The sequence below is a fragment of the Mycobacterium sp. NGS34 genome (assembly GCF_059812845.1).
Genome location: NZ_JCALDM010000007.1, coordinates 111,510 through 224,102, shown reverse-complemented (window position 1 = coordinate 224,102; position 112,593 = coordinate 111,510). Strand labels below are relative to the sequence as shown.

At 69.4% G+C, this 112,593-nt stretch carries 112 protein-coding genes and 1 pseudogene (2 of these 113 running past the window's edge); 48 read left to right on the top strand and 65 right to left on the bottom strand.

The window, feature by feature from the left end:
* The 4 genes in view from AC5Y7V_RS19245 to AC5Y7V_RS19230 are tightly spaced (at most 2 nt apart) and all read right to left on the bottom strand, a layout consistent with a single transcriptional unit that may run on beyond the window.
* Positions 1-461, bottom strand: the 5' end (the start) of a protein-coding gene (locus AC5Y7V_RS19245; RefSeq protein WP_499881623.1) for a bifunctional MaoC family dehydratase N-terminal/OB-fold nucleic acid binding domain-containing protein. Its footprint begins 487 nt before the window's first position; only the first 461 of its 948 coding nucleotides appear in the window; it begins with the start codon at positions 459-461; its stop codon lies beyond the left edge, outside the window.
* Positions 458-1,621, bottom strand: coding sequence for an acyl-CoA dehydrogenase FadE29 (fadE29, locus tag AC5Y7V_RS19240; protein ID WP_499881622.1), 1,164 nt, complete (start codon positions 1,619-1,621; stop codon positions 458-460). Before fadE29 ends, AC5Y7V_RS19245 begins: the two co-directional genes overlap by 4 nt.
* Positions 1,612-2,625 (bottom strand): acyl-CoA dehydrogenase family protein, encoded by a 1,014-nt coding sequence (locus AC5Y7V_RS19235; protein ID WP_499881621.1) that lies wholly within the window; start codon positions 2,623-2,625, stop codon positions 1,612-1,614. Before AC5Y7V_RS19235 ends, fadE29 begins: the two co-directional genes overlap by 10 nt.
* 2 nt (positions 2,626-2,627) lie before the next feature.
* Entirely contained in the window at positions 2,628-3,881 is a 1,254-nt protein-coding gene (locus AC5Y7V_RS19230) for a cytochrome P450 (RefSeq protein WP_499881620.1), read from the bottom strand.
* A 183-nt stretch (positions 3,882-4,064) separates the two neighbouring features.
* Between AC5Y7V_RS19230 and AC5Y7V_RS19225 the strand changes: the two genes are divergently transcribed.
* The 3 genes from AC5Y7V_RS19225 to AC5Y7V_RS19215 all read left to right on the top strand — a co-directional run bounded on the left by AC5Y7V_RS19225 (position 4,065) and on the right by AC5Y7V_RS19215 (position 6,159).
* Positions 4,065-5,228 carry a steroid 3-ketoacyl-CoA thiolase gene (locus AC5Y7V_RS19225; RefSeq protein ID WP_499881619.1) on the top strand — a complete coding sequence of 388 codons (1,164 nt, stop codon included), beginning with the start codon at positions 4,065-4,067 and terminating at the stop codon, positions 5,226-5,228.
* A 78-nt stretch (positions 5,229-5,306) separates the two neighbouring features.
* Positions 5,307-5,681, top strand: a complete 375-nt coding sequence (locus AC5Y7V_RS19220) for a DUF8021 domain-containing protein (protein ID WP_499881618.1) — start codon at positions 5,307-5,309, stop codon at positions 5,679-5,681.
* A 22-nt stretch (positions 5,682-5,703) separates the two neighbouring features.
* Entirely contained in the window at positions 5,704-6,159 is a 456-nt protein-coding gene (locus AC5Y7V_RS19215; RefSeq protein WP_499881617.1) for a nitroreductase family deazaflavin-dependent oxidoreductase, read from the top strand.
* Between the two features lie 94 nt (positions 6,160-6,253).
* On the opposite strand, the gene AC5Y7V_RS19210 is transcribed toward AC5Y7V_RS19215, so the two are convergent.
* Both AC5Y7V_RS19210 and AC5Y7V_RS19205 read right to left on the bottom strand, forming a co-directional pair.
* Positions 6,254-7,159 carry an SDR family oxidoreductase gene (locus tag AC5Y7V_RS19210; RefSeq protein WP_499881616.1) on the bottom strand — a complete coding sequence of 302 codons (906 nt, stop codon included), beginning with the start codon at positions 7,157-7,159 and terminating at the stop codon, positions 6,254-6,256.
* A gap of 15 nt (positions 7,160-7,174) precedes the next feature.
* Positions 7,175-7,933, bottom strand: coding sequence for an SDR family oxidoreductase (locus AC5Y7V_RS19205; RefSeq protein WP_499881789.1), 759 nt, complete (start codon positions 7,931-7,933; stop codon positions 7,175-7,177).
* An 84-nt stretch (positions 7,934-8,017) separates the two neighbouring features.
* Here AC5Y7V_RS19205 and echA20 point away from each other — a divergent pair, with 84 nt between their 5' ends.
* The 7 genes from echA20 (at position 8,018) to AC5Y7V_RS19170 (ending at position 13,400) form a co-directional block, all read left to right on the top strand.
* Complete coding sequence (echA20, locus tag AC5Y7V_RS19200; RefSeq protein ID WP_499881615.1) at positions 8,018-8,776, top strand: (7aS)-7a-methyl-1,5-dioxo-2,3,5,6,7,7a-hexahydro-1H-indene-carboxyl-CoA hydrolase; 759 nt, start codon at positions 8,018-8,020, stop codon at positions 8,774-8,776.
* On the top strand, positions 8,773-9,657 hold the full coding sequence (ipdA, locus tag AC5Y7V_RS19195; protein WP_499881614.1) for a cholesterol ring-cleaving hydrolase subunit IpdA: 885 nt from the start codon (positions 8,773-8,775) through the stop codon (positions 9,655-9,657). Before echA20 ends, ipdA begins: the two co-directional genes overlap by 4 nt.
* On the top strand, positions 9,654-10,394 hold the full coding sequence (gene ipdB, locus AC5Y7V_RS19190; protein ID WP_499881613.1) for a cholesterol ring-cleaving hydrolase subunit IpdB: 741 nt from the start codon (positions 9,654-9,656) through the stop codon (positions 10,392-10,394). Before ipdA ends, ipdB begins: the two co-directional genes overlap by 4 nt.
* Entirely contained in the window at positions 10,394-11,479 is a 1,086-nt protein-coding gene (gene ipdC / locus AC5Y7V_RS19185; protein WP_499881612.1) for a (3aS,4S,5R,7aS)-5-hydroxy-7a-methyl-1-oxo-octahydro-1H-indene-4-carboxyl-CoA dehydrogenase, read from the top strand. The genes ipdB and ipdC overlap by 1 nt, the downstream gene beginning before the upstream one ends.
* A 42-nt stretch (positions 11,480-11,521) precedes the next feature.
* Entirely contained in the window at positions 11,522-11,944 is a 423-nt protein-coding gene (locus tag AC5Y7V_RS19180; RefSeq protein ID WP_499881611.1) for a nitroreductase family deazaflavin-dependent oxidoreductase, read from the top strand.
* A 71-nt stretch (positions 11,945-12,015) separates the two neighbouring features.
* Complete coding sequence (locus AC5Y7V_RS19175) at positions 12,016-12,663, top strand: SatD family protein (RefSeq protein ID WP_499881610.1); 648 nt, start codon at positions 12,016-12,018, stop codon at positions 12,661-12,663.
* Positions 12,660-13,400, top strand: a complete 741-nt coding sequence (locus AC5Y7V_RS19170) for a hypothetical protein (RefSeq protein ID WP_499881609.1) — start codon at positions 12,660-12,662, stop codon at positions 13,398-13,400. Before AC5Y7V_RS19175 ends, AC5Y7V_RS19170 begins: the two co-directional genes overlap by 4 nt.
* Positions 13,401-13,473: 73 nt before the next feature.
* Here the strand turns inward: AC5Y7V_RS19170 and fadA6 are convergent, their stop codons facing one another.
* Both fadA6 and kstR2 read right to left on the bottom strand, forming a co-directional pair.
* The gene (fadA6, locus tag AC5Y7V_RS19165; protein ID WP_499881608.1) at positions 13,474-14,634 is read right to left on the bottom strand and encodes a steroid 3-ketoacyl-CoA thiolase FadA6; all 1,161 of its coding nucleotides are present in this window, start codon (positions 14,632-14,634) and stop codon (positions 13,474-13,476) included.
* A gap of 3 nt (positions 14,635-14,637) precedes the next feature.
* Positions 14,638-15,240: a TetR family transcriptional regulator KstR2 gene (kstR2, locus tag AC5Y7V_RS19160; RefSeq protein ID WP_499881607.1), complete on the bottom strand. Its 603-nt coding sequence runs from the start codon at positions 15,238-15,240 to the stop codon at positions 14,638-14,640.
* A 317-nt stretch (positions 15,241-15,557) separates the two neighbouring features.
* Between kstR2 and AC5Y7V_RS19155 the strand changes: the two genes are divergently transcribed.
* From AC5Y7V_RS19155 to AC5Y7V_RS19140, 4 genes and pseudogenes are all read left to right on the top strand, one after another.
* Positions 15,558-17,195 carry a PPE family protein gene (locus tag AC5Y7V_RS19155; protein WP_499881788.1) on the top strand — a complete coding sequence of 546 codons (1,638 nt, stop codon included), beginning with the start codon at positions 15,558-15,560 and terminating at the stop codon, positions 17,193-17,195.
* 146 nt (positions 17,196-17,341) lie between these two features.
* Positions 17,342-18,985, top strand: coding sequence for a PPE family protein (locus tag AC5Y7V_RS19150; RefSeq protein WP_499881606.1), 1,644 nt, complete (start codon positions 17,342-17,344; stop codon positions 18,983-18,985).
* A 150-nt stretch (positions 18,986-19,135) separates the two neighbouring features.
* Positions 19,136-20,788, top strand: a complete 1,653-nt coding sequence (locus tag AC5Y7V_RS19145) for a PPE family protein (RefSeq protein WP_499881605.1) — start codon at positions 19,136-19,138, stop codon at positions 20,786-20,788.
* A 42-nt stretch (positions 20,789-20,830) separates the two neighbouring features.
* Positions 20,831-21,430: pseudogene (locus tag AC5Y7V_RS19140) on the top strand (hypothetical protein); the annotation flags it as partial.
* A 10-nt stretch (positions 21,431-21,440) separates the two neighbouring features.
* Here AC5Y7V_RS19140 and ipdF read toward each other — a convergent pair.
* Positions 21,441-22,229, bottom strand: a complete 789-nt coding sequence (ipdF, locus tag AC5Y7V_RS19135) for a (5R,7aS)-5-hydroxy-7a-methyl-1-oxo-2,3,5,6,7,7a-hexahydro-1H-indene-carboxyl-CoA reductase (RefSeq protein ID WP_499881604.1) — start codon at positions 22,227-22,229, stop codon at positions 21,441-21,443.
* Entirely contained in the window at positions 22,226-23,374 is a 1,149-nt protein-coding gene (gene ipdE1 / locus AC5Y7V_RS19130) for an acyl-CoA dehydrogenase IpdE1 (protein WP_499881603.1), read from the bottom strand. The genes ipdF and ipdE1 overlap by 4 nt, the downstream gene beginning before the upstream one ends.
* 202 nt (positions 23,375-23,576) lie before the next feature.
* On the opposite strand from ipdE1, the gene AC5Y7V_RS19125 reads away from it, so the two are divergent.
* Genes AC5Y7V_RS19125 through AC5Y7V_RS19110 form a run of 4 tightly spaced genes read left to right on the top strand, consistent with a single transcriptional unit; the run spans position 23,577 to position 27,785 of the window.
* Positions 23,577-24,713, top strand: a complete 1,137-nt coding sequence (locus tag AC5Y7V_RS19125) for an acyl-CoA dehydrogenase family protein (RefSeq protein WP_499881602.1) — start codon at positions 23,577-23,579, stop codon at positions 24,711-24,713.
* 8 nt (positions 24,714-24,721) lie between these two features.
* Positions 24,722-25,669 carry an acyl-CoA dehydrogenase family protein gene (locus tag AC5Y7V_RS19120; protein ID WP_499881601.1) on the top strand — a complete coding sequence of 316 codons (948 nt, stop codon included), beginning with the start codon at positions 24,722-24,724 and terminating at the stop codon, positions 25,667-25,669.
* Positions 25,666-26,619 (top strand): acyl-CoA dehydrogenase IpdE2, encoded by a 954-nt coding sequence (gene ipdE2, locus AC5Y7V_RS19115; protein ID WP_499881600.1) that lies wholly within the window; start codon positions 25,666-25,668, stop codon positions 26,617-26,619. Before AC5Y7V_RS19120 ends, ipdE2 begins: the two co-directional genes overlap by 4 nt.
* Entirely contained in the window at positions 26,616-27,785 is a 1,170-nt protein-coding gene (locus AC5Y7V_RS19110) for a pyridoxal phosphate-dependent aminotransferase (protein WP_499881599.1), read from the top strand. The genes ipdE2 and AC5Y7V_RS19110 overlap by 4 nt, the downstream gene beginning before the upstream one ends.
* On the opposite strand, the gene AC5Y7V_RS19105 is transcribed toward AC5Y7V_RS19110, so the two are convergent.
* Both AC5Y7V_RS19105 and AC5Y7V_RS19100 read right to left on the bottom strand, forming a co-directional pair.
* A complete protein-coding gene (locus tag AC5Y7V_RS19105; protein WP_499881598.1) occupies positions 27,775-29,634 on the bottom strand; it encodes a fatty acyl-AMP ligase in 1,860 nt (619 codons plus the stop codon). The genes AC5Y7V_RS19110 and AC5Y7V_RS19105 overlap by 11 nt on opposite strands.
* Positions 29,635-29,739: 105 nt before the next feature.
* A complete protein-coding gene (locus AC5Y7V_RS19100) occupies positions 29,740-30,570 on the bottom strand; it encodes an arylamine N-acetyltransferase family protein (RefSeq protein ID WP_499881597.1) in 831 nt (276 codons plus the stop codon).
* Between the two features lie 156 nt (positions 30,571-30,726).
* Between AC5Y7V_RS19100 and AC5Y7V_RS19095 the strand changes: the two genes are divergently transcribed.
* Entirely contained in the window at positions 30,727-33,846 is a 3,120-nt protein-coding gene (locus AC5Y7V_RS19095; protein WP_499881596.1) for a Kelch repeat-containing protein, read from the top strand.
* A gap of 127 nt (positions 33,847-33,973) precedes the next feature.
* Positions 33,974-34,375 (top strand): hypothetical protein, encoded by a 402-nt coding sequence (locus AC5Y7V_RS19090; RefSeq protein ID WP_499881594.1) that lies wholly within the window; start codon positions 33,974-33,976, stop codon positions 34,373-34,375.
* A gap of 257 nt (positions 34,376-34,632) precedes the next feature.
* Here AC5Y7V_RS19090 and hsaB read toward each other — a convergent pair whose 3' ends face one another.
* From hsaB to hsaA, 4 genes are read right to left on the bottom strand one after another with little or no spacing between them, the layout of a single operon-like run.
* Positions 34,633-35,196 carry a 3-hydroxy-9,10-secoandrosta-1,3,5(10)-triene-9,17-dione monooxygenase reductase subunit gene (gene hsaB / locus AC5Y7V_RS19085; protein ID WP_499881593.1) on the bottom strand — a complete coding sequence of 188 codons (564 nt, stop codon included), beginning with the start codon at positions 35,194-35,196 and terminating at the stop codon, positions 34,633-34,635.
* A gap of 12 nt (positions 35,197-35,208) precedes the next feature.
* Positions 35,209-36,111, bottom strand: coding sequence for an iron-dependent extradiol dioxygenase HsaC (gene hsaC / locus AC5Y7V_RS19080; RefSeq protein WP_499881592.1), 903 nt, complete (start codon positions 36,109-36,111; stop codon positions 35,209-35,211).
* Positions 36,108-36,986, bottom strand: a complete 879-nt coding sequence (gene hsaD / locus AC5Y7V_RS19075; protein WP_499881591.1) for a 4,5:9,10-diseco-3-hydroxy-5,9,17-trioxoandrosta-1(10),2-diene-4-oate hydrolase — start codon at positions 36,984-36,986, stop codon at positions 36,108-36,110. The genes hsaC and hsaD overlap by 4 nt, the downstream gene beginning before the upstream one ends.
* Positions 36,986-38,170: a 3-hydroxy-9,10-secoandrosta-1,3,5(10)-triene-9,17-dione monooxygenase oxygenase subunit gene (hsaA, locus tag AC5Y7V_RS19070; protein WP_499881590.1), complete on the bottom strand. Its 1,185-nt coding sequence runs from the start codon at positions 38,168-38,170 to the stop codon at positions 36,986-36,988. The genes hsaD and hsaA overlap by 1 nt, the downstream gene beginning before the upstream one ends.
* 148 nt (positions 38,171-38,318) lie before the next feature.
* On the opposite strand from hsaA, the gene AC5Y7V_RS19065 reads away from it, so the two are divergent.
* Together AC5Y7V_RS19065 and AC5Y7V_RS19060 are read left to right on the top strand one after the other, a co-directional pair.
* Positions 38,319-39,401 (top strand): 2Fe-2S iron-sulfur cluster-binding protein, encoded by a 1,083-nt coding sequence (locus AC5Y7V_RS19065; protein WP_499881589.1) that lies wholly within the window; start codon positions 38,319-38,321, stop codon positions 39,399-39,401.
* A gap of 28 nt (positions 39,402-39,429) precedes the next feature.
* Positions 39,430-39,963, top strand: a complete 534-nt coding sequence (locus tag AC5Y7V_RS19060) for a hypothetical protein (protein ID WP_499881588.1) — start codon at positions 39,430-39,432, stop codon at positions 39,961-39,963.
* A gap of 79 nt (positions 39,964-40,042) precedes the next feature.
* On the opposite strand, the gene AC5Y7V_RS19055 is transcribed toward AC5Y7V_RS19060, so the two are convergent.
* Positions 40,043-42,175: an acyl-CoA dehydrogenase family protein gene (locus AC5Y7V_RS19055; protein ID WP_499881587.1), complete on the bottom strand. Its 2,133-nt coding sequence runs from the start codon at positions 42,173-42,175 to the stop codon at positions 40,043-40,045.
* A gap of 280 nt (positions 42,176-42,455) precedes the next feature.
* On the opposite strand from AC5Y7V_RS19055, the gene kstR reads away from it, so the two are divergent.
* Positions 42,456-43,055, top strand: coding sequence for a cholesterol catabolism transcriptional regulator KstR (gene kstR, locus AC5Y7V_RS19050; protein WP_499881787.1), 600 nt, complete (start codon positions 42,456-42,458; stop codon positions 43,053-43,055).
* Here the strand turns inward: kstR and AC5Y7V_RS19045 are convergent.
* Positions 43,052-44,134: an Rv3575c family transcriptional regulator gene (locus AC5Y7V_RS19045; protein ID WP_499881586.1), complete on the bottom strand. Its 1,083-nt coding sequence runs from the start codon at positions 44,132-44,134 to the stop codon at positions 43,052-43,054. The two genes, kstR and AC5Y7V_RS19045, sit on opposite strands and share 4 nt — an antisense overlap.
* 118 nt (positions 44,135-44,252) lie before the next feature.
* Between AC5Y7V_RS19045 and AC5Y7V_RS19040 the strand changes: the two genes are divergently transcribed.
* From AC5Y7V_RS19040 to AC5Y7V_RS19015, 6 genes are read left to right on the top strand one after another with little or no spacing between them, the layout of a single operon-like run.
* Entirely contained in the window at positions 44,253-45,152 is a 900-nt protein-coding gene (locus tag AC5Y7V_RS19040) for a metal ABC transporter solute-binding protein, Zn/Mn family (protein WP_499881585.1), read from the top strand.
* 8 nt (positions 45,153-45,160) lie between these two features.
* Positions 45,161-45,985, top strand: a complete 825-nt coding sequence (locus AC5Y7V_RS19035) for a metal ABC transporter ATP-binding protein (RefSeq protein WP_499881584.1) — start codon at positions 45,161-45,163, stop codon at positions 45,983-45,985.
* On the top strand, positions 45,982-46,842 hold the full coding sequence (locus AC5Y7V_RS19030; RefSeq protein ID WP_499881583.1) for a metal ABC transporter permease: 861 nt from the start codon (positions 45,982-45,984) through the stop codon (positions 46,840-46,842). The genes AC5Y7V_RS19035 and AC5Y7V_RS19030 overlap by 4 nt, the downstream gene beginning before the upstream one ends.
* 20 nt (positions 46,843-46,862) lie before the next feature.
* Complete coding sequence (locus tag AC5Y7V_RS19025) at positions 46,863-47,621, top strand: LamB/YcsF family protein (RefSeq protein ID WP_499881582.1); 759 nt, start codon at positions 46,863-46,865, stop codon at positions 47,619-47,621.
* Entirely contained in the window at positions 47,621-48,541 is a 921-nt protein-coding gene (locus AC5Y7V_RS19020) for an MBL fold metallo-hydrolase (RefSeq protein WP_499881581.1), read from the top strand. Before AC5Y7V_RS19025 ends, AC5Y7V_RS19020 begins: the two co-directional genes overlap by 1 nt.
* A gap of 13 nt (positions 48,542-48,554) precedes the next feature.
* Positions 48,555-49,796, top strand: coding sequence for an SLC13 family permease (locus AC5Y7V_RS19015; protein ID WP_499881580.1), 1,242 nt, complete (start codon positions 48,555-48,557; stop codon positions 49,794-49,796).
* Positions 49,797-49,865: 69 nt separating this feature from the next.
* Here AC5Y7V_RS19015 and AC5Y7V_RS19010 read toward each other — a convergent pair whose 3' ends face one another.
* Complete coding sequence (locus AC5Y7V_RS19010; RefSeq protein WP_499881579.1) at positions 49,866-52,478, bottom strand: LuxR C-terminal-related transcriptional regulator; 2,613 nt, start codon at positions 52,476-52,478, stop codon at positions 49,866-49,868.
* A gap of 171 nt (positions 52,479-52,649) precedes the next feature.
* Between AC5Y7V_RS19010 and AC5Y7V_RS19005 the strand changes: the two genes are divergently transcribed.
* Entirely contained in the window at positions 52,650-54,044 is a 1,395-nt protein-coding gene (locus tag AC5Y7V_RS19005; RefSeq protein ID WP_499881578.1) for an FAD-dependent oxidoreductase, read from the top strand.
* Here the strand turns inward: AC5Y7V_RS19005 and AC5Y7V_RS19000 are convergent.
* The 6 genes from AC5Y7V_RS19000 to carD all read right to left on the bottom strand — a co-directional run bounded on the left by AC5Y7V_RS19000 (position 54,041) and on the right by carD (position 59,146).
* Positions 54,041-54,976: a glycerophosphodiester phosphodiesterase gene (locus AC5Y7V_RS19000; protein WP_499881786.1), complete on the bottom strand. Its 936-nt coding sequence runs from the start codon at positions 54,974-54,976 to the stop codon at positions 54,041-54,043. The genes AC5Y7V_RS19005 and AC5Y7V_RS19000 overlap by 4 nt on opposite strands.
* 102 nt (positions 54,977-55,078) lie before the next feature.
* Positions 55,079-56,008 (bottom strand): 23S rRNA (guanosine(2251)-2'-O)-methyltransferase RlmB, encoded by a 930-nt coding sequence (gene rlmB / locus AC5Y7V_RS18995; RefSeq protein ID WP_499881577.1) that lies wholly within the window; start codon positions 56,006-56,008, stop codon positions 55,079-55,081.
* A gap of 11 nt (positions 56,009-56,019) precedes the next feature.
* On the bottom strand, positions 56,020-57,429 hold the full coding sequence (gene cysS / locus AC5Y7V_RS18990) for a cysteine--tRNA ligase (RefSeq protein WP_499881576.1): 1,410 nt from the start codon (positions 57,427-57,429) through the stop codon (positions 56,020-56,022).
* A 37-nt stretch (positions 57,430-57,466) separates the two neighbouring features.
* Entirely contained in the window at positions 57,467-57,958 is a 492-nt protein-coding gene (gene ispF, locus AC5Y7V_RS18985; RefSeq protein WP_499881575.1) for a 2-C-methyl-D-erythritol 2,4-cyclodiphosphate synthase, read from the bottom strand.
* A complete protein-coding gene (gene ispD / locus AC5Y7V_RS18980; protein WP_499881574.1) occupies positions 57,955-58,641 on the bottom strand; it encodes a 2-C-methyl-D-erythritol 4-phosphate cytidylyltransferase in 687 nt (228 codons plus the stop codon). The genes ispF and ispD overlap by 4 nt, the downstream gene beginning before the upstream one ends.
* 16 nt (positions 58,642-58,657) lie before the next feature.
* Positions 58,658-59,146: an RNA polymerase-binding transcription factor CarD gene (carD, locus tag AC5Y7V_RS18975; protein WP_007166539.1), complete on the bottom strand. Its 489-nt coding sequence runs from the start codon at positions 59,144-59,146 to the stop codon at positions 58,658-58,660.
* 289 nt (positions 59,147-59,435) lie between these two features.
* On the opposite strand from carD, the gene AC5Y7V_RS18970 reads away from it, so the two are divergent.
* The 3 genes from AC5Y7V_RS18970 to disA are packed head-to-tail and all read left to right on the top strand — an operon-like array spanning position 59,436 to position 62,518.
* Complete coding sequence (locus AC5Y7V_RS18970; RefSeq protein WP_499881573.1) at positions 59,436-59,954, top strand: copper chaperone PCu(A)C domain-containing protein; 519 nt, start codon at positions 59,436-59,438, stop codon at positions 59,952-59,954.
* Between the two features lie 54 nt (positions 59,955-60,008).
* The gene (gene radA / locus AC5Y7V_RS18965) at positions 60,009-61,448 is read left to right on the top strand and encodes a DNA repair protein RadA (protein ID WP_499881572.1); all 1,440 of its coding nucleotides are present in this window, start codon (positions 60,009-60,011) and stop codon (positions 61,446-61,448) included.
* Positions 61,445-62,518 carry a DNA integrity scanning diadenylate cyclase DisA gene (gene disA / locus AC5Y7V_RS18960; protein ID WP_499881571.1) on the top strand — a complete coding sequence of 358 codons (1,074 nt, stop codon included), beginning with the start codon at positions 61,445-61,447 and terminating at the stop codon, positions 62,516-62,518. Before radA ends, disA begins: the two co-directional genes overlap by 4 nt.
* Before the next feature lie 6 nt (positions 62,519-62,524).
* Here the strand turns inward: disA and AC5Y7V_RS18955 are convergent, their stop codons facing one another.
* Together AC5Y7V_RS18955 and AC5Y7V_RS18950 are read right to left on the bottom strand one after the other, a co-directional pair.
* Positions 62,525-63,340, bottom strand: a complete 816-nt coding sequence (locus AC5Y7V_RS18955; RefSeq protein ID WP_499881785.1) for a hypothetical protein — start codon at positions 63,338-63,340, stop codon at positions 62,525-62,527.
* Between the two features lie 105 nt (positions 63,341-63,445).
* Complete coding sequence (locus AC5Y7V_RS18950; protein WP_499881570.1) at positions 63,446-64,063, bottom strand: carbonic anhydrase; 618 nt, start codon at positions 64,061-64,063, stop codon at positions 63,446-63,448.
* On the opposite strand from AC5Y7V_RS18950, the gene AC5Y7V_RS18945 reads away from it, so the two are divergent.
* The gene (locus AC5Y7V_RS18945; RefSeq protein WP_499881569.1) at positions 64,062-64,961 is read left to right on the top strand and encodes an iron-sulfur binding domain-containing protein; all 900 of its coding nucleotides are present in this window, start codon (positions 64,062-64,064) and stop codon (positions 64,959-64,961) included. The genes AC5Y7V_RS18950 and AC5Y7V_RS18945 overlap by 2 nt on opposite strands.
* Positions 64,962-64,964: 3 nt before the next feature.
* Here the strand turns inward: AC5Y7V_RS18945 and AC5Y7V_RS18940 are convergent, their stop codons facing one another.
* From AC5Y7V_RS18940 to AC5Y7V_RS18910, 7 genes are read right to left on the bottom strand one after another with little or no spacing between them, the layout of a single operon-like run.
* Positions 64,965-66,443: a hydrogenase large subunit gene (locus tag AC5Y7V_RS18940; protein WP_499881568.1), complete on the bottom strand. Its 1,479-nt coding sequence runs from the start codon at positions 66,441-66,443 to the stop codon at positions 64,965-64,967.
* Positions 66,440-67,909, bottom strand: a complete 1,470-nt coding sequence (locus AC5Y7V_RS18935; protein ID WP_499881567.1) for a proton-conducting transporter transmembrane domain-containing protein — start codon at positions 67,907-67,909, stop codon at positions 66,440-66,442. The genes AC5Y7V_RS18940 and AC5Y7V_RS18935 overlap by 4 nt, the downstream gene beginning before the upstream one ends.
* Positions 67,909-68,571 carry a hypothetical protein gene (locus AC5Y7V_RS18930; RefSeq protein ID WP_499881566.1) on the bottom strand — a complete coding sequence of 221 codons (663 nt, stop codon included), beginning with the start codon at positions 68,569-68,571 and terminating at the stop codon, positions 67,909-67,911. Before AC5Y7V_RS18930 ends, AC5Y7V_RS18935 begins: the two co-directional genes overlap by 1 nt.
* Positions 68,568-69,527, bottom strand: a complete 960-nt coding sequence (locus AC5Y7V_RS18925; RefSeq protein WP_499881565.1) for a respiratory chain complex I subunit 1 family protein — start codon at positions 69,525-69,527, stop codon at positions 68,568-68,570. Before AC5Y7V_RS18925 ends, AC5Y7V_RS18930 begins: the two co-directional genes overlap by 4 nt.
* Positions 69,524-71,485: a proton-conducting transporter transmembrane domain-containing protein gene (locus AC5Y7V_RS18920; protein ID WP_499881784.1), complete on the bottom strand. Its 1,962-nt coding sequence runs from the start codon at positions 71,483-71,485 to the stop codon at positions 69,524-69,526. The genes AC5Y7V_RS18925 and AC5Y7V_RS18920 overlap by 4 nt, the downstream gene beginning before the upstream one ends.
* An 11-nt stretch (positions 71,486-71,496) precedes the next feature.
* Positions 71,497-71,976 carry an NADH-quinone oxidoreductase subunit B family protein gene (locus AC5Y7V_RS18915; protein ID WP_499881564.1) on the bottom strand — a complete coding sequence of 160 codons (480 nt, stop codon included), beginning with the start codon at positions 71,974-71,976 and terminating at the stop codon, positions 71,497-71,499.
* Between the two features lie 3 nt (positions 71,977-71,979).
* Positions 71,980-72,315 carry a lsr2/espR transcriptional regulator gene (locus AC5Y7V_RS18910; protein ID WP_499881563.1) on the bottom strand — a complete coding sequence of 112 codons (336 nt, stop codon included), beginning with the start codon at positions 72,313-72,315 and terminating at the stop codon, positions 71,980-71,982.
* 185 nt (positions 72,316-72,500) lie between these two features.
* Between AC5Y7V_RS18910 and AC5Y7V_RS18905 the strand changes: the two genes are divergently transcribed.
* Positions 72,501-73,289, top strand: a complete 789-nt coding sequence (locus AC5Y7V_RS18905) for a gluconate 2-dehydrogenase subunit 3 family protein (protein ID WP_499881562.1) — start codon at positions 72,501-72,503, stop codon at positions 73,287-73,289.
* The gene (locus AC5Y7V_RS18900) at positions 73,282-74,979 is read left to right on the top strand and encodes a GMC oxidoreductase (protein ID WP_499881561.1); all 1,698 of its coding nucleotides are present in this window, start codon (positions 73,282-73,284) and stop codon (positions 74,977-74,979) included. Before AC5Y7V_RS18905 ends, AC5Y7V_RS18900 begins: the two co-directional genes overlap by 8 nt.
* On the opposite strand, the gene AC5Y7V_RS18895 is transcribed toward AC5Y7V_RS18900, so the two are convergent.
* Complete coding sequence (locus AC5Y7V_RS18895; protein ID WP_499881560.1) at positions 74,963-75,730, bottom strand: alpha/beta fold hydrolase; 768 nt, start codon at positions 75,728-75,730, stop codon at positions 74,963-74,965. The genes AC5Y7V_RS18900 and AC5Y7V_RS18895 overlap by 17 nt on opposite strands.
* Positions 75,731-75,793: 63 nt before the next feature.
* On the opposite strand from AC5Y7V_RS18895, the gene mhuD reads away from it, so the two are divergent.
* Positions 75,794-76,114, top strand: a complete 321-nt coding sequence (mhuD, locus tag AC5Y7V_RS18890; RefSeq protein WP_499881559.1) for a mycobilin-forming heme oxygenase MhuD — start codon at positions 75,794-75,796, stop codon at positions 76,112-76,114.
* The gene (locus AC5Y7V_RS18885) at positions 76,089-77,453 is read left to right on the top strand and encodes a serine hydrolase (RefSeq protein WP_499881558.1); all 1,365 of its coding nucleotides are present in this window, start codon (positions 76,089-76,091) and stop codon (positions 77,451-77,453) included. Before mhuD ends, AC5Y7V_RS18885 begins: the two co-directional genes overlap by 26 nt.
* An 80-nt stretch (positions 77,454-77,533) precedes the next feature.
* Here the strand turns inward: AC5Y7V_RS18885 and AC5Y7V_RS18880 are convergent, their stop codons facing one another.
* The 19 genes from AC5Y7V_RS18880 to AC5Y7V_RS18790 all read right to left on the bottom strand — a co-directional run bounded on the left by AC5Y7V_RS18880 (position 77,534) and on the right by AC5Y7V_RS18790 (position 95,088).
* Complete coding sequence (locus tag AC5Y7V_RS18880; protein WP_499881557.1) at positions 77,534-78,085, bottom strand: histidine phosphatase family protein; 552 nt, start codon at positions 78,083-78,085, stop codon at positions 77,534-77,536.
* Positions 78,082-78,849: a CbtA family protein gene (locus AC5Y7V_RS18875; protein ID WP_499881556.1), complete on the bottom strand. Its 768-nt coding sequence runs from the start codon at positions 78,847-78,849 to the stop codon at positions 78,082-78,084. Before AC5Y7V_RS18875 ends, AC5Y7V_RS18880 begins: the two co-directional genes overlap by 4 nt.
* Positions 78,850-78,857: 8 nt before the next feature.
* Positions 78,858-79,073 (bottom strand): CbtB domain-containing protein, encoded by a 216-nt coding sequence (locus AC5Y7V_RS18870; protein WP_499881555.1) that lies wholly within the window; start codon positions 79,071-79,073, stop codon positions 78,858-78,860.
* Between the two features lie 137 nt (positions 79,074-79,210).
* Entirely contained in the window at positions 79,211-79,591 is a 381-nt protein-coding gene (locus tag AC5Y7V_RS18865; protein WP_068131246.1) for a YbjQ family protein, read from the bottom strand.
* 78 nt (positions 79,592-79,669) lie between these two features.
* Positions 79,670-82,204, bottom strand: a complete 2,535-nt coding sequence (gene clpC1, locus AC5Y7V_RS18860; protein ID WP_499881554.1) for an ATP-dependent protease ATP-binding subunit ClpC — start codon at positions 82,202-82,204, stop codon at positions 79,670-79,672.
* Positions 82,205-82,503: 299 nt separating this feature from the next.
* Positions 82,504-82,842, bottom strand: coding sequence for a histone-like nucleoid-structuring protein Lsr2 (gene lsr2 / locus AC5Y7V_RS18855; RefSeq protein ID WP_036363110.1), 339 nt, complete (start codon positions 82,840-82,842; stop codon positions 82,504-82,506).
* Positions 82,843-82,955: 113 nt separating this feature from the next.
* Positions 82,956-84,464, bottom strand: coding sequence for a lysine--tRNA ligase (gene lysS, locus AC5Y7V_RS18850; RefSeq protein ID WP_499881553.1), 1,509 nt, complete (start codon positions 84,462-84,464; stop codon positions 82,956-82,958).
* Between the two features lie 103 nt (positions 84,465-84,567).
* Positions 84,568-85,392 (bottom strand): type III pantothenate kinase, encoded by an 825-nt coding sequence (locus AC5Y7V_RS18845; RefSeq protein ID WP_499881552.1) that lies wholly within the window; start codon positions 85,390-85,392, stop codon positions 84,568-84,570.
* 2 nt (positions 85,393-85,394) lie between these two features.
* Positions 85,395-85,814, bottom strand: coding sequence for an aspartate 1-decarboxylase (gene panD, locus AC5Y7V_RS18840; RefSeq protein WP_499881551.1), 420 nt, complete (start codon positions 85,812-85,814; stop codon positions 85,395-85,397).
* Positions 85,814-86,743, bottom strand: a complete 930-nt coding sequence (gene panC, locus AC5Y7V_RS18835) for a pantoate--beta-alanine ligase (RefSeq protein WP_499881550.1) — start codon at positions 86,741-86,743, stop codon at positions 85,814-85,816. The genes panD and panC overlap by 1 nt, the downstream gene beginning before the upstream one ends.
* Complete coding sequence (locus tag AC5Y7V_RS18830; protein WP_499881549.1) at positions 86,740-87,651, bottom strand: Rossmann-like and DUF2520 domain-containing protein; 912 nt, start codon at positions 87,649-87,651, stop codon at positions 86,740-86,742. Before AC5Y7V_RS18830 ends, panC begins: the two co-directional genes overlap by 4 nt.
* Positions 87,652-87,765: 114 nt before the next feature.
* The gene (locus tag AC5Y7V_RS18825; protein WP_499881548.1) at positions 87,766-89,109 is read right to left on the bottom strand and encodes a DUF6779 domain-containing protein; all 1,344 of its coding nucleotides are present in this window, start codon (positions 89,107-89,109) and stop codon (positions 87,766-87,768) included.
* Positions 89,110-89,197: 88 nt separating this feature from the next.
* Entirely contained in the window at positions 89,198-89,674 is a 477-nt protein-coding gene (locus AC5Y7V_RS18820; RefSeq protein ID WP_499881547.1) for a DUF3180 domain-containing protein, read from the bottom strand.
* Positions 89,674-90,210 (bottom strand): 2-amino-4-hydroxy-6-hydroxymethyldihydropteridine diphosphokinase, encoded by a 537-nt coding sequence (folK, locus tag AC5Y7V_RS18815; protein ID WP_499881546.1) that lies wholly within the window; start codon positions 90,208-90,210, stop codon positions 89,674-89,676. Before folK ends, AC5Y7V_RS18820 begins: the two co-directional genes overlap by 1 nt.
* Before the next feature lie 52 nt (positions 90,211-90,262).
* The gene (folB, locus tag AC5Y7V_RS18810; RefSeq protein ID WP_499881545.1) at positions 90,263-90,664 is read right to left on the bottom strand and encodes a dihydroneopterin aldolase; all 402 of its coding nucleotides are present in this window, start codon (positions 90,662-90,664) and stop codon (positions 90,263-90,265) included.
* Entirely contained in the window at positions 90,657-91,481 is an 825-nt protein-coding gene (gene folP, locus AC5Y7V_RS18805; RefSeq protein WP_499881544.1) for a dihydropteroate synthase, read from the bottom strand. Before folP ends, folB begins: the two co-directional genes overlap by 8 nt.
* Complete coding sequence (gene folE, locus AC5Y7V_RS18800) at positions 91,478-92,098, bottom strand: GTP cyclohydrolase I FolE (RefSeq protein ID WP_499881543.1); 621 nt, start codon at positions 92,096-92,098, stop codon at positions 91,478-91,480. Before folE ends, folP begins: the two co-directional genes overlap by 4 nt.
* Positions 92,099-92,114: 16 nt before the next feature.
* Entirely contained in the window at positions 92,115-94,490 is a 2,376-nt protein-coding gene (gene ftsH / locus AC5Y7V_RS18795) for an ATP-dependent zinc metalloprotease FtsH (protein ID WP_499881542.1), read from the bottom strand.
* 184 nt (positions 94,491-94,674) lie between these two features.
* Positions 94,675-95,088 carry a VOC family protein gene (locus AC5Y7V_RS18790; RefSeq protein WP_499881541.1) on the bottom strand — a complete coding sequence of 138 codons (414 nt, stop codon included), beginning with the start codon at positions 95,086-95,088 and terminating at the stop codon, positions 94,675-94,677.
* 77 nt (positions 95,089-95,165) lie between these two features.
* Here AC5Y7V_RS18790 and AC5Y7V_RS18785 point away from each other — a divergent pair, with 77 nt between their 5' ends.
* The 3 genes from AC5Y7V_RS18785 to AC5Y7V_RS18775 are packed head-to-tail and all read left to right on the top strand — an operon-like array spanning position 95,166 to position 98,334.
* Positions 95,166-96,131 (top strand): alpha/beta fold hydrolase, encoded by a 966-nt coding sequence (locus AC5Y7V_RS18785; RefSeq protein ID WP_499881540.1) that lies wholly within the window; start codon positions 95,166-95,168, stop codon positions 96,129-96,131.
* Entirely contained in the window at positions 96,131-97,321 is a 1,191-nt protein-coding gene (locus tag AC5Y7V_RS18780; protein ID WP_499881539.1) for an LLM class flavin-dependent oxidoreductase, read from the top strand. Before AC5Y7V_RS18785 ends, AC5Y7V_RS18780 begins: the two co-directional genes overlap by 1 nt.
* Entirely contained in the window at positions 97,321-98,334 is a 1,014-nt protein-coding gene (locus AC5Y7V_RS18775; RefSeq protein WP_499881538.1) for a zinc-binding dehydrogenase, read from the top strand. Before AC5Y7V_RS18780 ends, AC5Y7V_RS18775 begins: the two co-directional genes overlap by 1 nt.
* A gap of 4 nt (positions 98,335-98,338) precedes the next feature.
* On the opposite strand, the gene AC5Y7V_RS18770 is transcribed toward AC5Y7V_RS18775, so the two are convergent.
* The 4 genes from AC5Y7V_RS18770 to AC5Y7V_RS18755 all read right to left on the bottom strand — a co-directional run bounded on the left by AC5Y7V_RS18770 (position 98,339) and on the right by AC5Y7V_RS18755 (position 100,956).
* Positions 98,339-98,623 carry a WXG100 family type VII secretion target gene (locus AC5Y7V_RS18770; RefSeq protein WP_499881537.1) on the bottom strand — a complete coding sequence of 95 codons (285 nt, stop codon included), beginning with the start codon at positions 98,621-98,623 and terminating at the stop codon, positions 98,339-98,341.
* A 29-nt stretch (positions 98,624-98,652) separates the two neighbouring features.
* The gene (locus AC5Y7V_RS18765) at positions 98,653-98,949 is read right to left on the bottom strand and encodes a WXG100 family type VII secretion target (RefSeq protein ID WP_499881536.1); all 297 of its coding nucleotides are present in this window, start codon (positions 98,947-98,949) and stop codon (positions 98,653-98,655) included.
* A 76-nt stretch (positions 98,950-99,025) separates the two neighbouring features.
* Complete coding sequence (locus AC5Y7V_RS18760) at positions 99,026-100,141, bottom strand: PPE family protein (protein ID WP_499881535.1); 1,116 nt, start codon at positions 100,139-100,141, stop codon at positions 99,026-99,028.
* 29 nt (positions 100,142-100,170) lie between these two features.
* Positions 100,171-100,956, bottom strand: coding sequence for a PE family protein (locus AC5Y7V_RS18755; RefSeq protein WP_499881534.1), 786 nt, complete (start codon positions 100,954-100,956; stop codon positions 100,171-100,173).
* Between the two features lie 181 nt (positions 100,957-101,137).
* Here AC5Y7V_RS18755 and AC5Y7V_RS18750 point away from each other — a divergent pair, with 181 nt between their 5' ends.
* Positions 101,138-101,491 carry a hypothetical protein gene (locus AC5Y7V_RS18750; RefSeq protein WP_499881533.1) on the top strand — a complete coding sequence of 118 codons (354 nt, stop codon included), beginning with the start codon at positions 101,138-101,140 and terminating at the stop codon, positions 101,489-101,491.
* A gap of 94 nt (positions 101,492-101,585) precedes the next feature.
* Positions 101,586-101,876 carry a CDGP domain-containing protein gene (locus AC5Y7V_RS18745; RefSeq protein WP_499881532.1) on the top strand — a complete coding sequence of 97 codons (291 nt, stop codon included), beginning with the start codon at positions 101,586-101,588 and terminating at the stop codon, positions 101,874-101,876.
* A 28-nt stretch (positions 101,877-101,904) separates the two neighbouring features.
* Here AC5Y7V_RS18745 and AC5Y7V_RS18740 read toward each other — a convergent pair whose 3' ends face one another.
* The gene (locus AC5Y7V_RS18740; RefSeq protein WP_499881531.1) at positions 101,905-103,131 is read right to left on the bottom strand and encodes a PPE family protein; all 1,227 of its coding nucleotides are present in this window, start codon (positions 103,129-103,131) and stop codon (positions 101,905-101,907) included.
* 13 nt (positions 103,132-103,144) lie between these two features.
* Positions 103,145-103,444 carry a PE family protein gene (locus AC5Y7V_RS18735; protein WP_066941449.1) on the bottom strand — a complete coding sequence of 100 codons (300 nt, stop codon included), beginning with the start codon at positions 103,442-103,444 and terminating at the stop codon, positions 103,145-103,147.
* 295 nt (positions 103,445-103,739) lie between these two features.
* On the opposite strand from AC5Y7V_RS18735, the gene AC5Y7V_RS18730 reads away from it, so the two are divergent.
* Positions 103,740-104,450 (top strand): SIMPL domain-containing protein, encoded by a 711-nt coding sequence (locus AC5Y7V_RS18730; protein ID WP_499881530.1) that lies wholly within the window; start codon positions 103,740-103,742, stop codon positions 104,448-104,450.
* A 4-nt stretch (positions 104,451-104,454) separates the two neighbouring features.
* Here the strand turns inward: AC5Y7V_RS18730 and hpt are convergent, their stop codons facing one another.
* Genes hpt through dacB form a run of 4 tightly spaced genes read right to left on the bottom strand, consistent with a single transcriptional unit; the run spans position 104,455 to position 108,494 of the window.
* Positions 104,455-105,066 (bottom strand): hypoxanthine phosphoribosyltransferase, encoded by a 612-nt coding sequence (gene hpt / locus AC5Y7V_RS18725; RefSeq protein WP_499881529.1) that lies wholly within the window; start codon positions 105,064-105,066, stop codon positions 104,455-104,457.
* Positions 105,067-105,109: 43 nt separating this feature from the next.
* Positions 105,110-106,069, bottom strand: coding sequence for a tRNA lysidine(34) synthetase TilS (tilS, locus tag AC5Y7V_RS18720; protein ID WP_499881528.1), 960 nt, complete (start codon positions 106,067-106,069; stop codon positions 105,110-105,112).
* Positions 106,048-107,112: a zinc-dependent metalloprotease gene (locus AC5Y7V_RS18715; RefSeq protein WP_499881527.1), complete on the bottom strand. Its 1,065-nt coding sequence runs from the start codon at positions 107,110-107,112 to the stop codon at positions 106,048-106,050. Before AC5Y7V_RS18715 ends, tilS begins: the two co-directional genes overlap by 22 nt.
* Entirely contained in the window at positions 107,109-108,494 is a 1,386-nt protein-coding gene (gene dacB, locus AC5Y7V_RS18710) for a D-alanyl-D-alanine carboxypeptidase/D-alanyl-D-alanine endopeptidase (RefSeq protein ID WP_499881526.1), read from the bottom strand. Before dacB ends, AC5Y7V_RS18715 begins: the two co-directional genes overlap by 4 nt.
* A gap of 115 nt (positions 108,495-108,609) precedes the next feature.
* On the opposite strand from dacB, the gene AC5Y7V_RS18705 reads away from it, so the two are divergent.
* Together AC5Y7V_RS18705 and AC5Y7V_RS18700 are read left to right on the top strand one after the other, a co-directional pair.
* Positions 108,610-109,098 (top strand): inorganic diphosphatase, encoded by a 489-nt coding sequence (locus tag AC5Y7V_RS18705; RefSeq protein WP_499881525.1) that lies wholly within the window; start codon positions 108,610-108,612, stop codon positions 109,096-109,098.
* 47 nt (positions 109,099-109,145) lie between these two features.
* Positions 109,146-109,847, top strand: a complete 702-nt coding sequence (locus AC5Y7V_RS18700; RefSeq protein ID WP_499881524.1) for a hypothetical protein — start codon at positions 109,146-109,148, stop codon at positions 109,845-109,847.
* On the opposite strand, the gene AC5Y7V_RS18695 is transcribed toward AC5Y7V_RS18700, so the two are convergent.
* Entirely contained in the window at positions 109,844-110,929 is a 1,086-nt protein-coding gene (locus AC5Y7V_RS18695; RefSeq protein WP_499881523.1) for a DUF475 domain-containing protein, read from the bottom strand. The two genes, AC5Y7V_RS18700 and AC5Y7V_RS18695, sit on opposite strands and share 4 nt — an antisense overlap.
* A gap of 91 nt (positions 110,930-111,020) precedes the next feature.
* On the opposite strand from AC5Y7V_RS18695, the gene AC5Y7V_RS18690 reads away from it, so the two are divergent.
* Complete coding sequence (locus AC5Y7V_RS18690) at positions 111,021-112,295, top strand: hypothetical protein (RefSeq protein ID WP_499881783.1); 1,275 nt, start codon at positions 111,021-111,023, stop codon at positions 112,293-112,295.
* Positions 112,296-112,319: 24 nt separating this feature from the next.
* A protein-coding gene (gene ppgS, locus AC5Y7V_RS18685) for a polyprenyl-phospho-N-acetylgalactosaminyl synthase PpgS (protein ID WP_499881522.1) crosses the window boundary here: on the top strand, positions 112,320-112,593 show its start. 428 nt of this gene lie beyond the right edge of the window; only the first 274 of its 702 coding nucleotides appear in the window; its start codon is at positions 112,320-112,322; its stop codon lies off the right edge, out of view.

Genomic DNA, 112,593 nt, shown 5'->3' with positions numbered 1-112,593 from the left:
ACATCTTCGTCACCGACACGCCAGGTGATGTGCTGGTTGATGAAGTAGCCCTCACCGAGGCCGGTCTGCTTGGGGCCGACCACGTCGCGCATTTCGGAATGGATGGTGACCTGCTCGCCGGGACGCAGGTAACGGTGATAGGTCTGCTCACAGTTGGTGGCGACCACCCCGATATAGCCCGCGTCGTCGAACAGCTTCATGATCGGGCCCATCGGATCGTCGGTGGGGCGTTCACCGCCCTGCCCGAACATCGTCCACACCTGAATCATGGCCGGCGGGGCCACAATCCCGGGGTGGCCCGCGGCCCTGGCGGCATCCTCGTCCACGTAGATCGGGTTGCGGTCGCCGAGGGCCTCGACCCAGTTGTTGATGATCGGCTGGTTCACCGGATCCCGGCCCGCGCGCGGCGCGGCGACCACGGTGGCGGTGATCTCCGCGACCGCTTCGGCGATATCCGTCATCGAGGCACCCTCGGCACCTTGAGGCCGGCCGCCGCGATCATCTCTCGCATCACTTCGTTCACGCCTCCACCGAAGGTGATGACCAGGTTGCGCTTGGTCTGCGAATCCAGCCAGCGCAGCAGCTCGGCGGTGTCCGGTTCCGCCGGGTTGCCGTACTTGCCGACGATCTCCTCGGCGAGCCGGCCGATGTACTGAATGCGCTCGGTGCCAAACACTTTCGTCGATGCGGCGTCGGCCACGTTGATGTCCTCGCCCGCGGCCGCGACCTGCCAGTTCAGCAGTTCGTTGATCCGCCACATGGCGTAGATCTCGCCGAGCGCCCGCTTGACGTCCTCGTGGTCGATCGGGGTGACGCCGTCGCCGCCCGGCTTGGACGCCCAGGCGTGCAGCCGGTCGTAGATGCCGGCCGTGCGGCCCGCCGGGCCCAGCATGACCCGTTCGTTGTTGAGCTGGGTGGTGATCAGCCGCCAGCCGCCGTTCTCCTCGCCGACCAGCATGTCGGCGGGCACCCGCACGTCGTTGTAGTAGGTGGCGTTGGTGTGGTGGGCGCCGTCGGACAGGATGATCGGCGTCCAGGAATAGCCGGGATCCTTGGTGTCGACGATCAGGATCGAGATGCCTTTGTGCTTCACGGCTTCCGGGTCGGTGCGGCAGGCCAGCCAGATGTAGTCGGCGTCGTGGGCCCCGGTGGTGAAGACCTTCTGGCCGTTGACGATGTACTCGTCACCCTGGCGCACCGCGGTGGTCCGCAACGACGCCAGGTCGGTACCCGCCTCCGGTTCGGTGTAGCCGATCGCGAAGTGCACCTCGCCGGCCAGGATCGCGGGCAGGAACTTCTTCTTTTGCGCCTCGCTGCCGAACTGCTGCAACACCGGACCGACCGTCTGCAACGTCACGGCGGGCAGCGGCACGTCGGCCCGATGCGCCTCGTTGACGAAGATCGACTGCTCGATCGGGCCGAAACCCAAGCCGCCGAACTCCTTTGGCCAACCGACGCCGAGCTTGCCGTCCTGGCCCATCCGCCGGATCACCGCACGGTAGGCCTCGTTGTGACGGTCCTGCTCCATCGCCTTCATCTCGTCGGACGAGATCAGGTTCGAGAAGTATTCCCGTAGTTCCGCTTGCAGCTGACGCTGCTCCGGAGTCAGGTCTATGAACATTGCGCTCCCACCAGGTCGAGACGATGAGAAGAACCGCCCAGCAGCCGGGCCAGGTCTTTGATCGTGGAGTAGTACCGGTGCATCGGATAGGTGATGTCCATGCCCATCCCGCCGTGCAGGTGATGGCAGGTCTGCATGACCGGCGGCGCCTGCGACGTGATCCAGTATCCGAGGACGTCGAGGTCGCTATCGGAATCGCGGCCCTCGGACAGTCGCCACACCACCGACTTGGCGGCCAGATCGATGGTGCGCGAAGCGATGTAGACCTCCGCGAGCTGCGCGGCGACGGTCTGGAAGGTGGACAACGGCTTGCCGAACTGCTTGCGGTTGGCGACGTAGTCGGCGGTCAGTCGCAGCGCCCCGGCGACCAGCCCGTCGGCGTATGCGCCCGTCGCCGCCAGCGTCAGCTGGTTGACCCGGTGCGCCGAAGCGCCGGCCAACACGTCCGAATCACCAACCGCCACACCGTCGAACGTGACCGTGTACTCGTCCGAACCGTTCGAGGTCGGCGTGCGCTCCAGCCGCACACCGTCGGCCTTGGGCGACACGACCACGACGGCACTGTCGGTGGTCACGATCATCCAATCCGCTTGCCCGGCGTAGGCCACGCCGATCTTGACGCCCGACACGCGGCCGCCCGCGAAGGTGACGCCCGGCCGGTCGGGCAGCGCCGTGCCCGGCTCGTTGAGCGCCGCGGTCAGCACCGCGCCCTTGGCGACCCCGGCCAGGTAACGGTCCTGTTGCTCCTCGGAAGCCAGGTCGAGCAGCACCACCACCCCGAAGCCGAGCGTGGCCAGCGCCGGCGTGATGGCGCCGTGGCGGCCGGCTTCGGTCAGCACCGTGGCGACCTCGGGCAGGCCCACGCCGTCGCCCCCGAGGCGTTCGGGCACCGGCAGCGCCGTCAGCCCGCCGCTGACCAGCGCCTCCCATGACAGATCCCGGTCCAGCACCGACGTCGCCACATCGGCGACGGCCTGCTGCTCGGCAGTGAGATCGAAGTCCATTTTCAGTGCGCCACCGGGCATTTACCGGTGTAGTCCACCTGCCAGCGCTTGATGCCGTTGAGCCAACCCGAGCGCAACCGCTCCGGCTCCGAGATCGGCTTGAGGTCGGGCATGTGGTCGGCAACGGCGTTGAAGATCAGGTTGATCGTCAGCTTGGCCAGGTTCGCGCCGATGCAGTAGTGCGCACCGGTGCCGCCGAAACCGACGTGCGGGTTCGGATCCCGAAGGACGTTGAAGGTATACGGATCGTCGAAGATTTCCTCGTCGAAGTTGGCCGATCGATAGAACAGCACGACCCGCTGCCCCTTCTTGATCTGCACACCGGAGAGTTCGTAGTCATCCAGAGCGGTCCGCTGGAAACAGGTGACCGGGGTGGCCCAGCGGACGATCTCGTCGGCGGCGGTCTCCGGGCGCTCCTTCTTGAACAGCTCCCACTGGTCGGGGAAGTCGGCGAACGCCATCATCCCCTGCGTGATGGAGTTGCGGGTGGTCTCGTTGCCGGCCACCGCGAGCATCATCACGAAGAAACCGAACTCGTCGTCGGAGAGCTTTTCCCCGTCGATGTCGGCGTTGATCAGCGTGGTGACGATGTCCTCGCCGGGGTTTTCGGCCTTGATCGCGGCCATCTGCATCGCGTAGTTGAGCACCTCGAACGACGACGTCTTGGGATCGATGTCGGCATATTCGGGGTCGTCGTTGCCGGTCATCTCGTTCGACCAGCGGAACAGCTTTTCGCGGTCCTCCTGCGGCACCCCGAGCAAGCCCGCGATCGCCTGCAGCGGGAGCTCGCACGACACCTGTTCGACGAAGTCGCCGGAGCCGGCGGCCGCCGCGTCCCGGGCGATCTTCTGCGCGCGCTCCCGCAGCTCGTCCTCCAGGCGCCCGACGGCCCGCGGGGTGAAGCCGCGGGAGATGATCTTGCGCAGCCGGGTGTGGTGCGGCGCGTCCATGTTGAGCATGACGAACCGCTGCAGCTCGATGTCCTCGCGCGCGATGTCGTCGTTGAACCGGGGGATCACACAGTTCTCGTAGCTGGAGAAGACGTCGCTACGCCGGGAGATCTCCTTGACGTCGTTGAGCTTGGTGATCGCCCAGAAGCCGCCGTCGTTGAACCCGCCGCCGTGGCCCGGGGCTTGCTCGTTCCACCAGATCGGCGCCGTCGCGCGGACCTCGGCGAACTCTTCGACCGGAATCCGCTCCGCGTAGATGTCGGGGTCGGTGAAATCGAACCCGGGCGGAAGGTTGGGGCTGGGCACGCTACTTCTCCTTTAACTGCTGGTCCCTATGCTGGTCTGGCGACTGGCCAGTGACTGGCGATCCCAGGACACTAGCTTCCCTAGTGGAGCTCTGTTGCCAGTAAAACATGCCTCCACCGTAGAAAAAAGGCGCCGACGCATCGTCGCTTGTCATAGTAATGAAACGTGTTCTAGCCTGGCCCCATGGGTAACCCGGTAATCGTTGAAGCCACTCGCAGCCCGATCGGCAAGCGCAATGGATGGCTTTCAGGACTGCACGCCACCGAGCTGCTGGGCGCGGTGCAAAAGGCGCTGGTGGAAAAGGCCGGCATCGACGCCGGTGATGTGGAACAGGTCGTCGGCGGCTGCGTGACGCAGTTCGGCGAGCAGTCCAACAACATCACCCGGGTGAGCTGGCTCGTCGCCGGCCTGCCGGACCACGTCGGCGCCACGACCGTGGACTGCCAGTGCGGCAGCAGCCAGCAGGCCAACGGCCTGGTCGCCGGCCTGATCGCGGCGGGCGCCATCGACATCGGCATCGCGTGCGGGATCGAGGCCATGAGCCGCGTCGGGCTCGGCGCCAACGCCGGCCCCGACCGCGGCATCCTGCGGCCCGCCTCGTGGGACATCGACCTGCCCGACCAGTTCACCGCCGCCGAGCGGATCGCCAAGCGCCGCGGCATCACCCGCGAGGACATCGACGCCTGGGGCCTCCAGTCACAGCTGCGCGCGCAGCAGGCGTGGGCCGAGGGCCGGTTCGACCGGGAAATCTCGCCGATCGAGGCGCCGGTGCTCGACGAGCAGAAGCAGCCCACCAGCGAGCGCCACATGGTGGGCCGCGACCAGGGCCTGCGTGACACCACCCTGGAGGGCCTGAGCCAGCTCAAGCCGGTCATCGAGGGCGGCATCCACACGGCGGGCACGTCGTCGCAGATCTCCGACGGCGCCGCGGCGGTGTTGTGGATGGACGAGGACAAGGCCAAGGCGCTCGGGCTGCGGCCGCGGGCCCGGATCGTCAGCCAGGCGCTCGTCGGCGCCGAGCCCTACTACCACCTCGACGGCCCGGTGCAGTCGACGGCGAAGGTGCTGGAGAAGGCCGGGATGAAGATGGGCGACATCGACATCACCGAGATCAACGAGGCCTTCGCGTCGGTGGTGCTGTCCTGGGCGCGCGTCCACGAGCCCGACATGGCCAAGGTCAACGTCAACGGCGGGGCGATCGCGCTCGGCCACCCGGTGGGCAGCACCGGCAGCCGGCTGATCACCACCGCGCTGCACGAGCTCGAGCGCACCGACCAGACGACCGCGCTGATCACCATGTGCGCGGGCGGCGCCCTGTCCACCGGAACCATCATCGAACGCATCTAGCGCCCGGCGACGATGCAGAGCGCGAAGCGCGATGAGGTGGGGGCACCACCCGCTTGCGGGGGAGAGGCGGGCAATCAAATGGGCGTCTCGGAGGCCGACCGCATCGCGGCGGCCCAGGCGTACATCGACGCCCTGGTCACCCACGACGCCGAGGTCGTCCCGTTCGCGGACGGCTGCACCCGCATCGAGGTGGGCCTCAAGTCAGGATTTTCCGGAAATCACCTGCGGCGCAGCCTAAATCGCGGACCGCAGTACCGCATCATCGCGGCGACGACCCCGCCGGAGTACACCGTGTCCGGCGACGAAGTGCGCGCGGTGTACGACGTGCTGACCAAGGTCTCGTTCGGCGGACGGCGGGTCGGGTCGCGGGTGGACGAGACCTTCGTGATACCGGAAGCCGACGGGCTGATCCATCACATCAGGGCCAAGTTGCGCCCATTCATTCAGCGCTAGCCCGCCCGTAGGATCTACAGTCATGCCGAAATCACCCCCGCGGTTTCACGACTCGCCCTACGCCGACTTCATCATCAAGTGGATGTCGCGCCTGAACACGTTCATGTACCGCCGCAACGGCGGCGAAGGCCTCGGCGGGACCTTCCAGAAAATCCCCGTCGCCCTGCTGACGACCACCGGCCGCAAGACCGGCGAGCCCCGGGTCAGCCCGCTGTACTTCCTGCGCGACGGCGACCGGGTGATCGTCGCGGCGTCCAAGGGTGGGGCCGCGAAGAACCCGATGTGGTACCTGAACCTCAAGGCCAATCCCAAGGTGCAGGTGCAAATCAAGAACGAGGTGCTCGACCTCACCGCGCGCGACGCCACCGATGAGGAGCGCGCCCACTACTGGCCGCAATTGGTGGACATGTACCCGTCCTACGACGACTACCAGTCCTGGACCGACCGGACCATCCCGATCGTCATCTGCGACCCGTAACCCGCGCGGCGAGCCGCTTCGCCGAGCGTGAAGCCAGCGCGAAAACTAAGCGAAAATCTCGCCATGGCTTCACGTTCGGCGCGGGCGGGCCGCGCTAAGCCCCGTAGACCGGGACCGGCGGGCGCGCCTTGGCAAGCAGGTCGGCGACGACGGGCCCCAGCTCGGCGGGATCCCACCGCGCGCCCTTGTCGATCTGCGGACCGTGCGCCCAGCCCTCGGCGACGCGGATCTTGCCGCCCTCGACCTCGAACACCTTGCCGGTGACGTCGCGGGATTCGGCGCTGCCGAGCCAGACGACCAGCGGGGAGACGTTCTCCGGCGCCATGGCGTCGAAATCCTGGCCCTGCGTGGACATCATCTCGGCGAAGACGGTCTCGGTCATGCGGGTCCGGGCCGACGGGGCGATGGCGTTGACGGTCACGCCGTACCGCCCCATTTCGGCGGCGGCGACGAGCGTCATCGCCGCGATGCCCGCCTTGGCCGCGCTGTAGTTGCCCTGCCCGACGCTGCCCTGCAGGCCAGCACCGGAACTGGTGTTGATGATCCGCGCGTCGACGCTCTTGCCCTCCTTGGACAACCCCCGCCAGTACGACGCGGCGTGCCGCATGGTGGCGAAGTGCCCCTTGAGGTGCACGGCGATGACGGCGTCGAACTCCTCCTCGCTGGTGTTGGCCATCATCCTGTCGCGGACGATACCGGCGTTGTTCACCAAAACGTCCAAGCCGCCGAAGGTTTCGACGGCCGTCTGGATGAGGCCGGCCGCCTGGTCCCAGTCGGCGATGTTGGATCCGTTGGCGACCGCTTCTCCGCCGGCCGCGGTGATCTCGTCGACCACGCCCTGCGCCGCGCTGCCGCCGCCCGCGGGCGACCCGTCCAGGCCCACCCCGATGTCGTTGACCACCACGCGAGCGCCCTCGGCCGCGAAGGCCAGCGCATGCGCGCGACCGATTCCGCCGCCCGCCCCGGTGACGATGACGACCCGGCCGTCAACTAGCCCCATATCCGTTTGTCTCCTCTACTTGACTGCGCTCGCGTTGGTAGTGGCCAGATAGTGCGGTGGTTCGCCGCCGCCGTGCACCTCCAACGAGGCGCCGCTGATGTAGCACGCCGCGTCGGAGGCCAAAAATGCTGCGGCCCAACCGACGTCATCCGGCTTGGCCAGCCGGCCCAGCGGGACGTTCTTGGAAATGGCGGCGATGGACTCGGCATCGCCGTAGAACAGGTCGGCCTGCTCGGTCTCGACCATCCCGACCACGCAGGCGTTCACCCGCACCTTGGGTCCCCATTCGACCGCCAGCGTCTGCGTGAGGCTCTCCAGGCCGGCCTTGGCCGCCCCGTATGCGCCGGTGCCCGGCGACGGCCGCCGGCCGGACAGGCTGCAGATGTTGACGATGGACCCGCCGCCCGGCTGGCCCTGCATCTTCTCGTTGGCACACTGCGAAACGATCAGCGCACCAATGAGATTGAGCTCGATGATCTTGCGGTTGAACTTCGGGCTGGACTCCGCGGTCAGCACATACGGCGACCCGCCGGCGTTGTTCACGACGACGTCGAGCCGACCGTGGGTGTCGACGACGGCGTCGATCAGCGCCGTGACGGCGTCTTCGTCGCGGACGTCGCAGGAGTGGAATTCGTAGGGCAGACCCTCGACCGCGCGCCGGGCGCAGGTCACCACGGTTGCGCCTTGTTCGGCGAAAACCGAGCTGATGCCTGCGCCTACTCCTCGCACACCGCCGGTGACCAGAACCACGCGTCCCGCCAATCCCAGATTGATGGTGCCGGCTCCGTCGGGTCGAGTCACTGTGCTAGCGTACCAAGCAAGTGCTTGCTTAGGTAACTGACCCCAGCAGGAAGTGCCATGACGATCACATCCAACGAAATCGAACCCGGCATCGTCGCGGTCACCGTCGACTACCCGCCCGTCAACGCCATCCCGTCGGGCGGGTGGTTCGAACTGGCCGACGCCGTCACGGCCGCCGGCGCCAATCCCGATGCCCACGCGGTGATCCTGCGGGCCGAGGGCCGGGGCTTCAACGCGGGTGTGGACATCAAGGAGATGCAGCGCACCGAGGGATTCACCGCGCTGATCGACGCCAACCGCGGTTGCTTCGCCGCCTTCCGCGCGGTCTACGAATGCGCCGTGCCGGTGATCGCGGCCGTGAACGGATTCTGCGTCGGTGGCGGGATCGGCCTGGTGGGCAACTCCGACGTCATCGTGGCCTCCGACGACGCCACCTTCGGGCTGCCGGAGGTCGAACGCGGGGCGCTCGGCGCGGCGACGCACCTGTCGCGGCTGGTGCCACAGCACCTGATGCGGCGGCTGTTCTTCACCGCCGCCACCGTCGACGCCGCCACCCTGCATCACTTCGGCTCGGTGCACGAGGTGGTGCCCCGGGATCAGTTGGACGAGGCCGCGTTGCGGGTCGCCCGCGACATCGCCGCCAAGGACACGCGCGTCATTCGTGCGGCCAAGGAGGCGCTCAACCTCATCGACGTGCAACGGGTCAACTCGAGTTACCGCATGGAACAAGGGTTTACGTTCGAGCTCAACCTCGCCGGGGTAGCCGACGAGCACCGCGATGCGTTCGCCGGGACGAAGAAGGGCAAGAACGCGTGAGCGACAAACGAACGACTCTGGACGAGGCCGTCGCGGAATTGCGCAGCGGCATGACGATCGGCATCGGCGGCTGGGGCTCGCGGCGCAAACCGATGGCCTTCGTGCGGGCGATGCTGCGCACCGACGTCACGGACCTGACCGTGGTCACCTACGGCGGACCCGACCTCGGCCTGTTGTGCTCGGCGGGCAAGGTCAAGCGCGTCTACTACGGATTCGTCTCGCTGGACTCCGCGCCGTTCTACGACCCGTGGTTCGCCAAGGCCCGCACCAGCGGCGCCATCGAAGCGCGCGAGATGGACGAGGGCATGCTGCGCTGCGGGTTGCAGGCGGCGGCTCAGCGCCTGCCGTTCCTGCCGATCCGCGCGGGGCTGGGCAGTTCGGTTCCCGACTTCTGGGAGGGCGAGCTGCAAACGGTCACCAGCCCCTATCCGGCGCCCGGCGGCGGGCACGAGACGCTGCTCGCGATGCCGGCCCTGCGCCTGGACGCCGCCTTCGCACACCTGAATCTCGGTGACAGCCAAGGCAATGCGGCCTACAGCGGCATCGACCCCTACTTCGACGACCTCTTCCTGATGGCGGCCGAGAAACGGTACCTGTCGGTGGAGCGGGTCGTGTCGACCGATGAACTGGTCAAGGCCGTCCCGCCGCAGGCGCTGCTGGTGAACCGCATGATGGTCGACGCGGTCGTCGAGGCGCCGGGCGGGGCCCACTTCACCACCGCCGCACCGGATTACGGGCGCGACGAGAAGTTCCAGCGCCACTACGCCGAGGCGGCGTCCACCGACGAGGGCTGGCAGCAGTTCGTGCAGACCTATCTGTCTGGCAGCGAGGACGACTACCAGGCCGCCGTACGCGCATTCGGAGAGGAGGCCGCGAAATGAGCAGCCGAGCGGAGGTTTGCGCGGTCGCCTGCGCCGAATTATTCAGGGAAGCCGGCGAAATCATGATCAGCCCGATGACGAACATGGCCTCCGTCGGCGCGCGCCTGGCCCGGCTCACGTTCTCCCCGGACATCCTGCTGACCGACGGCGAGGCTCAGCTGCTGGCCGACACCCCGGCGTTGGGCAAGATGGGCGCCGTCGAGGGCTGGATGCCGTTCGGCCGGGTGTTCGAGACGCTGGCCTGGGGGCGCCGGCACGTGGTGATGGGCGCCAATCAGGTGGATCGCTTTGGCAATCAGAACATCTCGGCGTTCGGCCCGCTGCAGCACCCCACCCGGCAGATGTTCGGCCTGCGGGGCGCGCCCGGCAACGCCATCAACCACGCGACCAGCTACTGGGTCGGCAACCACTCGAAGCGGGTGTTCTGCGACGCGGTCGACGTGGTCTGCGGCATCGGCTGGGACAAGATCGATGCCGACAACCCGGCATTCCGGTTCGCCAACCCGTATCGGGTGGTGTCCAACCTCGGGGTGTTCGACTTCAACGGGCCCGGTAAGACGATGCGGGCGGTGTCGCTGCATCCCGGCGTATCGCCCGACGACGTCCGGGAGAACACGTCGTTCGAGGTGGCCGGCGTCGACGAGGCGCAAGAGTCCCGACTGCCGACCGACGACGAGCTACGCCTGATCCGCGAGGTCATCGACCCGAAGGCACTGCGCGACAAAGAGATACGGTGATGAGGCTGCGCACCCCGCTGACCGAGCTGGTCGGCATCGAGCACCCGGTGGTGCAAACCGGAATGGGCTGGGTGGCCGGTGCTCGGCTGGTTTCCGCCACGGCCAACGCGGGCGGACTGGGCATCCTGGCTTCGGCGACCATGACCCTCGACGAGTTGGCGACCGCCATCGGCAAGGTCAAGGCCGCGACCGACAAACCGTTCGGTGTGAACATCCGCGCCGACGCGGCCGACGCCGGCGACCGCGTCGAGTTGATGATCCGAGAAGGCGTCAAGGTGGCGTCGTTCGCGTTGGCGCCCAAGCAGGAGCTGATCGTCCGGCTGAAAGACGCTGGGGCGGTGGTTATCCCGTCGATCGGCGCGGCCAAACACGCTCGCAAGGTCGCGGCCTGGGGCGCCGACGCGATGATCGTGCAGGGCGGCGAGGGCGGTGGGCACACCGGGCCCGTCGCGACCACGCTGCTGCTGCCCTCCGTGCTGGACGCGGTGCAGGGCACCGGCATCCCGGTGATCGCGGCGGGCGGATTCTTCGACGGGCGCGGGCTCGCGGCGGCGTTGTCCTACGGCGCCGCCGGCGTGGCGATGGGTACGAGGTTCTTGCTCACCTCGGATTCCACCGTGCCCGATGCGGTCAAACGGCGCTACCTCGAGGCGGCGCTGGACGGCACGGTCGTCACCACGCGAGTCGACGGCATGCCGCATCGAGTGCTGCGGACCGGGCTGGTCGAGAAGCTGGAAAACGGCTCGCCGGTAAGGGGTTTGACGGCAGCGGTGCGCAACGCGGCGAAGTTCAAGAACATGTCGCAGATGACCTGGGCCTCGATGATCCGCGACGGCCTGGCGATGCGCCACGGCAAGGAGCTGACCTGGTCGCAGGTCGTGATGGCGGCGAACACCCCGATGCTGCTCAAGGCGGGGCTGGTCGAGGGCAACACCGAGGCCGGCGTGCTGGCCTCCGGCCAGGTGGCCGGAATCCTCGACGACTTGCCGTCGTGCGCCGAGCTGATCGATTCGATCGTGCGCGACGCGATCGCCCACCTGAAGGCGGCGACGGCGCTGGTCGAAGAACCGTCAGCCGTGGACTAAGGACCCTGGCCGCCGAGCGGGACGCGGCGTCATCCTGGACGGATGATGACGCTGGCACCGGGATCTTGGCCCACTCCGCTCTTGAACGCCGTTCGTGCTTCGAACAAATACCTGCTCAACCCGCTCATGGTGCAGCTGGCCGGGCACAAGCACTGGTACGCGGCCGCGATCAAGCACACCGGGCGGCGCTCCGGCAAGCAGTACACCACGCCGGTCGTAGCCGAGCGCATCGCCGACGGCTTCGTCATACCGCTGCCCTACGGCACCGATGTGGATTGGTTGCAGAACGTCCGCGCGGCTGGGCGAGCGACCATCTCGGCCCAGGGCGAAGACTACGAGGTGGTAGAGCCCGAGATCATCGACGCGGCTGCGGCGCTGCCCATGCTGGCGGCCCCACGCCGACGCACGTTCGAGCGAGTCGGCATCGACGGCTACCTCAGGCTCAAGGATCAATCGCCGAGCTGAGCGCCGTTTCTCGCCAGCCGCTGGATGAAGCTAAGTCCTAAACTTTTCAGAAATGAAGCTATAATCTTCATATGGCTACGGTGAAGCTTTCTCCTTCACTGCGTGCGACCCTGATCGGCGACATCGTCGGGTCCCGGCGCGCCCGCGACCGCCCGGCGCTGCACCGGCGCGTCGCCACCGCGCTGCGGCAGGTCGCCGACGGTGCCCTCGACCCGCCCGCGTTCACCGTCGGCGACGAGTTTCAGGGCAGCTACCCCAGCCTCGGTGCCGCCATCGACGCCGCATTGACGGTGCGCCTGCTGCTTGCCCCCGAGACCGACGTCCGATTCGGCATCGGCTGGGGGACGGTCGCCGTCCTCGACGCCGACGCCGGGATCCAGGACGGGCCGGGCTGGTGGACCGCCCGGGCCGCCATCCAGCAGACGGCGGAGGCCCAGCGGCAGCCCGGGTTCACCCTGGTGCGCACCACATTCCGGGCGGACGACGGCACGCGCGCCGACGCCGCGGCCGTCAACGCGGCGCTGATTTGTCGGGACCATCTGCTTGGATCGCTCGATGAAAGATCGTTACGGATTGTGAGGGGCTTGATGACCGGCCGGACCAAGAAGGAGCTCGCCGCGGCCGAGGGCGTCAGCCCGTCCGCTGTGTCCCAGCGGGCGGCTCGTGACGGTCTGGACCTGATTGTCCGTGCCTCCCAATATCTTCGGAGCCTGCAGTGAGCGCGGTCGCGGTCCTGCTGATCGCTGTCGGGATTGCCGATCTGTGCCGACGAGCGGTCGGCGCGGCCTGGCTCCCCGTGGTGGTCGCGCCGATCGTGGTGACGGGCTGCGCGGCACTGGGTGCGCTGTGGCATCGCGGCGATGTCCCGCTGCTCGTGCTGGCGGTCGCCGTGGCCGTCGTGTGGGAGTGGCTCTGCGTGCGCGCCGAGCGCAGCGGCAAGCGACAAACGGCGCCGTTGGCCGTATTCGCCGCCGCGCTGGTGCTCGCGACCGCGTTGTCCGGATGGTCCTCGCCGGTCAACGGACTGATCGCGCGGTGGTCCGCTTGGGTGCAACTGCCGCTGAGCCACGTGACGCCCACCCGGCTGCTGATGATCGTCGCCGTGGTGCTGGTGCAGTTCGCCACCGGAAATCAGTTGGTGCGCCTGGTGCTCGGCTCGGTGGGCGCGGTGCGTCCCGCCGGTGAGCCGCAGCCGTCGGACCGGCTCAAGGGCGGCCGGCTGCTGGGCCCGATGGAGCGCCTGCTGATCCTGAGCCTCGGTGTCGGCGGGCAGGTCGCCGCGGCCAGCGCCGTCGTCGCCGCCAAGGGCATCATCCGCTTTCCCGAGCTGAGCGCCCAAAAGAACCGCAACGGCGACATCGGCATCGACGAAGTGACCGAATACTTTCTGGTGGGCAGCTTCACGAGTTGGCTGCTCGCCCTGGGCGGAATCGCGCTGGTGCTCGCCGCGCGGTGACCAAACGCCGAGCGTGCAATTCACGACGAGACACGCCGGTGAAGCGTCGCAGAATGCACGTTCGCCCCAGAAGTTAGAGCCGCTCGATGATGGTGACGTTGGCCGTGCCGCCACCCTCGCACATCGTCTGCAGGCCGTAGCGGCCGCCGACGCGCTCGAGCTCGTTGAGCATCGTGGTGAACAGCTTGGCCCCGGTGGCACCGAGCGGGTGACCGAGGGCGATCGCGCCGCCGTTGGGGTTGACCTTTTCCGGGTCGGCCTTGATCTCCTTGAGCCAGGCCATAACTACCGGCGCGAAGGCCTCGTTGATCTCGACGGTGTCGATGTCCCCGATGGACAGCCCGGTCTTGTCGAGGGCATACCGGGTGGCGGGGATGGGCCCGGTCAGCATGAAAACCGGGTCGGCGGCGCGGGCGCTGATGTGGTGGATGCGGGCCCGGGGTGTCAAGCCGTGGTCCTTGACCGCCTGCTCGGAGGCCAGCAGCACGGCACTGGCGCCGTCGGAGATCTGGCTGGCCATCGCGGCGGTCAGCCGGCCACCCTCGACCAGTGTCTTCAGGCCGGCCATCTTCTCCAACGACGACTCGCGCGGGCCCTCGTCGACCCGGAACGGTCCGGATTCTGTTTCGACAGTGATGATTTCGTTGTCGAAGTGTCCGCCACGAATGGCCGCGAACGCGCGCTCGTGGCTGGTCAGCGAGAACTGCTCCATCTCTTCGCGCGACAGGTTCCACTTCTCGGCGATCATCTCCGAGCCGCGGAATTGCGAGATCTCCTGATCGCCGTAGCGGTGCAGCCACTGCTTGGATTCGCTTGTGGGCGAGGTGAAGCCGAATTGCTCGCCGACCGTCATCGCCGACGAGATCGGGATCCAGCTCATGTTCTGCATGCCGCCGGCCACGATCAGGTCGGCCGTGCCCGCCATGATCGCCTGCGCGCCAAAGGAAATCGCCTGCTGGCTGGAGCCGCACTGCCGGTCCACGGTGACACCGGGCACCTCTTCGGGATAACCGGCGGCCAGCCACGAGAGCCGGGCGATATTGCCCGCCTGTCCGCCGATGGCGTCGACGCAACCCGCGATCACGTCGTCCACGGCGCCGGGGTCGACGTCGACGCGGTCGAGCAATCCGCGCCAGCCATAAGCGCCGAGGTCGACGGGATGTATCCCGGCCAAGGCGCCGTTGCGCTTGCCAACCGCGGTACGCACAGCGTCAATGACGTACGCCTCAGGCATCTTTCAGACTCCTTCTTTGGTGATCCCGCCAAGGACAATGGCGAGATATTGCTGACCCACCTGCTGCGCGGTGAGCGGTCCGCCGGGTTGATACCAGCGCACCGACACCCAGGTGGTGTCACGGATGAAACGGTAGACGAGGTCGACATCCAGGTCGGGCTGGAAGCAGCCCTCGTCGATGCCCTGATTGAGCACCTCGACCCACATCTTGCGTTGTTGGCGGTTCATGTCCTCGATGTAGGAGAACCTGTCCTGCGACAGGAGGCGTTTGGCCTCGTCCTGGTAGATGACGACCTGCGCGTGGCGATCCTCGATCGCCTCGAACGACGCCATGAACAGCCCCTTGAGTCGCTCCAGCGGGTTGGGCTCGCTATCGATGATTTCGCGGTAGCGGGCGAACAGCCAATCCAGGAAATCGCGGAGGAGCTCGTCGACCATCTCCTCTTTGGAGGAGAAGTGGTGGTACAGGCTGCCGGACAAAATGCCCGCACCATCGGCGATGTCGCGCACGGTGGTGGCGCGCAACCCACGCTCGGCGAACATGCTTGCGGCGAGCGCAAGCAATTCGTCTCGCCGGCTGTTAGCCTGACCGGCCACTCGGTCCACTGGATCAGGGTATCAACCAAGCGCTTGCTCGGCCAATGGGCTCGGCGCGACAAAGACGAGCTCGCCAACACCGCCCCTCGGCACCGTCATCGACGGCGGCAGAGCGCCCTCGGCCCTTAAAGGAGGGAGCCGGTAAATCATGCGCCCGCAGCTACGGTGATTTTCTCCGAAAACCGACATTTTCACCGAATTGGTCGTACCGTCTCTGGCGATCGGTCCCACGTTTTGAGGAATCCGCCACGGCGGCCGAAGAACGAGTGAGGAGGTTGACGGCGGTGAGCTTTTTGGTGTTGCCCCCCGAGATCAATTCGGTGCTGATGTTTTCCGGCGCGGGCTCGGGCCCGTTGCTGGAGGCCGCGGCGGCCTGGGACGGCCTGGCTTCGGAGCTGGGGTCGGCGGCGTCGTCGTTTTCCGCGGTGACCTCGGGCCTGGCGGGCCAGGCGTGGCAGGGACCGGCAGCCGCCGCGATGACGGCCGCGGCAACACCGTATGCCGGATGGCTAAGTCAGGCGGCGACGCAGGCGGCGGGCGCGGCGGGGCAGGCGCGCGCGGTGGTCAGCGCGTTCGAGGCCGCGCAGGCGGCCACGATCCACCCGATTCTGGTTGACCTCAACCGCAATTCGTTCGTCCAGATGGTGATGTCGAACTGGTTCGGGCTCAACGCTCCCGCGATCGCCGAACTCGAGGGCGAATACGAGCAGATGTGGGCCCAGGACGTCTCGGCCATGTCCGGCTACTACTCGGGGGCATCGTCCGCGGCCGCCGCGCTGACACCCGCGCAGACCCTGCAGGACCTGCTGGCCGGCCTGCCCAACATCGGCGTCGGAAACAAGAACGGCACCGGCAACATCGGCAGCGGAAACACCGGCGGCCAAAACATCGGCAGCGGAAACACCGGCAGCGGAAACCTCGGCGGCGGAAACAGCGGCAACAACAATGTCGGCCCCGGAAACATCGGCAGCAACAACTTCGGCGCCGGAAACCTCGGCGCGGGCAACGTCGGCTTCGGAAACGCCAGTACCTCCCTGACCACCGGTGCGAACATCGGAATGGGTAACTTCGGCACCAACAACATCGGCCTCGGAAACTCCGGCAGCGGGAACCGCGGTGGTGGGAACTTCGGCACCAACAACATGGGCGCCGGCAACACCGGCAGCAACAACATCGGCTTCGGGCTGACCGGCAGCAACGAAATCGGCATCGGCAACACCTATTTCAACACCGCCACCAACCAGTTCAGCTTCGGCGGCCTGAACTCCGGCGTCGGCAACATCGGCATCGGCAACTCCGGCAGCGGCAACATCGGCTTCTTCAACTCCGGCAACGGAAACGTCGGAATTTTCAACACGGGCACGAATGCATTCCTCCCGGGCACCCTGAACAACATTGGCATCGGAAACGCGAACACCGCGAACTTCGGAATCGGCAACGCCGGCATCTTGTCGACGGGCATCGGAAACGCGGGCCTGCTGGACACCGGCTTCGGGAACGCGGGCAGCTACGACACGGGCGCCGGGAACGCCGGCTTGGTCAACACGGGCTTCGGCAATTCGGGCAGCTTCAATACGGGCAATGGGAATTCGGGTAACACCAACACGGGTTTCTGGAATTCGGGCAGCGTGAACACGACGATCGGGTCCACCGCGGACACGGGCCTCACAAACTCGGGCTTCGGAAACACCGGGCCCGGAGACTCGGGCTTCGGAAACACGGGCACGCAGTCGTCCGGCCTGTTCAACAGTGCCACTGGCGGCGGCGCGGATGGAGCGATGTCGGGCTTCTTCAACAGGGCCAGCGGCGGTTCGACCTTAAACGGCCAGACCTCGGGCTTCTTCAACATCGGCGTCACCGGCCCCATCGCCGGCAACCCGAGCGGCGTCGTAAGCGGCCTCAACTCCGGCCTGCTCAACATCGGCACCGGCATAGCCGGCCTGTTCGACCTGGCTCGCCTGTAACTGGGCTGATTACTCGCGGAGGCAGCGAGTTCGCGCAAAATCCGAACTGCCCGTCGACGTCGCCGTAGCATCTGTGCTGGATTACTCGATTCCATATCGACCACCGGTCACCTCAATGGCCCGGCGGAAACGGGTAGGAGGCCACGATGGCGAATTTTGCGGTGTTGCCGCCCGAAATCAATTCTCTGCTGATGTTCAGTGGTGCCGGCTCGGCACCGATGCTGGAGGCGGCGGCAGCCTGGGACGGCCTGGCGTCGGAGCTGAGCGCGGCGGCGTCCTCATTCGGGGCGGTGACATCCGGCCTGGCCGGCCAGTCGTGGCAGGGCCCCGCCTCACAGGCGATGGCGGCCGCGGCCGCACCCTATAGCGGATGGTTGAGCGCCGCGGCGACGCAGGCTTCCGGCGCGGCCGGGCAAGCCCGGGCGGTGGTGAGCGCGTTCGAGGCGGCCCGGGCCGCGACGGTGCAGCCACTCATGGTCGAGCTCAACCGCAATTCCCTTGTGCAGCTGGTGATGTCGAACTGGTTCGGCCTCAACGCACCGGCCATCGCACAACTCGAGGGCGACTACGAGGCGATGTGGGCCCAGGACGTGGCGGCCATGGTCGGTTATCACGGCGGCGTTTCGGCGGCGGCTTCGCAGTTGGTGCCCGCGCAGACGCTGCAGGACATCTTGGCCACCCTGCCCAACCTCGGCATCGGCAACAAGGGCAACGCCAACGTGGGCAACGGCAACACCGGCATCGCCAACGTGGGCAGCGGCAACACCGGCAACACCAATATCGGCGGCGGCAACGGCTTTGGCGGCGTGACGGCCAACGGGAATATCGGCTCCGGGAACCAGGGCAACGGAAACATCGGTTTCGGCAACGGCTCCAATCCGGCCTTGATCACCGACGCCGGCCATAACGTCGGCTTCGGCAACGCCGGCAGCGGCAACTGGGGCTTCGGCAACGCCGGGGACGGGAACCGGGGCGTCGGAAACAGCGGCACCAACAACATCGGCGGCGGCAACGCCGGCACCAACAACATCGGCGGCGGCAACACCGGCAACAACAACATCGGCTTCGGGCTGACCGGCAGCAACGAAATCGGCATCGGCGACACCTATTTCAACACCGCGACCAACCAGTTCAGTTTCGGCGGGCTGAACTCGGGCGTCGGCAACATCGGCATCGGGAATTCCGGGTCCGGCAACATCGGCTTCTTCAACTCCGGCAGCGGCAACGTCGGCTTCTTCTCCACGGGCACTAACACCCATTTGCCGGGCCACCTCAACAGCTTTGGCTTCGGCAACGCGGGGTCCGGCAACATCGGCTTCGGCAACGCGGGCGACTGGAACTTCGGCTTCGGGAACTCGAGCAACGTCAACACCGGCTTCGGGAACTCCGGCGGACTCGACACCGGCTTCGGCAACGGCGGAGCTTTCAACACCGGGTTCTGGAACTCGGGCAACGTCAACACCGGCTGGGGAAATTCGGGCGGCGTCAACACGGGTGCGTGGAATTCGGGGCTGGTCAATACGGGCTTCGGCTTCACCACCGACACCGGTGCCAGCCACTCCGGCTTCAACACCACGGGCACGAATGTCTCGGGGTTCAACAACATCGGCACCAGCGGGTTTGTCTCGGGCCTGTTCAACACCGTCATCGGTGGGGGTGCAATCTCGGGCATCGGCAACACCGGTGTCCCCACATTCAATCCTGTCTTCAGAGGCTCGGACTCCGGCTTCTTCAACACAGGCACCGACTTGGCGGGTTTCTTCAGCCTCGCTCGATTCTTGGCCGGGTAGAGCGGGCCGCATCCGCGATGTCGCCGGTCACGCGGTGACGTTTGTCAGGCCATACTCCGGATCCCTTTGTTGGGATCGGTAGCGCGTCGCACCGGCTGTACTACGCGTCCAGCAACCAACCGGCGAAACGCGTAGGAGGTAGGTCTTTCAATGGTCAACTTTGCGGTGTTGCCGCCGGAAATCAACTCTCTGCTGATGTTCGGTGGCGCCGGGCCGGCACCGATGCTGAACGCGGCGGCGGCGTGGGACGGCTTGGCGTCGGAGTTGGGATCGGCGGCGTCGTCATTCTCGGCGGTCACCTCGGGGTTGACCGGCCAGGCGTGGCAAGGTGCGGCATCGCAGGCGATGGCGGCCGCGGCAACACCGTACGCGGGGTGGCTCGGTCAGGCGGCGGCCCAGGCATCAGGCGCGGCCTCGCAGGCCCGCGCCGTGGCCAGCGTTTTCGAGGCGGCGCAGGCGGCGACGGTTCATCCGCTGATGGTCGAGCTCAACCGCAATTCGTTTGTGCAGCTGGTGATGTCGAACTGGTTGGGGCTGAACGCGCCGGCGATCGCCCAGCTCGAGGGCGAGTACGAGGAGATGTGGGCCCAGGACGTGTCCGCGATGGTGGGCTACCACGGCGGAGCGTCGGCGGCGGCCGCGCAGCTGGCGCCCGCGGCGACGCTGCAAGACCTGCTTGCCAACCTCCCCAGCCTCGGGATCGGCAACCTCGGCAACGCCAACCTCGGCACCGGCAACAAGGGCAGCCAGAACGCCGGCACCGGAAACACCGGCAACCAGAACGTCGGCGGCGGCAACACCGGCAACCAGAACGTCGGCGCCGGGAACACCGGCAACAACAACATCGGCTCCGGGAACGCGGGCTTCGGCAACATCGGCTTCGGAAACACCGGCGCCAGCAGCACCTCCGGCCAGAACTTCGGCATGGGCAACGCCGGCAACAACAATGTCGGGTTCGGAAACGTCGGCAACGGGAACTACGGCGGCGGAAACATCGGCAAGGGGAACGTCGGCGGCGGTAACACGGGCAACAACGACGTCGGCTTCGGGCTTACCGGAAGCAACGAAATCGGTATCGGGAATACCTATTTCGACAGGGTGACCAACCAGCTTCATCTCGGCGGGCTGAACTCGGGCACCGGCAACATCGGCTTCGGGAACTCCGGCACCAACAACGTCGGCTTCTTCAATTCCGGCGACGGGAACATCGGGCTCTTCAACTCGGGCAGCAATACGCTGTCGCCGCTGAACCACTTCAACAACTTCGGCTTCGGGAACTCGGGCAGCAACAACCTCGGCCTGGGCAACTCGGGCATCGGAAACACGGGCATCGGCAACGCGTGGGAGTCCAACACCGGCTTCGGGAACTCCGGAGCCCAGAACACCGGCTTCGGTAACGCGGGCATCGACAACACGGGCAGCTCGAATTCGGGCGACCTCAACACCGGTGACGGGAATTCGGGCTCCATCAACACCGGCTTCTGGAATTCGGGGAACGCGAACACGGGCGTCGGGATCACCACCGACACCGGCCTGACCACCTCGGGTTTCGGCAACACCGGCGACGACGTCTCGGGCTTCTTCAACACGGCAAGCGGTCCGGGCTTCAACGGCTTCATTTCCGGCTTCTTCAACTCGGCCACCGGCGGATCCTTTGCTAGCTACCACGTTTCGGGCATCGGAAACCACGCCATCCCGGACAGCCAAAACATCTTCTTGTTCGGCGTCAGCGGTTACGATTCGGGCTTCTTCAATGTGGGCACCACCGTATCGGGGCTATTCGACCTCAGCCGGCTGCCGTAATCCCGCACAGCTGGACCGGTCTTAACCGGGCGATCACCAACCAATCTCATCGTTCCGGGCGCCCTGAACAACACAGGCCTGGGGAACGCGGGCATGGGAAACTTCGGGTTCGGGAACGCCGGAATACTGGACACCGGCATCGGGAACGTGGGCCGGGTGGACACCGGCTTCGGGAACTCGGGCAGCTACGACACGGGCGTCGGCAACACCGGCGGCGTCGCCACCGGCTTCGACAACTCGGGCAACTTCAATACGGGCAACGGGAATTCGGGCGACATCAACACGGGCTTCTGGAATTCGGGGAGCGTCAACACCGGGTTCGGGTTCACCACCGACAGCGGCGCACTCAACTCGGGCTACGGCAACAACGGTGTCAACGACTCGGGATTTTTCAACACGGGTTTCAACATGTCCGGCCTCTTCAACACCGCCACGAGCGGCCTGAACAACACGTCGATGTCCGGATTTTTCAACACGGCCAGTGGCGGTTCAAATGTGGACGGCTTGACGTCGGGCTTCTTCAACATGGGCGTCACCGGCCCGCTGGAGGCCTCGCCGAGCGGCGTCGCCAGCGGTGCCAACTCCGGCTTGCTCAACATCGGCACCGGTATCGCGGGCCTGTTCAACCTCGCCCGCCTGTAAACCGAACCGCTTACGGGTGCTGACTGGAAACCGAAATAACCTCTCCGGTCAGGTAACTCGAGTAGTCGCTGGCCAGAAACGCGATCGTGGACGCGATTTCCCACGGCTCGGCGGCCCGGCCGAACGCCTCGTCGGCGGACAGCCGGTCCAGCAGGTCGGCCGAGGTCGTCTTGTCCAGGAACTTGTGCCGCGCGATGCTGGGCGAGACGGCGTTGATCCGGACGCCGTACTCGACGGCTTCGATTGCGCTGCAACGGGTTAACGCCATAACCCCGGCCTTGGCCGCGGCGTAGTGCGACTGCGAATGCTGGGCGCGCCAGCCCAGCACGCTGGCGTTGTTGACGATCACCCCGCCGTGCGACGCCTCGCGGAAATACCGCAGCGCCGCACGGGTGGCCCGGAATACCGACGTCAGGGTGACGTCCAGCACGCGGTCCCACTCGTCGTCGGTCATGTCGACCACCGGCGTCTGCCCGCCGAGCCCGGCGTTGTTGACCAACACGTCGAGGCGCCCCATGCGCGCCGTGGTCGAGTCGATGAGGGCGTCGACCTGGGCGGTGGACGTCACGTCGCACACCACCTTCTCGACCCGGCCCAGTCCCAGGGCGGCGAGCTCGTCCGCGGTCTCCCCCAGCCGTCGTTCGTGGTGATCGGACACCACCACGTCGGCTCCCTCGGCCAGGGCGCGCCGGGCGGTCGCCGAGCCGATGCCGGTTCCCGCGGCGGCGGTGACGACGACGACCTTACCGTCCAGAAGGCCGTGCCCGGCAACCTCTTTCGGAGTTTCGGACAGACTCATCCCTTGACCTCTCGGGGTAGGCCGAGCACCCGCTCGGCGATGATGTTGCGCTGGATCTCGTTGGACCCGCCGTAGATCGTGTCGGCGCGGGTGAACAGGAACAACCGCTGCCACTCATCGAATTCTCCATCGGGCAGCGCCAACCCGGACTTGCCGACCACGTCCATCGCCAGCTCGCCCAGGGCGCGATGCCAGTTGGCCCACAACAACTTCGACACGTTGTCCTGGCCGGGCTGCTCGACGTCCATGGTGGCCAGCGCGTACGAACGCATCGCCCGCAGGCCGGTCCACGCCCGCGTCAGCCGCTCGCGGATGGACGGGTCGTCGGCGGCGCCGTTCCGCTGCGCGAGCTCGGCCAGGTTGGAAAGCTCACGGGCGTAGCGGATTTGCTGGCCAAGCGTCGAGACGCCGCGCTCGAAGGTCAGCGTTCCCATCGCAACACGCCAGCCGTCGCCGGGCTGACCGACCACCAAGGAAGCGTCGGTGCGGGCGTCGTCGAAGAAGACCTCGTTGAACTCCGAGTCGCCCGTCAGCTGGATGATCGGGCGCACTTCCACCCCGGGCTGCTCCAGCGGCACCAACAGATACGACAGCCCGGCGTGCCGCTTCGAGCCCTTCTCGGTGCGGGCGACCACGAAGCACCACTGTGCCCAGTGCGCGAGCGACGTCCACACCTTCTGGCCGTTGATCACCCATTGGTCGCCGTCGAGTTCGGCGGTTGTCGAGACGTTGGCCAGGTCGCTGCCGGCCCCGGGTTCGGAGTAGCCCTGGCACCACAGCTCGGTGACGTCGAGGATGCGCGGCAGGAAGCGCTGCTGTTGTTCGGGCGTGCCGAACGCGATCAGCGTCGGCCCGAGCAGTTCCTCGCCGAAGTGATTGACCTTGTCCGGCGCGTCCGCCTTCGCGTACTCCTCGTAGAACGCCACCCGGTGCGCGGTCGACAGGCCGCGCCCGCCGTGCTCGACCGGCCACCCCAGGCAGGTCAGACCGGCCTTGGCGAGGTGCCGGTTCCACGCCCGGCGTTCCTCGAACGCCTCGTGCTCGCGTCCGGGGCCGCCGAGGCCCTTGAGGGCCGCGAATTCGCCGACCAGATTGTCGGCGAGCCACTGCCGGACCTCGGCCCGGAACTCCTCGACGTCCTGCATGCCCTGTAGGCTAACCTACCAAGCACTTGCTTTGGTGGCCCGGGCGACGATGCGCGCCGCGCAGCGGCGTGAGGAGGAGCCGGGGCGATCAGGCCCCGAGCGGTCCCAGAGGAGCACCCGATGACCACCGATCCCCGCACCGTGCCCGCAGCGCTGGATCGCTTGGCACAGGTCAAGCCACAACTGCGAGAGTTGGCCTGAATTGGATCTGCAATTAGACGACGAGACGCTGGCCTTCCAGGCCGAGGTGCGGGAGTTCCTGGCGGCCAACGCCGGCTCGATCCCGACGAAGTCCTACGACAATGCGGAAGGCTTTGCCCAGCACCGGCATTGGGACCGGGTGTTATTCGACGCCGGCCTGTCGGTGATCACCTGGCCGAAGAAGTACGGCGGCCGCGACGCGCCGCTGCTGCATTGGGTGGTGTTCGAAGAGGAGTACTTTCGCGCCGGCGCACCGGGGCGGGCCAGCGCCAACGGCACCTCGATGCTGGCCCCGACGCTGTTCGCGCACGGCACCTCCGAACAGCTCGACCGGATCCTGCCGAAAATGGCCAGCGGCGAACAGATCTGGGCGCAGGCGTGGTCTGAACCCGAGTCCGGCAGCGACCTGGCATCGCTGCGGTCCACCGCGACGAGGACCGACGGCGGCTGGCTGCTCAACGGGCAGAAGATCTGGAGCTCGCGCGCGCCGTTCGCCGAGATGGGGTTCGGGCTGTTCCGGTCCGACCCCGCGGCCGAGCGGCACAACGGCCTGACCTACCTGATGTTCGATCTGAAGGCCGACGGTGTCACCGTGCGGCCCATCGTGCAGCTCGGCGGCGACACCGGCTTCGGGGAGATCTTCCTCGACGACGTGTTCGTCCCCGACGAGGACGTGATCGGCACCCCGAACGACGGCTGGCGGGCGGCCATGAGCACATCGAGCAACGAGCGCGGCATGTCGCTGCGCAGCCCGGCCCGCTTCCTCGCGGCGGCCGAACGCTTGGTCCGGCTGTGGAAGGACCGCGGATCCCCCGAGGCGTTCGCCGACCGGGTCGCCGACGCGTGGATCAACGCGCAGGCCTACCGCCTGCAGACCTTCGGCACGGTGACCCGGCTGGCCGCCGGGGGTGAACTCGGCGCGGAATCTTCGGTGACCAAGGTGTTCTGGTCGGACCTCGACGTGGCGATACATCAGACCGCGCTCGACATCCTGGGCGCCGACGGCGAGCTCGCCGGCTCGTGGACCGAGGGGCTGCTGTTCGCGCTGGGCGGACCGATCTACGCCGGCACCAACGAAATTCAGCGCAACATCATCTCCGAACGGTTGTTGGGCCTGCCTCGAGAAAAGAAGGGGTAGAAGCGGTAATGGACTTCGCATTGGACGAACAGCAACGCGACTTCGCGGCCAGCATCGACGCGGCGCTCGGCGCGGCGGACCTGCCGGGCACCATCCGCGCGTGGTCCGCGGGGGACACCGCGCCCGGCCGCAAGGTGTGGGAGCAGCTGGCCAACCTCGGCGTCACCGCGCTGGCCGTGCCGGAAAAATTCGACGGCATCGGCGCCCATCCCGTCGATTTGGTGGTCGCGATCGAACGCCTCGGCCGCTGGTGCGTGCCGGGCCCGGTGGCCGAATCCATCGCGGTGGCACCGGTTTTGCTGGCGTCGGACGATCAGGCCGAGCGCTGCGCGGGCCTGGCTTCCGGTGAGCTCATCGCCACCGTCGCAATGCCGCCGCACACCCCGCGCGCCGTCGACGCGGACACGGCCGGGCTGGTGCTGCTGGCCACCGACGCCGGTGTCACCGAAGCGGCGCTGGTTGGGGGGCCGGCGGAGTCCGTCGACCCCAGCCGCCGCCTCTACGAGGTCACCGCGGCCGGTGAGCCCTGGCCAGCGGAGGTCAGGCGCGCCTACGAGTTCGGGGCGCTGGCCACCGCGGCGCAGCTGGTCGGCGCCGCCGAGGCGCTGCTCAACGGCGCCGTCGACTACGCCAAGCAGCGCAGTCAGTTCGGCCGGGTGATCGGTTCTTATCAGGCGATCAAGCACAAGCTGGCCGATGTGCACATCGCGATCGAGCTGGCCCGCCCCCTGGTGTACGGCGCGGCGCTCTCATTGGACTCACGCGACGTCGGCGCGGCGAAGGCCGCGGCGTCCGAGGCGGCCCTGCTGGCGGCGCGCGCGTCGCTGCAAACCCACGGCGCCATCGGGTTCACCCAGGAACACGACCTGTCGCTGTGGTTGCTGCGGGTGCAGGCATTACGCTCGGCCTGGGGTACGCCCGAGGCGCATCGGCGCCGAGTGCTGGAGGCGCTATGAGCATGACCGAAGAACGGCAGTTGCTGCGGGACACCGTCGCCGCCCTGGTGGCCAAGCACGCGGACCCGGCGGCGGTGCGTGCCGCGATGGAAGCCGACCGCGGCTACGACGAATCACTCTGGCGCCTGCTGTGCGAGCAGGTCGGCGCCGCCGCGCTGGTGATCCCCGACGAGCTGGGCGGTGCGGGCGGCGAATTGGCCGATGCCGCAGCCGTTCTGCAGGAGCTGGGCCGGGCCCTGGTGCCCTCCCCTCTGCTGGGCACCACGCTCGCGGAGTTGGCGTTGCTCGCGGCGCCCGAGCCGGACGCCGAGACCCTCGCGGAGCTCGCCGAGGGCGGATCGATCGGCGCCCTGGTGCTCGACGCCGACTACGTGGTCAACGGCGACATCGCCGACGTCGTCGTGGCGGTCACCGACGGCCAGCTGAGCAGGTGGACACGCTTCAGCGCGCAGCCGGTCGCCACCATGGACCCCACCCGCCGGCTGGCCCGCCTGCGGCCCGAAGAGACCGAACCCCTCGGAGCGGACCCGGGCCTCGCGCACACCGCGGCCATCCTGCTGGCGGCCGAGCAGATCGGCGCCGCCGAGCGCTGCCTGGAGCTGACCGTCGAATACACCAAGAGCCGGGTGCAATTCGGCCGGCCGATCGGCAGCTTCCAGGCGCTCAAGCACCGGATGGCCGACCTATACGTCACGGTCGCAGCGGCGAAGGCCGTGGTGTCCGACGCGTGCGACGACCCCACCCCCACCAACGCGGCCACCGCGCGCCTCGCCGCCACCGATGCCCTGAAAGCCGTTGCGGCCGAGGGGATCCAACTACACGGCGGCATCGCGATCACCTGGGAACACGACATGCACCTGTATTTCAAGCGCGCCCACGGCAGCGAGCAACTGCTCGACCCGCCCCGAGAGCTGCTGCGCCAACTGGAATCTGAAGTATTGCCGACGTGACCGAGCACGTCGCGCTGCGCGCCGGCATCCCTCCGTTCTACGTGATGGATGTCTGGCTGGCCGCCGCGGAGCGCCAGCGCAGCCACGGCGACCTGGTCAACCTGTCGGCGGGCCAGCCCAGTGTCGGCGCGCCGGAACCGGTGCGCGCCGCCGCGGCCGCCGCGCTCAACGCGAACCAGCTGGGTTACACCGTCGCGCTGGGCATTCCGGAGCTGCGCTCCGCGATCGCGGCGGATTACCAACGCAAACACGGCATCGACGTCGAGCCCGACGCGGTCGTCGTCACCACCGGTTCCTCGGGCGGATTCCTGCTCGCCTTCCTGGCCTGCTTCGACGTCGGCGATCGGGTGGCGCTGGCCAGCCCCGGCTATCCGTGCTACCGAAACATCCTGTCGGCGTTGGGTTGTGAGGTGGTGGACATCGCGTGCGGGCCGGAGACCCGCTTCCAGCCCACCGCGCAGATGCTCGCCGAGCTGGACCCACCGATCCAGGGCGTGATCGTCGCCAGCCCCGCCAATCCCACCGGGACGGTCATCCCGCCGGCCGAGCTGGCCGCGATCGCGTCGTGGTGCGCCGCCTCCGGAGTGCGGCTTATCAGCGACGAGGTCTATCACGGCCTGGTCTACGACGGCGCGCCACAGACCAGCTGCGCCTGGCAGACCTCGCGAGACGCGTTGGTGGTCAACAGCTTTTCGAAGTACTACGCGATGACCGGGTGGCGGCTCGGGTGGCTGCTGGTGCCAAGCGAACTGCGCCGGGCGGTGGACTGCCTGACCGGCAACTTCACCATCTGCCCGCCGGTGCTGTCGCAGCGTGCCGCGGTCGCGGCGTTCACCCCGGAGGCAACCGCCGAAGCCGACGGCAACCTGCAGCATTACAGCGTGAACCGCACGCTGCTGCTCGACGGGCTACGGGCGATCGGCGTCGATCGGCTGGCGCCCACCGACGGCGCGTTCTATGTGTACGCCGACGTCTCGGACTTCACCGACGACTCGCTCGGGTTCTGCTCGAAGCTGTTGGCCGACACCGGCGTTGCGATCGCACCGGGCATTGACTTCGACACCGCGCGCGGCCACTCGTTCGTCCGGCTCTCGTTCGCGGGACCCACCAGCGACATCGAGGAGGCCCTGCGGCGGATCGGGCCCTGGCTGCCGGTCAGCGGTTGAAACGCCCTTCGAGGTACTCGGCGCGGCAGGCGTTGCGGGCGAGTTTGCCGCTCGTCGTGCGGGGGATGGCGCCGGCGGCCACGAGCCGCACGTCGGCGACGCGGATCTGGTGATGCCGCGAGATCGCCGCGCGCACGGTGTCGGCGATCGGCCCGAGGTCGCGGCGCGCCCCGGCGGCGCGCTCGGCGACGACGACCACCTGCTCGCCGGAGCCGCCGCTCCCGGTAAGGGATGAAACCGCCTCGGCGGGAACGGAAAACGCGGCGACATAGCCGGTTCGGATGGCCGGCGAGGCCTCGCTCACCGTCGTTTCGATGTCGTGCGGGTAGTGGTTGCGGCCATCGATGATGATGAGGTCCTTGATCCGGCCCGTCAGGTACAGCTCGCCGTCGACGTAGACACCGAGATCGCCGGTGGCCAGCCAGGACCCGTTGTCCGGGGCGCCCTCGGCGTGGCTACCGACCTCGAGCCGGGACTGCAGCTTGTTGCCGAACACCCGGCGTGTCTCTTCCTCGCGGCCGAAGTATCCGCGGCCGATGTTGTTGCCGTGCAACCAGATTTCGCCCACGGTGCCGTCGGGCACCTCCGCGCCGTCCGGGTCTGCGATCACGGCCCACTGCTCGAGGATCGGCTGGCCGCACGAGACAAGTGAGAGCGCACCGGGCGCCGTCGGGTCGACGACCACCGCGCGGCCGGCACCGAGCTGCTCCCGGTCGAGGAAGATCGCGCTCGCCGCGGCGTCCGAGGCGATGCTGGCGACCGACAGCGTCGCCTCCGCCATCCCGTAGGACGGCTTGACCACCGACGCCGGCAGGCCATATGGGGCGAACGCGTTGGTGAATTGCTCGATGGCCGCCATGCTCACCGGCTCCGACCCGTTGAGCAGGCACACCACGTTGCTGAGGTCGAGATCCTCCCCATTGGGCGGCAGCCCCCGCTGGGCCGTCAGCTCGAACGCGAAGTTCGGCGCGGCCGCCATCGTGCGGCCGCGGGTCGCCGCGATACCCAGTTGCTTGATCCACCGGTAGGGCCGGCGCAAAAACGCCATGGGGTCCATCAGCGCGACGTGCGCGCCGAAATACGCCGTGAACACGATCATCATCAGGCCCATGTCGTGATACAGCGGCAGCCAGCTCACGCATTGGACGTCGGTGTTGAGCCCGCCGTGCAGGATCATCTGCATCGCGTTGGTGTAGACGGCGCGATGGGTGATCTCCACGCCGGCCGGGGTGCGGGTCGAACCCGACGTGTACTGCAGATAGGCGAGGTCGTCGGTGTCGCGGACGGGTTCGGTGAAGGTCGCGCCGAGCGTCGCCGGAACCGCGTCGACCGCGATCATCCGGGGCCGCTCGTTCGGGGGCAACGTCCGGATGAACGTTCGCACCGACTCGGCCGCCGACGTCGTGGTCAAGATCGCCGCGGGCCGGCCGTCGGCCAGCACCGCCGCCAGCCGCTCGCCGTGCCCCGCCAACGTCGGCGCGAAGAGCGGGATGGCGACGTTGCCCGCATGGATGGCGCCGAAGAATCCCGCTACGTAGTCGAGGCCCTGCGGCGCCAGGATGGCCACCCGGTCACCGGGCTTGGTGACCTGCTGCAGCCGGGCCCCGATGGCGCAGACGCGCGACCACAGCTCGTTCCAGCTGAGTTCGAGAACCCGCCCGTCCTGGTCCTGCGAATAGTCGATGAAGCGGTACGCGGGACTGTCGCCCAGGAGGGTCCGGTTTTGGTCGAAATTCGACGTCAACGTGACGCCATCGGGCACCACGATCCGGCCACCGGGGACAGCGCTGGCGTCTCCGCTGCCCGAGGCGGCCCCGACAGCACTGCCTGACCCGTGATCCCGACCCACGGTGGGACAGGTTAATAGACGCTCTTATTATTCGCCGAATTAGACAGGCTATTGCGGTGATCACTATTCGGCATCGGCTCGCGGCCGATCACAGCGGAACCGGCCTTATGCACCGAGAACCTTGTCGAGGCGGGCCTCGAGGGCACCGCGGTCGCCCAGATCGGCCACGTTGATGCCGAACCGTTCGATGAGGGTGTCGACGACGGCGGCCGCGTCGTCCAGCCGGATCTTCTCGCTGCCGTCGCCGCCGTGGACGGCCAGGTAGCGCCCGGCCAGGTTCAACCGCGCGTCGTCGGTGACCCGCGCGGCCGTCAGCCCGGTGACGAAGTGCGACGACGGGTGCGTCGAGACGAACCAGCTGCCGACCTTCAGGTCGATCGCCGGTGCGGTCCTTGTCGTGAACTCGTAGAGCGGCGTCCACTCGCCGCGGATCTGGGCCGCCAGCACCAATCCGTCGCGGCGGTCCTCGAGCCGGTACGGCTCGAGCGTGGTCTGTTGCACGGTGCCGGTCTCGATCCGGAGCGGAGAGGTCGGTGTCTGCCCGCCGAATCCGACGTCGACGAGGTAAGACCCCTGGGAGCCGGGGAACGTCACCGCCAGCACGGTGTGGGTCTGCGCCGGGAACGGCGCGTCGGGCGGAAGCATCCAGATCACCCGGCCCGCCAGTCGCCGCACCCGAAAACCCAGTTCCGACAGCACATAACCCATTAGCCCGTTCTGCTCGTAGCAGTAGCCGCCCCGGCGCCGGTGAACCAGCTTGTCGGTCAGGGCATCTGGGCCGAGGTCATCGACGGGCGTTCCCATCAGCGGATCGAGGTTCTCGAACGGGATCGCGCGCGTGTGGGCGCTCACCAGAGCCCGCAGCGCGTCGAGCGTCGGCTCGGCGGCGCCGCGAAAGTCGATGCGTTCGAGATACCCGTTCAGATCCAAGGTCATATCGCCATTCTGACCCGAGGTGCGCCACGTTGGCTCGCGCCAAACCCGTTGCATCTTCGCTTCATAACGATGGTCGCCGAAAGATACTCCCGCGCGGTAACGGGGGATACTCTTGAGCTCTCCGAGCTGTATGTACGGGAGGTTAAGCGCCCAGGAATGCCCGAAGAACCCAGGTCCGACGGCGTGGCGTCGGTGTCCGGCGGGATCGCCGCGGAGCTGGCGGCCGCCGGATTCGAGGATGCGCATCAGGTGGCCCGCGGCGGGGCCGGAGTGATTTATCGCTGCTACGAGACTGCGCTGGGCCGAAACGTGGCGGTCAAGCTGTTGCCGTCGCACATGGACGAGGAGAGCCGGGAACGCTTCCTGCGCGAGGGCTACGCGATGGGCGGGCTGTCCGGGCACCCGAACATCGTCAACATCCTGCGGGTCGGGGTGACCACCAGCAACCGGCCCTACATCGTGATGCCCTACCACGCCGCGGATTCGCTGGCCGTGCGCTTGCGCAGGGAGGGTCCGGTGCCTTGGCCCGAGGCCCTGGGGATCGGTGTAAAGCTTTGCGGCGCACTGGAAACCGCGCACCGGGGTGGAACGCTGCACCGCGATATCAAGCCGGCGAACATCCTGATCAACGACTACGGCGAACCGCAACTGAGCGATTTCGGCATCGCCCACATCGAAGGCGGCTACGAGACCGCGACCGGGTTCTTCTCCGGCACGATCGACTACACCGCGCCGGAGGTGATGACCGGCAACCCGGCGACGGTCGCCGCCGACATGTACTCGCTCGGAGCGACCATTTTCGCGCTGATCGCCGGCAACGCCCCGCACGAGCGCAGGAAGGGCGAGGACCTGATCGCGCAGTACCTGCGGATCAGCACGACCGGCGTGCCCGACATGCGTCCCGACGGGATACCGGACGCGGTGTGCTCGGCGATCGAGCGGGCGATGTCGCTCGATCCGGCCGACCGGCCCGCCTCGGCCGAGGAATTCGGCCGCGAGTTGCAGGCCGCGCAGCGCCTCAACGGCCTCAAACCCGATGCGATGGCGGTCGGCGGCGTGGGGCGGGCGACCGCGGACGCCGCGCCGTCCACCAACGGTGGGGAAGCGCGGCCGCCGGGATCCCTTACCGCGAGCATCCCGCCCACCCCGGCCATGACGTCCCACGAAGGCCCGACCTCGGCGATCGGTGCGCCGGTCGCCCGCGACGAGGCGGCGGCCACGCCCTCGCCGCCGTCGGGAGCCCACGGGCAGGATGAGTTTTCGCAGGCGGCCAGCGTGCTGCGCAGCGGGCACGGAGCGGAAACGCAGCCACCCGCGCCGGCCGGCGGCCCGCCGAGCGGTCCCGAACAGGCCCCGCCGCCTTGGCGCAAACCGCTGGCGCTGCGGATCCAGGAGTGGTTCGCGCAGCCGGGCAAGAGGCGCGGTCGCATCGCCCTCGTCGCCGTCGTGGTCGTGCTGTTGGTGGTGGGCGCCGTGTTCCTCTGGCACCGGCCCGACAACGGCACCCACAAGACGGCCGCGGGCCCGCCGGCCCAGGCGCCGGTCGCGTGGAAGCCGATCACCAACGCCCGCGTGGCGCGCGATGCGGTCGCAACCACCCAGGCCGACGGCACCATCTGGGTCTTCGGCGGCATCCGAAGCGACGGCGCGGCGACCACCAAGCACGAGGGCTACGATCCCGCCATCGACGAATGGAAGGGCGGCGACGATCTTCCGGTGGCGCTGCAACACGCGATGGCCGTCACCTGGCAGGGCAACCCGGTGGTGCTCGGCGGCTGGAAGACCGTCAACGGCAAAAAGGTTGCCAGCGACCAGGTTTGGCGGGTCGTCAACAGCCGGTGGGTGGAGCTGCCGCACCTGTTGGCGCCCAGGGCGGCGGCGGCAGCGGCGGTGGTGGGAGACCGCCTCGTCGTCACCGGCGGAGTCGACGCCGGCGGCGCCTTGCTGAACACCACCGAGGTCTTCGACGGCACGTCCTGGAGCCTGGGCGCGCCCATCCCCACCCCGCGCCAGATGCTGGCCGGGGCGTCGGACGGAAAGCTGGTGTACGCGGTGGGGGGCACCACCGGCGACTCGGACCTGACGATGGTCGAGGCGTACGACCCGGCCGCGAAAACCTGGACGACGTTGCCCGCGCTTCCGCAGTCGCGCAGCGACCTCGGCGTGGCCATCGCCGACGGGCGGCTGGTCGCCGTGGGGGGCGTGTCGGGGGGACAGGTGCTCAAGAGCGTCTCGGTGTTCGACCTCATGACGCGGCACTGGGACGGCCTGCCGGACATGGCGATGGCGCGGCACGGCATGGCCGTCGCCGCGGTGGAGAAGTCGGTGTACGCGATCGGCGGGTCGACGGCGGTCGGGGACGGCCAGGTGATTTCGGAGGCCGAGGCGCTGAAGCTGCCGGCCCGCCAGATCCAGCCCGCCTCGCAGTGGCGTTCCCTGCCCGACGCGCCGACACCGCGGCTGATGACGGCCTGGACCGTGCTGAACGACAAGATCTGGATCATGGGCGGCCTGCGCGACGGCATGGCCCTCACGACGGTCGAGAGCTACGACCCGCGCACCGGCGCCTGGGAGACCGGACCCCCGTTGCCCATCCCACTGCACCACGCGACCGCGGCGACCTACCGAGGTGAGGTCGTCGTGCTCGGCGGTGCCAGCGACAACATCGCGGACGGGTCCAACCGGGTCTTCGCGCTGCGCGGCGGCAACTGGGTGGAGCTGCCCAGCCTCACGCACGCCCGGGCGGCGCCGGCGGCTGCGGTGGCCGGCGACAAACTCGTGGTCGTCGGCGGGCAGAACGCCAAGCAGCTCGTCCCGCAGACCGAGGTGTTCGACGGAAGTTCCTGGACCGACTCCGCCGACATGCCCACCGCGCGCGAACACCTGGCCGCCGTGTCCGACGGCACCTATGTGTATGCCATCGGCGGCCGGTTCCTTTCCTCGGACAAGAACTCCGCGGCGCTGGAACGCTTCGATCCGGCATCGGGGTCCTGGACCCGGCTGGTGGGCATGCCGACCCCGCGCGGAAGCTATGGCGCCACGTACATCGACGGCCGGATCGTGGTGGTCGGCGGCGAAGAGCCCACGATGGTGCTGAACGTGGTCGAGATGTATGAGATCGCGGACGGCAAATGGAGCACGTTGGCCCCGATGCCGACGCCGCGTCACGCCGAGGTGGTGGCGACGGTCGGCAACACCGTCTACTGCATCGGCGGCGCGAATCGGCCGACCCACGAAGGCCCCATCGCGACGGTCGAGGCGCTCGACTTCAAGTAGTCGCGTCCCCTGCCTGGGGAAACGCGCGCTTGTTTTATTCCTGTCAAATATGGGGAACCGGTACGGACGGGCAGCTGCAATACCCACACGAACCGACGGAGCCCCCATGAGTACGACTACCTGGATTGTGATCGCCGCGGTCGTGGCGGTCCTCGTGATCGCCGCGGCGATCGTGGCGGCCACCGCGGCGGCGCGGCGCCGCCGCCGGCGGCAGGCCGAGGAGATTCGCGAACAGGCCAAGGTCGCGACGACCCGGGTCGAACGGCGAGAAGCGCTTGCCGAGGAGACGGCCGCCAAGGCGCGTGCGGCTCAGGCCGAGGCCGAGGTCAAGGCCGCCGAAGCCGCCCGGCTGCAGGAACACGCGGCCGCTCATCAGAGCGAAGCGGCGACATCGCGCGAGCACCTCGACGACCAGCTGAAGCGCGCCGACAAGCTCGACCCGAACGCGAACAACGAATCGCCCGACGCGCCCGCCGACGGCCATCAGGAATCCGTCGAGCCAGTTCATCACCACCACGCATCGGACTAACCGGGGCCGGCCGGCCAGGCCCGGTGGCCCGCCCCCTCAGCGGGCCACCGGGCGCGCCGACTACACGATCTGTAAAGCGTCTTCCCGGCATTGGCGGGCGACCTGCTGCTCGCGCGCGTACAGCATGCCGTAGCTGAAGCCGTTCTCCCCCGGCGCCGTTCCGGCGGCCAAACATGGGGTTGTCGGTTCGCGAGCCTAACCACACTGCGAAAACGCGACCGAAATTTCGCAGTGTGGTTAGGGTCGCGGCGAAAGAACTAGAGCCAGGTGTCCTGGGTGGTCGTGGTGAGGAACGCTTCCAGGTCGTCGCGCCACTGGGCGGGCGTCGTCTTGTCCGGTTCGATGCCGGTGTAGTCACCGCGATAGAAAAGCAGCGGCCGCGGCTTGATCTTGGGGGCTTCCGACAGCGATTGCACCGCACCGAACACCACGAAGTGGTCCCCGCCGTCGTGCACCGACGCCACCGTGCAATCGATGTAGGCCAGCGACCGGTCGATGATCGGTGAGCCCAATTCCGAAGGGTGCCAGTCGATTCCGGCGAACTTATCGGGCTCTTTCGAGCCGAACCGGGCCGACACGTCCTTTTGCTTTTCGGTCAGCACGTTGACGCAGAACCGGCCGCTGGCCTCGATGGCCTTCCACGACCGCGACACCTTGGTCGGGCAGAACAGCACCAGCGGCGGGTCCAGCGACAGCGCCGCGAAAGATTGGCAGGCGAACCCGATCGGCACGTCGTGGTGCACGGTGGTGATGATCGTGATCCCGGTGCAGAACTGACCCAGCACCTGCCGGAAGGCCCGCGGATCGATCTGTGCCGACATGGGTGCCTCGGGCTAGGCTCGGAAGCCGACCGTGAAGTCGTGACCCCACAGGCTCACCGCGGTGCTCTCCCGGGCGATCCAGTCGTCGTCGGCCACTTGCCGCCCCTCGCAACCGAATTCGACGTCGAACCCACCGGGCGTCTTCATGTAGAACGACAACATCAGGTCGTTGACGTGGCGGCCCAGCGTGGCCGACATCGGCACCTTGCGGCGCAGCGCTCGGTCCAGGCACAGGCCCACGTCGTCGGCCTCTTCGACCTCGACCATCAGGTGCACGATGCCGCTGGGCGTCTGCCCGGGCATGAAGGCGAGGCTGTGGTGACGCGGGTTGCAGCCCAAGAACCGAAGCCAGACCGGCGCCCCGTCGGCGGGCCGGCCCACCACCTGCGGCGGCAGGCGCATCGAGTCGCGCAGCTTGAAACCCAGCACGTCCCGGTAGAAGTGCAGGGTCTCGTCGTCGTCGCGGGTGGTCAAAACCACGTGCCCCAGGCCCTGCTCGGCCGTGACGAACTTGTGCCCGTACGGGCTGACCACGCGGCGGTGTTCCAGGGCGGCGCCGTGGAATACCTCGAGGCAGTTGCCCGACGGGTCGGAGAACCGGATCATCTCGTCCACCCGGCGATCCGCCAGCTCGGCCGCGGTGGCCTCCTTGTACGGGGTGCCCTCCACGTCGAGCCGGTTCCGGATCTCTTGCAGCCCTTCGGCGTTGGCGCATTCCCAGCCGGCCTCGCTCAGCCGGTCGTGCTCACCGGGCACGATGACCAGGCGGGCCGGGAAGTCGTCCATGCGCAGGTAGAGCGCGCCCTCGGTGGCGCCCTTGCCCTCGACCATGCCGAGCACCTTCAGGCCATACTCGCGCCAGGCCGCCATGTCGGTGGCCTCGATGCGCAGATAGCCCAGCGACCGGATACTCATCGCGCGCCTCCCAGGAAATCAATGGTCAGCTTGTTGAACTCGTCGAACTTCTCCACCTGCGCCCAGTGCCCACATTGCCCGAAAACGTGCAGCTGCGCACGCGGAATCGTCTTCAGCGCCACCAGCGCGCCGTCCAGCGGGTTGACCCGGTCCTCACGTCCCCAGATCAGCAGCACCGGCTGGCGCAGCTGGTACACCTCGCGCCACATCATGCCGAGCTCAAAGTCGGCCCCGGCGAACGACATTCCCATCGCGCGCGTCGCGGTCAGCGACTCCGGTGTGCTGGCCAGCGCGAAACGCTGATCGATCAGCTCCGGGGTGATCAGTTTCTGGTCGTAGACCATCACCCGCAGGAAGGCCTCGAGGTTTTCCCGGGTGGGTTCGACGGAGAACTTGCCCAGCCGTTTGACGCCCTCGGTGGGGTCCGGCGCGAACAGGTTCACGCTCAGCCCGCCGGGGCCCATCAACACCAGGCGCCCGGCCCGGTCGGGGTAGTCGAGGGCGAACCGCACCGCGGTGCCGCCGCCCAGCGAATTGCCCACCAGCGGAACGCGTCCCAGCTCCAGCTGGTCGAAGAGCCCCTTGAGCGCCCGGGCGGCGTAGCGGTTGAACTGGCCGTGCTCGGCACGTTTGTCGGAGTGCCCGTAGCCGGGCTGATCGACCGCCAGCACGTGGAACCGCTCGGCCAGCACCGCGATGTTGCGCGAGAAGTTCGTCCAACTCGACGCGCCCGGCCCGCCGCCGTGCAGCAGCACCACCGTCTGATCGTTGCCGACACCCGCCTCGTGGTAGTGCAGCTTCAGCGGCCCGTCCACGTCCACGTCGGCGAAGCGCGACGTGGACTCGAACGTCAACTCCCCCGTGGTCGTGGTCATCAGACCATCGTGTCGCCGGGCGGCAGCCCGAACTCGTTGTTCCCGAAGATCACGTAGGCGCGCTCGGGGTCGTTGGCGGCGTGCACCCGACCGGCGTGGGCGTCGCGCCAAAACCGTTGCACCGGTTGGTCAACGCCCAACGCGGTGGCGCCGGACGCCTCGAACAGCCGGTCGATCGCGGCGATCGAGCGCCCGGTGGCGCGCACCTGGTCGCGGCGGGCGCGGGCGCGCAGCTCGAACGGGATCTCCTTGCCCGCGGCCAGCAGCGCGTACTCGTCGGCGACGTTGCCGGACAGCTGGCGCCACGCCGCGTCGATGTCGCTGGCCGCTTCGGCGATGCGGACCTTGGCGAACGGGTCGTCCTTGGCCTTTTCGCCGGCGAACGCCGCCCGCACCCGCTTGCCCTGGTGCTCGACGTGCGCGTCGTACGCGCCGTAGGCCATGCCGACGATCGGTGCGGAGATGGTGGTGGGATGCATTGTGCCCCAGGGCATCTTGTAGACCGGGGCGGTGTTGGTCTCATATCCCCCGGCGGTGCCGTCGTTCATCGCCTTGTAGGACAGGAACCGGTGCCGGGGCACGAAGACGTCCTTGACCACCAGCGTGTTGCTGCCGGTGCCCTTCAGGCCGACCACGTGCCACACGTCGTCGATGCGGTACTCGCTGCGCGGGATGAGGAAGCTGCCGAAGTCCACCGGACGGCCGTCCTTGATGACCGGGCCGCCGACGAAGGTCCACGTGGCGTGGTCGCAGCCCGACGACCAGTTCCACGAGCCGTTCACCAGGTAGCCGCCGTCGGTGACCACGCCGGCGCCCATCGGGGCGTACGACGACGAGATCCGCGTCTTGGTGTCGTCGCCCCAGACCTCCTCCTGGGCCTGCTGGTCGAACAGCGCCAGGTGCCAGTTGTGCACGCCGATGATCGAGCTCACCCAGCCGGTCGACCCGCACGCGCTCGCCAGCCGGCGGACGGCCTCGTAGAACAGCGTCGGGTCGCACTGCAGCCCGCCCCACTGCTGCGGCTGCAACAGGGTGAAGAAACCGATGTCCTCGAGCTCCTGGACCGTCTCGTCGGGCAGCCGGCGCAGGTCCTCCGTCGCCTGAGCGCGCTCCCGGATCTTCGGAAGCAGATCATCGATGGCGGTTAACACCGACTGCGCGTCACGCTGTTGAATGGACGTCACTTACGTTGCCTCCCGGGAGTTCGGACTTACCCAGAAGACTAGAACACGTTCCGATTTGTGTCGAGCAGGGTATTCCTGCGGCTGGTAGCGGTATATATCGGGTTTTCTGTAACATGTTCTAGTTGTGTCGAAAGGAAAGGGACGGGTCTTGACGGAAGCGATTCCCGACGAGCCGCTGGGTGACCACGTCCTGGAACTGCAGATCGCCGAGGTGATCGCCGAGACCGACGACGCGCGGTCCCTGGTGTTCGCCGTGCCGGACTCGCCCGGCGATCCGGGCATCCCGCCGGAGCGGCTGCGGTACGCGCCGGGCCAGTTCCTGACGCTGCGCGTGCCCAGCGACCGCACCGGGTCGGTGGCGCGCTGCTACTCGCTGTGCAGCTCGCCGTTCACCGACGACGCGCTCACCGTCACGGTCAAGCGCACCGCGGACGGGTACGCGTCCAACTGGCTGTGCGAGCACGCGCGGGCAGGCATGCGCATCCACGTGCTGGCCCCATCGGGCAACTTCGTGCCCAAGACCCTCGACGGCGACTTCCTGCTGATGGCCGCCGGCAGCGGAATCACCCCGATCATGTCGATCTGCAAGTCCGCCCTCGCCGAGGGCGGCGGCCAGGTGACGCTGCTCTACGCCAACCGCGACGACCGCTCGGTGATATTCGCCGAGGCGCTGCGCGAGCTGTCGGCCAAGTACCCCGACCGGCTCACGGTGCTGCACTGGCTGGAGTCGCTGCAGGGGCTGCCCGGTGCGACCTCGCTCGCGAAGTTGGCCGCCCCCTACACCGACCGACCCGTATTCATTTGCGGGCCAGGGCCTTTCATGGACGCGGCCCGCACCGCGCTGGAGGGGCTGAAAGTGCCTGCGGCGCAGGTGCATATCGAGGTGTTCAAGTCGCTGGAGTCCGACCCGTTCGCGGCGGTCAAGATCGAGGACACCGCCGAGGGGGACCTTCCGCCCGCCACCGCGGTGGTGGAGCTGGACGGCGAGACGCACACGGTGTCCTGGCCGCGCAACGCCAAGCTGCTCGACGTCCTGCTCGCCAAGGGTCTCGACGCCCCCTTCTCGTGTCGCGAAGGGCACTGCGGTGCGTGCGCCTGCACCCTGCGCAGCGGCAACGTCAACATGGAGGTCAACGACGTCCTCGAACAGCAGGACCTCGACGACGGCCTGATTTTGGCCTGTCAATCTCGCCCCGAATCTGATTCGGTAGAAGTCACCTACGACGAGTAGGCGCGTAGCGAACCGGAAGGGGGCGCCGATGAACCGGCTATTACCGGGATTTGCGGTCGCCGGAGCCGTGCTGGCGTTCCTGCCGAGTCCCGTGGCTTCGGCCGCGAGCAACGAGGCGACCACCCTGTTCCCGCTGGACGGACCCAACCAGCTGGAGACGCACGCCTTCCTCAACTGCATCAGGGCCGACGGCCACTGCGACTTCACCGTCGGGGCCGATACGCGCACGCCGGATGGCGTGACCGGGTTCCCGCCGGGCCTGTGGGCGCGCCAGACCACCGAGGTCCGGTCGCCGAACCGGCTCGCTTACCTGGACACCCACGCCAACGGCCAGTTCGAACGGGTGCACAAGGCGATGGGGTCCGACGAGATCACCACCGTCTACTTCGGTGACGGGCCGCCCGACAAGTACCAGACGACCGGCCGCATCGATTCGGCCGACTGGCAGACCGGTCAGTCGAAGACCGACATCAGCGTCATCCTGTGCACTCATATCCAGGTGGTCTACGGCGGGGTCAACATCACCTCGCCCAGCACCTGCGCGCAGACCTCTTTTTCTTAGGTTCTCCCAGCGCTCGAGGCTGTATATCTGCAGCCAAAGTGCGAGTAGGGGCCTGCGAAATTACAGGCTCGACGAAAAGCTAGCGGGGCAGGCCGAGCAGCCGCTCCGCGGCGACGGTGAGCAGGATCTGCTCGGTGCCGCCGGCGATGGTGAGGCAGCGGGTGTTGAGGAAGTCGAAGACCGCTTGGTTGCGGACGAGGCCGCCGCCCTCCGCGACGTCCATCGCGTACTCGGCCAACGCCTGCCGGTAACGGACGCCGATCAGCTTGCGCACGCTGGACTGCGCGCCGGGGTCCTGGCCGCCCACAGCTAGCTGGGCGATGCGCTGGTCCAGCAGCGCGCCCGTCTGGGCGGTGATGATCAACCGGCCCAGCCGATCCTGCTGGGACACGTCGAGGTCCAGCTCGGCCAGCGCCTCGAGCAGCTCTTCCATCGGGTTGCCCAGGGCGGTCCCGGAGGCCATCGCGATCCGCTCGTTGGCCAGCGTGGTGCGGGCCAGCCGCCACCCGTCGTTGACCGTGCCGACCACCATCTCGTCGGGCACGAACACGTTGTCCAGGAAGACCTCGTTGAACAACGCGTTGCCGGTGATCTCGCGCAGCGGCCGAATCTCGATGCCCGGCGATTTCATGTCCACCAGGAAGTAGGTGATGCCCTTGTGCTTCGGGGCGTCGGGATCGGTGCGCGCCAGGCACACACCCCACCGCGCCTTGTGCGCGGCGGACGTCCACACCTTCTGCCCGGTAAGCAACCAGCCGCCTTGGGAATCTGGTGCCCGCACCGCTTTGGTGCGCAGCGACGCCAGGTCGGAGCCAGCCCCCGGCTCGGAAAACAGTTGACACCAAAGGAATTCGCCGCGCAGCGTGGCGGGTACGAACTGTGCGACCTGTTCCGGCGTGCCGTGCTCGAGGATGGTCGGCGCCGCCCACCAGCCGATCACCAGGTCGGGGCGCACCACCCCGGCCGCCGCCATCTCCTGGTCGATCAATAGCTGCTCGGCCGGCGACGCACCGCGGCCGTACGGCGGCGGCCAGTGCGGCGCCTGCAGTCCGGCCTCGGCCAGGGCCACCTGGCGCTGTTCTTCCGGAAGCGTGGCGACCTCGGCGACGGCCGCGGCGATCTCGGCCCGCTGGTCCTCGACCTCGCTGAGGTCGATACCCAGCCGGCGGCGCACGCCGCCCTGGGTCAGCTCGGTGATGCGTCGCAGCCAGCGCTCGGCCCCGCCCAGGAACCGCCCGATGGCGTGCGCCCGGCGCAGATACAGATGCGCGTCGTGCTCCCAGGTGCAGCCGATGCCGCCGAGCACCTGGATGCAGTCCTTGACGTTCGCCTTCGCGGCGGCGATGCACGTGCTCGCGGCCAGGGCCGCCGCGATCGAGAACTGGTCCGCATCGGACTCCGCCGCGGCGCGGGCGGCGTCGGCGGCCGCCACCTCGGCCTGCTCGGCGCGGCACAGCATCTCGGCGCAGAGGTGCTTGACGGCCTGGAAGCTGCCGATCGGCTTGCCGAACTGCTCGCGCACCTTGGCGTAAGCGACCGCGGTGTCCAGCGACCATCGGGTGAGGCCGGCGGCCTCGGCGGCCAGGACGGTCGCGGCCAGTTCCTCGACCCGCCGACCGGCATCCGCGATGACCGTGGCCGGCGCCGACGTCAGCACCACCCGGGCCAGCGGGACGGAGAAGTCGGTGGCCGGCAGCGGTTCGAGCTGCACGCCCTCGCCGCCAGTGTCGACGAGCAGCCACGTCCCGTCGGCGGGCAGGATCACGACGGCGCCTTCCGCGGCGCCCAGCGCCCACGGCAGGGTGCCCGACGCGCGTGAGGTCTGGCCGTCGAACCGCACGTCACCGTCCAGCGCGACCGCGGCGAAGCGTTCCCCCGCGGCCAGCGCGTCCAGCACTTCTTGGTCCTCGACGACGAGGGTGGCCAGGGCCGTGGTCGCGACCGGCCCGGCGACCAGCGCCTTGGCCGCTTCCTCGACCATCGCGCACAGATCCTCGACGCTCCCGCCCGCGCCGCCGCGCTCCTCCGGGATCGCGACCCCGAAGAGCCCCAGGTCGGCAAGGCCGGCGAAGACCGGCCGCCACGCGTCGGGGTTGCGCTGCTCGACGTCGCGGATCGCCGCCGTGCCACCCGGTCCCGACGTCGAATTGCGCGCCCAGTCGCGCACCAGCGCACGCGCGGCGAACTGCTCGTCGGTGACGGTCGCTACCACCCTTGGGTCCTCCGCGTGCTTGGTTCGGGATGACGGGGCACTCTGACTACTTGAAAGCCCACTAGAACGTGTTCTAATAGTGCCAGCGATCGAGCGTCAAGTCGAACGCCATTACAGCAGTACACGTGGTTGTCCCTGCTGCGGGGAGGTGGGAAATTTACGCCCAACATGCGTATCGTTTGCGGACGAGCCACCCGAATAAGGAGCGCGCCCCCAGATGTCGTCAGCGAACCCAGACTCGGCCGACGTTCCTGAGTCGCAGCCGCGCGAGGTCATGAACGTGGCGGTCCTGGCGGAGTCCGAGCTCGGCTCGGAGGCGCAGCGGGAACGCCGCAAGCGCATCCTGGACGCCACCATGGCCATCGCGTCCAAGGGCGGCTACGAGGCGGTCCAGATGCGCGCCGTGGCCGACCGGGCCGACGTGGCGGTCGGCACGCTGTACCGGTATTTCCCGTCGAAGGTGCATTTGCTGGTGTCGGCCCTGGGCCGGGAGTTCGGCCGGATCGACGCGAAAACCGACCGCTCCGCGGTCGCCGGCGGCACCCCGTTTCAGCGGCTGAACTTCATGGTCGGCAAGCTCAACCGCGCGATGCAACGCAACCCGCTGCTCACCGAGGCCATGACGCGCGCCTACGTCTTCGCCGACGCCTCGGCGGCCAGCGAGGTCGACCAGGTCGAGAAGCTCATCGACTCGATGTTCGCGCGGGCGATGAGCGACGGCGAACCGACCGAGGACCAGTACCACATCGCCCGGGTGATCTCGGACGTGTGGCTGTCGAACCTGCTCGCCTGGCTCACCCGCCGCGCCTCGGCGACCGACGTCAGCAAACGACTGGACCTGGCCGTACGGTTATTGCTCGGCGAACACCAGCCCGGTTAGGCCGGCGGTCCGGCGGTGCGGCCCCGGATCAGCTCGGTGTCCAGCAGTTCGACGACGGGCAGGCCCGTCCGGGGCGGCCTCAGCAGCAGTTCGCCCGCCCGATGGCCCTTCTGCAGGCTGGGCTGCGCCACCGTGGTCAAACCGCGGCCGATCGCGTCGGGCACACCGTCGAACCCGGTGACGGTCATCTGACCCGGCACGTAAATGCCGTGTCCGCGAAGGTAATCCATTGCCGACAGGGCCAGGATGTCCGCGGTGCACATGAGCGCGGTGATGCGCGGATTGGCTTCCAGCGCGGCCCTGGCGGCGGCGCCACCCGATTCGGGTAGGTGCTCGTAGCTTTCCACGACGGTCAGCGAATCGGGGTCGACACCGGCGGCCGTCATCGCCTCCCAGACGCCGACGATGCGTTCGCGTTGCACGTCGAAGGCCGGTGACCGCAGCCGGTCGGCGTCCACCAGGCCCTGCCTACGCTCCCGGCCCAGCCGCATGGTGAGCAAACCGATCTCGCGGTGCCCGAGCCCGAGCACGTAGTCGGCCAGCTCGCGCATCGCCGCCCGGTCGTCGATGCCCACCCGGGACACTCCCGCCAGGTCCTTGGGCTGGTCGACCACCACCACGGGCAGGCGCCGTTGCAGCACCACGTCCAGGTAGGGTTCGTCGTTGCAGGCCGAATACACGACGAAGCCGTCGACCCCGGCCCCGAGCACCGCGGCGGTTCCGTCCTCGAGGCTGCGGCTCGCGCCGACGGCGACCAGCAGCAGCCCCTGCCCGAGCTCCTCGCACGACTGCGCGACGCCGGCAACGAAATCCCGCGCGGCCGGATCGGAAAAGAAATAAGTCAGCGGTTCGGCCATCACCAAACCCACCGCGCCGGCCTTGCGGGTCCGCAGCGACCGCGCCACCGGGTCGGGTCCCGCATAGCCCAGCCGCTTCGCCGTCGCGAGCACCCGCTCGCGCAGGTCGGCGGAAAGCTGATCCGGCCGATTGAACGCATTCGAGATCGTCGTGCGCGACACCTTCAGTTCGTCGGCCAACGACGCCAGAGTCGCACGCCGGCGCGGTGCGGGACTCCTCACGTTCGGTGACGCTACAGCGGGTCGCCGGCGGGGCGCCCCAGGAGCCGCTGCGCCACTTTCTAATGGAAACGATTTTCATTAGTATTATGGGTCCGGCCGCAGGCGGGAGAGGACGGAAATGGCAGGCAGCATCGGGCGTCGGCGTTCGGCCGTCCTGATTGCCGTGGCCAGCTTGATCGCGCTTACGGGCTGCGCCGGTTCGCCGCGCCCGCAGGCGGCCACCGTGGTCGCGTCCACCGACGTGTGGGGCAGCGTGGCCAGCGCCGTCACCGGCCGCCACGTCGCCGTCAAGGCCATCCTGACCGGCTCCGATACCGACCCGCACTCGTATGCGGCCAGCCCCGCGGACGCCGCCGCGATCACCGACGCCGCGCTGGTCGTCTACAACGGCGGCGGCTACGACCCGTGGGTGGACCAGGTCCTCACCGGACATCCGGGCATCAACTCGGTCGACGCCTATTCGTTCGTCCCGGCCGGCGGCGGGCAGCCGCCGAACGAGCACGTCTTTTACGACCTGGGCGTCGCCAAATCGGTGGCCTCCTCGATCGCCGACCGGATGGCCGTCATCGACCCGGCCAACGCCGCCGACTACCGGGCCAACGCCGCCGCGTTCGGCCGCGCCGCCGACGCGATCGAGGTCTCCGAGCGCGCCATCGCCGGCGCGTATCCCGACGCCGGAGTCATCGCGACCGAGCCCGACGTGGACTACCTGCTGGCCGCGTCGGGCCTGGTGAACCGCACCCCGGCCGCGTTCGCCGCCGCCAGCGAGAACGAGACCGATCCGTCGCCGGCCGACATGGCGAAGGTGCTCGACATGATCAAGCGCCGGCAGGTGTCCGCACTGCTGATCAACCCGCAGACGTCCGGCTCCGCGGTGAACGGCCTGGAGGATGCCGCGCGGCGCGCCGGGGTGCCGGTCACCGAGGTGCGCGAGACGCTGCCCGACGGCACCGACTACCTGACCTGGCAGCGCAACACGGTCAACCAGCTGGTGGCCGCGCTGCGGTCGAGCCGATAGGCGCGGCCGTGACTGTCGAAGCGGTCCGCGCCGTCGAAGGCCATGCCCACACCGTCTCGCTTTCCGGCGCACGGCTGGCTTTCGGCGACCGCGTCCTGTGGGATCACCTCGACCTGTCGGTGCGGCCCGGCGAGTTCATCGCCGTGCTGGGCCCGAACGGCAGCGGCAAGACGTCGTTGCTCAAGGTCCTGCTCGGGCAGCTGCCGCTGAGCGGCGGCGTCGCGTTGGTCGACGGCCGGCCGGTCACCTCCGGCAGCGGCAGCATCGGCTATGTCCCGCAACACCGCCCGATCGACCGCGAGGTGATGCTGCGCGGCCGCGACCTGGTTCGGCTGGGCATCGACGGACGACGTTGGGGCGCCGCGCCGCTGCGATCATCCGGGCGGGCCAGCCGCCGCGCCGCCGTGGCCGAGGCGCTGCGCCAGGTCAACGCCGAACACCTGGCCGACGTCCGGGTCGGCGTCATGTCGGGCGGCGAGTTGCAGCGGGTGCGCATCGCCCAGTCGCTGGTCAGTGACCCGATGCTGCTGTTGTGCGACGAGCCGCTGCTGACCCTGGACCCGGCGAACGCGAAGCTGGTGTCGGCGCTGATCGACCGGCGGCGCCGCGACGCCGGGACCACCGTCATCGTCGTCACCCACGAGATCAACACGATCCTGCCGTACGTGGACCGAGTGCTGTATCTCGTCGACGGCCGCTTCGAGATCGGCACCGTCGAGCAGGTGATGTCCAGCCAGACGCTCTCGGCGCTGTACCGCGCCGACATTCAGGTGGTGAAGGTGCGCGACGGCTACGTGGTCGTCGGCGAGCCCGACGACGGATGTGTTGGATGAACCGCCGGCTCGCCGACATGCTGCACCACCTGTTCTCCTTTGACCTCACCGCCGATCTGCTTCGCCACGACTTCGTCCAGCAGGCGCTGGCGGCGGGCGCGCTGCTGGGGCTGGTGGCCGGGCTGATCGGGCCCTTCGTCGTGATGCGCCAGATGTCGTTCGCCGTGCACGGGTCCAGCGAATTGTCTTTGACGGGAGCGGCTTTCGCGCTCTTGGTCGGCTTCGAGGTGGGCGCGGGGGCGCTGATCGGCAGCGCCCTGGCGGCGGCGCTGTTCGGCATTCTCGGCCAGCGGGCCCGGGAGCGCGACTCGGTCATCGGCGTCGTCCTGGCGTTCGGGATGGGCCTGGCGGTGCTGTTCATTCACCTCTACCCGGGACGGACGGGGACCGCCTTCGCGCTGCTGACGGGCCAGATCGTCGGCGTCGGCTATACCGGCCTGACGATGCTGGCGCTGGTTTGCCTGCTGGTGGTCGTCGTGCTGGGCACGTGCTATCGCCCGCTGTTGTTCGCCACCGTGGACCCCGAGGTCGCGGCGGCGCGCGGTGTCCCGGTCCGCGTGCTGGGCATCGTGTTCGCCGCGCTGGTCGGCGTGGTGGCCGCCCAGGCCGTGCAGATCGTCGGGGCGCTGTTGGTGATGTCGTTGCTGATCACGCCGGCGGCCGCGGCGGCGCGGGTGATCTCGTCGCCCGCGGCGGCGATCGTGGCCTCGGTGGCCTTCGCCGAGGTCGCCGCGGTGGGGGGCATCGTGCTGTCGCTGGCGCCCGGCGTTCCGGTGTCGGTGTTCGTCGCGACGATTTCCTTTGTCATTTACCTGTTTTGTTGGTTCCTCGGGCGACGCCGCGAGGTCGCCGCCTAGCGTCGGAATAAGCTGGGCGGGTGGCCGCCATCGACCTCAACGCCGACCTGGGCGAGGGCTTTGGCGTCTGGCGCCTGGGCGACGACGACGCCATGCTCGGGATCGTCAGCAGCGCCAACGTGGCGTGCGGGTTCCACGCCGGCGACCCCGCCGGCCTGTTGCAGGTCTGCCGGTCGGCCGCCGAGCGCGGCGTGCGCGTCGGCGCCCAGGTCAGCTACCGCGACCTGGCCGGGTTCGGCAGGCGTTTCATCGACGTCACCCCCGACGACCTCGTTGCCGACGTGGTGTATCAGATCGGCGCGTTGCAGGCCATCGCGCGGGCGTCCGGCTCGGCGGTGTCCTACGTCAAACCCCATGGCGCGCTGTACAACACGATCGTGACGAACCGGGAACAGGCGGCGGCGGTCGCGGCGGCGGTGCACCGGGTGGACCCGGCACTGCCGGTGCTGGGGATGGCGGGTTCGGCGTTTTTCGAGGAGGCCGATCGGATCGGCCTGCGCGTGGTGGCCGAGGCGTTCGCCGACCGCGCCTACCGGCCCGACGGCCAACTGGTCTCCCGGCGCGAACCCGGCGCGGTGCTGGACGACCCGGCGGCGATCGCCGAGCGCGTGCTGACCATGGTGACCGCAGGGCGCGTCACCGCGACCGACGGCACGCAAATTCCCGTCGGCGTGGAATCGGTTTGCGTACACGGTGACTCGCCGGGTGCGGTAGGTATCGCGACGGCGGTGCGCGATCGGCTGACGACCGCCGGCATCGAGCTGCGAGCGTTCTGCTGATGCGCGCCAAGCTCGGCCGCCCCGATCTGGCGCACTACGCCGACCGCTTCGACGTGCCCGCCGCCGGGCCCGACGCGCCGCTGTCGGCCACCTGGCTGGGAGTGGCGACGCTGCTGCTCGACGACGGGTCGTCCGCGCTGATGACCGACGGCTACTTCTCACGGCCCAGCCTTGCGCGGGTGGCCGCCGGCAAGGTGTCGCCGTCACCGGCCCGCGTGGACGGCTGCCTGGCCCGCGCCAAGGTGTCCCGGCTGGAGGCCGTGATTCCGGTGCACACGCACATCGACCACGTGCTGGACTCCGCGCTGGTCGCCGACCGAACCGGCGCGCGGCTGATCGGCGGCCAGTCGGCCGCCAACGTCGGGCGCGGGTACGGGCTGGCCGAGGACCGCATCGTCGTCGCCGCCTCGGGCGAGCCAATTCGGTTGGGCGCCTTCGACGTAACGCTGGTGGAATCGCATCACTGCCCACCGGACCGGTTCCCCGGGACGATCGACGCGCCGGTGACCCCGCCGGTGCGGGCGTCGGCCTACCGCTGCGGTGAGGCGTGGTCGGCGCTGGTGCACCATCGCCCGTCGGACCGGCGCCTGCTGATCCAGGGCAGCGCGGGTTTCGTCAGGGGCGCGCTCGACGGCCGGCGGGCCGACGTCGTCTATCTGTCCGTCGGACAACTGGGCCTGCGGCCACGGTCCTACGTGCTCGACTACTGGGCGGAGACCGTGGGCGCGGTGGGGGCGCGCAGGGTGGTCCTGATCCATTGGGACGACTTCTTCAGCCCGCTGTCAAAGCCCTTGCGGGCCTTGCCGTATGCGGGCGACGACCTGGACGTGTCGATCCGCGTCCTGGACGAGCTGGCCGCGCGCGACGGCGTAGCGCTGCACATGCCGACGGTGTGGCGGCGCGAAAACCCCTGGGCGTGAAGCGGTTCAGACGTTGGGATTGACCGCCGCGCTGTTGCTGCTTGCCGCCGTGCTCGTGTTCGCGGTCGCCCGCCCGAGGGGTTTGCCGGAGGCGGTGGCGGCGGTCCCGGCGGCGCTGATCGTGATCGCGGTCGGCGCGATCTCGGTCCGTCAGGCGGCCCAGGAGGTGGCCGGGCTGTCGGGGGTGGTCGCCTTCCTGGGCGCGGTCCTGGTGCTGGCCAAGCTGTGCGACGACGAGGGGCTGTTCGAGGCGGCGGGCGCAGCGATTTCGCGAGGGCGCGTCTCGTCGGGCGGCCTGCTGCGGCGCGTGTTCGTCGTCGCCTCGCTGATCACCGCCGTGCTGAGCCTGGACGCCGCGGTGGTGCTGCTGACCCCGGTGGTCCTGGCCGCGGTCCGCCGGCTGCGCACCCCGCCGCGGCCCTACGCGTACGCCACCGCTCACCTCGCCAACGGCGCCTCACTGCTGCTGCCGGTGTCGAACCTGACCAACCTGCTGGCGTTTCACACCGCCAACGTGTCGTTCACCCGGTTCACCGCGCTGATGGCGCTGCCGTGGCTGGGCGCGGTGGCGGTGATCTACGCGGTGTTTCGCTGGTTTTTCGCCCGGGACCTGCGCGTCCAGCCCGACGCGGAGGAACTCGGCCCGGCGCCGCGGCCACCCGTGTTCGTGTTGGTGGTGGTGGGGCTGACCCTCTCCGGTTTCGCGGTCGGCCAGTCCGTCGGGGTCGCCCCGGCGTGGGTGGCGCTCGCCGGTGCCGCGGTGCTGGCGGTGCGCAGCCTGAGCCGTCGGCATACCTCCGTGGCCGAGATCGCGCGCTCCGCGCACGTCTCGTTCCTGGTGTTCGTGCTGGCGCTGGGCGTCGTGGTGCGGGCGGTCATGCTCAACGGCATGGACAGGGCCATGTCCGCCGTGCTGCCGTCCGGTTCCGGACTGCCCGCGCTGCTCGCGATCGCCGCGATCGCCGCCGTGTTGGCCAACGTCGTCAACAACCTGCCCGCCACGCTGGTGCTGCTGCCGCTCGTCGCGCCCGGCGGTCCGGTGGCGATACTGGCGGTGCTGATCGGGGTTAACGTCGGCCCCAACCTGACCTACGTGGGTTCGCTGTCGAACCTGTTGTGGCGCCGCGTACTTCGCCGGCACGACGTCGACGCCGGGGTCGGCGAGTACACCCTCCTCGGGCTGTGCACGGTGCCCGCGGCCCTGGTGGTCGCGGTGGTCGCGCTGTGGGCGTCCACACGACTACTGGGCGCATAGTTGGCGCGAGCAGACGCAAAATCGCACAAAGTGGAACTAATTCATGCGATTTTGTGTCTGCTCGCGGGTCTACCCGCCGGCCGGTCCCGATCGCACGATCGAGGCGAGCTCCTCGCGGGATTGCGCCCCCACCCGCTGGCAGGCCCGGTAGATGTGGCCCTCCACGGTGCGCACCGACATCACCAGCTTCTCGGCGATCTGGCGGTTGGACAGACCGGCGACGACGAGTTCGACCACGTCGCGCTGGCGACCCGAGAGCTTGATTCCCTCCGGGGTGCGCAGGGCCGGTGTGCAAAGGCCGCCGCATTCATCGGCCAGTTCCCTCGCCACCGCCGCGGCGTAAAGCGCGCGCTTGTGCTGCTGGCCTGCGGCGAACGCGACGGACGCCTGCGCCGCCGCGTCGGCGGCCGCGGCCTTGTCACCGATGCCGCGGTAGGCCGCCGAGCCCGCCAGCAGGCCTTCGCCGTCCCCGCCGAGCAGGGCCTTGGCGTGCAACGCAACCGCGTCGGCCAGCGGCAGCGACAGCGTCTCGGCCAACTCCCGGGCGCGGGCCGCCCCGGACGCGTCGCCCCACTGCGCGGCGGCCTGTATGCACGCCAACTCGTGGGTGGGCTGGCCGCGCTCGCGGGCGAGTTGTGCCGCTTCCTGTGCGCCGGCGACGGCCTCGCTCAGGCGGCCGCTTGCCGCCAACGCCCACCCGCCGGCCAGCGACAGGCCGGTGTGCATGAACAGGTAGTCGGCCGGCACCGCCGAGCGCGCCCCGGCCGCCGCGTCGTTCGCTTCGCCGGCCTCGCCGAGCTTGGCGTGCGCTTCGGCCAGCGCGAAGTAGCTCGCCGCGCGCAAACCCGTTGTGACGGCATGTATTTGGACTCCCGCAACCGCTTCGTGCAACAGCCGGACCGCGTCGGTGACGGCGCCGCGGGCCAGGTCGGCGTTGCCGATCAGCAGGGCCAGGTTCGCGTAGGCCAGGCCGGGAACGTCGCGGGCCGAATCGGCCAATTGCCGGGCCGTGCCGACGAATTCGTCGATGCGTCCGGTCAGCCGGCAGGCCCGGCCGTACACGGCGCCGAACCAGAACCGCAGCGGCGACGCCTGAAACGACGTCGTCGCGCGCCGCAGCGCCTGCTCGGCGACGGCGGCGAGGTCGTCGACCTCCCCCCGCGCCCCCATCGCCATGATCAACGCGAGCGAGGCCAGCAGGGCGTGCAGATCCGGCAGAGCGCCGAAAGCCAGGGCAACCCGCGCCCCTTCGGCCGCCGACTCGCAGCGCGCCAATATCGCGTCCAGGCAGGCCTGCGCCGCCACGCGCTCGGCCACCTGGGCCTCGGTCTCCGGGCCCGCGGCGAGGTCATCGAGAATCGCCGACGCGGCGGCGGGCTCGGCGAGGATCCACATCAGGTTGATCGCCCGTATCGTCGCCCAGTGATGACCGTCGGGGCCGTCGACCAGTTCACGCAGCGCGGCCTCGGCCTGATCGCCGCGTCCGAGCAGCACCAGGTTCATCGCCCGCACCCCGGCCGCCCCCGGTGCCCCCGCCCGCGCGGCGGCGGTCGCGAACCGGTCGGCCAGGTCCAGATCGAGCAGCGTCATGGCGTGGCGCGCCGATTCCAGATACAGCTCGGGTTCGGGGTCCAGATCCGACTCGAGGCGCAGCAGCGCCCGGCGAACGGTGCCCTGCATGTCGGAGTCGGCATTCTTAGCCAACCGGGTGGCGAGCTTGCCCCGGATCGACGACAAATACATCTCACCGGCGCTCGCGCGGCGAAGCTCACCGAACAGCGGATGCGCCAGCCGGGCCATCAACCCGCCGGCGGTGCGCTCGACGCTTACCAGGCCCATGCTTTCGGCGACCGCCAGGTCGCGGCGGGGCACCAGGTCGCACAGCACGTCGACCGCGAGTGGCTCGCACTGCGACAGCACGTCGATCACCAGCGCCAGCTTCGGGCTCAGCCGGCCCAGCTGGCGGCCCACGGTGTCGGACAGGCTCGGCGACACCGCGACGTCGCCGTCCCACATCCACACCCCGGCGACTTCCCGCATCTGCCCCGCCGCGACCTGATCGGCAAGCAGCTGGCGCAGGAACAGCGTGTTGCCGCCGGTCAACTTTCGGAACCGGGCCGCGCAACGCGCGTCGATGGGACCGCCCAGCGTGCTCTCGATCACCTCGCGCGTGGCCGCGGCCGAAAGCGGTTCGAGGTCCAGGCGAGCCAGCAACCCCTCCTTCCACAACGCCGTCACCGCGTCCGGTTCCTCACTGCCGGTGCGGATGGTCATCACCAGCCGCACCCCACCCGACCGCGCCAGCTCGTGAACGACAAGCGCGGACAGTCCGTCCAGCAGGTGCGCGTCGTCAACCCCGACCACGACACGGCCGCGGCGCTGTTGTGCGACAAACGAATTGATGACGCGCCGCACGTTGGCCAGCGGATCCGACATCGCCTCGCCCAGCAAGCCGATGAACGCCCCGAGCGGCAGCGCACGCGCGGATTCGGTGCCGACGATCCATTGCGTGCGCTCACCCGCCGCCTCGGCGCGGCGCAGCGCTTCGCGGGCCAGCCAGGTTTTGCCCACACCGGCCGCTCCGGCGATCACCACGCCGGAGTGGTTGCCAGCCCCGCCCAGGGCACGACGGACGACCGCAAGTTCGCCGTCCCGCCCGGTCAGCGGTTTGCCGCTGATCACTCGGCGACTATAACCGGTTGTATCCGCGCCTAACAGGCCATTTCACCCGCGTTTCGGCGCCGGCCGGGCAATGGCGGCCCCGAAGTCGGGTAGCCGACTACGCTATCGGCGCCCAAAGTTTGCTGTGAGCATCACTTTCGTCAGTTGGCGGCTCGGCGAAGGCGGTGGATTGTGGCGAACCTCAAGACCAAAATCGGAGAGCACGCGGTGGTGCTGGGAGCGAGCATGGCCGGTCTGTTGACGGCACGGTCGCTCGCCGATTTCTTCGACACGGTGACGGTGGTGGAGCGCGACCCGCTGCCCGACGGCGACGATGTGCGTCGCGGCGTGCCGCAGGGCCGGCACCTGCACGCCCTGCTGCCGCGCGGGGCCCAGGTGATCGAGGAATTCTTCCCTGGCTTGCTCGACGAGTTGGTGCTCGACGGCGCGCAGTACTTCGACGGGAGCGACCTGTCGCGGCTGCACTACAGCGTGGGCGGGCACCTGTTGGCGCGCGCCGGCACCGCCCCCTCGTTCACGGCCTACTGCGCGACGCGACCCTTCGTCGAGGGCCACGTCCGCCGGCGCGTGCGCGACATCCCTAACGTGACCCTGCGGGACGAACACAACATCGTCGGGCTGACCGCGACGCCCGATCACCGGCGCGTCACGGGCGCACGGGTTGTCAGCCGCCGCACCGGCGAATGCGCCGTGCTGAAGGCCGATCTGGTGGTCGATGCCACCGGGCGCGCTGCCCACACCCCGGGGTGGCTGGAGGGCCTGGGATACGACCGCCCGCCCGAGGATCGGGTGGTGGTGCATTTGACCTATGCGAGCCAGCTGCTGCGCATGGCGGGGGACGCGCCGCGCGAGCTGGGCTTCCTCGTCGGGATCGTGCCGGGCACACCAAGAGGGGTCGGCCTGCTGCACTGTGAGAACGACACGTGGATGTTCACCGTGATCGGCATCGCCGGTCACGAACCCGGCGGCGACCTCGAGGCCCTGTGCGACTTCGTGGACGACTGCGCACCCGCCCACCTGCTCGACGCGGTGCGACGCGCCGAACCGATCGGCGAGCCGGTGCGGCACAAGATGCCGTGCAGTCAATGGCGCCGTTACGACAAATTGCGCCGCTTCCCCGAGGGCCTGCTGGTCACCGGCGACGCGATCTGCAGCTTCAATCCGGTCTACGGCCAGGGCATGACGGTGGCCGCGCTCGAGGCGCTGGCGCTGCGTGACTGCTTATCAAGCGGCGCAGCGGATTTGGCGTGGCGTTTCTTCCGCGCGGCGGCGGTGCCGATCCGCCAGGCCTGGCAACTGTCGACCAACCCGGACCTGGCGCTGCCCGAGATCGAGGGCACCCCACCGCTGTCCACGCGACTGCTGAACGGATACCTGGATCGCGTCCTCACCGCGGCGGAATCCGACCTCGCCGTCGTCGACCAGTTCGTCAGGGTGACCTCGCTGGTCGACCCCGCGACGCGGCTGCTGCGCCCCGGGATGATCTGGCGCGCCGCCCGCGCGCGGCGCGGCACGGAACGGCTCGGAGCCGCGGACGGGGTCTTGGCCGACAGCGTGCCACGCTAACCGCGGCGGTAGGCCGGCGGCAGCGGCATGCCTAGCTGCGCCATCACGCGGCGCGCCAGCGTCGGGTAGTCGGTGATGATGCCGTCGACGCCGTCCTCGATCTGCCGGCGCATGGTGTCGGCGTCATTGACCGTCCACGGAATGACTTTGAGGCCCAACGAATGCGGGTGGTCGACATAGGGTTTGCCGGTGACCAACGCGTACCGGGGCGAGACGGCGTTGGCATCCACCATCAGCGCCCCGATCGCCGGGTCGCCGACGACGCCGGCGTCGATCCCGTTCAGCCACGGCGAACCCGGCGCCCAGGTCTGCTCGTCGTACAGGGCCACCAGCGGGATTGACGGCTCGGCGCGGTGCACCATGGGCAGGGTTCGCCAGTCGAAGCTCTGGATCTCGACGCGGTCCAGCTTGCCGGCCGCCCTGACCGCCGCCAGTATCACGTCGACGAATTCCTGCGGTTCGGCCGATGCGCCCGGGTGGTCGGCCTCGACCTTGGTTTCGACGTTGTAGCGCACGGCCGCCCGATACGAGTCGGCGAGCGCGAAGACCTCCGGCAGCGTGGCAATCTTGTTGCCCCGCACCACCTCCGCGTCGGGGAACTCCGCGAGGCGCTTGCCGCAATCGAGTGTGCGGACCTGCGCCAGGGTGAGCTCGTGCACCAACTTCCCGACGTAGGGATAGGCCGGGTCGCCGGCGAACGCCGGCCCGGTGTCGGAGCACTTGTCCGCCTGGACCGTCGGGTCGTGCCACACCAGCGGCTGGCCGTCCCGGCTGAGGACGATGTCGAGCTCCAGTGTGCTGACACCGAGTTCGAGCGCCTTGGCGAACGCCCGCAGCGATTCCTCGGTGGTCTCGCCGCGCCCGCCGCGGTGGGCCTGCAGATCGAAGCCGGGCGGTTGCGCGGCGCTCCGCGGCGCGACGAGCACCGCCAGCGCGACCAGCGAGCAGACGCAAAAGCTCCCAAATCGTCGGCGTGTCGGGGGCTTTTGCTGGGGGCACCTCCCGCTTGCGGGGGGCTGCTCGGCCAATAGGGGTTACCCCCTGCGCTGGCGGGCGATTTCGGCGAGCACCACGCCGGCGGCCACCGAGGCGTTCAGCGATTCAGTCCGGCCCGCCATCGGGATCGAGACCACCTCGTCGCAGGTCTGGCGCACCAACCGCGACAGGCCCTTGCCCTCCGAGCCGACGACCACCACCAGCGGGTCGGTGCCGTCCAGGTCGTCGAGTGCGGTGTCGCCGTCGGCGTCCAGCCCGATGACGCGCAAACCGCCGTCGGCCCAATTCGTCAGCGCCCGAGTGAGATTCGGGGCGCGCGCCACCCGCAGGCGGGCCGCGGCGCCGGCGCTGGTGCGCCAGGCCACCGCCGTCACCGAGGCCGATCGCCGCTGCGGGATCAGCACGCCGTGGCCGCCGAACGCGGCGACCGAACGGACGATCGCGCCGAGGTTGCGGGGATCGGAGATGTTGTCCAGCGCGACCAGCAACGCGGGCGGGGTCTCACGAGCGGCCGCGAGCAGGTCGTCGGGGTGGGCGTAGTTGTACGGCGGCACCTGCAGCGCGATGCCCTGATGCAGGTGGTTGGTGGTCATCCGGTCCAGGTCGGTGCGCGGCACCTCGAGGATCGCGATGCCCAGATCCGCTGCCCGGGAGACGGATTCGGTGAGCCGCTCGTCGGCCTCGGTGCCCAGCGCGACGTAGAGCGCGGTCGCGGGGACGCCGGCGCGCAGGCACTCCAGCACCGGGTTGCGGCCCAGCACCGTTTCGGTCTCGTCGGTGCGCTTGGCGGGCCGGCGCGGCTGGGACTGGGTGCGCCGGGCGGCCGGGTGGTTGGGGCGCAGGTGCGCCGGCGGGGTGGGACCGCGGCCCTCCAGCCCGCGGCGGCGCTGACCGCCAGAGCCGACGACTGCGCCCTTCTTGGTGCCGGATTTGCGTACCGCCCCGCGGCGCCGCGAGTTGCCGGCCATCTACTTGACTGTCACTTTTCTGGACCGCCCTGCAGTTCCCACTGCGGGCCGTCGGCGGTGTCGGTGACCTCGATGCCGGCGTTCTTGAGCCGGTCCCGAATCTCGTCGGCCAGCGCCCAATTGCGTTGCTGGCGAGCCTTTTCCCGATTTTCGATCTCGGCCTGCACCAGCACGTCGACGGCGGCCAGGGCGGCCGACGTCTCGTCGCGGGTCTCCCAGCGCTCGTCGAGAGGGTCGCAGCCCAGGATGCCCATCATCGCGCGGATCGAGCCGGCGTGTCGCAGCGCGCCCTCGTGGTCGCCGGACTCCAGCGCCCGGTTCCCCTCGGCGCGGGCGTGGTGGATCTCGGCCAGCGCGACGGGGACCGCCAGGTCGTCGTCGAGCGCCTCGGCGAACTTCGGCGTCCACTCGCCCGGTTCGAAGGCGCCGACCCGGCTGCGGACCCTGTGCAGGAACTCCTCCACGCCCACATAGGCTTTCACCGCGTCCTGCAGGGCGGTTTCGGAGAATTCCAGCATCGAACGGTAGTGGGCGCTGCCCAGGTAGTAGCGCAGTTCGGCGGGGCGCACGCGCTGCAACATCGCCGGTATGGCCAGCACGTTGCCCAGCGATTTGCTCATCTTCTCGCCGCCCATGGTCACCCAGCCGTTGTGCAGCCAGTAGCGGGCGAAGCCGTCCCCCGCGGCGCGGCTCTGCGCGATCTCGTTCTCGTGGTGCGGGAAGATCAGGTCCATCCCGCCGCAGTGGATGTCGAATTCCGGCCCGAGGTAGGTTCGGGCCATCGCCGAACACTCCAGGTGCCAGCCGGGACGGCCGCGGCCCCACGGCGACGGCCACGACGGCTCGCCGGGCTTTTCGCCCTTCCACAGGGTGAAGTCGCGTTGGTCGCGCTTGCCGGTCGCCACGCCCTCGCCCTGGTGCACGTCGTCGACCCGGTGCCCGGACAGCGCGCCGTAGTCCTGGTAGCTGAGCACGTCGAAATACACGTCGCCGTCCGCCGCATATGCGTGGCCGGTTTCGATCAGGCGTTCCATTAATTCGACCATCTGGGTGATGTGCCCGGTGGCGCGCGGCTCGGCCGACGGCGGCATGACGTCAAGGGCGTCGTAGGCGGCGGAAAAGGCCCGCTCGTAGGTGGCCGCCCACTCCCACCACGGCCGGCCCGCCGCGGCGGCCTTGGCCAGGATCTTGTCCTCGATGTCGGTGACGTTGCGGATGAACGCGACGTCGTAGCCCCGGGCGATCAGCCAGCGGCGCAGGATGTCGAAGGCCACCCCGCTGCGGACGTGCCCGATGTGCGGCAGGCCCTGAACCGTGGCGCCGCAGAGGTAGATGGAGACGTGCCCGTCGCGCAGCGGAACGAACTCACGCACGGCACCGGCCGCCGTGTCGTGTAGCCGCAAATGGGCGCGATCGGTCACGACGTGCCAGCTTACCTGCCCAATTGGTGCGACCGGCCTACAGGACACCCACGCGGTTGCGCACCACGAGCGCGGTCGCGATGGCGGCCAATCCCTCGCCGCGCCCGGTCAGGCCCAGCCCGTCGGTCGTCGTCGCCGACACCGACACCGGCGCGCCCACCAGGCCGGACAGCACCCGCTGCGCCTCGACGCGGCGCGGGCCGACCTTCGGCCGGTTGCCGATCACCTGCACGGCGGCGTTGCCCACCCGATAGCCCTGCCGCGACACCAGGGCGACGACGTGGCGCAGCATGTCGGCGCCGCTGACGCCCTGCCACCGCGGATCGTCGACCCCGAAGACCGCCCCGACGTCGCCCAGCCCCGTCGCCGACAGCAGCGCATCGCACAACGCGTGCGACCCCACGTCGCCGTCGGAATGGCCGGCGCAGCCGTCGTCGCCCGGGAACAGCAGCCCCAGCAGCCAGCACGGCCGCCCGGGCTCGATCGGATGGACGTCGGTGCCCAGGCCGACCCGCGGCAGCTCGTTCACCGCCGCACGACCGTTTCGGCCAGCAACAGATCCAGGCGAGTGGTGATCTTGAAGGCGAGCGGGTCGCCGTCGACCACCTGCACCTGGCTGCCGACGTGTTCGACCAGCGACGCGTCGTCGGTGAAGGCGGCGGTCCCCGCGCGCTGGTAGGCCCGCAGCAGCAGATCGGTGGCGAAGCCCTGCGGCGTCTGCACGGCGCGCAGCCCGGCCCGCTCCGGCGTGCCCAGGACCACCCCGTTGGCATCCACGGCCTTGATGGTGTCAGACAACGGCAGCGCGGGCACGACGGCCACGTGCCCGGACCGCAGAGCCTCGACCACCCGCACGATCAGCCCCGGCGGCGTCAGCGCTCGGGCGGCGTCGTGCACGAGCACGAACTCCGGCGATGCGGGCAGGGCCGAGAGCGCCAGGCGCACCGATTCGGTGCGGTCGGTGCCCCCGGCGACGACGGTGGCTCGCTCGCCCAGGAGCTGCCGGGCCTCGTCGATGCGGTCCGCGGGCACGGCCACCACGACGTGATCGACGGCGCCGGAGTCCAGCAGCCCGGCGACGGCGCATTCGAGCATGGTGCGCCCGCCGAGTTCACAGAATGCCTTCGGGATGCCGGCGGCCAGCCGCTCGCCCGACCCCGCGGCGGGGACAACGGCAACTACTTTGCCCGGGACGCCGGTTTCGTCGGCCACCAGAGCGTCAGGGCCTTCAGGAAGCGGCGGCCAGAACCTCGTCGAGGATGGTTTCCGCCTTGGCGTCGTCGGTGCTCTCGGCTAGCGCCAGCTCACCGACCAAAATCTGACGGGCCTTGGCCAGCATGCGCTTCTCGCCGGCGGACAGACCGCGCTCCTGGTCGCGGCGCCACAGGTCGCGCACCACCTCGGCCACCTTGTTGACGTCGCCGGAAGCGAGCTTCTCCAGGTTGGCCTTGTAGCGGCGGGACCAGTTCGTGGGCTCTTCGGTGTGGGGAGCGCGCAGGACCTGGAAAACCTTGTCGAGGCCCTCCTGGCCAACCACGTCGCGAACGCCGACATATTCGGCGTTGTCGGCGGGTACTCGAACGGTCAGGTCACCCTGCGCCACTTTCAAGACGAGATACTCTTTTTGTTCCCCTTTGATGGTCCGGGTTTCGATCGCCTCGACTAACGCAGCACCGTGATGTGGATAGACAACGGTGTCGCCGACCTTGAAGATCATCTGATTCGAGCCCCTTTCGTTACTTCATTCTAGCACGGCGGCCCTAGGCGTGCGGAACAACGGTGCAGGTCAGGGGCACAACGCGGGCGGATTAGGGGTTGACAGGGGAAGCTGGACGTGCAAGGGGTCACACTACGCCCGTCCCGAGCGGGCCCGAGCAGCCACCCCTTCAGTGCCCTGCCGCGCTGGTCCGGTGCCCTGCGCTACCGCTGCGAAGACCTTCCTACTACTGTGCATAGTTGCATAGTCGAACCACTGACATGGTGGTCAGCCGAGCAGGAGGCATTGAGTGAACCGCTTCGCCGTCGTCGGACTGGTCGCCCTGGTAGCCGCCTTGCTCAGCGGTTGCGGAACCGGTCAGATCTCGCAGATGGCCACCCAGGAACCGGCGGTCAACGGCAACAAGGTCACGGTCAACAACGTGGCGCTGCGCGACGTGCGCATGCAGGCAGTCCAGACCGGCGACTTCCTGCAGCCGGGCAAGACGGTGAACCTGGTGGCGGTGGCCGTCAACCAGTCGCCCGACGTGGCCGACCGGCTGATCAGCATCACCAGCGACGTCGGCGCGGTGACGATCGGCGGCGACGGCCGGCTGCCCGCGGGCGGCATGCTGTTCATCGGCACGCCCGACGGCCCGAAGGTGGCGCCTGGGCCGATCGAGGCCAACAACGCGGTCAAGGCGACGGTGGCCCTGGACAAGCCCATCAGCAACGGCCTGACCTACAACTTCACCTTCAATTTCGAGAAGGCCGGGCAGGCCACCCTGCTGGTCCCGGTTTCGGCGGGGCTGGGCGCACAACCCGCCTGAACCACGCGGCCTGTCTAACCGGGGCTTGTCGTACCGGCCCGATACCGTCATGACGTGGCACATGCACGCTCGCAATACCGCTGCTCGGAATGCCAGCACGTCACCGCCAAATGGGTGGGGCGCTGCCTGGAATGCGGCACCTGGGGCACGGTCGACGAGGTGCCCGCCCTCGCCGCGGTGGGTGGACGCGCCCGGCGTCCCGCGGGGACGGCTTCGCGGGCCGTTCCGATCAGTTCCATCGAGCCGACCGCCAGCCAACACCGCTCGACGGGCATAGGCGAACTCGACCGCGTGCTCGGGGGCGGCGTGGTGCCCGGCTCGGTGACGCTGCTGGCCGGCGATCCGGGCGTCGGCAAGTCGACGCTGTTGCTCAAGGTCGCCCACCGCTGGGCCCAGTCGGGCCGGCGGGCGCTGTACATCTCCGGCGAGGAGTCCGCCGGCCAGATCCGGCTGCGCGCCGACCGGATCGACTGCGGCGGCGACGAGGTGTACTTGGCCGCCGAGTCCGATGTGCACACTGTGCTCGAACACATCGCCACGGTCCGGCCGGCGCTGGTGATCGTGGACTCGGTGCAGACCATGTCCACCACCGAGGCCGACGGGGTCCCCGGCGGCGTCACACAGGTGCGCGCGGTGACCGCGGCGCTCACCGCGGCCGCCAAGGCCAACGGCGTCGCGATGATCCTGGTCGGCCACGTCACCAAGGACGGGGCCATCGCCGGGCCGCGCTCCCTGGAACACCTCGTCGACGTGGTGCTGCACTTCGAGGGCGACCGCAACGGCGCGCTGCGGATGGTCCGCGGCGTCAAGAACCGGTTCGGTGCGGCCGACGAGGTCGGGTGCTTCACGCTGCACGACAACGGAATCGAGGGCGTCTCCGACCCTTCGCACCTCTTCCTCGATCAGCGGCCCGCGCCGGTCCCCGGCACCGCGATCACGGTCACGCTCGACGGCAAGCGACCGCTGATCGGCGAGGTCCAGGCGCTGCTGGCCCCTAATTTTTCGAAGCCGGGCGGCGGCTCGCCGCGCCGCGCCGTCAGCGGCATCGACCACTCCCGGGCCGCGATGATCACCGCCGTGCTGGAGAAGCACGGCAGGCTGGCCGTCGCCATGAACGACATCTACCTGTCCACCGTGGGCGGCATGCGGTTGACCGACCCGTCCTCGGATCTCGCCGTCGCGATGGCGCTGGCCTCGGCGTACTCCGATCTGCCGTTGCCGACGACGGCGGTGATGATCGGCGAGGTGGGGCTGGCGGGCGACCTGCGGCGGGTCAGCGGGATGGAACGACGGCTCGGTGAAGCCGTGCGTCAGGGATTCAGCATCGCGCTCATTCCCGACGGCGACGATCCTCGCCGCGAGATAGTGCCGGATGGGATGCGAGCGCTGCGGGCACCGACCATCGACGCGGCGCTGCGACACATGAAAGCCATCGCCGGGCGCGGCAATGGCTGGACGCATCACGCAGTGGGGCCGCAGAATGACTCGCTGTGACCCGTCCGACACTGCGTGAGACCGTCGCCCGCCTGGCGCCGGGCACCGGGCTGCGCGACGGCCTGGAGCGCATCCTGCGCGGCAATACCGGGGCGCTGATCGTGCTGGGCAACGACGACAACGTCGAGGCCATCTGCGACGGCGGCTTCTCCCTCGACGTGCGGTACGCGCCGACGCGGCTGCGCGAGCTTTCCAAGATGGACGGCGCCGTCGTGCTGTCCACCGACGGCAGCCGGATCGTGCGGGCCAACGTGCAGCTCGTTCCGGACCCGTCGATACCGACCGACGAATCGGGCACCCGGCACCGTTCGGCGGAGCGGGCCGCGATCCAGACCGGCTACCCGGTGATCTCGGTCAGCCACTCGATGAACATCGTCACCGTCTACGTCGACGGCGAGCGCCACGTGGTGGCCGATTCCGCGACCATCCTGTCGCGGGCCAACCAGGCCATCGCGACGCTGGAGCGGTACAAGACCCGGCTCGACGAGGTCAGCAGGCAGTTGTCCCGGATGGAGATCGAGGACTTCGTCACCCTGCGCGACGTGATGACGGTGGTGCAGCGGCTCGAGTTGGTCCGGCGCATCGGCCTGGTGATCGACTACGACTGCGTCGAGCTCGGCACCGACGGTCGGCAACTGCGGCTGCAGCTCGAGGAGCTGTTGGGCGGCAACGACCTCGCCCGCGAACTGATCGTGCGCGACTACCACGCCAGCCCCGAGCCGCTGTCCGAGGCGCAAATGACCGCGACCCTGGACGAGCTGGACGCCTTATCGGATACCGAACTGCTCGACTTCACCTCGCTGGCAAAGGTTTTCGGATATCCGACGACAACCGAGGCGCAGGATTCGGCGCTGAGCCCGCGCGGCTACCGCGCCATGGCCGGCATCCCCCGGCTGCAGTTCGCCCACGCGGACCTGTTGGTGCGGACCTTCGGAACGCTGCAGGGCCTGCTGGCGGCCAGCGCCAACGACCTGCAATCGGTCGACGGCATCGGCACGATGTGGGCCCGCCACGTGCGGGAGGGGTTGTCGCAACTGGCGGAGTCGACGATCGCCGACCCGCTCACCTGAGCTCGGTCAGCCCGCGGGTGACGGGCCCGGCGCGACCCCCGGCGGCGCTTCCGGCGGCGGCGCGAGCGCCGGCTGACCCGGCTGCCCGGGCACGGGTCCCGGCGGCGGTGGCGGCTGATTCAGGATGAACGGGACCGGCATCGAGCGCAGGTTGCCCAGCTGCACGACGAGGTTGTAGGTGCCCGCCCCGATCGCCGGCCGCGGCAGCGGGCAGTGCGGGGCCGAGCCCATTCCCGTCCACGTGACCGCCGTCGTCACCTGCTCGCCCGGCGTGAAGGTCTTCACCAGGGTCTCGTTGGACGGCGCGCAGTCGAGGTTCGACCACAGCCGCTTGTTGTCCAGCGAGTAGACGTAGGCGGCGAGCACCGCGGCCCCGACGTCGCGCTTGCAGGACACCAGGCCGATGTTGGTGACGACCATGGTGAACTTCGGCTGGTCGCCGATGAAGTACTGGGGCGCGTTGGTCAGGCCCTTGACGGCCAGCGTCGAATCGGGGCAGTCATCGCCCTCCTTCAGCACCGGCGGCGGCTGCACCGCGGCGGTGGGCGTCGGTGACTCCGGGTTCTGCCCGGGCGGCGCGACCGGGGTGACGCCCTCCTGCCCGGCCTGCGGAGGCGCCTGGGCCGGGGGCGCGGCCGGCTTGGCCTCGGCGGTGCTGGGCTTGCCCGCGGTGGCGGGCTTGGCGCCGGTGCTGTGGCTCATGAAGGCAATGATCGTGGCGACCACGACCCCGACCACGACGACCGCGATGCCCAGGGCCAGGCCCCTGCGCCGCCAATAGATCTCGGTGGGTAGCGGGCCACGCGGTTCCAGATCCAGCACGATCACACCGTAGGCCCAGGTCACGCCAATTTGTTATATCCGACCCGGCGTGTCGCGATGTTTGCTGGCCGACCGCCGTGTTAGTGGGGCCGCGAAATGCGGCGGTTACTCGCCGATATCGCCGACATGGTCGACCAGCGCCGCCTTGCCGTCGGCCAGGTGATAGGTCACGCCCGCGATGCCCACCGTGCCCGCGGACACCCGCTCCGCGATGGCCGAGGAACGCGCCATGAGTTGCGCGAGCGTCTCTTTCACGTGGCGTTCCTCGAACTCGTCGACGCGGGTCAGGCCGTCTCGGCGGCCCATCAGGATCGACGGCGCGACCCGCTCCACGACGTCGCGCACGAAACCTGGGGGTATCGCGCCGTCCTCGATCGCCGCCAGCGCCGCCTTGACGGCGCCGCAGCTGTTGTGGCCGAGGATGACGATGAGCGGCACGTCGAGCACCGTGATCGCGAACTCGATGGAGCCCAGCACCGCCGAGTCGATGACCTGCCCGGCGGTGCGGACCACGAACATGTCGCCCAAACCCTGATCGAAGATCAGCTCGGCGGCCACCCGGCTGTCGGAACAACCGAACACGACCGCGGTGGGCTTTTGACCGGCGGCCAGGCTGGTCCGGTGATCGACGCTCTGGCTGGGATGCTGCGGCTTGCCGGCAACGAATCGCTCGTTACCCTCTTTGAGTGCTTTCCACGCGGTTATCGGGCTGGTGTTCGGCATGGCACTTATCATGCCGCACACGCACATGAACGTCAGCCCGAGCGAGCTCATAGTTTGGTATGAACGGTCCCGCCGTGACTTGCCTTGGCGGGGGCCGGATGTCACCGCGTGGCAGATCCTGGTCAGCGAGTTCATGCTGCAGCAGACGCCGGTGAGCCGGGTCCTGTCGATCTGGCCGGATTGGGTGCGGCGCTGGCCGACCGCGTCGGCGACCGCCGCGGCCAGTGCGGCCGACGTGCTGCGCGCGTGGGGCAAGCTCGGCTACCCGAGGCGCGCCAAGCACCTGCACGAGTGCGCCACCGTCATCGCGCGCGACCACGGCGACGTGGTCCCCGACGACGTCGAGGTCCTGCTGACGCTGCCCGGCGTGGGCAGCTACACCGCGCGCGCCATCGCCTGCTTCGCCTACCGCCGGGCCGTGCCGGTGGTGGACACCAACGTGCGGCGGGTGGTGGCCCGCGCCGTGCACGGCCTGGCCGACTCCGGCGCGCCGTCGGCGGCGCGCGACCACGCCGACGTGTCGGCGCTGCTGCCCGATGACGAACGGGCGCCGACGTTTTCGGTGGCGCTCATGGAGTTGGGCGCGACCGTGTGCACCGCCCGGTCCCCGCGCTGCGGGCTGTGCCCGCTTCGCGAGTGCGCTTGGCGCCACGCCGGTTATCCCGCCGCCCAGGGGCCGGCCCGCCGCGCCCAGACCTACGCGGGAACCGACCGCCAGGTACGCGGGCGGCTCCTGGACGTGTTGCGCGCCAAGGATTCCCCCGTCACCCGCGCGGAACTCGACGTGGCCTGGTTGACCGATACGCAGCAGCGCGACCGGGCACTGGAATCGTTGCTCGCCGACGGGCTGGTGACGCGGACCGTCGACGGACGGTTCGCGTTGCTGGGCGAAGGGTAGCCCTCAGAGATCGTTCCCGGCGTACGACTGGTTAAAGCTCTTGTTGACCAGCGGGAAGTCGGGAACGATGGTGTCGGCCATCGCGACGGGCAACGCGGGCCAGTTGAACCAGGACGGGTCGACGATTTTCGCGCGCGTGATCCGATCGGCCGCGTCGGTCTCGACGCGGTGCACGATGGTGCCGCGCCAGCCCTCGACGATGCCGATGCCACTGCGGGGCCCGCGCGACGCGGCCGGGCCGTCATCGTATTCGATTGGGCCGCTGTGCGACTCGATCAGATGGCAGGCCAGCTCGGTGGACGCCGCGAATTCGTCGCGCCGCACCGTGTAGCGCGCCAGCACGTCACCCGTGGCGGCGCCGATCTCGGCCACGGGCAGTGCGGTGCTGGGGTGTTCGATTCGCGCGTCGGTGCGCATACCGCTGGCGCGCGCCACATAGCCCAGGCACCCGAGGGCCTCGGCGTCTTCCTTGTCCAGGACCGCCGTCGCGGCGAACCGGTCGTACACCCCGCTGTTGCGCAGGGTCAGCTCCGCGATCTCGGCGACGTCGGCGGCGATCCGCCGCAGCGCGTCGACATCCGGCAGCGCCCGCAGCGCGACCGCGCCCGGGCGGACGGCGCCGCGCAGCAGCCGGTGTCCGGTGACGGTCGCGTTGAGCCGCAGCAGTTCTTCGCGGACGCGTTGGGCGTGCGCGTGGGCGAGGCCGAACCCGACGTCGTTGGCCAGCGCGCCCAGGTCGGCGACGTGGTTGTAGAGCCGTTCGAGCTCGACCAGCAGCGCCCGCAGCCGGTGCGCCTCGTCGGGAAGCCCCATCCCGAGCGCGTCCTCGACGGCGAGGCAGTGGGCGAGCGCGTGCGCGACGGACGTGTCGCCGCTGACGCGCTCGGCCAACTCGACCGCGCCGCCGGTCGGGCGGCCCTCGAAGAGCTTTTCCACGCCCCGATGGACGAACCACAGCCGCGCCTTGAGCCGCAGCACGGTCTCGCCGGCGACCGAGAAGCGGAAATGGCCGGGCTCGATCAACCCCGCGTGCACGGGACCGACCGGGATCTCATACACCCCCGGTCCCTCGACGGTGACGAACGGGAAATGGCCGCTGCCATCGAATTTGGGTGCGGCCGGCGCCGCACCGCGCATCGGATACCACCCCTCGGGCCAGTGGGCGTGGCGCACCAGCCGGCGCGGCTTCGGATGCCCGACCGGCCGGATCCCGTACAGGTCCGCTATCTCGCGCTCGAACCGGCCGGCCACAAACGACAGATACGCCAGCGAGCGGATCTCCGGATTATCCTTCGGCACAACACATTCCAATTCGACACGGCGATCGGGCCAGCCGGCCAGGAACAGATAGACCACGCGGAAGGCGTCGCCGTCGTCGTGGGCGGCCATCAGGCCCAAACGAAAGCCCTTGTCCAGCAGCAATTCCGCCGTCTCCGCCAGGCTGGTTTGGGATAACCTGTGGCGCACCCAGTCGCGGCTCATCGCGGGGCCCCGACGTCGCTTGCGGCGGCGGTGAACAGGCCGGTGAGCGGACCCGCGGTGACACCGAGGGCCATCGATGCGGCCACGCCGATCAGCAGGGCCGCCGCGACGGTGCGCGGCACCGCGATCTCCGGGGTGTCGGCGGGGCTGCCCCCCAGCAGGATTCGGCCGAAGTTGCGCGCCAGCGCGGCGAAGGCGATCGCGACCAGCAGCAGGCCCGCCCCGATGGCCCAGGTGAGCCTGGCATCGGCGAGCGAGCGGACAATCGCCAGCTCGCTGGCGAACATCGCAAACGGCGGCAGCCCGAGCAGCACGATCACACCGACCGCCAGCGACACACCGACCAGGCGGGAGCGCCGCAGCACGGCGCTGATGTCGGCGATCGCGGTCGAGTCATGCGCGGCCTGCAGCTGACCGCTCGCCAGGAACAGAACCGTCTTGCCGATTCCATGGGCGAGGACATGCAGCAGAAGGGCGGCGATGGCCAGCGTGGTTCCCGCGGCCGCGGCGATCGCGATCAGGCCCATGTTCTCCATGGAGGAGTAGGCGAGCATGCGCTTGAGGTCGGGGGTCACCGTCAGCATCAACGCCGCCACCACCAGCGTGGCCAGGCCGATCACCAGCAGCCAGGACCGCATGAAGGTGGGACCGGTGGCCGCGTCGATGATCGGCTTCAGGCGGATCAGCACCGAGAAGGCCACCGACAGCAGCACCCCGCTCATCAGCGCGGAAACCGGTGCCGGGGCCTGGCTGTGCGCGTCGGCCAACCAGGTGTGGAACGGAAACAGTCCGACCTTCGCGCCGTAGCCGATGAGCAGCAACCCGCCCGCGAGCCGGGCGATGTCGGGATTCAGCCCGCCGGCGTGTGCCGCCAGCACGTCGAGGTTCAGCGCGGCGGCGGCGGGCGCGCCGGCGTGCTCGGCCGCGTAGTACAGCAACACCGTGCCCAGGAAGGCGATCGCGATGCCGACCGAGCAGATCACCACGTACTTCCACGTCGCCTCGAGCGCGCCGCGGGTACGGCGGTGCCCGACCAGAAAGGCGGTGATCACGGTGGTGGCTTCGACGGCGATCCAGATGACCCCGATGTTGTTGGCGCACACCGCGACAACCATCGCGGCCAGGAAGGCCGCCGTCAGCGCGCCGTAGATTCGGGCGCCGCGCGGGTCGGTGTGGCCGTGCGCGAGCTCGGTGTCGATGTAACCGATGCTGGCCCAGGTGGCCAGTGCCGCAACGACTCCGATGACGATCAGCATGGTGACGGTGAGCGCGTCGACGCGCAGCAGTCCGCCCAGCGCGAGGCGCGTCCCCGACCCGACCCGCCACCCGAGCGCCGCGCCGCACCCGAGCACCGCCACCGCCGACAAGACGATCAGCGTCGCGGTCGGGCGGCGCCAGCCGGCGACCAGTGTGGCGAGCGACGCGACGACCGGCGCCAGGATCGCGGTGAGCAGCAGGGCGGTCATCAGTCGTGCAGCTCCTGCAGCCGGTCCAGGTCGGCGCCGCCGAAGGTGCGCGACAGCCGACCGGTCAGGACGCCGATCACGATGACGGCGAACAGCACGTCCAGCGAGGCGCCGAGCTCGACGATCATCGGCACCCCGGCCGTGAGCAGGAACGCGGTCGCGGCGATTCCGTTGTCCAGCATGAGGAATCCCGCCGCCTGCGACACCGCGTGGCGCCGCGTGACCATTACCAGCAGCGCGATGAGGACGACCGCGGTGGCGGCCGGCACGGCGGTGGTGGTGGCCGCCGGCTGCAAATTCACCAGCGGCCGGGTGGCGGCGAACGCCGCCAGCGTCAGCGCGGCGGTTATCAGCAGCGACGTGGCGGTGTTGACCAGCGGGGTGGCCTCGCGGTGCGCCTGCGGTCCGGACCCCACCGCGCGCGCCAGCAGCCGCGGCAACACCACGGCCCGCAGCACCAGCACGGCGACGCCGACCCCGATGAGCGCGCGGTCGCCGTCGTACATCCCGCGCAGCACGGGGATGGCGGCCAGCGCGACGCCCTGGATCGCCAGCAGCCGGACGATGGCGACCAGGTCGCGGCGCCACACGATGAGCACCGCGCCCAGCAGCAGTCCGCCCGCGGCGAGGTCGACGAGAACCGTAAACGTGTGGTACGTCATGCCGGCACCGCGAAGAAGTTGGCGGCGACCACCGCGAGCAGCGCGAGCAGGAAGGATCCGGAAAGCAACTCGGGCACCCGGAACAGCCGCAGCTTCGCGACGAAGACCTCGACGGTGGCCAGCAGTCCCGCCAGCACCGCGACCTTGGCCGCGATCGCCGCCAGGCCGGCGAGGACACCCAGCGCGCTCGGCTGGGCGCCGGCGATACCCCAGGGCCCAAACAGGTTTGCCAGCAACGCCAACAGCACGGTCAGCCGCATCCCCGCCGCCCACTCCACCATCGCCAGCCGCGGACCGGCGTATTCCAGGACCATCGCCTCGTGGACCATCGTCAGCTCCAGGTGGGTGGCCGGGTTGTCCACCGGCAGCCGCCCCGTCTCGGCGACGATGACGATCACCAGCGCGGCGAACGCCAGCACCGCGGCCAGCGACACCACCTGACCGGGATGGACGATCGTATGTTCCACCAGCGCACCGAGATTCGCCGATCCCGTCGGCATGGACAACGCGAAGACCGCCAGCAGGATGGTGGGTTCGACCAGCGCGGCGATGGTGATCTCGCGGCTGGCGCCCATGCCGCCGAACGAAGTGCCCGTGTCGATGCCGGCCAGGGTCAGCGCGACGGTGCCCACGAACAGCAGGCCGACGACGGCGAACAGGTCGGCGCTGGCGTCCAGCGGCGATCCGGTGGCGACCAGCGGCGCGATCGCGGCGATCAGCAGGGTCGATCCGGCGACGATCGCGGGCGCCGCCGCGAACACCGCCGTCGTCCCGCGCGGCGTGATCTGTTGCTTGCCAAGCTGTTTGATTATGTCCCGCCAGGGCTGCAGGAGGCCGCCGCCGACGCGGCCCTCCCAGCGCGCGCGCACCTGGCGGGTGAGACCGACCACCAGCGGCGCCCCGAGCATCACGCCGCCGATCTGCACGGCGCCCGCGACGTAGGACCAGGCGTTCATCGGGCGACCACCAGCACGGTCAGGACGCCGAGCGCGCCGTAGGCCAAATACAGGTGCACGCTGCCGGTGTGGGCGCGCCGCACCACCCCCGCCGCCACCGAAATCGCCTGGGCCACCGGAGTATAGAAGCGGTCTTCGATCGCGTCGCCGATGCTGCTGCGGTAGGTGATCTTGTCGGCCAGGTACCTCGACCCCGCGTTGGGCACGACCTCGATGTTCGTGTCGGGCCGCAGGATGTCGTCGAAGACGCGCTGCAGCGGTTCGGCGAACGACGTGGCGGTGTACTGCATGCGTGCCGTGAGATCCTCGGCGCCACAAGCCCATAGCGGCAAGGTGGCGGGCGCAGGGCGGTGCCTTCGGCGCCACCGCGCCAGCACGGCGACGGCCAGCGCGGCCACCACGACGCCGGCCGCGATCACGCCGGGCGCGATCGAGCCTTGCAGGCCCGGCAGTCGCACGAAGGCGCCGAAGTCGCTGAATTGCACCGTCCGGGCCGCGGGCAGCGTGGCGACCGTCCGACGCAGCGCGGGCGCGACGACCGAGGGCGCCACGGCCAGCACCACACAGGCGACCGCCGCGATCGCCATGCCGGCCAGCATGCTGCCCGGCGCCTCGCGGGCGTCGGCGGCCGGCTCGGAGCGCGGCCGGGCCAGGAAGCCGATCCCGAAGGCCTTGACCATCGCCGCCACGCCCAGGCCCGTGGTGAGCGCGACGGCGCCCACCGCCAGCGGCGTGGTCAGCGCCAGCACCGCGATATGTTGCGGAGCCGTGTGGATCAGCGACTGCACCAGCAGCCACTCGCTGACGAAGCCGGCGCCCAGCGGCAGCCCGCACGCGCCGAGCGCCGCCACCCCGAACAGGGTGGTGGTCACCGGCATCCGGCGGGCCAGGCCACCCAGCCGGTCGAGGTCGCGCAGCCCCGTCGCGGCCAGCACCGAACCGGCGGCCAAGAACCCGAGGCTCTTGAAGGCCGCGTGGGCGATCAGGTGCAGCATGGCCGCGACCGCCGCGATCGTCGCCGGCCCGTGCGCGCCTGCCGCGGCGAACAGGGTCGCCGCCCCCAGCGCCAGCGCGATCAACCCGAGGTTCTCGGTGGTCGAATAGGCAAGCAGCCGTTTGAGATCCGTGGCCACCGAGGCCTGCACCACGCCGTAGAGCGCCGACACGCCGCCGACGACCATCAGGGTGAGGCCCCACCAGCGTGGGCCGGGCCCGAGCAGCTGCATGTCGATGCGGCAGATGCCGTAGACGCCGAGATTCACCATCGCCGCGCTCATCAGCGCCGACACCGGGCTGGGCGCCTCGGGGTGGGCGCGCGGCAACCAGGCGTGCAGCGGCACCAGCCCCGCCTTGGACCCGAATCCCGCCACCGTCAGCAGGAACACCGCGGTGCGCGCGCCCTGCGGGATGCGGTGCAAGTCGGCGAACCGGTCGGCGCCGCCGGCCGCGGACAACACCATCAGCCCGACCAGGATCGCGACGAACCCCAACTGGGTCATCACCGCGTAAACCAATGCGGCGGAACGAACCTGGGGGCGGGTATGTTCGGCGAGCACCAACACCAGCGACGCGAGCGCCATCAGCTCCCACGCCAACAGGAAGGTGGTGACCGACGCCGCCGCGGGCACCAGCAGCATCGCCGCGACGAACAACGGCAGCACCGCCAGTGCGGCCCCGCCGAGATGCTCGCGCCGCGCATAGCCGACGGCGTACGGCCCGACGACGACGGCGACCGCGCCCACGAGCGCCATGAAGAAGCCGCCGAGGGGGTCGAGGCCCAGCTGCACCCCCGACAGCGGCAGCAACCACCCGATGCGCACGTCGCGCGCCGAACCGAACATCCCGACGATGCCCGCCCAGATTCCGGCCGCGCCGAGCAACGACGTCAGCGCGCCCGCGAGCGCGGGGCGGAAGTCCCTGCGGGCCGCCAGGTTTGGCGCGGGCACCGCACGCGCCATCAGTTCCGCGGTCACCGGCCGGTCACCGATCTGAGCGCCTCGATGATCTGGCTCGGCGTCGGCGGGCACCCCGGGATCTCGACGTCGACGGGCACAACCTCACCGACCGCGCCGACCACGCCGTACGCGTCGCCGAAAACCCCGCCGTTCAGCGCGCAGTCGCCGCAGGCGATCACGCGGCGCGGCAGCGGGGTGGCTTCGACCGTCGCGGCCAACGGGCCGGCCATGTTGCGTGTCACGACGCCGGTCACCAGCAGCGCGTCCGCGTGACGCGGGGAGGCCACCAGCCGGGCACCGAATCGCTCGGCGTCGTACACCGGTCCGAACGCCCCCGCGATCTCCACCTCGCACCCGTTGCAGGAACCGGCGTCGACGTGGCGGATCTGAAGCGAACCACGCACCCCGGCAACCGGTTTCACCGCCGGTGCCGGGGCGGGTGTAGCGGGTTCGGCGATCCGGCCGACCCGGAACGCTTTGCGGATCCAGCCCATGCGCTACCCCACGCCGCCGGCGCGCAGGTCCTCCAGCACCGCCACGCGGTCGCTGAGGACCCCGGTGAGAACCTTGCGCGCGACCAACAGCAGTTCGGCGATATCGGGCGAGGCGATCGAATAGATCATCGTGTTGCCGTCCCGGTGCGCGTCAACCACGCCCGCGCGCCGCAGAACACCCAACTGCTGCGACAGGTTCGACGATTCCAGCCCGACCTCGGGCAGCAGTTCGGCGACCGACTTGTCCCCGGTGACGAGGAGTTCGAGGACCCTGATCCGCGCCGGGTGCCCCAACGTCTTGAAGAACTCGGCCTTGACCTTGTACAGCGGCTCCGACACGGGCAGGTCTCCTGAAGACTCCACGTTTCCTACATTCGAACAATTGAAGAATTTATCAAATAGTGTTGCGTTCCGCGCGCCGGGGTCGCGCCTCCGCTATCGCAAAAGCCGGAGGCCGCGCAACCCGACACGCCGCCCGCTCCGCGTTCCACGTGAGACTCATATCCGCGTCATACCCTGCCGATGTGCCCAGCGAGGAGGCCGGCCAGGGATCCCGCTTGCCGCCGGTGTCCCGGCGCGCGGTACTCGGCGGCATCGGCCTGCTGCCGCTGGCCGCCGCCACGCGGGGCGCCCTGCCCGCCGCGTCGGCCGACCCGGGCTACCGGTTCCTGACGCAGCACCAGGCCGCGGTGCTCGACGCCGCCACCCGCCGCCTGATCCCGGGGCCGCAGGACTGCCCGACCGAGTTCGGTCCGGGGGCGCACGAGGCGAACGTGATCAACTACCTCGACCGGATGCTGTCGGTGTTCGACGTCACGCCCGCCGACGTCCACGCCGGCGGCCCCTGGAGCAACCGCGCCGGCGGCGCGCAGGACTACATGGCCACCTTCGTCCCGCTCAACCGCGCCCAGGCCTACGCGTGGCAGCAGCGCCTGACGCAGCTGCGCAACCAATACACCAGTGGCATCGCGTTGCTCGACCAGCAGGCCGGCGGCGACTTCACCGCGATCCCGGGCGTGAAGCAGGACCTCATCCTGGCGCACGGTCCGGCGGCGACCTTCGCCGGCGTGCTGTTCGGCCACACCATCGAGGCCATGTACAGCGTCCCCGAGTACGGCGGCAACGCGAACCTGGTCGGCTGGACGGACATCAAGTACCCCGGGGACTCCCAGCCGCGTGGATACACCCCCGCCGAGGTGGAAGCGGTCCAGTGGGACGTGGTCGTCCTCAGCGACATCATCAACCGGCTGCGCCGCGGGGGCTGGGAACAGGTCATCTCCAAATTGGGCGGAAGGGGCGGCGTGAGTGCCTAAGGCGGTCATCGTCGGCTCCGGCGCCGGCGGGTCGACGGTGGCGATGGAGCTTGCCGAAAATGGTTGGGACGTCGTGATATTCGAGAAGGGATCGAACTACTTCACCAACCTGGAGGGCACCGGCCCGCTCGGCACGACATTCGCCAACGACGAACTCAAGTCGCTGTACCGCTACTTCGAGCAGCCCGACCCGCTCGCCTATCCGCGCACCTATCGGCACAACGCCACCCAGGCCGCCGGTTACGTCGGCCCAGTCAACGAGCTCCCGGTGACCGTCGGGGGCGGCACGGTGCACTGGGACGCGAAGGTCCCACGGTTCTGGGACATCGACTTCAAGGGGCTCTCGATGCTCGGCCCGCAGCCCGGCGCGGACGTGCAGGACTGGCCGTTCGAATACAGCGAGATCGCACCGTATTACGACCTGGTCGAGGTGCTGCTCGGGACCCAGGGCGACGTCGCGACGATTCCCGCCCTCTCGCTCAAGCACGCGCCGCGCTCGCGCCAATACCCGATGCCGCCGGGGCCGCAGCAGCGTTCGTCGACACTGATCGCCAAGGGGGCCAAGCGAATCGGGCTGCACCCGTATCCGTTCCCGACGGCGATCAATTCGGTCGAATACGACGGCCGCCCGGCGTGCAACAACTGCGGGTTCTGCAGCAACTACGGCTGCCCGATCTCGGCCCGGGTGGGCGCGCTTGCGCCGCTGCGCCTGGCGCTGCGGACCGGACGGGCGCAGTTGCGTCCCGAAACCACCGTCACCAAGGTCAATTTCGCCGGCCGGCGGGCCACCGGCGTCTCCTATCTCGACCCGGTGGGCAATCCCGGCGGGGAGAGCGCCGACCTGGTGGTGCTGGCCGCTTCGGCGATCGAGACCGCGCGCCTGGCGCTGCTGTCGGGTCTGCCCGACGCCAGCGGACGGATCGGCGCGCGGCTGATGTTTCACAACTTCGTCGACGGATTCGGCATCTACCTCGACCAGCGGGTGCACGCCTACCGCGGCCGCTCGATCACGCAGTGCATGGAGGATTTCTGCGACCCCAACTTCCCCGGCGCCCGGCTCGCGGCGAAGCTGGCCGGGCTGCCCTACATCCGCGGCGGCCTGTGCGAGCTGGGCGGCAGCCAGGATCCGATCACGGAGGGCAAGTTCTACCAGGAGATCCTCGGATTCCTGCCCGGGGTGCAGCTGTTCGGCAGCCCGTTCAAGGACCTGATGCGCGCCTCGCTGCTGCGCGACCGGCTCGCCGGCGTGAACTTCATCGGCACCGACCTGCCGTACCTGACCAACAACGTCACGCTCGACCCGACGGTCACGGACCTCAACGGCCAGCCCGTGGCCCGCGTGACCTGGGCGCCCGGCAGGCACGAGGCCGTCGCCCAGACCTTCTACCTGGTGCCCATCACCGCGATGATGGCGGCGGCCGGCGCGCAGCTGTTCGCCGCCGTCCCGGACGGCCTGGAGCGAAAACTCGGGGGCGGCACCCCGCCGAACACCAAGCACGTGATGGGCGGGATGCAAATGGGCGTGTCCCCGGCGACGAGTGTCGTCGACCCGAACGGGCGAATGCATCAGATGGACAACGTCTTTGTCGCCGACGGCAGCGTGTTCGTCACCTCGGGCTGCCAGAATCCGACCAACACGCTGATGGCGGTGGCGCTGCGCACCGCGCGCGGGATCACCGGCCGGCGGTGACCGCCAGGAAGGACTCCACGGCCTCGCGGAATATCTCCGGGGCTTCGTCGTGGATCAGGTGGCCGGCCTGTGGGACGTGCAGATACGTTGTCGAGGATGATGTTTCGGCCATCATCCGCATCTGGCCCGGCGGGGTCACCGAGTTGCCGGCCTCGATCAGCAGCGCCGGCGCCCGCACGGCCGCCCACTGCGCCCAGTAGTCCCGGGTTCCCCATTCGGCCGCGATCTCGATCCAGCGCGGGGTGTGCCCGTGCAGCCGCCAGCCGTGTTCGGTGCGGTCGAACGCGTCCAGGAAATACTGACCGGCGACGGGCCCGAACTCGTCGAATACCTGCTCGGCGGAATCGAATTCGACCGGGAGGGCATGCAGCCACGGCTCCCACGGCCCGGTGGTGCGGCCCCGGAAGTCCGGCGCCATGTCCTCGATCACCAGCGCCGAGACCAGATCCGGGCGCTCCGCGGCGAGGCACCACGCGTGCAGCGCGCCCATCGAATGCCCGACCAGCCGGGCCGCCGTCCCCAGGGCGCCGACGGCGTCGGCCAGATCGGCGACGAAGCGTTCGGTGCTGATCGGGTGTGGGTCGTCGACGTCACGGCCCCGGTGCCACGGGGCGTCGTAGGTGTAGACGGTGCCCAGCCGGGCCAGCCACGGCAGCTGGCGCGACCAGGTGGAGCCGCGGCCCATCAGGCCGTGCACCAGCACCAACGGCTCGCCCTGCCCGCCGCGGCAGGTCAACAGGTCGGTGGACATATCACCATCTTGCGTGGCCCGCCCGGGAGCCGGGCAAGCCGGGCGGCGCGGTAGCCTAGCGGGATGCCGCAAGTGGTGAAGATCAATGCAATCGAGGTGCCCGCAGACGCCGGTCCCGAGCTGGAGAAGCGGTTCGCCCACCGCGCACACGCGGTGGACAACCAGCCCGGTTTCCTCGGCTTTCAGTTGCTGCGCCCGATCAAGGGTGAGAACCGCTACTTCGTGGTGACGCACTGGGAGTCCGAGGACGCCTTCCAGGCCTGGGCGAAGGGACCCGCCATCGCGGCCCATGCGGGCGAGCGGGCCAACCCGGTGGCGACCGGGGCATCGTTGCTGGAATTCGAGGTCGTGATGGACGTTGCCGGCAGCAAGCAGGGTAGTTAGCGACCGTTCGGCTCGGCGGCGCGTTGCGGCGTTGGGCGCCGCGGCGGCGCTGGTGGTGACGCTGGCGCCGGGTTGCGCCCCCTCCCCCTCCCCGCAGGCGAACGCGGCGAACCCGGGCCGGCAGATCGACACCCGGACGCCGCCCGGCGTCCGCGCGCAGCAGACCCTGGACATGCTGAACTCGGACTGGCCGATCGGCCCGGTCGGGGTCGGCACCCTGGCCGCGCCCGACAAGGTCGAGTCGGTCGAAACCACCATGGAGGGGCTCTGGTGGGATCGGCCCTTCACCCTCGCCGCCGTCGACCTCGGCGCCAGCGTGGCCACGCTGCACCTGGTCACGTCGTACGGCGCCCGGCAAGACATCCGGCTGCACACCGACGACGAGGGCCGGGTCGACCGGTTCGACGTCGACACGCAACCCCCGAAGATAAACTCCTGGCGCGACGTCGACGCGGTGCTGAGCAAGACCGGCGCCCGCTACTCGTACCAGGCCGCCAAGGTCGACGACGGTCATTGCGACCCGGTGGCGGGCACCAACACGGGCGAATCACTGCCGCTGGCATCGATTTTCAAGTTGTATGTGCTGCACGCGGTGGCCGTCGCCGTCCGAAACGGCACGGTGTCCTGGGACGATCAGCTCACCGTCACCGACAAGGGCCGGGCGGTCGGCTCGTCGGGCCTGGAATTGCCCGTGGGAGCACATGTTTCGGTTCGAACGGCCGCCGAGAAGATGATCGCCACCAGCGACAACATGGCCACCGACCTGCTGATCGGCAGGTTGGGTACGCACGCCATCGAGGAGGCTCTCGCCACGGCGGGCCATCACGACCCGGCCAGCATGACGCCGTTCCCGACGATGTATGAGCTGTTCTCCGTCGGCTGGGGCAAACCGGACCTGCGCGATCAGTGGAAGCAGGGGTCCAGGCAGGTCCGCGCCCAGTTGCTGCAGCAGGCGGATTCGACTCCGTACCAACCGGATCCGGCCCACGCCCACTCCCCCGCCTCGGCCTACGGCGCGGAGTGGTACGGCAGCGCCGAGGACATCTGCCGGGTGCACGCGGCGCTGCAGGCCGACGCGGTAGGACCGGCCGCACCGGTCAGGCAGATCCTTTCGGCGGTGGCCGGCATCCAGCTGGACCGCAATGTCTGGCCGTACATCGGCGCGAAAGCCGGTGGGCTGCCCGGCGATTTGACGTTCAGCTGGTACGCCGTCGACAAGAACCAGCAGCCGTGGGTGGTCAGCTTTCAGCTCAACTGGCCCCGCGATCACGGCCCCAGGGTGACCGGCTGGATGCTGCAGGTCGCCCGGCAGGCCTTCGCGCTGATCGGCCCCCAGTAGCCGGTTGACGTGGCTGCGCGAGCCCCCGGGCGTCGAGATCAGGCCGGCGCCAAGCCCCGATCCGGAGAGCCGCTAGGAACTCACAAGCGCAGCGTCCAACGGCCATTGCGGAAATGCAGGACGGTGCGGCTCAGTGGTGCGATGTCCAAGCGCCAGAACGACTTCGGCGGCATGTCGAGAGCACCGAGGACCGCGGCGCGGATGACCGCCGGATGCGTCACCGCCACCGCGGGCGCCGCTTCGGCGGTCAGGCTCTCGAGCCAGCCTGCGACACGCCCCATCAGGTCGACGATCGACTCACCGCCGTGCGGTGCCCGCGCCGGATCGGTGAGCCACGCCTCGAGGTCCGCGGGCCCGACGGCCCGCAGGGTCTGCCCGCACCACCCGTCGCAATCGAGGTCGGCCAGCCGCGGCTCGACCGTGGCGTGCAGGCCCAGCAGCTGTGCGGTTTGGCGGGCGCGCCGCTCGGGTCCCGTGAGCTGGCGCGTGGCGCGATCGATGTCAAGGCGCCCAACCTTTTTGGCCTGCCGAAGGCCGATGCCGTTGAGCGGCTCGTCCGCGGGAAAGCGCCCGTCGGCCATGGCGTCGGTCATCGCGTGCGACACCACGGTCAGGCGAACGACGTCGGTCACGCGGGTACTCGCTCCTCCAGCAGCCGGCCCGCCAGCATCGCGAAGACCACGCCGATGCCCGCCCACAACACCAGCTGCGCGCCAAGCGAAAGCAGCCTGAATTCGTAGAGCACGTCTGCGGGAAAGCCGGGATAGACGATCGCGCCCGCGGCGTCGCGCACCGGAGCCGGCGTCTCGTCGACGACCGGTAGCGGCACCGCCACCACGGCGATCGCGAGCACGTAGGCCAGCGCCGAGACCAGGGCCCCGTTCCACGCGCCTAGCCGGTCGGCGAGCCGTCGGTAAAGCAACCCGGCGGCGATCGCCAGCGCCACCGAAGCCAGCACCATCGCCAGGTACCAGCCGGTGCGGGTGCCGATCGTGTCCGCCTGGCCCACCGCGGGCGGATTCGGCGGGTACTTCAGGAACGGCACCAGGTAGACCGCGACGAACGCGCCCGCCGCCAGGAGCGCCGAAAGCGCCCGCGGCCCAATTGTTCTCGCGCGCACCGACACCACACAGAACAGCACGGAAAACAGCGCCCCCATCGCGACGCCGAAAATCAGCACGCCGAAACCCAATCCGGCGTTGGCCTGCACCCCGCGCGTGAACAACTCGGCGCCGTGCTCGTGCACGCCATGAGCGTCAAGCGCGTCGTTTCGCCCGTCCTCAAAAGCGACCGCGCGGGCGATGACCGGCTCCGCGCACACGCGGGAGAACAGGAACGCGAGCACCGCGCCGACGGCCCCCGCCAGGAGACCGCGCGCGATCAGCCGCTTCTCCACGCCGACGGTCAGTGGCAGGGGAAGCCGAGCAGATGGCGTGCGTCGTGGACGAACTCGTGCACGTGGGAGTCACTGCCGAACAGCGACACCGCGCCCTGATCGACCCCGACGAAGTACAGGGCCAGGAGCGCCAGGAATGCGGTCGCCGCCAACCAGAGCGCGGCACTTGCCGCCGACAGGTCGACCGACCGGGTACGGGCGCTGGCCTTCTCGAGATTTGCCACGGGTACTCCTTCCGGGGATTACGCGTCCCCGCTGCGGATGACGGGCTACGGGTCTGACTTTCGACAGTGGCGCGACCGTTCTGGAATTTCACCGGATTCCGTGTCCCGTCAGGACAGGAGTCAGTCTAGACCGCGCGTCAATGTTGGGGCGCCGCGGCGCCGTAGCCGAGCTGGCCGGCGGTGTACTTGGCGCCCTCGGTGACCGGGACCGCCTGGACCGCCGTGCCGTAGGCGCAGATCTCGGTCCACACGTCACCGATCTCGGTGGTGTCGAAGCGCATCGCGACGATCGCGTTGCCGCCGCGGTTGCGCGCCTCGGCGATCAACCTTCCCATCGCCTCGTTGCGGCTGTCGGAGAGGTTCTTGGTCATCCCCTGCAGCTCGCCGCCAAACATCGCCTTGAAGCCGGCACCCATCTGGGAGAACGCATTTCGCGAGCGGACGGTCAACCCGAACACTTCGCCGCACACGCGCTGGATCTCCCAGCCCGGAAGGTCATTGGTCGTCACGATCAGCACAGGCGAGCCCTTCTTCTCGAGCAAAGCAAAAACGGGCGGTAGCCCCGTGAGAGACTAACCGCCCGTTTCCGCTAACCGCTACTGCGTTTCGGGTGCGCTGTGCGCTCCGGCCTTGGCCAGATCGGGCTCGACCGGCGGCTTGCGGGTTCCGGTAAACGTGAACACCGCCTCCTCGCCGGCGCCTTCCCCGTCCCAGTTGTCCACGTCGACGGTGACGAGCTGCCCGGGGCCGACCTCCTCGAAAAGGATCTTCTCGGAGAGCTGGTCCTCGATCTCGCGCTGGATGGTGCGCCGCAACGGACGTGCGCCCAGCACCGGGTCGAAGCCACGCTTGGCCAGCAGAGCCTTGGCCTTGTCGGTCAGCTCCATCGACATGTCTTTGGCCTTGAGCTGCTTGCCGACCCGTTCGATCATCAGGTCGACCATCTGGATGATCTCGTCGCGCGTCAGCTGGTGGAAGACGATGATGTCGTCGATGCGGTTGAGGAACTCCGGGCGGAAGTGCTTCTTCAGCTCATCGTTGACCTTCTGCTTCATCCGCTCGTAGTTGTTGTCGCCGCCGCCCTGGGTGAAGCCCAGGCCCACCGGCTTGGAGATGTCGGAGGTGCCGAGGTTGGACGTGAAGATCAGCACGGTGTTCTTGAAGTCCACCGTGCGCCCCTGGCCGTCGGTGAGCCGGCCGTCCTCGAGGACCTGCAACAGGCTGTTGTAGATCTCCTGGTGCGCCTTTTCGATCTCGTCGAACAGCACCACGGAAAACGGCTTGCGGCGCACCTTCTCGGTGAGCTGGCCGCCCTCCTCGTAGCCGACGTATCCCGGCGGGGCACCGAACAGCCGCGACGCGGTGAAGCGGTCGTGGAACTCGCCCATGTCGATCTGGATGAGCGCGTCGTCGTCGCCGAACAGGAAGTTGGCCAGCGCCTTGGACAGCTCGGTCTTACCGACACCGGATGGGCCGGCGAAGATGAACGAGCCCGAGGGCCGCTTGGGGTCCTTCAGCCCGGCGCGGGTGCGGCGGATCGCCTTGGAGACGGCCTTGACGGCATCGACCTGGCCGATGATCCGCTTGTGCAGCTCGTCCTCCATGCGCAGGAGCCGCGTGGTCTCGGCCTCGGTGAGCTTGAACACCGGGATACCGGTCCAGTTTCCCAGCACCTCGGCGATCTCGTTGTCGTCCACCTCGGCGACAACGTCCATGTCACCTGAGCGCCACTGCTTTTCGCGCTCGGCGCGCTGGGCGACCAGTTGCTTCTCCCGGTCCCGCAGGCTCGCGGCCTTCTCGAAGTCCTGGGCGTCGATCGCCGATTCCTTCTCGCGGCGGGCGTCGGCGATTTTCTCGTCGAACTCGCGCAGGTCTGGCGGCGCGGTCATCCGGCGGATCCGCATCCGGGCGCCGGCCTCGTCGATCAGGTCGATGGCCTTGTCCGGCAGGAACCGATCGTTGATGTAGCGGTCGGCCAGGGTGGCCGCGGCCACGATCGCAGAGTCGCTGATCGACACCCGGTGGTGGGCCTCGTACCGGTCCCGCAATCCCTTGAGGATCTCGATGGTGTGGGCCACCGTCGGCTCACCCACCTGCACGGGCTGGAAGCGGCGCTCCAAGGCGGCGTCCTTCTCGATGTACTTGCGGTACTCGTCGAGCGTGGTGGCGCCGATGGTCTGCAGCTCGCCGCGGGCCAGCTTTGGCTTGAGGATGCTGGCGGCGTCGATCGCGCCCTCGGCGGCACCCGCCCCGACCAGCGTGTGCAGCTCGTCGATGAACAGGATGATGTCGCCGCGGGTGTTGATCTCCTTGAGCACCTTCTTGAGGCGTTCCTCGAAGTCACCGCGGTAGCGGCTGCCCGCCACCAGCGAGCCCAGGTCGAGCGTGTAGAGCTGCTTGTCCTTCAGCGTCTCCGGCACCTGCCCGTGGACGATGGCCTGCGCCAGGCCCTCGACGACGGCCGTCTTGCCGACGCCGGGCTCGCCGATCAGCACCGGGTTGTTCTTGGTGCGCCGGCTCAGCACCTGCATCACCCGCTCGATTTCCTTCTCGCGGCCGATGACGGGATCCAGCTTGCCCTCCATCGCGGCGGCCGTCAGGTTGCGGCCGAACTGGTCGAGCACCAGCGACGTGGACGGGCTGCCGGACTCGCCGCCGCGGCCGCCGGTGCCGGCCTCCGCGGCTTCCTTGCCCTGGTAACCGCTCAGCAGCTGGATCACCTGCTGGCGCACGCGGGTCAGCTCGGCGCCCAGCTTGACCAGAACCTGGGCGGCCACGCCCTCACCCTCGCGGATCAGGCCGAGCAGGATGTGCTCGGTGCCGATGTAGTTGTGGCCGAGCTGCAGCGCCTCGCGCAGGCTCAGCTCCAACACCTTCTTGGCGCGCGGGGTGAACGGGATGTGGCCCGACGGCGCCTGCTGGCCCTGGCCGATGATCTCCTCGACCTGGCTGCGAACGCCCTCCAGCGAGATGCCCAGCGACTCCAGCGACTTCGCCGCGACGCCTTCGCCCTCGTGAATCAAACCCAACAAGATGTGCTCGGTGCCGATGTAGTTGTGGTTGAGCATCCGGGCCTCTTCTTGCGCCAGGACGACGACCCTGCGGGCACGGTCGGTAAATCTTTCGAACATCGGTGCTTACCTGCTCTCCCTCGGCATCGGTACAGACCTCTTGATGGCCAATTGCCGGCCCCTAGGGGCCGGAACCGCGTACCTGCTCTCCACTGTAATGGTCGGCCCGCCGGGGTTCCTAACGTTGGCGTTGCTGGCCGTCCCGGCCGCATACCCCCGTTGGCGCGCTGCCGTAACAGGTAAACGAGGAAAAACGCCAAAGCGTTTCCCGCGCGAGGCGGCGAGCGTTCCGCCGCCAGCGAAATTGAAAAGGACCGGCGCCCGGGCCGTACGGACCCGGGCGCCGGTAAGCGCTTCGCTTAGGTCGCCGCGTGGAATGCGTCGATGACGTCCGCCGGGATGCGGCCGCGGGTCGACACATTGTGCCCGTTGCGACGGGCCCATTCCCGGATCGCGGCGCTTTGCTCGCGGTCGATGGCGCCGCGGCCACGTCCGGAGCCGGAACGCCCGCGCCGGCGACCGCCGACGCGGCGGCCCGCCGCTACCCACTGCTTCAAATCGTTGCGCAGTTTCGCAGCATTCTTGGACGAAAGGTCAATCTCGTAGGTCACCCCGTCAAGCCCGAATTCAACCGTTTCGTCGGCCGCGCCCGCACCGTCGAAATCATCGACCAAGGTGACGGTCACTTTTTTCGCCATTAGCTTACCCTCGCGTTTCGTCCTGAGCAGTTGCTGAGCAGTTTGGATTCACTCCCCAAGTCACCAATCTGCCATAACAACGCAGGATACTCAATCCAGGGGCAACGGGTAACTCAACTGGAGTGCGGCCGAACAATCGGGAACAAAACTGTCTCTCTAATTGACAGGCCGGTCAAAGACATCAACAAGCGATCGATACCCATTCCGGTTCCGGTGCACGGCGGCATCCCATACTCGAGCGCGGCGAGAAAATCTTCGTCGAGCGCCATGGCCTCGTCGTCGCCGGCGGCCGCGGCGCGGACCTGCGCGGCGAACCGCTCGCGCTGCACCACGGGATCGTTCAATTCGGAATACCCGGTGGCCAGTTCGACCCCGCGAACGTAGAGGTCCCACTTCTCGGTCACGCCGGGAATGCTGCGGTGCTGCCGCGTCAAAGGTGTTGTCTCCACTGGGAAATCCTTGACGAAGGTGGGCGCGGTCAGGGAATTGCCCACCGTGTGCTCCCACAGCTCCTCGACGAGCTTGCCGTGCCCATAGAAAGAGGGGTCGCGGTTGTCGGGGATCTCCACACCGAGCCGATCGGCGATGGCCCGCAGGCGATCGACGGTGGTGTCGGGCGTGATCTCCTCACCGAGCGCCGCCGACAGCGACGGATACATTTGTATTGATGCCCATTCTCCGTCTATGTCGTACACGGTGCCGTCGGGGAAGGGGAGTTCTCGGGTTCCGATCGCCTCGTCGGCCACCTCTTGAATAAGCTCGCGCGTGACGATCGCTGAATCGTCATAGGTTCCGTAGGTCTGGTAGGTCTCCAACATGGAAAATTCTGGAGAATGTGTGGAATCTGCCCCTTCGTTTCGGAACACGCGATTTAACTCGAAGACCTTGTCGAATCCGCCGACGATGCAGCGCTTGAGGAACAGTTCCGGTGCGATCCGCAGGTAGAGATCGATGTCGAGCGCATTGGAATGCGTGATGAACGGCCGGGCCGCGGCGCCCCCGGCCAGCGTCTGCAACATTGGGGTTTCGACTTCGAGAAACCCGCGCCGCTCCAGCGCGTTGCGGATCGCCCGGATCACGGCGATTCGCTGCCGGGCCACCGTGCGGGCCTGGGGACGAACGATCAGGTCGACGTAGCGCTGCCGGACCCGTGACTCCTCGCTCATCTCCTTGTGCGCGACGGGCAGCGGCCGCAGCGCCTTGGCCGCCATCTGCCAGGAGTCGGCCAGCACGGACAATTCGCCGCGCCGTGAGCTGATCACGTTGCCGTGCACGTAGACGATGTCACCGAGGTCGACGTCGGCCTTCCACGCGTCGAGCGACTCCCGTCCGACCTTGTCGAGGCTGACCATCACCTGCAGGGTGGTGCCGTCGCCGTCCTGGAGTGTCGCAAAGCACAGCTTTCCGGAGTTGCGCGCGAAGATGACCCGGCCCGCGACGCCGACGATGTCGTCGGTGGCGGTGTCGGTCGGCAGGCCGTCGTGGGCGGCGCGCACCTCGGCCAGGGTGTGGGTGCGCTCGATGGCGACGGGGTACGGGTCAGTTCCCTCGGCCAGCAGGCGAGCGCGCTTGTCCCGGCGGATCCGGAACTGCTCGGGAAGGTCGGGGGCGTCGGAGCTCACGACGTGCCAGCTTAAATGACGGCGTCGAGCCTGCGCTCAGAGCGTAAAGGGCCCAAGGCCCAAGAGGCGCGCTGTGCGCAGACTCGACGCGGAAGCCCGGCGCTTAGCGGGCCGTCTTAAGCCGGCCGCGCTCGGCGTCGCGGTTGCGTTCGAAAACCAACTGCAGGCCGTGCAAAGTCAGGTGCTGGTCGTAATGGTTGACCGTGTGCAACTCGGGCAGCAGCAGCGGCGCGGTGTGGCCGGTCGCCACGACGGCCACTTGATCTCCCAGGTCGTCGGCGAAGCCGTCCACGTCCTCGCGGATGCGTTGCACCAAACCGTCGACCAGACCGGCGAATCCGAACACCGCGCCGGCCTGCATGCATTCGACGGTGTTCTTGCCGACCACGGACCGGGGCCGGGTCAGCTCGACGCGGCGCAGCGCCGCGGAGCGGGCGGCGGCGGCATCGGAGGAAACCTGCACACCCGGGGCGATGGCACCGCCGAGGAACTCGCCCTTGGCCGACACCACGTCCACGCAGATCGAGGAGCCGAAGTCGACGACGACGGCCGCCTTGCGGTACTTGTGAAAGGCGGCCAGGCAGTTGACGATCCGGTCGGCGCCGACCTCTTTGGGATTGTCGACCAGCAGCGGGATCCCAGTGCGCACCCCCGGCTCGATGAGCACGCTGGGCACCGACGGCCAGTACTGGTCGAGCATGACCCGCACCTCGTGCAGCACCGACGGGACGGTCGACAGCGCGGCGGCGCCGGTGAGGCGTTCGGAGTCGTCACCGATCAGGCCGTCGATGGTCAGGGCGAGTTCGTCCGCGGTGACCTCGGATTCGGTGCGAATCCGCCACTGCTGCACGACCTTTGCGTGCTCCTTGGATCCGGACAGCAGTCCGACGACGGTGTGCGTGTTGCGGACGTCGATGGCCAGCAGCACGGTTACCTCGCGCCGATCCGGGGATCGAGCAATTCGTCGACGCCGTCGGGCACGAACGCCGGGTCGTCGCCTAGGTCGATCGGCTTGTTTTCGGCGTCGACGAACACGATCCGCGGCCGGTAGGCGCGCGCCTCCGCGTCTTCCATCGTTCCGTACGCGATCAGGATCACCAGGTCGCCGGGATGAATCAAATGCGCTGCGGCGCCGTTGATTCCGATCACGCCGCTGCCGCGTTCGCCGGTGATGGCGTAGGTGACCAGGCGAGCGCCGTTGTCGATGTCCACGATGGTCACCTGCTCGCCCTCGAGCAGGTCCGCGGCGTCCATCAGGTCGGCGTCGATGGTCACCGAGCCGACGTAGTGCAGGTCGGCCTGCGTCACGGTGGCGCGGTGGATCTTCGACTTCAGCATCGTCCGTAACATCAATTCCTCCAATGTGATTCGAGGGTGTCCCGATAAGCGTCCGGCCCCGTGGGTGCCGGCGGTGGTGTTCCTACTTCGATGGCGATGTTGTCCAGCAGTCGGGTGGTGCCAAGCCGCGCCGCGATCAGCAGCCGGCCGGGCGCGTCGGCCCGCAGCGGGCCGAGGCCCGCGTCGCGCAGTTCCAGGTAGTCGACGCTGATCGCGGGCACGGCGCCCAGCACCGCGTGGGCGGCGTCCAGCGCGGCCCGCGCGCCGGCGGGCGCGGCGTGCGCCGCCGCGGTCAGCGCCGCCGAAAGGGTGCCGGCGAGTTCGCGTTGCGTCGGGTCCAGGTAGCGGTTGCGCGACGACATCGCCAGGCCGTCGTGTTCGCGCACGGTGGGGACGCCGACCACGGCCACGTCGATGTTGAGGTCGGTGACCATCTGACGGATCAGGACCAATTGCTGGTAGTCCTTCTCGCCGAAGAAGATCCGATCGGGGCGCACGATCTGCAGCAGCTTGCACACCACGGTCAGCACGCCGGTGAAATGGGTCGGCCGCGCGCCGCCCTCGAGCTCGCCGGCCAGCGGGCCCGGGTGCACGGTGGTGCGCAGGCCGTCGGGGTACATCGCCGAGGCGGTGGGCGCGAACACGATCTCGACGTCTTCGCCGCGCAGCAGCGCCAGGTCCTCGTCAAGCGTCCTCGGGTAGGCGTCGAGGTCTTCCCCGGCCCCGAATTGCAGCGGGTTGACGAAGATCGAGACGACGACCACCGAGCCGGGGACCCGCTTGGCGGCCCGCACCAGGGCGAGGTGCCCGTCGTGCAGGGCGCCCATGGTGGGCACCAGCATCACGCGGCGGCCGGTGTGGCGCAGCGCGCGGCTGACGTCTGTGACGTCGCGCGGCGCCGAGTAGACGTTGAGTTCGCCGGGGTTGAAGGCGGGAGTCATCGCGCCAGCACCTCGAGCACGTCGGCGGGGGCGTGTGCGCGCTGGGCGGTGCGCAAGGCGTTGACGCGGTACGCCTGGGCCAGGTCCGGTTCGACGTCGGCCAGCGCGGCCAGATGGTCGGCCACGGCGGCGGCGTCCCCGCGGGCGACCGGCCCGGTGAGTGCCGCCTGCCCGCGGCGCAGAGTGTTCTCCAGCGCCGCGCGGGCGAGCGGCCCGACGATGCGTTCGGCGAGGCCGCCCGGCTGGTCGTCGACGGTCTGTTGCCCGAGCAGTTCGCTGCCGCGCAGCGCGGCCCGCAACGCCTCGATCGCGTCGGCGAGCACCGTCACGAGGTGGTTGCCCGCGTGCGCCAGCGCCGCGTGGTACAGGACGCGGGCGTCCTCGGGGACGCAGAACGGCTCCCCGCCCATCTCGAGCACCAGCGACTGCGCGATGGCGTACCCGACCTCGTCGGCCGCGGTGATCCCGAAGCAGGTGTCGGGCAGCCGGCTGATGTCCTCGTCGGAGCCGGTGAACGTCATCGCCGGGTGAATCGCCAGCGGGATGCAGCCGTCGTGGCTCAGCGGCGCGAGGATGCCGACCCCGTTGGCGCCGGAGGTGTGCGCCACGATCGTGCCGGGGCGCACGGCGGAGGTGGCGGCCAGCCCGGAAACCAGGCCGGCGAGTTCGCTGTCGGGAACGGCAAGCAGCAGCAGCTCGGCGTCGGCGGCCACGTCGGGCGGCGATGCCACCGGGGTGTCGGGCAACCGGTGGTGCGCCCGCTGGCGCGACGCGTGCGAGACGGCGCTGCACGACACGACCACATGGTCGGCGCGCTCCAGCGCGACACCCAGTGCGGAGCCCACCCGGCCGGCGGAGATGATGCCCACCTTGAGCCGAGCGGGGCGCAGCCCGTCGAACTGCCCCATCGCAGACGACCTCACAGCTTTCTTGGTTCGTTCCAGTCCCATGCGCGGGTACCGGACGGTCCCTAAGACTTTAGTCGATTCTTAGTCGCGACCCAATGTGAGGAAGCTCCCAGCTCAGCCGTCGCGGCGGCGGCGGCGACCACCGCCGGAGGGCTCGACCTGCAGGCGCGCCAGCAGCTCGGCCACCGACTGACCCCCGCTGGGCGGGCTGTCGTCGGAACCGTCGGAGCCCCGCGCCAGGGGGTCGGTGCCGCGATGCCGGGGCGGGGCCTCGGCGTGCGGCGGCGGGGCCATCTGCGGTGGTGGCGGCGCCGCGGCGGGCGGCGGGCCGGGCTGCGGGGGTGGCGGCGGCGCGGCGGGCGTGGGCTCGTTCGTCGGCGTGCGGGTACCGCCCGCTTGCGGGGGATAGTTGCCTACGCCGTAGTCGCGATATTCCGCCGCGTGGCGCGAGCGCGCCCGACGGCCGGGTTCGCCGTACGGCGGTGGCTGCGGGTGCTCGAAGGGCGAGCCGTCCAGGGGTTCCTCGGCGCCGGAGTGACGGGCGCGCCGCCCGCCCGGCGACTCGCCACCCGGGGCGGCCGGGTCGCCGCCGGCCCAGTTGCTACCGGGCGCGCCCGGGGGCAGCCACTGCCCCTCGGCGGCGGCCGGCCGCCAATCCTGCATCTGCGGCTGCGGCTGCGGTGGTGGGGGCGGCGGTGGCGGGGCCGGACGTTCCTCGAATCGCGGCGCGGGCGGCGGCGTCATGTACGGCGGCTCCTGGGAGACCACGTACCGCGCCTCTTGGCGCACGTCGTACTGCGGGGGCGGCGGTTGCCGGGGCGGCAGCAGCGGCTCCTCGGGCACGTCGATGATCGCGGCGTCGTCGGCGCGGCTGTCCGCCTGGCCGGGCGGGATGTCCCGGGCGACCGACGCGACGCGATCGCTGGACACCCAGTCCGGGTTGCTCTCGCCGTTGCGTTCCCACTCGCTGTACGCCCGCCCGCGGGGCGCCTCGGTCTCGTGCGTCTCGAGCGCCGGGCGCTGCTGCAGGTCGGTGTCGAACAGGATCTCGAGGCTGGTCCGCAACGCGCTCAGTTCCGCGCGCAGCGCGGCCAGATCGTCCTCGGCCTGGGCGCGCAGCTCGGATGCCAGCTCGCGGCGCAGCTGCGACTCCACCGTCAGCTCGTATTCGCGGCGGGCCGAGATCTCCCGGTCCAGCTGCAGGTCGTAGACCAGCTTCAGGTCGCGGACCCGGGACTGGTCCGCGTCGCTTTGGCGGCGGTAGAGCACCGAAACGAAGGCGCCGGCGACTGCGGCCCACAGCGCCAGGATTACAGCGAGCTTGAGGAGTTCCACCCGGTTGGTGAAAACCAGTGCGGAACTGGCCCCCATCGCGAGGACCAGCAACGCCGTCAAGAGCACCCACCCCGGCCTGCGGCCGCCGCGCCGAACCCGGGCGCCGCGGGACAGAACGGTCATGGCCTGAGAGTACCTGCGCGAGGTCACTCCGCGTGTCGCGCGGCTCCGGCGATTCCCGACCGGGTTGACCGCCGGGTCGCCGGGCGCGCTAAGTCTCCGCGCCCTCGCCGTGCTCGGTCGGATCCTGCGGGGACTTGCAGCAATGCTGCAGCCACAGCGCGGCGACGACCAACGCCAGCGCGCTGACGGCGGCCACCACCGTGCCCGCGGTGTCCTGCTCGGCGGCCCGCAGCCACGACCGGCGCGGCAGGAAATACACCAGCACCCCGATCCACCAGCCCAGCACCAGCGCGCCCACCCAGGCCGACGCCTTGGCCACCATCACGCTGCGCGCCACCGCCAGCGGGTGCAGCCAACCGGGCCCGGCGCCGATTTCGCCGTCGGTGATCTTGACCCGCACATAACGCGCCCAAAGCGCCTCGGCGATGGCCACACCGAGCAGCGACAGGCCGGTCCACACCGTGATGGGCGGAAACCAGCGATACAGCGAGACCACCAGCAGGTAGCCCACCACCGCAGCGCCGACCACCGCGGCCGTCAGGTCACGCTTGCGGGTCGGGCCCATCAGGTTTCCGATTTCTTTTCGAGCCGCAGCGTCAGGTTGGACAGCCGAACACCGGCCCGGTCGGCCGGGTCCAGCTCGGCGAGCAGCTGCGCGACGGGACGCCGCCCTTCGGCGACCGTCAGCCGGGCGTCCGGCTCGACGGCCAGCCACGGCACCATCACGAAGGCCCGCAGGTGCGCCAGCGGGTGCGGCAGCGTCAGGTTGGGCTCGCGGGTGATCACTTCCGTTTCGCCGCCGCCGTAACAAGCGACCAGGTCGACGTCGAGCGAGCGCGGGCCCCAGCGCTCGCCGCGGACCCGGCCCGCCGCCCGCTCGAACTCCTGCGCCCGGCTCAGCCAGGCCGGCCCGTCGCACGCCGGGTCGTCGGCGATCAGCACCGCGTTGAGAAAGGGGGCCTGATCGCGCCGGCCCCAGGGATCCGTCTCGTAGACGGGCGACACCGCGACCACGGCCTCCCCCAGCCCGTCGACGACCGACTGCAGCCGGGCCAACCGGTCCCCCAGGTTGGAGCCGACGGACAGCACGACTCTGCTCATGAGCGCCACTTCTCGACCCCGGCTGCGCCGGCGTCATCGTCGTTGTCGCGACTCATACCGCCCCGCCGGCCGGGATCACCGAACCGCGGCCGCCGCGCCGCGACCGCCGGACCACGACGGCCACGTCGGCGAACTGTTGCGCGATGGGGGCCTGCGGCTTGTGCACCACCACCTCGACGGCGTGCACGCGCCCGTCGTGCATCACCCGGTCGGCGATCTCGGCGCCGACCGTTTCGATCAGCTTGCGCGCCGGCCCGGCGACCACGTCGGCGGCCAGCTGCGCCAGCGCGCCGTAGTCGTACGTGTCGGCCAGGTCGTCGCTGGCGGCGGCGTCGGCCAGGTCGATCCACACGGTGATGTCGACGACGAAATCCTGCCCGGAGGCGCGCTCGTGTTCGAAGACGCCGTGACGGCCGCGAACGGCCAAGCCGCGCAACTCGATTCGATCAGCCATTCTGGGCCCATGCCTCGACGACCTTGAGGGCATCGACGGAGGCGCGCACGTCGTGCACCCGCACGCCCCAGGCCCCGTGCAGGGCGGCCAGCGCGGAGATCACCGCCGTCGCCGTCTCGCGCCCGTCGGGCGGTCGCGCCGACCCGTCGGGCCCGGCCAGCAACGCGCCGAGGAACCGCTTGCGCGAGGCGCCCAGGAGCACCGGGATCCCGGTCGCGACGAGCTGCGGCAGCGCGTGCAGCAACGCCCAATTGTGTTGTCCTGTCTTGGCGAATCCCAGCCCCGGGTCGATCACCAGCTTGTCGGGGTCCACCCCCGCGGCCACCGCGTCGTCGACGCTGGCAAGCAGCTCGGCGCGCACCTCGGCCACCACGTCGCGATAGGGCGGGGCCTCATGCGGGCGCTCGGGCGACACCGGCCGCCAGTGCATCAACACCCACGGCACGCCGGCCTCGGCGAGCAGCGGGGCCATCGCGGGGTCGGCCCGGCCACCCGACACGTCGTTGACGATCCGCGCGCCGCTCTGCAGCGCCGCCCGCGCCACGTCGGCGTGCATGGTGTCGATGCTGACGGTGATGCCTTGTGCGGCAAGTTCTTTGACCACTGGAACCACACGAGACGCCTCGACCCGGGGGTCGATGCGAACGGCGCCCGGACGGGTCGACTCCCCTCCGACGTCGACGATGCCCGCGCCCTCGGCGGCCATCGCCACGCCGTGGGCGACGGCGTCGTCGGCATCGAGATAGCGCCCGCCGTCGGAGAACGAATCGTCGGTGACGTTCAGGACTCCCATCACCTGCATGGGCGCCGGGCTCACCTGCGCAGGATCAGATCGAGCGCTTCGGCCCGGGACGCGGGACTGGTCTTGAACATGCCACGCACCGCCGAGGTCGTGGTGACGGCGCCGGGCTTGCGGACGCCGCGCATCGCCATGCACAGGTGCTCGGCCTCGACGACGACGATCACCCCGCGCGGGTCGAGCTTGTTCACCAGAGCGTCGGCGATCTGGCTGGTGAGCCGCTCCTGAACCTGGGGCCGCTTGGCGTACAGGTCCACCAGCCGGGCGATCTTGGACAGGCCGGTCACCCGGCCATCCTTGCCGGGGATGTAGCCGACGTGGGCCACCCCGTGGAATGAGACGAGGTGATGCTCGCAGGTCGAGTACAGCGGGATTTCCTTGACGATCACCATCTCGTCGTGGTCCTCGTCGAACATGGTGTTCAGCACCGAGTCAGGATCGGTGTAGAGCCCCGCGAACATCTCCCGGTATGCGCGCGCTACGCGGGCCGGGGTGTCCTGCAAGCCGTTTCGATCGGGGTCTTCCCCGATCGCGCACAGCAGCTCGCGGACCGCCGCCTCGGCGCGTTGCTGGTCGAACGCCCGAACGCGCGGAGTCTCCTGGCGGGTATCGGGCCCCAGATCCGCGAGAGCCATCTAGTCCTCCGTTTCGTCAGCCGTGCGCCGGCGGGTTGGACCGGCTCACGTCGTCATCCTCTTGCTCGGGTGACTTACCGGCATCCGGGTGGGCTTGGCCGGGCGGCGGATAGGGCGGATACGGCGGGTAGGGCGGGTACGCGGGCGGCCCCTGCTGGCCCGGATAGCTCGGCACCGGCTGCGGCCAGTAGGGCTGCTGCGGGGGCTGCGCGGGCGGATACCAGTAGTTCGGCTGGTGTTGCTGCTGTTGGGGCGGCGGCCATCCCGGCGCATGCCAGCCGGCCGGGGCGCCGTAGTCCGGCTGGGTCGGGCCGTGCGGAGCGAGCTCCCGATCGCCGCCGGGCTGGCCGCCGTGAGAACCGTTGGGGCCGTTGGCGTTTCTGTCGGCCTCCGCACGGGCGGCCTCGGCGGCCTGGGTGGCCGCGGCGATGGCCGCCTTGAAGGCCGGCTCCTCGACCGGCGGCGGCCACGGCTCGCCACGCTCGATGGCCAGCTCGCCGGGCGTCTTGATCGGCGGCTTGTCCGACGGGATGCGGCCGCCGAAGTCGTCGAACATGGTGAGCCGCGGGCGCTTTTCGACGCCGGAGAAGATTCCCTCCAGCTCGGGCCGGTGCAGGGTTTCCTTCTCCAGCAGCTCGCCGGCGAGTGTGTCGAGCACGTCGCGATATTCGGTGAGGATTTCCCACGCCTCGGTGTGCGCGGCCTCGATCAGCTTGCGCACCTCGTCGTCGATGTCGCGGGCGACCTCGTGCGAGTAGTCCGCCTGATTGCCCATGGTGCGGCCGAGGAACGGGTCGCCGTGCTCGGTGCCGTACTTGACGGCGCCCAGCTTTGAACTCATCCCGAACTCGGTGACCATCGAGCGGGCGACCTTGGTGGCCTGCTCGATGTCGGACACCGCGCCCGTCGTCGGCTCGCGGAATACCAGTTCCTCGGCGGCGCGCCCGCCCATCGCGAAAACCAGCTGCGCGATCAGTTCCGAGCGGGTCCGCAGGCCCTTGTCCTCCTCCGGGACCGCCACCGCATGGCCGCCGGTGCGTCCCCGGGCCAGGATCGTCACCTTGTAGACCGGGTCGATGTCGGGCATCGCCCAGGCCGCCAGGGTGTGCCCGCCCTCGTGGTAGGCGGTGATCTTCTTCTCGTGCTCGCTGATGATCCGGCCCTTGCGGCGGGGGCCGCCGATCACCCGGTCCACCGCCTCCTCGAGGGCGGGGCCGGTGATGACGGTGCCGTTCTCGCGAGCGGTCAGCAGCGCCGCCTCGTTGATCACGTTGGCCAGGTCGGCGCCCGTCATGCCGACGGTCCGCTTGGCCAGCCCGTCCAGGTCGGCGTCGGGCGCGATCGGCTTGCCCTTGGAATGCACCCGCAGCACCGCGCGGCGGCCCGCCAGGTCAGGGTTGGACACCGGGATCTGCCGGTCGAATCGGCCGGGCCGCAACAGCGCCGGGTCCAGGATGTCGGGCCGGTTGGTAGCGGCGATGAGAATCACTCCGGCGCGTTCGCCGAAACCGTCCATCTCGACCAGCAACTGGTTGAGCGTCTGCTCGCGCTCGTCGTGGCCGCCGCCCAGCCCGGCACCGCGCTGGCGGCCCACCGCGTCGATCTCGTCGACGAAGATGATGCAGGGGCTGTTCTGCTTGGCCTGCTCGAACAGGTCGCGCACCCGCGAGGCGCCGACGCCGACGAACATCTCGACGAAGTCGGAGCCGGAGATCGTGAAGAACGGCACCCCGGCCTCGCCGGCGACCGCGCGGGCCAGCAGCGTCTTGCCGGTTCCGGGCGGCCCGTAGAGCAGGACGCCCTTGGGGATCTTGGCGCCCAGCGCCTGATACCTGCTGGGGTTCTGCAGGAAGTCTTTGATCTCGTAGAGCTCCTCGACCGCCTCGTCGACGCCCGCGACGTCGGCGAACGTGGTCTTGGGCATGTCCTTGTTGAGCATCTTCGCCCGGGACTTGCCGAACCCGAAGCCCATCCGGGCGCCGCCCTGCATGCGGGAGAACATCACGAACAGGCCCACCAGCAACAGCAGCGGCAGCACGTAGACGAGCAACTCGCCCAGGATGCTGCCCTCATTCACGACGGTGCTGACCTTCGCGTTCTTGGTGTTGAGCGCGTTGAACAGGTCGACCGCGTATCCGCTGGGGTACTTGGTGATGACCTTGTCGGAGTTGTCGGTGTCCTTGTTGCCCTTCTTCAGGGTCAACCGCAGCTGCTGCTCGCGGTCGTCGATCTGCGCGCTCTTGACGTTGTCGCCGCTGATCTGGGACATCGCCACCGAGGTGTCGACGGGCTTGTAACCGCGGGTGTCGTCACTGAAGTAAAGAAACGACCAACCCAGCAGCACCACAACGGCGATCGCCGTGAGGGTGCGAATCACGTTTTTCCGGTTCATCAATCATCGGCCTCGTCGGCCAGGTCCTTCCCCGATACACGAAGCTGCAAAAGTCCAGGCTACCGCTAGTGTCGATCGCCAGCCCCGGCAGAGCCGGGGCGCGGCATCCTCACGAGACAACGAGCGGCGGTTCCCGGTCCGGTTCCCGACGTGGCAAACCACACACTCGCCGAGTGGGGGCCGCTCACTCGTAATAGCGGGCCTCGACCACATTGCCGTCGGGGTCGGCGAAGTAGTACGTCTGCGGCGACCACCCTCGGGCCCCGAAGCTGTGGGTCAGCCGCGCGCTGGTGTCCACCCCTTCCGCCCGCAGGCGCGCATCCAGCGCGTCGTATTCGGCTTTCGACAACGCGAGGCAGACGTGGTTGACGGGTTGGCCGGCGCTTCCCTCGGCCACCGCCGACGACGCCGCGGCCGAAGCCATGTCAAGCGGCATCAGATCGATGATGGAGTCGTCGCACACCCGCACGCTCGGGAACGGCGCCTCGCCGGCCTCGAACTCCGCGAGACGTACCGGCGCCAGCCCGACCACTCGCGTGTAGAAATCCATCGCCGCCCGTGCGTCCCTCGTCCAGAGAACCACGTGGTCCAATCGCATGCCCAAATTATGGGGCGGGCGACGCGGGCGATAAAGAAGCCCTTCTCAGCCCGGGGTCCTTGTGATTTGGTGAGACGGTGCTTTCGTCAACCCAGCGGTTAGTAGACACAAATGGCGTGCAACTGCGGGTGACCGAGGCCGGAGAGCGCGGCGCGCCCGCGGTGATCCTGGCCCACGGTTTTCCCGAGCTGGCCTATTCATGGCGACACCAGATACCGGTCCTCGCCGAGGCCGGCTATCACGTGCTGGCGCCCGACCAGCGCGGCTACGGCGGCTCATCCCGCCCGGATTCGATCGAGGCGTACAACATTCATGAGTTGACCGCCGACCTGGTCGGGTTGCTCGACGACGTCGGCGCCGAGCGCGCCATGTGGATCGGGCACGACTGGGGTGCGCCCGTTGCGTGGCATGCGCCGCTGCTGCACCCCGACCGGGTCGCGGCGGTCGCCGCACTCAGCGTGCCGGCGCTGCCCCGCTCGCAGGTGGCGCCGACGGAGGCGTGGAGCAAGCTGTTCGGCGAGAACTTCTTCTACATCCTCTACTTCCAGGAGCCCGGCGTCGCCGACGCAGAACTCGCCGGCGACCCCGCCCGAACCATGCGACGGATGATGAGCAGCCTGAACGGTTCCGGCGGAGCGGACGCGCTGATGCGGATGGCCGCCCCCGGGCCCGAGGGCTTCATCGATCGGCTTCCCGAGCCCGACGGGCTGCCGGACTGGATCAGCCAGGACGAACTCGACCATTACATCGCCGAGTTCTCCCGTACCGGATTCACCGGTGGCCTGAACTGGTACCGCAATTTCGACCGCAACTGGGAGACCACCGCCGAACTCGACGGCGCGAAGATCGACGTGCCGTGCATCTTTATCGCCGGAACCGGCGATCCGGTGCTGTCCTTCACCAGTCGCGACCGCGTTTCGGAGGTGATCTCCGGCCCCTACCGCGAGGTGATGATCGAAGGGGCCGGACATTGGCTGCAGCAGGAACGGCCCGACGAGGTCAATGCGGCACTGCTCGAGTTCCTCAAAGGAGTGGAATGGTAATGAGTGTCCCGCTGCGATTCGGCGTCTTCATCACGCCTTTTCATCCCATCGGCCAATCCCCCACGGTCGCACTGGAATACGACATGGAGCGCGTCGTCGCGCTGGACCGCCTCGGGTTCGACGAAGCCTGGTTCGGCGAGCACCACTCGGGTGGCTACGAGCTGATCGCCTGCCCGGAGGTGTTCATCGCCGCCGCGGCCGAGCGGACCAAGCACATCCGGCTGGGCACCGGGGTGGTTTCGCTGCCCTACCACCATCCGCTCATGGTGGCCGACCGCTGGGTGCTGCTGGACCACCTGACCCGCGGCCGGGTCATGTTCGGCACCGGGCCCGGCGCACTGCCGTCGGACGCGTACATGATGGGCATCGACCCGGTCGACCAGCGACACATGATGCAGGAATCCCTCGAGGCGATCCTGGCGCTGTTCCGCGCGGGGCCGTCCGAACGGGTCGACCGCCACACCGACTGGTTCACGCTGCGCGACGCGCAATTGCACATTCGCCCCTACACGTGGCCCTACCCGGAGATCTCCACGGCGGCAATGATTTCGCCGTCCGGCCCGCGGCTGGCGGGGGCGCTGGGCACCTCGCTGCTGTCGCTGTCGATGTCGGTGCCGGGCGGTTACGCGGCGCTGGAGAACACCTGGGAGGTGGTGCGCGACCAGGCCGCCAAGGTCGGCCGCGACGAGCCGGACCGGACTTCCTGGCGCGTCTTGAGCATCATGCACATTGCCGACAGCCGCGAGCAGGCCATCGACGATTGCACCTACGGGCTACAGGATTTCGCCAACTATTTCGGCGCGGCCGGCTTCGTGCCGCTGTCCAACACGGTCGACGGCGAGGCGCAGACGCCGCGCGAGTTCGTCGCGGACTATGCCGCCCAGGGCAATTGCTGCATCGGCACGCCGGACGACGCGATCGCGCACATCGAAGACCTGCTCGAACGGTCGGGCGGTTTCGGGACGTTGCTGATGCTCGGCCACGATTGGGCCTCGCCGGAAGCGACTTACCACTGCTATGACCTGATGGCCCGCAGGGTGATTCCCCATTTCAAGGGGCAGCTCGAAGCGTCGCGGTCGTCTCACGACTGGGCCCGGGCCAAACGCGACGAACTGATCGGACGCGCCGGCGATGCCATCGTCAAAGCCATCACCGAACATGTCGACGAGCAGAAGGGCGTGGAGAGCTGATGCGCGCTGCGGTGTTGCGAGAAGGCCGGATGGTCTACCGGGACGACGTGCCCGAGCCGGTGCCCGGACCGGGACAGGTGCTGGTCGGCGTGCGCGCGTGTGGAATCTGCGGCTCCGACTTGCATTTCGCCTCCCACGGGGACCAGGTCATGGAGATGACGGCGCAGGTGGCCGCCGGCGCCAGGGGCATGGGCGTCGATCTGAACAGCGACGTCTACATGGGTCACGAGTTCAGCGCCGAGGTGCTCGAGGCCGGGCCCGACACGGACACCCATCCGCCGGGGACCATGGTCACTTCGCTCCCAGTTCTGTTGTCCACCAAGGGTGTTGAACCGATCGTGTACAGCAACAGCACGATCGGCGGCTACGCCGAACGAATGCTGCTCTCGGCCCCACTGCTGTTGCCGATCCCCAACGGCCTCGACTTCAAGCATGCCGCGTTGACCGAACCCATGGCGGTGGGGTTGCACGCCGTCAACAAATCCAACATCGCGCCGGGCGAGACGGCCCTGGTGCTCGGCTGCGGTCCGATCGGCATCGCCATCATCGCGGCCCTTCGGGCGCGCGGCGTCGAAACGATCGCGGCATCGGATTTCTCGCCGAAGCGACGCGAGCTGGCCACCGCGATGGGCGCCCACCAGACGCTCGACGCGGCCCAGGGATCGCCCTTCGACGCCGTCAAACCCGCGGTCGTGTTCGAGGCGATCGGGGTGCCGGGCATCATCGACGATGTGCTGCGCCGCGCCCGGCCGGGCACCCGCCTGGTCGTCGCGGGGGTGTGCATGCAGCCCGACACCGTGCATCCCTTCTTCGCGATCGCCAAGGAGATCAGCGTGCAGTTCGTCCTCGCCTACACCCCGGAGGAGTTCGGCGACTCGCTGCGCGCGCTGGCCGAGGGCGACATCGACGTCTCCCCGGTGATCACGGGGGAGGTCGGGCTGGACGGCGTCGGCCAGGCCTTCGACGACCTGGCCGACCCCGAGCGCCACTGCAAGATTCTGGTCACGCCTTAGGTTATTACGCCCAGCTGGACCCGACCGTGCTGTCGGTGCCGGCCATGTTGCTGCCGGCCGTCTGCACGTTCTGGCCGTGGGCGTTGGCCTGCTCGTAGATCACCTGGAAGTTGCGGCCCAGCTCGGTGACGAACTGCTGGCAGGCCACCGAGCCGGCGCCGCCCCAAAAGTCCCCGGCGGCAAGCACATCGCGAACGATGGCCTGGTGCTCGGCCTCCAGCGCCGCGGCCTGCGCGCGAATGGTGGCGCCGTGGGCGTCGACATCGCCGAATTGGTAGTTGATGGTCATGTGAATCGTCTCCTGTTCTGATCGGTTGGCTAGCTGCTCAGGAGCTGCCGCGAGGCCTGCTCCTGCTGCTCGTAGTTGTTCGCGTCGCGGACCAGGCCGTCGCGCACCCCGTGCAGCATGGTGACGATGTTGCGGAAGGCCTGATTCATCTGGCCCATCGTGTCCAGCGAGGTCGCCTGGGCCTGGCCGCTCCAGCCCGCGCCGGAGATGTTCTGCGAGGACGCCCACATCTTGCGGGCCTCGTCCTCGACCGTCTGGGCGTGGACCTCGAAGCGGCCCGCCATGTCCCGCATTGCGTGCGGGTCGGTCATGAATCGTGCGGTCATTCGTTTCTCCTTCGAAAGTAGTTGTGGTGGTTGATGATTGGTCATCGATGGTCGCGGAAGCTGCTCCTCCCTTCCGTCATCCGACCACACGCGGCAAGACGCTGACTCGGGGCAACTCGGCGGCACCGGACGCACGCATCTCCATGCCTGCGACCGTGGTCGCGGGGAGGCTGCGGGCCATCATCGGCGAGGCAGCGGGGGTTCCCGATATCGGCGAGACGGCCGGTGCCTCGGCGGCCGGAACCGACGCCGGTGTCCAGCCCGAGGGCACCGACAAACCCCCGACAGAAGTGGCCTGACCGAACGCCGCCGACGGCGCCAGGCGGGCGGGTACGCCCATCCCCGGCGTCACGCGCATTGGCGGCACGGTGGGCGTCGCGGGCATGAACGCCGGCCGCACGGCCGGGTCGGGGGCGACCATTGGCGCCATCACACCAGGGTTCGGCGTCGTGGTCGCGCCCGGCGCGCCCTGGCCGAGGGGCGCGCCGATCAGTTGCGCGAATTCGCCTATGCCGGACTGGAATCCACTGACCAACGAGGGCCCGGCCGCGTTGAGCTCCGCCGGGATCGCCGACAGCCCCGTCACCGCCCGGGTGACCAGGCCCTGCGCGGCGCCCTCGAGATTGGTGACGGCGGTTCCGATGGCGCCGCCGGCCAAGCCCACCAGGTTCGTGGTGACCGGCGCCGTCGCCAGCGGGGTGAGCGCGGATGCCGTCGTCGAGGACGCGGCGTAGGCGTACATCGCGGCGGCGTCTTGGGCCCACATCTCGGCGTACTGCGCCTCGGTGGCCGCGATCGCCGGGGTGTTGATGCCCAGGAAGTTGGTCGCGACCAGAGTCATCAGCAGGGCGCGGTTGGCGGCGATCAGCGGCGGGGGCACGGTGGCGGCGAACGCGGCTTCGTGCGCGGCGGCCGCGGCGGCCGCTTGCATGCCGGCCTGCTCGACCTGTGCGGCGGTGCCGTGCAGCCACGCCACGTACGGCGCGGCGGCGGCGGCCATCGCCGCCGACGACGGGCCCTGCCAACCGGCGTCGGCGAGCTCCACGATCACCGACCCGTAACTGGTCGCGGCCGAACGTAGCTCGGCGGCCAAACCGTCCCAGGCCGCCGACGCGGCCAGCATCGGCGCCGAGCCCGGGCCCGCATACATCAGTCCGGAGTTGATTTCCGGTGGCAACGCGGCGAAGTCCATTGGTAGATCCCTTCTTTGAGTGGTTGTCGCTAGGCGCGCGCCGGCAAGGCCTGCGCCGGGCCGCCGGGTGACGGGTAGACGGGCACGTAATGCTCTGGGTGAACGGTCCCCGGGTAATTGGGTGCGGGCGAAGTCGGCGCGGCGGGAGCCGGCCGGGGCGGCGCCGGGTGGGCGGGCGCCACGGGCGCCGGGCGGGCGGGTGCCGGGTGGGCGGGCGCGGCGGGCGCCGCGTGGGCGCCGTAGCCGCCCGCATACGGCGCCGCGTGACCGCCGTAGCCGAAGCGCGCGTAGGGATCCACGCGACCGCCCCCGTAGTTGCCGCCGGCGTAACCGCCGCCGTGCGTCGCGGGGCGAACGCCGCCATAGCCGCCGCCATACGACGCCCGACCGGCGGGCGCGGCGCCAAAGACGGGGGTGGCACGCGGCGTAGGAGCGGGCCGCGGGGGCGCGACGTGCGTCATGCGGGCGGGCGCGGTCGGGGCCATGCGGGGTGGCGCGACGTGCGCCACACGGACACCCCCGGCCTGCGCCGCGTTCGCCGCCTCGGTGGCGGCATATGAGTTGGCGCCGAGCCCGAGGGCCCTGACGAACTCGTCGTGGATCAGGGCCGCCTCGGCGCTGATCGCCTGGTAGGCCTGGCCGTAGCCGGAGAAGGCCGCCGCCGTCGCCGCGGAGACTTCGTCGGCCGCGGCCGGGATGACTCCGGTAATCGGAAATGCGGCGGTCACGTTGGCCGCGCTGACGGCGGAGCCGATAACGTGCAGCCGGCCGGCCGCCGCTTCGAGCAGCTCCGGCACGGTGACGACAAACGACATGTGGTGTTCCTCCTGATGCGGACCGCGTGCCGAACTCCGGCACTGGCTGACGTTGTGAGGAGACTATGTCATAAATTATGAATTATTGTCTAGTTATTCGTAATGAATTCTCGAATTGCGTCTCTAGATCGCTTTTCGGGATGCTTTGACCGTGTTTTGGCATCCGGTTACTCTGGGAGGCATGCCACGAACCAACGCAGCCGGCTGGGGGCTGAAGCGCCTGCTCGAGGCGACGCTGAATCGCGATATCACCATCGAGCAGCTGCGTGATGCCTGCGGCGTCACCAAGGGCCGCTGGTACGGCGGCGTCGGGCGGGCAAACGCCGACGACTTTCCGGACGCCGAGGAAGCCCGGCGCGCGGCTCACGCGTTCGGGCTCAGCGCCACGTGGCTGCAGGTCGAACTCGGCCTCATCACGCTCGACGACGTCCGCGAGGCGTTAGACGGGCCGCCGGCCCTGGACCCCTTCAAGGTCACCACCCGACAGCGAGTGCTGCAGATCCCGAATCCGCCGCCGGAACAGCCGCGCGACTAGGTCGCGGTCTGGACCTCAAAACGCGCCGCCTAAGCGGTAGCGTCAGAGCTACTGGCCGGGGCTGTCGATGCGCCGCGATGCGACGGGAGAAACCATGAAGCACTGCATCGTCGGCGCACTGGCCGTAGTGCTGATGGCCGGGGGGCTGATCGCCTCGGCGCCGCCGGCCAGCGCCGGCTGCGTGTACGGAGGACCTTTCCTCAGCAAGTGCGACGACCCCATCCAGCCGGACGGCACCTGGCAACGTTGCGTCACATTCACCCACCTGATCCCCAGCGGCGCCAGTTCCTTCCTGGTGCCCGAAAGGCGCTGCGATTTGATGGGTCCCGGCCAGAATCCCGGGGGTTTCGGCTTCGCCGACCCCCCGACGCACCTCGACGGCTGATATTCCGGTGGGCTTCGGCGCTTAGCCGTCACCCCCCGACGGACGGCGCAGGCATCACCGTGGGCTTGAATCCGTATCTGGGTGCGGCGAAGTGCGCAACGCCGCGACCGCCCCCACTACCCATCAGAGGCACGCCGCCAAGGGCATTGGTGGCGGGTTCGGCGGCGGCCGCGCCGGCCCCGAGACCGTTGAGCGACACGACGGCTGGGCTGGCCGGCGGGGCGACACCCGCCCAGGACGCCGGAACAGACAGTCCCCCAACCGATGTCGCCCGGCCGATGGTTCCGGCGGCGCCCCCCGCGGCGCCCGAGAGGGCGTGGGGCACCGACTCGACCGCCTTGGCGGCGCCCTCGGCGGCCTTGGCGGCCTGCGGCATCACCGCCTGCGCCAGGCCCTGGATGTCCTTGAACGCTGTCGTGAAAAGCCGTGTGGGAGAGATCAATCGGATGAAGCCATCGAAGCCCGAGCTGGCGTCGACGGTCGCCGAACCGGTCAAACCCTCCACCAGGTCCCCGAGCGCTCCGGCCACGATGATGCCGTCGCCGTTGCTGTTCCAGGCGTGCCCGGTCAGGCCGAGTGCGGCGGCGGGGTTGACGAGCCACGGCGGCGAATTCGTCAGGCCGGCCAGGCCGAACAGCACGTTGGGAATCCCGTACAGGCCCTGCGCGCCGGTAGCCGCCCCGGCCGCCTGGGCGACCGCCGCGGCCTGTGCACCCAGGCCGGCCGGATCGGTTGCGGGCGCCGCCGGGCCGAACGGCGTCAGCGCCGCGGCCGCCGCCGACGAACCCGCATAGCCGTACATCGCGGCCGCGTCCTGCGCCCACATTTCGCCGTATTGCGCCTCGGCCGCCGCGATCGCCGCGGTGTTCTGGCCCAGGAAATTCGTCGCCAACAGGGCCATCAACAGCGCCCGGTTGGCCGCGATCACCGGTGGCGGCACCGTAGCGGCAAACGCCGCCTCGTAGGCACCCGCCGCCGCCGCGGCCTGGGTCGCGGCCTCCACGGCCTGCCCGGCGGTGGCGCTCAGCCACCCGACCTGGGATCCGGCCGCGGCCGCCATCGCCGCCGCGGCCGGACCCTGCCACGGCCCGTCGGTCAGGCCGGCGATCAGCGACCGGTAGGACGACGCGGTGTCCTGCAGCTCGTTGGCCAGCGCCTCCCAGGCGGCCGCGGCATTCAGCATGGGCGCCGACCCGGGCCCGGAATACATCAGCGCGGAGTTGATCTCCGGCGGCAACTGCGCGAAATCCAGCATGGCTCCCTCTCGCCTAACCGACCGCGTTGGTGTTGGCGGCTTCGGTGGCCTCATACGAGCCGGCGCTGACGCCGAGCGTCGTCGCCAGCAGATCGCGGAGAGCCGCGGCCTGGGCGCTGACCTCTTGGTAAAGCCTTGCGTGCGAAGCGAAGTGCGCCGCGGTCAACATCGAAACCAGGTCCGCGGCCGCGGGGACCACCCCGGTGGTCGGGGCGGCCGCGGCGGCATTTCCGGCTGCCACCAACGCATTCAGGGCCTGCATTTCGGCGGCGGCCCCGGCAAGGATCTCGGGTTGTGCGATCACGATCGACATGTGTTCTCCCAAAAATGGATTCGATCAATGGATTTCGGCACGACGATGTCACCGAAGCAGCTCAGAGGTTAGGCCTGCCACCTGCGGGCATCGCAACCCCTCATCCGCCGTGTTCATTGCCGGGCCGAAAACTGTTCATGTAGCTGCACCAATGTGCTGCACCTTTTGCAATTGGCATGAAAGATGTTGCAAACCAATATGATTAGAGTTCGACATGAATATCGGAGCGATTGCCGCGACACACACTAAGCTTTGCCGACGGCGAAAACGCGCCCGGACGCGTTATGGTCCACGCATGGTCCGCAAACCGATTGCATTGTCCGCCGCCGCATTGACCGTCGCCGCGTTGTCGGCGTGCGACAAGCACACTGCCGCGCCGGCGCCCGGGGCGAATCCGCGTCAAGTGACCGTCGTCGGCTCGGGACAGGTCCAGGGCGTCCCGGACACCTTGACCGCCGACGCCGGCATCGAATTCACCGCACCCGATGTCACCACCGCGATGAACCAGACCAACGATCGTCAGCAGGCGGTGATCAACGCGCTCGTCGGCGCGGGCCTGGACCGCAAGGACATCAGCACCACCACCGTCACCCTGGAGCCGCAGTACGGCAGCGGCACCGCGACCATCAGCGGCTACCGCGCGACCAACGCGATCCGGGTCAAGATCCACCCGACCGACGCCGCGTCACGGATGCTGGCCCTCATGGTCACCACCGGCGGCGACGCCACCCGGATCAGCTCGGTCAGCTACTCGATTGCCGACGACTCGCAGCTGGTCAAGGACGCCCGCGCGCGGGCATTCGACGACGCCAAGGCCCGCGCGGACCAGTACGCCCAGCTGTCCGGCCTGCGGCTGGGCCGGGTGCTGTCCATCTCGGAGGTGTCCGGCGCACAACCCATGCCCGGCGGCCCGCCGGCGCCGCCGCGCAGCGCGGCCGCGGTCCCGCTGGAGCCCGGCCAGCAGACCGTGGGTTTCTCGGTGACCGCGGTGTGGGAACTGGACTAGCGAGCTACTGCTCGTAGACCCTGGGATCCAGGGTGCCGATGTAGCACAGGTCGCGGTAGCGCTCGTCGTAATCCAGGCCGTAGCCCACCACGAAATCGTTCGGGATGTCGAAGCCCACGTAGGCGATCTCGACTTTGGCGCGCATCGCGTCGGGCTTGCGCAGCAGCGTGCACACGCGCAACGAACGCGGGTGCCGGCTCTTGAGGTTGCGCAGCAACCACGACAGGGTTAGCCCGGAGTCGACGACGTCCTCGACGATCAGCACGTCGCGGTCGTGGATGTCGCGGTCGAGGTCCTTCATGATCCGCACCACGCCCGACGACGACGTCGACGAGCCGTAGGAGCTCACGGCCATGAACTCGAACTGGGTGGGCACCGGGATCGCGCGGGCCAGGTCGGTGACGAAGATCACCGCGCCCTTGAGCACGGTGATCAGCAACAGATCCTCGCCGGACTGAGCGGCAAGGTCGCGGTACTGGTTGCCGATTTCCTCGCCGAGTTCGGCGATGCGGGCCTGAATCTGCTCGGCGGTGAGCAGCACCGACTTGATATCCCCCGGATACAGCTCCACGGGCTGCGCGGGGGTGACAGCCGGGGAGATCTGGGCCACGCCCACAGAGTGCCACGCCAGCGGCCGAATAACCAATGACCGCCCCCGTTTACACAGGCTCGCGCCACATCGTCAGCGCGCCGTCGCGCCGCCCGGCGATCAACCGCTCACCGCGCAGCGCGGAGCCCACGGCGACCCCGCCCTGCCCGCGCCACGCCGTGACGAGCGTGTCGACGCCGCGAATCTGCTTGTCGGTCAACCCCGTCGCGCCCCCGGCCAGCAGCCAGCCGCGGATCACCCGTCGTCGAACCGGGTCCGGCAATGCGGCCAGCGCCCGGGGGTCGAGCCCCGCCGCCGTCCGCGCGCCGGGCAGCGCCTGGGCGGCGAGCGCGTCGATCATGTCGGTGTCCTCGCGCAACGCCGTCGCGGTGCGCGCCAACGCCTCGGCCACGCCGCCGCCCAGCACGTCCTCCAGCAGGGGCAGCACTTCGAGGCGCAGCCGGGCGCGGGTGAAGCGGCGGTCGGTGTTGTGTGGGTCCTGCCAGGCGCTCAGTCCCAGTTCCGCGCACGCGGCGTGCGTCGCGGATCGCCGCACCCCCAACAGGGGGCGGCACCACGGGGGATCGTGCGGGCGCATCCCGGCGATCGAGCGGCCCCCGGAGCCGCGGCCCAGCCCCAGCAGCACGGTCTCCGCCTGATCGTCGAGCGTGTGCGCCAACAGCACCGGGTCGTCGCCGCAGGCGCTCAGCGCCGCATAGCGGGCCGCGCGGGCCGCCGCCTCCGGGCCGCCATCCTTGCCCACCTCAACGCAAAGCACTTGCGCGTCAACACATCCCAGGGCGAGCGCCTGCTCGCGGGCGGTCTCGGCGACGGCGGCCGACCCGGGCTGCAGGCCGTGGTCGACGATCACGGCGGTGGTGGGGCGGAGCGGGGCCGCGACCGCGGTGAGCGCCAGGGAGTCGGGGCCGCCGGACAGCGCCACGCGCCACCGCTTTCCGGTGGCGAGATAGGTGTTGGCGAAAGCCTCGACAGCCGTGCGCAGCTGCCCTACAGCACCCTGTCGATCCATCGCTGGGGGTCTTCGATTTCGGCGGGCAGCGGCAGCGTTTCGGGGCCCGACCAGACGGTGTTGAATCGCTGCATCCCGACCTTGCCCACGACGTGGTCGACGAACGCCTTGCCGCGCGTGTACTGGCTGAGCTTGGCGTCGAGGCCCAGCAGCGCGCGCAGCAGCCGCTGCAGCGGCGGCTGTTTGCGGTGGCGGCGCTCGTCGAATCGGCGGCGGATGGTGGCGACCGACGGCACCACGACGGGCCCGACGGCATCCATCACGTGATCGGCGTGGCCCTCCAACAGGGTGCCGAGCACCAGCAGCTGATCCAGGGCCTCGCGCTGCGGCTCGGACTGCACGGCGCGCACCAGGCCGAGAATCCCCGAGGAGGTGCCGTCCGACGCCGCCGCACCGGCGCCGCGGCTGCGGACGAATTCGGCGAGCCGGGTCGCCACCTCCCGGATGTCCTCCCCCGCGTCCTGCGTCAGCAGCCCCAGCGCCTGGGACATGTAGCCGGACAGCCACGGGTTGGCGGTGAACTGGACCCGATGCGTCACCTCGTGCAGGCACACCCACAGCCGGAAGTCCGAGGGGTTGACCCGAAGCTGGCGCTCGACGGCGATGACGTTCGGATAGACCAGCAGCAGGCTTCCCTCGTTGGTGGCCTCCACGCCCCTCGCGAACGGGTCGTACTGCCCGAGGATCCCCGACGACACGAACGCCAGCACGGCGCCCGTCTGCGCGCCGGTGATGCGGCCGGTGAAAAAGCCGCGAGGCTTATCGGTTCCGTTGGTCATCACCCGCATCGATTCCGCCGCCGCGCCGATCCACTGCAGGCGGTCGACGATGCGGGCCGCCGGGACCACACCGTCGGTGCTCAGGCCCGTGACGTCGCGCACCGGCGGCTCGGCCTTCGCGGCCGCGCTCGTCAACTCCTCGACCGCCTGGCGGCGGGTGTAGTCGCTGGCCGCCGGCCCGGGCCGGGCCAGGCGCTGCCCGACGGTCGCGGCAAACCGCCAGTCGACGGCGGTCCCGAGGGTCAGGCTGGACGAGGCACTCATGCGCACCCGCAGAACCAGAGCTTGGTGGCCAGGGCATCCATCGCGTTGCGGCCGTTCGGGCCGGCGTCGTTGGACAGGAACGCGAACGTGAGCACCCGCCCGCTGCGGTCGGTGAGCACCCCGACCAACGAGTTGACGGCGGTCAACGAGCCCGTCTTGGCGCGCAGCCAGCCGGCGGGGCCGCGATCGGTGGCCGCGTCGAGGAACCGGTCGCCCAGCGTGCCGCTGCCGCCGGCGATCGGCAGCAGATCCAGCAGCGCCCGCAGCGCCGGCTGGTCGGGCCCGGCGGCGGCCTGCACCACGCCGTCCAGCGTCTTGGCCGTCAGCCGGTCGTCGACGGAAAGCCCGCTGGAATCCACCAGCCTGGCGCCGGCGGTGTCCACGTGCGCCGTGCTCAACCGGTTGGTCACCGCGTCGACGGCCCCGGCGAAGCTTTGCGGCCGGTTGATCGCGGCCGCGACCTCCCGGGCGATGCACTCGGCCAGCACGTTGTCGGAGTGGTCCATCATCTCGGACAGCCGCTGGACCAGCGGCGCGGACTGGACGACGGCCAGCTGCCGCGCTCCGGACGGCGCCGTGGCGATCGTCACCGCACCCGGATCCAGGCCGAGCGCCTTGGCCAGCTCCCGCCCCGCGTCCAGCGCCGGCGTCTTGGACCGCCGCGAGTTGACAGTGGTCGGCTGGATGCGGCCGGCGTCGATCATCACCGACTCGATCGGCGCGATGTCGCCGTTGTCGACGTCGGCCGGGTCCCAGCCCGGCGCCATCGTCGGTCCGCTGAACGCCGAGATGTCCACCTGGACCGCGGTCGGGGTCACCCCGCTGCGCCGCACCTGCTCCGCGAGGTCGCTGATGCGCGCCGCACCGCGATACCAGGGCTCAACTCCCGGGGGCGCCGCCGACAGCACCGGGTCCCCTGCGCCGACCAGCACGACGGGCCCCTGGGCGTTCTGGCTACCCGCCACCACCCGGGTGCTGATGCGGGCCTGGCGGTCCAGCGTGAGCAGGGCCGCCGCCGCGGTCAGGACCTTGTTGGTCGACGCCGGCACCAGCGGCAGGTCGTCGGCCACGCGCCAGAGTTCCTTGCCGGTGATGGCGTCGGTGATCCGGCCGCCCAGCCGGCCCAGATTGGGATCGGCGGCCGCCGGTGCCAGCGCGGCGGCCACCCCGGCCGGGCTCGGCGTCTCGGCGGTGTCGGCGACCGGGACCACGCCCGGCTTGACCGTCGGCGGGCGCGGCGGCGGCACCGGCACGTGCGAGGCGCCGACGCCGTGACCTCCCGTGGTGAAAAACGTCGCTGCAGCCACCACCGCGGCGACGAACGCCAGCACGGCCAACCCGATGAACACCTGGGTGGATTTCCGCCAGCGAGTAGGACCCATCACTCTCCTGACTGTTTGAACCCATTCTGCCGAATCGGCCGCACTGCGCTCGACTAGGGTGATGCCCGACCCAACCGACCGACCCCGGTCCACCCCTCGTGAAGGAGCCCGCGCGGTGCAATTCGACGTCACCATCGAAATTCCGAAAGGTCAACGCAACAAGTACGAGGTCGATCACGAGACGGGCCGGGTGCGGCTGGACCGCTACCTCTACACCTCGATGGCCTACCCCACCGACTACGGCTTCATCGACGACACCCTGGGTGAGGACGGCGACCCGCTCGACGCGCTGGTGCTGCTGCCGCAGTCGGTGTTCCCCGGCGTGATCGTGGAGGCGCGCCCGGTGGGAATGTTCCGGATGGTCGACGAGGCCGGCGGGGACGACAAGGTGCTGTGCGTGCCGGCCGGCGACCATCGCTGGGACCACATCCAGGACATCGGCGACGTCCCGGAGTTCGAACTGGACGTGATCAAGCACTTCTTCTCGCAGTACAAGGCGTTGGAGCCGGGCAAGTTCGTCAAGGCGGCAGACTGGGTCGACCGCGCCGAAGCCGAGGCCGAGGTGCAGCGTTCGGTGGAGCGGTTCAAGGCTTCCGGGCACTAACGCTCTGAGCGAAACCGCTCGCCGCTGCTCGGTGGCATCCTGGCGATGTGACCCCGTTGTGGCATTTCGCCTCCAATTTCTGGTGGCTGATCTTCCCGCTGGGCGGTTCGGTCGGCGCGGGCGTGCGGGCGGTCGTCGCCGCCAACGAGCGCCGGGCCGACCGACGGCTGGAGCGCTACCGGCTCAAGCAGCAGGCCAAGATCGCCGCGGCGGAGGCGGCGGGGCGCAACCGCGACACCAGGGAGGGCTCACGCCGAGAGCTCACCAAAATCATTGCGTCGCATGACCGTACCGACGCGCGGTGGTTCGACTACGAACTCGACCTCGCCAAATTGCTGGACTTCCCGATGATGACGAACATGCGCGACCCGCTGACCATCGCGTTTCACAAGGCGAAGCGGCGCGCGGACCTACTGCGCCCGGAACGGCCCTCGGACGTCGAGACCCTCGCCGCCGATCGGGACGCGCAGGTGGAATACCGCGACGCCGTCCACGAGTACATCAGCGCCTTCGAGATCGCCGAGGCCGAGGCGATTCGCCGGCGCCGCAGCGACTTCTCGGAGGACGACCAGCAACGGCTGGCCCGCGCGCAGCACCTGCTGCACCTGGCCCAGGACGAGGCGGCCACGCGTGAGGAACGGCAGACCGCCTACCTGCGGGCCACCAAGGAGCTCGACGGGCTGATCGTGCTGCCCGCGCCGGCGCGGGCCGCCATCGAGCGGCGGATCGCCGGCCAGATCGAGGCCTAACGGCTGGCTGCGGCCTGGCGCCTGTTGCGCAGCACGCTCCAGCCCAGGGCCGCCCCGATGAAGACGACGCCAACCGAGGCGGTGACGGCCTCGGGCACCTGGAATCGCGGCTCGATGGACATCAGCATGATCACCGACAGCGCGCCGATCGCCCAGTGCGCGCCGTGCTCCAGGTACACGTAGCGGTCCAGCGTGTCCTGCTGGACCAGGTAGATGGTGATCGACCGGACGAACATCGAACCCACCAGCCCCAGGCCCAGCGCGATCACGATCGGGTCGGAGGTGATCGCGAAGGCGCCGGTGACGCCGTCGAAGGAGAACGCGGCGTCGAGCACCTCGAGGTAGACAAACAGCGTCAGCCCGGCCTTGCCGACCGCGCTGCCGGCCGGCTTGCCGTCCGTCACCGCCTCGAGGTCTTGAGGCCGAAACGCCCGGCTCAAACCGTTGACGACCAAATAAGAGATCAGGCCCAGCACCCCGGCGATCAGCACCGTCGCACGCTCGTCTTCGGAGTGCGTCAGCTCCGTCGCCACCAGGATCAGCGCGACGCCGGCCACCACCACCGACACCTGACCGAGCCGCCCGATGCGAGCGAACGGGACCTCAATCCATTTGAGCCACTTGATGTCCCGGTCGTGAAACACGAAATCCAGGAACAGCATCAGCAGGAAGATCCCGCCGAACGCCGCGATCTGGGGGTGGGCGGCGGCGATCAGCTTCTCGTAGCTGGGCGAGCCGTCCGGGAACTCCATGGCGCCGTTCGGCGGCGGGTTGAGCGCCAACTCGAACGCGCGGACCGGTCCGAGGCCCGCGGTCGCCCAGACGATGAGCAGCGGGAAGAACAGCCGCATGCCGAAGACGGCGATCAGGATCCCCAGCGTCAGGAACATCTGCCGCCAAAACGGGCTCATCCGCTTCAGGATCGCCGCGTTGATGATGGCGTTGTCGAACGACAGCGACACCTCGAGGACGGCCAGCACCAGCAGCAAAAAGAGGGCGTTCAGGCCGCCGTGCAGATATCCGATCGCGAGGGCCGCGACGGTGACGAACAGTGAGATCCCGAAGATACGGAACGCGGCCATGGATCCTTCCCCAACAGCCGCCCACAATAGCGACAGCCTCGCCGGCGCGGGCCGCCGGCGTCGGCGCACTTACTATTTTCAAATTGTGGCGATGCCCGAAGCCGGCGGTACCCAAGCCTCCACCGGGGCCGGCCCGGTCGCGCGCGGCAGCGTGGCCCGGGTCGCCACCGCCACCGCGCTGACCGCGCTGTGCGGGTACGCGGTGATCTACCTGGCCGCGCGCGACCTGGCGCCGCGCGGCTTCTCGATATTCGGGGTGTTCTGGGGGGCGTTCGGTCTGGTCACCGGGGCCGCCTTCGGCCTGCTGCAGGAAACCACCCGCGAGGTCCGCTCGAACAGCTACCTGACCGACATCGGAGCGGCGCCGGTCAGCCGCACCCATCCCCTGCGCGTCGCCGCGATGATCGGCGTGGCCGCGGCCGTCGTCATCGCGGGCAGCTCGCCGCTGTGGAGCGCACGGGTGTTCGTCGAGGACCGCTGGTTGTCGGTGGGGCTGCTCTCCGTCGGCCTGGCCGGCTTCTGCCTGCACGCCACCCTGCTGGGCATGCTGGCCGGGACCAACCACTGGACCTCGTACGGCGCCCTGATGGTGACCGACGCGGTCATCCGGGTGACGGTCGCCGCCGCCACGTTCGTGCTCGGCTGGGGCCTGACCGGATTCCTGTGGGCGACGGTGGCGGGCGCGACGGCCTGGCTGATCGTCCTGGCCGCCTCGCCCACGGCCCGCGCGGCCGCCCGGCTCTTGACGCCGGGCAGCACTTCGACCTTCCTGCGCGGCGCCGCGCACTCCATCACTGCGGCCGGCGCCAGCGCGATTCTGGTGATGGGGTTTCCGGTGTTGCTGAAGCTGACCAGCACCGAGCTGGGCGCGCAGGGCGGCGTGATCATCCTGGCCGTGACCCTGACCCGCGCGCCGCTGCTGGTGCCGCTGACCGCCATGCAGGGCAACCTCATCGCGCACTTCGTCGACGAGCGCAGCGACCGGCTTCGGGCGCTGATCACGCCGGCGGCGATCATCGGGGGGGTCGGCGCGGTCGGGGTGCTGGCGGCGGGCCTGATCGGCCCCTGGCTGCTGCGGGTCGCCTTCGGGCCGCAATACGAGGCCGGCAGCGCGCTGCTGGCGTGGCTGACGGCGGCCGCGGTGGCGATCGCGATCCTGACGCTGACCGGCGCCGCTACGGTCGCCGCGGCGCTGCACCGGGCCTACGCGCTCGGGTGGGTCGGCGCGACGGTGGCGTCGGGGCTGCTGCTGTTGTTGCCGCTGCCGCTTCAGACGCGCACCGTGGTCGGCCTGTTGTGCGGGCCGATGGTGGGAATCGGCGTGCATCTGGTGGCGCTCGCGCGCGCCGGGCGCTTAACCGGCTGATCCTGGCTAACCTGGTGGGCATAAATGGGCACTGAACCGCGCTACCCGGACGTCTGGATCGTCATTCCCGCCTTCAACGAAGCCGAGGTCATCGGCGACGTGATAGCCGACGTGCGCTCGACGTTCGACCACGTCGTCTGCGTGGACGACGGCAGCACCGACGGCACCGGCGAGATCGCCCGGCGGGCCGGGGCGCACCTGGTGCGCCATCCGGTCAACCTGGGCCAGGGCGCGGCCATCCAGACCGGCGTCGAGTACGCCCGCGGGCGGCCCGGTGCTCAGGTCTTCGTCACGTTCG

Coding starts and splice junctions, on each gene's coding strand:
- fadE29 (WP_499881622.1), bottom strand. CDS start 1,621: ATGTTCATAGACCTGACTCCGGAGCAGCGTCAGCTGCAAGCGGAACTA.
- AC5Y7V_RS19235 (WP_499881621.1), bottom strand. CDS start 2,625: ATGGACTTCGATCTCACTGCCGAGCAGCAGGCCGTCGCCGATGTGGCG.
- AC5Y7V_RS19225 (WP_499881619.1), top strand. CDS start 4,065: ATGGGTAACCCGGTAATCGTTGAAGCCACTCGCAGCCCGATCGGCAAG.
- AC5Y7V_RS19220 (WP_499881618.1), top strand. CDS start 5,307: ATGGGCGTCTCGGAGGCCGACCGCATCGCGGCGGCCCAGGCGTACATC.
- AC5Y7V_RS19215 (WP_499881617.1), top strand. CDS start 5,704: ATGCCGAAATCACCCCCGCGGTTTCACGACTCGCCCTACGCCGACTTC.
- AC5Y7V_RS19210 (WP_499881616.1), bottom strand. CDS start 7,159: ATGGGGCTAGTTGACGGCCGGGTCGTCATCGTCACCGGGGCGGGCGGC.
- echA20 (WP_499881615.1), top strand. CDS start 8,018: ATGACGATCACATCCAACGAAATCGAACCCGGCATCGTCGCGGTCACC.
- ipdB (WP_499881613.1), top strand. CDS start 9,654: ATGAGCAGCCGAGCGGAGGTTTGCGCGGTCGCCTGCGCCGAATTATTC.
- ipdC (WP_499881612.1), top strand. CDS start 10,394: ATGAGGCTGCGCACCCCGCTGACCGAGCTGGTCGGCATCGAGCACCCG.
- AC5Y7V_RS19180 (WP_499881611.1), top strand. CDS start 11,522: ATGATGACGCTGGCACCGGGATCTTGGCCCACTCCGCTCTTGAACGCC.
- AC5Y7V_RS19175 (WP_499881610.1), top strand. CDS start 12,016: ATGGCTACGGTGAAGCTTTCTCCTTCACTGCGTGCGACCCTGATCGGC.
- fadA6 (WP_499881608.1), bottom strand. CDS start 14,634: ATGCCTGAGGCGTACGTCATTGACGCTGTGCGTACCGCGGTTGGCAAG.
- AC5Y7V_RS19155 (WP_499881788.1), top strand. CDS start 15,558: ATGTTTTCCGGCGCGGGCTCGGGCCCGTTGCTGGAGGCCGCGGCGGCC.
- AC5Y7V_RS19150 (WP_499881606.1), top strand. CDS start 17,342: ATGGCGAATTTTGCGGTGTTGCCGCCCGAAATCAATTCTCTGCTGATG.
- AC5Y7V_RS19145 (WP_499881605.1), top strand. CDS start 19,136: ATGGTCAACTTTGCGGTGTTGCCGCCGGAAATCAACTCTCTGCTGATG.
- ipdF (WP_499881604.1), bottom strand. CDS start 22,229: ATGAGTCTGTCCGAAACTCCGAAAGAGGTTGCCGGGCACGGCCTTCTG.
- ipdE1 (WP_499881603.1), bottom strand. CDS start 23,374: ATGCAGGACGTCGAGGAGTTCCGGGCCGAGGTCCGGCAGTGGCTCGCC.
- AC5Y7V_RS19120 (WP_499881601.1), top strand. CDS start 24,722: ATGGACTTCGCATTGGACGAACAGCAACGCGACTTCGCGGCCAGCATC.
- ipdE2 (WP_499881600.1), top strand. CDS start 25,666: ATGAGCATGACCGAAGAACGGCAGTTGCTGCGGGACACCGTCGCCGCC.
- AC5Y7V_RS19100 (WP_499881597.1), bottom strand. CDS start 30,570: ATGACCTTGGATCTGAACGGGTATCTCGAACGCATCGACTTTCGCGGC.
- AC5Y7V_RS19095 (WP_499881596.1), top strand. CDS start 30,727: ATGCCCGAAGAACCCAGGTCCGACGGCGTGGCGTCGGTGTCCGGCGGG.
- hsaB (WP_499881593.1), bottom strand. CDS start 35,196: ATGTCGGCACAGATCGATCCGCGGGCCTTCCGGCAGGTGCTGGGTCAG.
- hsaC (WP_499881592.1), bottom strand. CDS start 36,111: ATGAGTATCCGGTCGCTGGGCTATCTGCGCATCGAGGCCACCGACATG.
- hsaD (WP_499881591.1), bottom strand. CDS start 36,986: ATGACCACGACCACGGGGGAGTTGACGTTCGAGTCCACGTCGCGCTTC.
- AC5Y7V_RS19060 (WP_499881588.1), top strand. CDS start 39,430: ATGAACCGGCTATTACCGGGATTTGCGGTCGCCGGAGCCGTGCTGGCG.
- AC5Y7V_RS19040 (WP_499881585.1), top strand. CDS start 44,253: ATGGCAGGCAGCATCGGGCGTCGGCGTTCGGCCGTCCTGATTGCCGTG.
- AC5Y7V_RS19030 (WP_499881583.1), top strand. CDS start 45,982: ATGAACCGCCGGCTCGCCGACATGCTGCACCACCTGTTCTCCTTTGAC.
- AC5Y7V_RS19020 (WP_499881581.1), top strand. CDS start 47,621: ATGCGCGCCAAGCTCGGCCGCCCCGATCTGGCGCACTACGCCGACCGC.
- rlmB (WP_499881577.1), bottom strand. CDS start 56,008: ATGGCCGGCAACTCGCGGCGCCGCGGGGCGGTACGCAAATCCGGCACC.
- carD (WP_007166539.1), bottom strand. CDS start 59,146: ATGATCTTCAAGGTCGGCGACACCGTTGTCTATCCACATCACGGTGCT.
- AC5Y7V_RS18945 (WP_499881569.1), top strand. CDS start 64,062: ATGGCACTTATCATGCCGCACACGCACATGAACGTCAGCCCGAGCGAG.
- AC5Y7V_RS18950 (WP_499881570.1), bottom strand. CDS start 64,063: ATGCCGAACACCAGCCCGATAACCGCGTGGAAAGCACTCAAAGAGGGT.
- AC5Y7V_RS18940 (WP_499881568.1), bottom strand. CDS start 66,443: ATGAGCCGCGACTGGGTGCGCCACAGGTTATCCCAAACCAGCCTGGCG.
- AC5Y7V_RS18935 (WP_499881567.1), bottom strand. CDS start 67,909: ATGACCGCCCTGCTGCTCACCGCGATCCTGGCGCCGGTCGTCGCGTCG.
- AC5Y7V_RS18930 (WP_499881566.1), bottom strand. CDS start 68,571: ATGACGTACCACACGTTTACGGTTCTCGTCGACCTCGCCGCGGGCGGA.
- AC5Y7V_RS18925 (WP_499881565.1), bottom strand. CDS start 69,527: ATGAACGCCTGGTCCTACGTCGCGGGCGCCGTGCAGATCGGCGGCGTG.
- AC5Y7V_RS18920 (WP_499881784.1), bottom strand. CDS start 71,485: ATGGCGCGTGCGGTGCCCGCGCCAAACCTGGCGGCCCGCAGGGACTTC.
- AC5Y7V_RS18915 (WP_499881564.1), bottom strand. CDS start 71,976: ATGGGCTGGATCCGCAAAGCGTTCCGGGTCGGCCGGATCGCCGAACCC.
- AC5Y7V_RS18895 (WP_499881560.1), bottom strand. CDS start 75,730: ATGTCCACCGACCTGTTGACCTGCCGCGGCGGGCAGGGCGAGCCGTTG.
- mhuD (WP_499881559.1), top strand. CDS start 75,794: ATGCCGCAAGTGGTGAAGATCAATGCAATCGAGGTGCCCGCAGACGCC.
- clpC1 (WP_499881554.1), bottom strand. CDS start 82,204: ATGTTCGAAAGATTTACCGACCGTGCCCGCAGGGTCGTCGTCCTGGCG.
- lsr2 (WP_036363110.1), bottom strand. CDS start 82,842: ATGGCGAAAAAAGTGACCGTCACCTTGGTCGATGATTTCGACGGTGCG.
- panD (WP_499881551.1), bottom strand. CDS start 85,814: ATGTTACGGACGATGCTGAAGTCGAAGATCCACCGCGCCACCGTGACG.
- panC (WP_499881550.1), bottom strand. CDS start 86,743: ATGACTCCCGCCTTCAACCCCGGCGAACTCAACGTCTACTCGGCGCCG.
- AC5Y7V_RS18830 (WP_499881549.1), bottom strand. CDS start 87,651: ATGGGGCAGTTCGACGGGCTGCGCCCCGCTCGGCTCAAGGTGGGCATC.
- AC5Y7V_RS18825 (WP_499881548.1), bottom strand. CDS start 89,109: ATGACCGTTCTGTCCCGCGGCGCCCGGGTTCGGCGCGGCGGCCGCAGG.
- AC5Y7V_RS18820 (WP_499881547.1), bottom strand. CDS start 89,674: ATGGGCCCGACCCGCAAGCGTGACCTGACGGCCGCGGTGGTCGGCGCT.
- folK (WP_499881546.1), bottom strand. CDS start 90,210: ATGAGCAGAGTCGTGCTGTCCGTCGGCTCCAACCTGGGGGACCGGTTG.
- folB (WP_499881545.1), bottom strand. CDS start 90,664: ATGGCTGATCGAATCGAGTTGCGCGGCTTGGCCGTTCGCGGCCGTCAC.
- folE (WP_499881543.1), bottom strand. CDS start 92,098: ATGGCTCTCGCGGATCTGGGGCCCGATACCCGCCAGGAGACTCCGCGC.
- ftsH (WP_499881542.1), bottom strand. CDS start 94,490: ATGAACCGGAAAAACGTGATTCGCACCCTCACGGCGATCGCCGTTGTG.
- AC5Y7V_RS18790 (WP_499881541.1), bottom strand. CDS start 95,088: ATGCGATTGGACCACGTGGTTCTCTGGACGAGGGACGCACGGGCGGCG.
- AC5Y7V_RS18780 (WP_499881539.1), top strand. CDS start 96,131: ATGAGTGTCCCGCTGCGATTCGGCGTCTTCATCACGCCTTTTCATCCC.
- AC5Y7V_RS18775 (WP_499881538.1), top strand. CDS start 97,321: ATGCGCGCTGCGGTGTTGCGAGAAGGCCGGATGGTCTACCGGGACGAC.
- AC5Y7V_RS18770 (WP_499881537.1), bottom strand. CDS start 98,623: ATGACCATCAACTACCAATTCGGCGATGTCGACGCCCACGGCGCCACC.
- AC5Y7V_RS18765 (WP_499881536.1), bottom strand. CDS start 98,949: ATGACCGCACGATTCATGACCGACCCGCACGCAATGCGGGACATGGCG.
- AC5Y7V_RS18760 (WP_499881535.1), bottom strand. CDS start 100,141: ATGGACTTCGCCGCGTTGCCACCGGAAATCAACTCCGGACTGATGTAT.
- AC5Y7V_RS18755 (WP_499881534.1), bottom strand. CDS start 100,956: ATGTCGTTTGTCGTCACCGTGCCGGAGCTGCTCGAAGCGGCGGCCGGC.
- AC5Y7V_RS18750 (WP_499881533.1), top strand. CDS start 101,138: ATGCCACGAACCAACGCAGCCGGCTGGGGGCTGAAGCGCCTGCTCGAG.
- AC5Y7V_RS18745 (WP_499881532.1), top strand. CDS start 101,586: ATGAAGCACTGCATCGTCGGCGCACTGGCCGTAGTGCTGATGGCCGGG.
- AC5Y7V_RS18740 (WP_499881531.1), bottom strand. CDS start 103,131: ATGCTGGATTTCGCGCAGTTGCCGCCGGAGATCAACTCCGCGCTGATG.
- AC5Y7V_RS18735 (WP_066941449.1), bottom strand. CDS start 103,444: ATGTCGATCGTGATCGCACAACCCGAGATCCTTGCCGGGGCCGCCGCC.
- AC5Y7V_RS18730 (WP_499881530.1), top strand. CDS start 103,740: ATGGTCCGCAAACCGATTGCATTGTCCGCCGCCGCATTGACCGTCGCC.
- tilS (WP_499881528.1), bottom strand. CDS start 106,069: ATGGATCGACAGGGTGCTGTAGGGCAGCTGCGCACGGCTGTCGAGGCT.
- AC5Y7V_RS18715 (WP_499881527.1), bottom strand. CDS start 107,112: ATGAGTGCCTCGTCCAGCCTGACCCTCGGGACCGCCGTCGACTGGCGG.
- dacB (WP_499881526.1), bottom strand. CDS start 108,494: ATGGGTCCTACTCGCTGGCGGAAATCCACCCAGGTGTTCATCGGGTTG.
- AC5Y7V_RS18695 (WP_499881523.1), bottom strand. CDS start 110,929: ATGGCCGCGTTCCGTATCTTCGGGATCTCACTGTTCGTCACCGTCGCG.
- AC5Y7V_RS18690 (WP_499881783.1), top strand. CDS start 111,021: ATGCCCGAAGCCGGCGGTACCCAAGCCTCCACCGGGGCCGGCCCGGTC.